The organism is Collibacillus ludicampi, from assembly GCF_023705585.1.
Classification (GTDB): domain Bacteria; phylum Bacillota; class Bacilli; order Tumebacillales; family BOQE01; genus Collibacillus; species Collibacillus ludicampi.
On record NZ_BOQE01000001.1, the window covers coordinates 1,882,672 to 1,975,000 of the forward strand.

Below are 92,329 nucleotides of genomic sequence, written 5' to 3' on the forward strand. Positions count from 1 at the left end.
GCGTTTAATTCGCTGTAATAACTTTTTCGCGAAGATTGGATCCCTATCAACTTGTCGATCAACTCTTGTTTTCCGCGCATCAGCATTCACTCCCAAGTGCTTTGCGGAACAACATCTTCACATCTGAAGCCTCCATATCCCGTGGATTTGTAATCATACAGGCATCATGAACCGCATTATGGCTCAAAAAATCAAGCTGTTCTTCTTTCAAGTTCACATTTGACAGGGAATTAGGGATGCCGATGTCGCTTGCCAGTTCTTTTACGGCTTTGATCGCCAGTCTGGCTGCTTCTGTCAAGCTGAGACCGTTCACGTTCTCCCCGAAAGCTGCGGCGATATTTTTGTACTTCTCGGGAGAAGAGATCAAATTATACTCCAGCACATAAGGCAGTAATGTCGCATTGACTTCGCCGTGAGGGAGGTCCAGTAAACCGCCCAGTTGATGGGACATGGCATGGACCGCTCCCAAGATCGCGTTCGAGAAAGCGATGCCGGCTTGCAGGCTAGCCATGGCCATAGCTTCTTTTGCTTCACGATTGTGTTGGCTTGCCACCGAAGGCCGAAGGTATTTGGTAATTAAGCGAATCGCTTGTAATGAATATTCTTCCGTTAACGGAGTGGCGGCCAAAGAGATATAGGATTCGATGGCATGTGTAAGTGCGTCCATTCCGGTATTTGCAGTTAAACGAGCATCTTTTGTCATGAGGGTTTGAGGGTCAATGATAGCGATGTCGGGAATTAACGACTTGGAGATAATCGTCATTTTCACCTTGCGCTTGGAATCAACGATAATCGAGAACTGGGAGACTTCCGCACCCGACCCTGCGGTCGTAGGGACCATCACCATCGGAGGAAGAGGACGGGTAATCAGGTCAACTCCTTCATATTGATGGATGGTTCCGCCGTTGGTTGCAAGTAAGGCGATTGCCTTTGCGGCGTCAATTGCACTTCCGCCTCCGATGCCGATCACTGCGTTGCAACCGCTTTCACGGTATGCGTCCACCCCTTTTTCCACTTCATAATCCTTTGGATTGGGGGTGGCTCCTGCCCACAAGCAATAATTGAGTTTACAATCTTCTAGATATTGAATGGCAAGTTCTACCCAACCGGTATTTACAATCCCCGGATCGGAGACGATAAAAACTTTTTTTGCCCCCAACCGGAGCATGCTTTCCCCGATTTGGCTCAGAGAATTGATACCAAAAATAATTTCGGGTGTCATGAATTTGAAGATTCCCATTGAGATTCCCCCTTGTTGTTACTTTACTGTTTAGCAAAAATTTTTAAAAGGCCGAAAAAACGTTACAATGGCCGTTTTTTCGGCTGAAGAGCCGAGTTTTCGTTGCTTGAATCAAAAAATCTTATAAATTTTTTTATATTTTTGGTTGGCAAGAGTTTTGCAAATAGTATTGTGCGGAAAAACACAAAACAATTTATGAGGAGGAATCAAAATGAAAGCTGCAGTAGTCAATCAATTTCATCAAAACCTGGAAATTAAAGAGGTGCCGATTCCTGAAATCGGTTACGGCGAGATCTTGGTGAAGATCAAAGCTTGTGGAGTTTGCCACACAGACTTGCATGCCGCTCATGGAGATTGGCCGGTGAAACCGAAACTCCCCTTAATTCCTGGGCATGAAGGAGTCGGTGTCGTAGAAAGAGTGGGAGAAGGGGTAACCTCGATCAAAGTTGGGGATCGCGTGGGAATTCCGTGGCTCTACTCCGCCTGTGGTGAATGTGAATACTGTTTGACGGGTTGGGAAACTTTGTGCGAAAGTCAGTTAAATGCCGGCTATTCGGTTGATGGTGGGTATGCGGAATATTGCAAGGCACCCGCTGCCTATGTCGCCAAAATCCCGGACGAACTCAGTTTTGAAGAAGCAGCCCCCATTTTCTGTGCAGGCGTAACCACTTATAAAGCTCTGAAGGTTACGAATGCAAAACCGGGCGAATGGGTGGCGATTTATGGTATCGGCGGTCTCGGACACGTGGCACTTCAATATGCGAAAGCGATGGGATTTAACGTCATCGCGGTGGATATCCACGATGAGAAATTGGAACTTGCCAAGAAACTGGGAGCGGATCTTACTGTAAACGGGAAGTCTGTTGATCCTGTGGAAGAAATTAAAAACCAAGTCGGTGGTGCTCATGCCGCAGTCAGTGTGGCCGTAACTCCAAAGGCGTTTGAACAGGCGTATCGTTCTGTAAGACGCGGTGGTACTCTCGTTGTCGTCGGTTTGCCGACCGGAGAATTGCCGATTCCAATCTTTGATACGGTTCTCAATGGTGTCACAGTGAAAGGTTCGATTGTGGGTACAAGAAAAGATTTGCAAGAGGCTTTGGAGTTCGCAGCCCGCGGAAAAGTGAAGACGATTATCGAAACACAGCCTCTCGAAAAGATCAATGAAGTTTTTGACCGCATGGAGAAGGGACAAATTAACGGCCGTATTGTTTTGACTTTAGAGTAAGAGAAAGCGTTTTCTCGAATCTAGAAGGAAATGGAGGAGAGGAGTAAAATGACTACAACTACTGCAGTTGCCATCGATCCACGAGTTCATGATTTTCTTCAAGGCGGTCCCAAAAAGTTATTCATCGGCGGTGAGTTCGTCGAATCTCTTTCCGGGAAAACGTTCGAAACCATAAATCCTGCAACCGGTGAGGTACTCGCGCAAGTATACGAGGCAGACAAGCCCGATGTTGACCGTGCGGTGGAAGCGGCCGAACGGGCTCTGGCGGGTCCATGGTCGAAACTGACACCGAGCGAACGCGGAAAATTGATTTGGAAATTAGCCGACTTAATGGAAGAGCATGCGGAAGCTCTTGCGCAACTGGATACTCTTGACAATGGAAAGCCCATCCGCGAGACCCGCAATGCCGATGTTCCGCTCTCGATCGATCATTTTCGCTATTATGCCGGATGGGCGACCAAGGTTCACGGTGAAGTGATTGACAATTCGGTTGGCAGTCATATGTTCACGTATACCCGACGTGAGCCCGTTGGCGTGGTAGGGCAAATTATCCCATGGAACTTCCCGCTGTTAATGGCCGCATGGAAGCTCGGGGCTGCCTTGGCGACCGGTAACGTCGTTATTATGAAAACAGCGGAGCAGACTCCTCTATCCGCTCTCTATTTAGCGCAATTAATCCAAGAAGCGGGGTTTCCGGAAGGTGTAGTCAACATTTTATCGGGTTTTGGTCCGACGGCGGGAGCTGCGATTGTTCAACATCCGCGAATCCGTAAAGTTGCATTCACTGGATCCACAGAGGTTGGAAAGTTGATCATGCAACAAGCGGCAGGCAACTTAAAGCGGGTTTCCTTGGAATTAGGTGGAAAATCGCCGAATATCATATTCCCGGATGCGGATTTCTCGAAAGCGATTCCGGGAGCTTTGATGGGGATCTTCTTTAACCAAGGCCAGGTATGCTGTGCAGGTTCGCGTCTGTTCGTCCACAAGAAAGTTTTTGATAACGTGCTATCCGATATGAGCAGTTTTGCTTCGAAAATCAAACAGGGACCCGGATTGGATGAATCAACTGAGATTGGTCCTCTGGTTTCGGATGAACAATTCAATCGGGTATCTTACTTCCTTAATAAAGGAAAAGAGGAAGGTGCCACTCCGATTATCGGAGGTCAACCGCTCGACAGACCCGGATACTTTGTGCCACCAACGATCTTCACGGATGTTCGGGATGATATGACCATTGTAAAAGAGGAAATTTTTGGGCCGGTCGTTGCTGCACTGCCTTTCGATGATGAGGAACAGATTGCGGACGTGATTCGCCGGGCGAATGACAGTGAATACGGCTTGGCCGCAGGCGTATGGACGAACGATGTAAGGAAAGCTCATCGGGTGGCTCACGCGTTGGAAGTTGGAACGGTATGGGTGAACTGTTACAACGCGTTTGATGCAGCTGTTCCATTTGGCGGTTACAAGCAGTCTGGATTTGGCCGAGAAATGGGCAGCTATGCGCTGGAATTGTACACGCAAGTCAAAGCGATCTGGATGAATCTAAACTGATTTGCTAGATAAAGATGAGCATTCTGCAGTATTTAAGCAATGAAGAATTATTGGATTGTTACGAGATAGCTATCGAGTTAAAACTTGAGGATTGTTTCATTCAAATGCTTTTAAAAGAGATCCAACTTCGCGGTTTAACGGCTGAGAAATTGGTAGAATAGATACACATTGAAAAAAGACAATTTGTAGTATAAGAATGAGCTGGAGGAAGCTTTTGGTTTCGGGTCGGACAAGCGAGGTTCTGTACAACTCCCCTATAGAAATTTTGTAGGGGAGTTCTTTTTTCTTCCGGCGTTAGGGTGTAGACAGCTTTGTGACTCTTGGCCTGTCCCTTTTTTCTAACGTTATTCGCATCTTCTAATTTGTCGGACGGTACAAGTTGTCCGAACAAAAGGAAGAGGAGGAACTTCACATGAACAAAACGGCAGGCTACTCCAGTCTCGTACTGCAACTGCAGACCGGTACGGACGCTACAGGGAAGCCCAAACTCAAGCAGAAGGAGTTTCCCAATGTCAAAGCGACGGCGACAGACCAGGACATTTTTGAAGTCGCTCAGGCGCTCGCCAAATTGCAAGGACTTCCACTCTATAGTGTGATGCGCGTTGATCGCGCGGAACTCAATCAATAAGGGGGAGATAAGCGATGACGAGCAAAAACCTGGAGTTACTCTTTATCACTTCCGGTAACAAGACGGTACGATTCTCACTCGCTAATCCCGTCGATCCGATTGACCCTTCGTTGGTGCAATCCACGATGGATTTGATCGTACAAAAAAACATTTTTGCAACGCCTACAGGCGATCTGGTGAAAAAGGCGGAAGCGCGTGTCGTTGAGACGAACCGTACACAAGTGTTGTAAAAGAGCAAGCCAAGTTACCCGCAAAAGACGGGTGACTTGGCTTGTACCGTTTACAAAAAGCGGCTGAAATGAACCTACCTTTGGCGATGACGCCAAAGATAGAAGAACATGCAGACAATGAGGCAGCCTGTGATCCACAGAAGGGAGCGGTTGATGATCTCGACAAGGTCGCGCCAATGTTCTCCCAGATAAACCCCCAGCCCCACCCAGGTGAAGCACCAAGCGAAAAAGCCGAGAAGGGAAAAACACAAGAATGTAGGCCATGACATCCCGCCGATCGCCGCAAAATAACTGGATAATGTGCGTACTCCCGGAAGAAAACGGCCGAAAACCAAGACGAAGATACCGAATCTGCGTGATAATCGTTCCGTTTGTTTAATTTGTTCCGGTCGTATCAGCGCAAATCGTCCAAAACGCAGGAGAAAGGGCAGTCCGTAACGTCGCCCGAAGAAAAAAGCGGCGAGGGAACCTATATAACAGCCGATTGATGCGGACAGCCAGATGATCAGGAAGGAGAAGCGGCCTTGTGCCGCGAGAAATCCGTAGAAGGCCATCACGGCATCACCGGGGAAGGGGATCCCGAGTCCCTCCAAAATCATGGCGGCAACGACCCCCGAATAACCGGCAGCGTGTACCCAATGAAGAAATGTTTGCCACAATGTCTTGAACACGGGACTGTCTCCTTTCTTCACATACACGTGATCGTTTTACATCTGTATGTGGAGAAGCCCCTTCTTTATGACGGGTATGGGGCGATGGTTCATCCATTGAATGAATCCGGTGTAGAGATTGTGCTCTCCCGCTCCCTTCTCGTATCTTTTTGTTCGTTCCGAGTAGGGATTCCCTTGCGTGGCGTGCAGCGTTTTGTAGAATTATTATACAATGGGGGAAGGAATGGAAAGAGACGGTGTAACCAATGGTGGAACGGAATCATGGGATCTATAACATGCGCGCGGTATGCCAAAAGCTCGGCTTATCGCCGGAAACTTTGCGCGCATGGGAACGGAGATACGATATCATAAGCCCGATGCGCAATGAAGCGGGCCACCGATTATATAGCGAACAGGACATGCAGACACTCGCATGGTTAATCGATCAGATCAACAAAGGATTTACGATTGGTCAAGCGGTACACCTCTATAAACAAATGCAGGAAGAGCAGTTGGAAAGAGAACGGGGTGCAACGGAACCGCACGCGTCGGAATCCGATGAGAGGCATGGGTATCGTGAGACGTTGCATCGTTTCAAAAAAGCGATCTTGCATTGGGATGATGCGGCGGCGGAGCAAACCGTGGATCTTGTAAGTGCTATGTTCGGTATCGGTGTATTTGTCAGTGAATGGATGATCGACTTGCAAGACATGTTGTGGCAAGGTGTCAAGACGGGTGAACTGCGAATCGCTCACGAACGATTCGCGCTTCATATTATCAGAAACCGTATGCATGCGCTCATGCGAGTCCTTCCGCTCGTCTCCGTAGGTGATGAGCAGAGCGGTTCTTTCAGGCGATCATTTCTCGCTTTTTCATTAGAAGGAGAACCAAGCGATATCCCTTTGTTGTCCTTTGCGCTTTTTTTGCGTTTTGCCGGAGCGGCAGTAAAGTTTCTAGGTTACGATTTGCCCGTTGAAGAAGCGGTGTTTGCAGTTGAAGAGGCTGCTCCCGATGTCCTTGTTTTGTCTCTGACCAAACAGGATCATGCCTATCGAAGAGGAGAATGGGAAGAAAGGATTCGCAGAATGGAGGAAGCTGTCATGCAGGTTCGTGCGGCACGGGCGAATGTGGACATCATTCTCCTGACGGATGCGTACGTGCCCAACTCGCGGCACATGAAAGAGTTAGGGATAACGATCGTAAGAAACAACGGAGACGAGTGGGAACGATTGATCGAGCGATGGAATGAGTGATAAAACTGACGATCCAAACCGTTGTCCCCATCTTCTTCCTAACTTTACTTCGACTGCGTAAGGCGTTGTTTGATCCCGGTAACGATCAGTACTAACGAGGGAATGACATATTCGAAAATAAAGGCGTAAGAAGGAAACGTGTAACTAAGGAATTGAATCATTTCGCTCGTATTCGAGAAGAGAGTAACAGAACTTATAACCAGTAAAATACCTACCGGGATGATCGTAATTCGATAATCGGTTAGCTTTAACCAATGAGCGATTTCTTTCACAATGGCGAGATAGAACAGACTGACTTTGCCAAATATCGCGGCCACCCAAACGGCTAAATAGGCTGGATCCACCCGTTCAAAAAAATCGGCAATGTTGATTATGCGCGCTAAATTGAAAACGGAATATTCGAATGATGCGGTTAAGAGACCATATACAGCGATGGCAAAGATGTCAGTAATCATAAGAAGCATGACAGAAAAGGTGAGTATAATGAGAAGAGTATTTTTCCCTTTCTTTTCTTCTTGTAACATGGGAAGATAGGTGGCCATAAGGACAATCTCGCCCAACCAGGCAGAAGGAATGATGCTTCCTTTTATAATGGGAAGTGCCAACTTTCTATCAAAGATAGGAAGAAGCTTATCGAAGTCGAGTTTTTCTATAACAAAAATCAGCAAGGATATATTCGCAATAATGGATAAGAAAGCAATGATGATCATGAGTCTTCCTAAACATTCGACTCCCCCATAGGCGGCATAGGCGCACACGATCACCAAAAGCGATACAATAACGACCACGGGTGTTTTATCAAGAACGTACGTGCCGGTAAAATCGGTAATTTCGCGAAGAATGATGACGGCCACATGGAAATAAAACCAGATATAGAGGCCGCCGATGATTTTGCCGATGATTCGTCCCAACGCAATGGGGGTATATTGAACCAATGTTTTTCCCGGATAATGACGAATCAGTGTATGGATCATAAGTATTCCAAAGATACCGGCCATGTAGGAGAAGATCAGCGAGATCCATCCGTCCTGTCTAGCAATCTTAAAAGTAACGGTAGGGACATAGATGAGAGAAGTGGCTGTGGAAAGTACATATGCGAACGCTCCGAATTGTGAACGAGAAATTTTCTTCTCGTACAGAGGAATCTCCTCCTTCATGCATGTTGAGCCTTTCTATAGTATCCCCTTAGACTCCAATAACTTGCACGAATAGACAAAAGTAACCATTGTGTCGTATCGGCACCCGGAGAATAGGATCTTGGTTCTATTCGGTTTTGTTGTCACATATAGCTAGCATACAAGCCGTTCTTCACAGGGGGTTTTTGTATGCTGCTTGTGAAAACCGATCGAAGAACCTACTCATACGGAGATACCGTCCATTTTCATTTGCGTTTATACAACGAAAGTACGGAAAGTCGCGCTTACGCGTTTTCCACTACGCAACGGTTTGATATCGCTGTGTGGAACCACGACATGCTCGTATGGCAATGGAATAAGGGGCGATTGTTTTCCCAAGTGGCCGCGATGTTGACGATCCAACCCGGTGACTCAAGAGTATTTTCTGCCGAGTGGGATCTTCGAGACATGGAGGGAAGACGGTTGCCGACCGGTAGTTACCAGATCCACGTATGGATGGTCAGTAACGAGGAGAAGGACAGCATAAGTATAGAAGTCAGAGAATAAAATTTTTCCAAACACTGATTCTGTGCAAGAACTTGAGTGTGAGCATGACTGATGTATTTCTTGCATGGCAATTGTCGCAGATGGTACCTGTTCGCGGGATAAGGATGGATTTCTGTGAAATATTCGTTGGCAAAGGGACAGCCAAAGGGAATATAATGAGTTTGAGGTGAATGTATACAAAATGGACTTACCTAGTCTAGTGTTGGATCTGCTGATCCTGAGTGGTCCCTATCTGTTGTTCCGCATGGTTATAAATAAAGTTCGTATCTAGGATGTTTTCGTGTGTGAGAGACGTGGTATTAGACGCGTCTCTTTTTTATTGTTAGAATTCCTTCTGCAGCGTTTTATGATAGGGCTGTACACCACAGATTTTCGAAGTCTTTTTCAAGGTTGCTAACCATGCCGTAAGTTAGAGGATGAAAAGTGTCTTTAGGTGGTCGTAATGCTTTGCGTGAGACAGCGACTTTGGAGGTCGGCTCGCTTCCTTTTTGGTATGGGGTATATGCTTTGCGCGTAATAGCGACTTTGGAGGTCGTCTCGCAACATTTGATTATAATACCATGCGAGACGACCTTCACGGAGCATGAGCGTAAAGCATATACCCGTAAGACCTTCATCGAACCCAAGCGCAAAGCGATACATCCATCCAAGTACTCATTTTCTAAGTAGGAAAACCTCAAGATGGGAACGAATGAATAAAGGTAATATCCGATGAAGAGAGGGAACCTTATGTCTATCCAAACACCCGATTATGCTCTGGAGATAGCGAAAGCCCTCCACCTCCGCAAAGAGCAGGTGGCCGCGGCTATACGTTTATTCGATGAAGGCAATACGATACCGTTTATTGCCCGCTATCGGAAAGAGATGACCGGTGAACTGGACGAACAACAACTGCGCGAGATCGACGAGAAACTGACGAGCCTGCGAAATCTGCAGACGCGCAAAGAAGACGTGTATCGACTCATTGATGAACAAGGGAAGATGACGGAAGAATTGGCGGTACAAATCGTCAAGGCGGCCACTTTGACCGAAGTGGAGGACATTTACCGCCCCTATCGCCCGAAACGGAAAACTCGCGCTTCGATCGCACGGGAAAAGGGACTCGAACCGCTGAAGGAATGGCTCGTGCGGGATGGACAAGGAGATGTACTCGTTCAAGCCGGACAATACATATCGGAGGAACGCGGGGTATTCACTGCCGAAGAAGCTTTGCAAGGAGCACTGGACATCTTTGCGGAAGAAGTGTCAGATGATATGGAAGCGCGCAAAATTGTACGTGAATTGACATTCCGCAAGGGCATTCTCACGTCCACGGCTATCAATCCGGAAGTGGAGAGCGTGTATGAACAATATTACAAATATGAAGAACCTGTGAGCAAGATCCCGCCTCACCGGATCTTGGCGATCAATCGCGGAGAACGGGAGGAAATCTTGCGCGTGTCGATCGAAGCGCCTGTCGAGGAAATCCTGACGCGCCTGCAACAATTGCATCTGCCTGAACGGACAACAGATGCCACTCCTCATTTGCAACAAGCGATCATCGACGCGTACAAGCGGTTGATCGCTCCGTCGGTGGAAAGGGAAGTACGTGCAGAATTGACAGATAAAGCGGATGAACAGGCAATCCGCGTGTTCGCCTTGAATCTGAAACAATTGCTCTTGCAACCGCCTGTCCGCGGAAAAGTGGTGATGGGCATCGACCCTGCCTACCGTACAGGTTGCAAGCTGGCTGTCGTCGATGAAACAGGTAAACTGCTCGATATAGCCGTTACCTACCCGACCCCGCCGCAGAACAAAGTGGATGAAGCCAAACGGATCCTGACAAGTCTCATCGAGAAACACGGTGTGGAGATCATTGCGATCGGAAATGGAACCGCATCGCGCGAAACGGAACTGTTTGTGGCGGAACTGTTAAAAGAAATTCCGCGCCAATTGGTTTACATCATCGTCTCGGAGGCGGGGGCGAGCGTGTATTCCGCATCACCGTTGGCACGAGAAGAGTTTCCCGATCTCGACGTGGCGGAACGGAGTGCGATTTCCATTGCCCGGCGTTTGCAAGACCCGTTGGCGGAGTTGGTCAAGATTGATCCGAAAGCGGTCGGTGTGGGACAGTATCAGCACGATGTCTCTCAGAAGCGGTTGGAGGAACAATTGGCGGCAGTGGTAGAGTCTGCCGTGAACTCGGTAGGGGTTGACGTGAATACCGCATCGGCTTCGCTCTTATCGTACGTATCAGGGTTGTCTTCCCAAGTAGCCAAGAATATTGTAGCTTATCGCGAGGAGAACGGGAAGTTTCGGCGTCGCAAAGAACTGAACAAAGTACCTCGCCTCGGTCCGAAAACGTACCAACAATGCATCGGTTTCTTACGCATTCCCGATGCCGAACATCCTTTCGACAATACGCCCATTCACCCAGAATCGTATGAAGCGGCAGAACAGTTTCTGGAAACTTTAGGATACCGTCCCGAAGATATCTTGAATCCTGCGGTGCGGAAAGAGATCGAAGAGAAGTTCAAGGGAGTCGATGCAGCGCAAATGTCTGCATCATTGGGAATCGGTGTTCCGACACTCAGAGACATCATGGAATCCCTGTTGCGCCCTGGGCGTGACCCGCGGGAAGAGCTCCCGCCGCCTGTGTTCCGCACGGATGTTTTAAAAATAGAGGATCTGGAAATCGGTATGGTGTTGCGGGGAACGGTGAGAAATATCGTCGATTTTGGCGTTTTTGTCGATATCGGCTTGAAAAATGACGGCTTGGTACATATCTCGCAACTCGCCGACCGATTTGTGAGAAATCCGATGGATGTCGTTTCCGTGGGTGATGTGGTCAATGTGCGCGTGATTTCTGTCGATGTGAAGAAAGGGCGCGTGGGCCTCTCCATGAGAGATTTGCCTGAGCAGAGTCCCTTGCCCGTTCATTGATAGCGCAAGTAGCATTTGTACGGAGCATATCGCACTAATTATTAAGATAGTCACCCATGCCCCAAGCGGCACCATCAGAGGATGAAAAGTTTCTTGTGCGGGAGAAGTATAAGGCTTTCTCAAGAAACGGAGTGGCTTTTGGGTGGGTTGTATCGCTTTGCGGTGCAGAGGTGAGTTGAAGGTCGTTCCGCTTCCTTTATACCATTTAGAGGTATATGCTTTGCGCGTAATAGCGACCTTGGAGGTCGTCTTGCAACATTTGTTTATGATTCCATGCAAGACGACCTCCACGGAGCATGAGCGCAAAGCATATGCCTCAATGACGACCTTCATCGAACCCAAGCGCAAAGCGATACACCCACCCAAGCACTAATTTTCAAGGATATCAGGGTGGTGTGCGTTTCCTTAGGATATAATAAATGGAACAATGAATGTTGGAGGCAGGAGAATGTTCATAAAGGAGATCGGGGAGTTTGGTTTGATCGACCGGCTGGCACGAAAACTGGGACAACCGGATGAGAGTGTGATCGTGGGGATCGGAGACGATGCGGCTGTTCTGCAGGTCAAAGAGGGATACCAGGTGGTTATGACGACAGATATGTTGGTGGAAGGTGTACATTTCCTGCCACAGACAATCTCCTTTCACAATCTTGGTTTCAAATCGGTAGCCGTCTCGATCTCCGATATTGCGGCGATGGGGGGGATTCCCAAACATGCGGTGATTTCGCTTGCCATCCCGCCGATGGTTCATGTGGAATCACTGGAATCCCTGTACGAAGGCGTGGCGGAGATTTGCAGTCAGCATGGCACACATGTTGTCGGAGGAGATATCGTCAAGATACAGGAGCGTCTCGTCATCTCTGTTACATTGCTCGGAGAAGTGGAAACCGGGCGTGCACTGTTGCGTTCCGGTGCGAAACCGGGAGATGTGGTGTTCGTTAGCGGTACGGTCGGAGGTTCCGCCGCCGGTCTCTCGCTCTTGCAAGGGGAGGGCGATCGGGTATCAGTAACGGAACGTGACAAGCTGATCGAATTTCATCAAAGACCCGAACCCCAAGTCCTTTTGGGACGATTACTGCAGCAAAGCGGGAGTTGTACTTCATGCAACGACATCTCAGATGGTCTGGCCAGCGAGTTAAACGAAATTGCACAGGCGAGCGGTGTAGGGATGGAAATCGATCGGTTGGCGATCCCCATTCATTCGGCAGTTCGTTCTTTTGCAAGCGCTGTACAAAAAGATCCGCTTGATTTCGCATTATTTGGCGGAGAAGATTATCAACTGGTTGGAACGGCGCGCGCAGATGGGTTCCCCGCCTTGCAAATGAGGGCGCGAGAAATGGGGATTTCCCTTACACGCATAGGGATAGTAACGAAAGAAAAAGGAGTTTGGCTTACCAGTGGTGGACAGGAACCGAGATTAATAGAGGCGAAAGGGTATTGTCATTTTTAGCGATTCATTTTCGGGAGTGACGTTTCATGTGGACGTTGATCGCAGAAGACGCGGAGAAAACACAACGATTTGCAGAGATTTTGGGTGAACTGGCAAAACCGGGGGATGTGTTGACCCTTCATGGAGATCTCGGCGCCGGTAAGACCACATTTACGCAGGGACTGGCACGCGGATTAGGCGTTGGGCAAAGCGTCAGTTCACCGACTTTCACCTTGATTCATGAATATGAGGGACGGATCCCTCTTTACCACATCGATGTCTATCGTTTGGGTAAACATGCCGCAGAAGAAGACTTGGGATATGACGAATATTTTTATGGAGAAGGCGTGACCGTGGTCGAGTGGGCTGAACTGATCGAAGAGCGCCTGCCTGATGATTATCTCTCCCTGACTCTTGAAAAAAACGGTGAGCATCGGCGGACGCTGCATTTTGTCGCACGCGGTCCGCGGGCAAGCGAATGGGTAGAGGAGATGATGAAACGATGCCGTACCTAGCGATGGATACAGCAACAGGAACGCTCACCGTTGCTGTCGGCGAACCGGGTGTCTTGCTTGGCGAGGCGACGACAAACCTGAAGAGGAATCATTCGAACCGTTTGATGCCTTTAATCGATGTGTTGCTGGATGATATCGGGATTCAACCGGAAAACCTGAAGGGGATCATCGTCGGGCATGGCCCGGGCTCTTACACGGGAGTGCGCATTGGTGTAGCCACCGCAAAAATGATGGCATGGGCGCTCAACATTCCGCTTCTCGGCGTTTCCAGCCTGGACGGATTGGCGAGGAATTTCCTCGCGAGCGACGGAATCGTCTGCCCGATGTTCGATGCCCGTCGAAAACAAGCATATACCGCCCTCTATGAACGGACGGAATGTTCCTTCAGAAAGACGCTCGCCGATTCGCTTCTCCCACTCGACCGACTGTTTTCGGCGATTCATTCCCGACAGGACGAAAGGCGTAACGCGCAGAAACCCGTGTCCGTTTTGTTCTGTGGGGACGGCGCGCAAGCATATCGGCAGGAGATCAAAGAGGCATTCGGTGATGATGCGTACTTTGTCGAATGTGCAGCACTAGACCTTGTGCGTGCGGGTCACCTTTTAGACATTGGCATTCCACGGCTGCTTGCGGGAGAGAAAGCGGATATCACAGGTTTTGCTCCCGAATATCTGCAACTGGCGGAAGCGGAAGCCAAATGGCTCTCCAAACAGACGCAATCACCGGAAGCTTCAGCGGACGGGAGGAGCTGATCGATGAGCGAATGTGCGTTTCGACGGATGGTGCTGGAGGATATCGACCGCATTCTGGAAATCGAACATGCTTCGTTTCCAACCCCGTGGTCACGATCGGCGTTTGAAGGAGAATTGAAAAACAATCATTTTGCTCACTATGTGGTTGTGGAATGGAACGAACGGGTTGTCGGCTATGCGGGCATGTGGGTGATCATGGATGAAGCCCATATTACCAATATCGCGATTGAACCTGAGATGCGGGGACGCAAACTGGGAGAAAAGTTGCTGCGTCATATGATGAGGATCGCCTGGTTAAAAGGGGCGGAACGAATCACACTGGAGGTTCGGGTATCGAACCGCGTCGCGCAAAATTTGTATAAGAAGCTCGGATTCACCCCCCAAGGGGTTCGTAAAGGATACTATTCCGATAACCAAGAAGATGCGTTGATCATGTGGTCCGATCTGATTGCCTCCGACCTTCTTGCAGATTCGAGTTTGTAGCTTAACAAGGAACAGGAGTACGAAGAATGGGATGGATAGAGCGAGTCAGGAAGAAATACCATGAAGACATGCAAGCAGGGCGCACACCTTTGATCCTCGCCGTGGAAACCAGTTGTGACGAAACATCGGCAGCGGTTGTCCGCGGAGGGAGAGAGATCCTTTCCAATGTGATCTCTTCACAAGCGGCCATCCACAAGCGGTTCGGAGGAGTGGTACCGGAAGTCGCCTCCAGACGCCATGTAGAAAATGTGACGAGAGTCATTGAGGAAGCGTTGGAACAAGCGCAAGTGACTTTACAAGACGTATCGGCCATCGCCGTTACATACGGTCCCGGTCTTGTCGGCGCTCTCCTGGTCGGTATTGCGGCGGCCAAAGCGATCGCATACGCTTGCTCGATTCCTTTGATCGGCGTACAACATATCGCCGGTCATATCTATGCCAACGTGCTCTCCGATGGGGTCGAACCTCCTCTTCTCGCGCTTGTCGTCTCGGGCGGGCATACGGAAATCGTCTACATGCAATCCCATGATCACTTTGAATTCTTGGGAAGAACGCGCGATGATGCGGTCGGGGAAGCGTACGACAAAGTGGCACGGGCCATGGGGCTGGAGTATCCGGGAGGCCCGATTCTCGACCGATTGGCACAGGAAGGGGATCCAAACGCCATCGAATTTCCGCGCGCTTGGCTAGAGGAGGGGTCTTTTGACTTTTCCTTCTCCGGCTTAAAATCGGCGGTACTGAACGCATTGCATAATGCGGAGCAGCGCGGGGACGTATTACGAAAAGAAGACGTAGCCACTGGTTTTCAGGCGTCCGTGGTGGATGTTCTTGTGGAAAAAACGGTTGGGGCCGTCAAGAAGACAGGCGTCAAAAAGGTGGTCGTCGCCGGTGGAGTGGCAGCCAATCAGGGGTTGCGCACACGATTGACCGCAAGGGCTGCGGAAGAAGGGTTTCGCGTGACTTTTCCTCCTTTATCGTTGTGCACGGATAATGCGGCGATGATCGCGGCGGCCGCATTCCCTTTATACGCGAGGGGGGAATTCCACGGGCTTGAATTAAATGCGATCGCCAATTTAAGTATCACGGATTGGATGAATGGAAAACGAATTCAGTTTTGAATGTTCTAGGGTGACCGGTTCGTAGGGAATCGGTCACTTTTTTGTTTGAAGCCATTTTCGCTGTGCACAAAGTGATTCATTATCCACACCCGGCTGAAGATAATTTATCCACTATCCACAGGTATTTGTGGATAACGTGGATAACTGCAAGCAGAACCTTATATTTTTTATCGACAAAAATCAGCAATATTTTATGTTAAACTTCGTCGTTTAATGTGGATAAGTCGGAACATGCACGTCAAACGCCGGCTGGTACTGTGGATAAATATGTGGATAGTGTGGATTTGTCGCATTTTTCATCCGATGATGTCAATTGATCGCTTGTGAATAGTTCATCTGACCATTGTGGAAAATAAATGAAAAAGTGAAGGTGTCGTTATCGTGAACCGTTTTCCTACAATCTTTCTATCCATATGGTTGATCGCCTTGTTCATCGGCGGGACTTCTGGATCGGCGCTTGCAGACATCCACTCTGCAATTCTCGATCATCCTCATCCGCATAAAAAGGTCATCCTTTTGCTGGTCAATCGGCTGGGGTTTCATGATCTTGTCAGCGAGGATATGCCCCATGTTCAAGAATGGGCGAAACGAAGCGCGCTCGGATTGATGAATAGCAATACGGGCGGAGCGAAGAATGATGTGAATACATACCTGACATTAGCGCTGGGAGTGCCGACAACCACGAAGAAACCTCCGCAAATTTATAATCCTGAAGAAAGGACAGGGGAGGGCTTGACCGCTCATCTCCTTTATGAGGAACGAACGGGTCAGACAGCAGCCGGCCCCATTCTTGTGAACACACCCGATTTCAGACATGCGCTTGAAAAGCTCCCTTATGCCTCTTCACTTGGTTTAACGGGCAATGAGTGGGAACGCCGCGGAATACGGACGGTTGTGATCGGCGGGATGGATGAGGGACAAACGGTTAAACGGTATGGTGCCATGTTCGCCATCGATGGAAAGGGACGCATCCCGTTAGGCTCCATGATAAGCAAGGATGTCTTGATCGCGGATCCCGCCCGCCCTTTCGGGTTGAGGATGGACGTGACAAAGGTGAGTGATATCCTTGGGAAGACTCTTGAAAGTCATGATGTTACGATCATCGATGCAGGGGATCTTTCCCGTCTGGACGCGTATCGGAAACAGTTGACACGGAATCAGTTTGAACAATTGCGGCGAAAGGTTTTGCGGGAAACCGATCAACTGATCGACCTATGTTTGCGGGAGGCCAACGCAGAAACGCTTGTTATGATGGTTACACCCCGCGTATCCGAGGAGTCCGTTTCTCGTGCGGAATGGTTAGCTCCGCTGATCATGCGCGGCGGAGCGGTCAAACAGGCATCTCTGTTGACTTCACCAACGACCAGGAGGGAAGGGATTGTCTCCAATTTGGATGTGGCACCGACCGTTCTATGGCATTTGGGGATACCATCCCCTCCACAGATGTTAGGCCACCCGATGCAAGGGATCCAAACGGAGTACCCGTTGGACAAGACGAACGTTCTTGCCTTGCAAACTGCAAGGACATTTTCATTGCGTCCAAAAGTGATGGTTGGTTTCGGGATTTTCTCGTTATGTGTATTGCTATTCTTCGTATTTCGAGCGTGGATAGGCATGCAGGTTGTTTCCTTGATTTTGGCGGAGTGTTTGGGTTTTTCCTTATTAGCCGGACCGCTCATATGGCTGCTTTTGCCCCTTTTTCCCGCGACCAGTTGGCAGGGGGCGTTTGTGGCCGGCGGACTTATGCTTGCAGCTGTATTAGCAGGTATTTCTTTGTTTCGTTCCTGTTATCTCCGTTTGGCCGCTCTCAGTCTTCTGACAGCAGCCGTGGTTGTGGCGGATGTCGGGACAGGCGGGCATTTAGCCGCACAATCGATTCTTTCCTATGACCCGATCGTCGGTGCGAGATATTACGGGATCGGAAACGAATACATGGGCTATACTCTTGGGACGGTACTTTTATCTTTCGGCTGTCTGTTAGAGGCATTTCCTCAGCGAAGAAAAGCGATCACTGTTACTTTTGCGGGATTCTTTCTGTTTCTCCTTTATTTCTTTGCTTCTCCACGTTTGGGGACAAACGCGGGAGGGGCACTGACTGCAGCCGCCGCCTTCTCGGTGACATTGTTTTTGCTCAAGAAAAAACGATGGACGCTTGCAGGATGGGGAGTTCTCAGCTTGAGCATGTTGGCCGCTCTCGTCATCCTTCTCGTGTTCAATCATCCGGATCTCGCGCTTCCCACCCATATTTCCCAAGCGGCTCGCACGGTTTGGCAACAGGGGAGCGGAGAGATGGAAAGAACGATCCTACGAAAACTGCTTACCAGTTGGCGGGTGATCAATTGGACATTTTTAGGTCCTGTGTTCATCGTCCTTTTAAGTCTCTTTCTCATCTTCTTGTCCCTAAGGAATTCAGTGAAGGAACGGGTACGAAGGGAATTCCCTTTTCTTTACATATCAGTGACAGGGATCACATCGGGTGCATGTGTCGGTTTATGTGTGAATGATTCGGGGATTGTCGTTGCCGTCATGATGATGATGCTCGTCATTTTCCCGGCTTGCATGATTTTGTCAAGGCGATCGCTCGAACGTCTGGAGTAAACGAAGGTGTTCGGGATACTACGGTGCTGCTCACGCTGCCGCAGCTGATTCGAACAAAAAGCCAATTCCCATCTATCGAATGAGAATTGGCAGGGATAACCTCCATTAATCACAAAGGGACAGGGTCTTAAGATGCTGAAAATTCCAATAGATTGTTTCACCATTCGCGATCACCATCTCGATCAGATGGTTGTTGGGATCGAATCTGTTAAGCAGTCCAGTTTTATGGGGATGATCTCCAAGATCGAAAATCACAAGTTTTCCTTCTAATTTTTTACATAAATCCTTCATGATTTGAGGTAAAGAGGCAAGGGATGGATTCAATGGAACCGATTGTGTGCTTAGTGAATAAGGAAGCACTTGACTTGAGTGAGGGATTAACCATTTTAGATGATAAAGGGAGATATACATTGTTTTATAGATAGGGGAATAGAAAACGAAGTAATCGTTCATAAGATTCGTGAGATAACCATGGATGGATTTGTTGCCTGTCACATAAATCTCCACAAAACGTCCTTTAGCATGATCGAGCATCTTTCGATAAGAGAAGCTTTCTCCCAGTTTATCAAACGGAACGTGATTCGGATTCTCAATGATTTCATCAGTGGGTAAGCTGAGTTCCATGTGCTGTATATGGACGAGCGGAATATAAAGGAACTGTTGTCCATCATAGATAACGACGATATCGGATCCGAAGTCGATGAGGATCCCTTTGCACCTTTTTTTCCCTGAAATTTCAATATTCATTTGTTTTCCAATCCATTGTTGAAGATCGTTCATAGTGATACCTCCTTTAAACTTGATCAAAAACTTAGAAAATCCAAGATACCCAATAAGCCAGAATAACAAGCGTAAACAACGTAGTGATGGGAATCACGATCGAAGTTACTTTCAGATATTGAGCCCAGGTTACTTTTACCTTCCCTTTCTTGAGAATGTGCATCCACATCAGTGTAGCTAGAGTTCCGATGGGTAATAAAAGGGAACCCATATCACTGCCAATCACACTTGCAAGATACGAGATTTTCAGTATGAGTGGATCCAGTCCCATACCGGTTAGGGTGATGGTTCCGACCATCAAAGCGGGATGATTGTTGAAGAAATTGGACATGAGGGTCACAAGGATTCCCATCATGATACTCGCGCGGAGCAAATTGACGGAAACGATCGGTTGGAGGAAACGGATGAGCCAATCGGTCAATCCGATGTTGTGCAGTCCGTAGATAATCACATACATACTAAAGGCGAAAACCAGTATATACCAGGGTGTTTTTTTCATCATATCAACAGGGGAAATGCCTAAACGATACCAACGCCAACCGAGAAGAGCGAGGGAACCGCCAACGGCGGCGAGTGAAACGGGGATGTGGAAGTAGGAGGCGACGAAGAGACTTACACGGACGCAAAAGACAAAAATCAGGATGTTACGCATAAATTTTGTTCGGTGCTCCATGGGGATGGGTGAGGAATCTCCCTTTAATGGGTGACTGCCTGGTGCTGGAGAGTGGGCCAAGAACCCTGGTGTGGTTTTGGGTAACCTGCGAGGCAACACGCGATAGAAGTTAGCGAACAGGAGAATCAAAAGCAGGACAAGCCCCAGGGTAGCGGGAATGAACATCATCGCCGTGTGCATATATAGATCCATTCCCACGATTTTTAAAGCGATCAAATTCACGATGTTGCTGACTCCAATAGGGGCACTGGACGCAGTGGCGATTAACGCTCCTGATAATAAATAGGGGATTTTTTGATGGTTTTTGAGCCCTAAGTTATGAAGTAACATTAACAAGATAGGTGTCGTGATTAAAATACTGCCATCGTTGTTAACAAAAAGAGTCATGAGAAAACAAAAAAGATTGACATACCAGAAAAGTCGTATTCCTGACCCTTTCGCTTTTTCAACAAGTTTTTCAGCTGCCCAATGAAAAAAACCGAAACTTTCTAATACGATCGCCATGACGATCGTCGCCATGATGGTGATTGCGGCTCCCCCAATGGTTTCACTGATTTTCCCCAAATCCGAGAATGAAACACTCCCGCTCAGGATGACGACCAATGCACCACAAGTGGCCGGTATCGCTTCATTCACTTGAGGTCTCCAGAAAATAAATGAAATCGTACATAAAAAAGAAAGCACGGTGATCAGAACCGTTAAATCATGCATTCAAGTTTTTCACTCCTTAGAGCAAAACAGTCTACTTTTCCGGAGAAGACCTGCTGCTCATATGTGGTAGGTTCTTTTCACTCCCTTTTGTTTGTCCTTCATGTTCATTTGTAATGTAAGTATACGTATCAAGTAGATAGCATGGACTAAACAGCGGCCTTATTTTTCTTAAATTCCACTTCCATCTATCAATCATAATCTATCAGCGTCTGTCTTCGTGTAGATGTCAGCTCTCATGAATGGAACGTAAAAGACCTTCCGCTGAAAAAGTGATCTACAATATTCTCTTTCGGTTCCGTATTTGTGTGGTCGATCTTGTATGAATCAGGAGCAGAAGGGGAAAATATGGCTGCAGAAAACTAGAAAAAATGGGTGTTCATGATGCAAATCTCGTGGTTGTTTCTTACCCTCAGCACAATGATTACTTTTGTCATTCTTCTCATGCTGGTTCGTTGGATCGGAAGCACACAGTTAACCCAGTTAACGATGTTTAATTGGGTAGCTGGTGCAAGCATGGGAAACCTGGCGGCAAATATGATGGCAACCACCAATCTCAAAGATTGGATTTCTTCTTGTTATACCCTTGTCATGTTCACGGCTGCCACCATCATCGCCGCTTATTTCGCTTTAAAAAGCCGCACCTTTCGCCGGATCGCAAACGGTGAACCGATTGTGATCATCCACAAAGGGGTTTTACTACGGGATAACTTGCGGAAAACGAAGTTGAATATCGATGTACTGATGATGTTGCTTCGGGAAAAAGGTTTTTTTTCATATTCCGAGATTGAATACGCGATTCTGGAACCTACGGGAAACTTGAGCATTTTACCGATTCAGGCGGCGCAGTCAGTCTCGAAAGAGGATCTTGTGAAAGGGCCCGACCTGTCACCGGAAGGTCAAGGGCCCTATATCGAGTTGGTCGTGGACGGCGAAGTTGATCGTGACAAATTGGACAGTACCGGATATGACGAGAAATGGCTTTTTGAACAGATCAGAGAGTATGGGGGAAAAGGGTTGGAGGATGTCATGTACATGGCTGTCAATAAGGAAGGTGAAATTATCATCGATCTCCACCGGAAAGAAGAAGAGGATGATCCGACTATTTAAATGTGGTCAAGCCCGAACAGAGTACCGGGTTTTCTGTTTGTAAAACCCCCATTCATGCGGGGATCAAGGCACATGCCGTTTCTTAGCTCGTATCCCCAACATAAGCTGAAACATGAAGCAAACAGGGGGTGTCGTGATGTACGGAACTTTCGGCGCTTACACGCGCTGGGCGGTCGTATTCCTGATCATCTTTGTTCTGTTCTTCCTCCTCGTTCCCGGATACGGAGCCGGGTATTAAATGAAACATCTATAAATCTCTAAACGAAATGAATCGTTTCGTTGGCGACAAGGGAATTTAGGGATACTTCAGAAACACGGGTGCTCTTCGCGATTACCCGTGTTTTTGTTACCGCAGATCCTTTTTTGCCATACTAAGGCAGAAGGAGGAGATGGCCGTGAAGCAGTTTCTGAACGACAGAAATGACGCCAATCTAAAGATCATGACATTTAATATCCGCCATGGAAAAGGAACCGACAGACAGTTCGACTTGCAGCGAATCGCAGACGTTTTGGCCGAGAGTGAAGCGGATCTGATCGGTCTCAATGAAGTGGATCGCCATTTTTCAAAAAGAAGTAGTTTTATGGATCAAATCAACTTTCTTGCGCAATACTTGGGTATGCATGAGGCATTCGGCGCTGCGCTAACATTAAGGACGAAGCGGCCAACCGGATTGAGAGAGTATGGAAACGCTTTTTTGTCCCGTTATCCGATCATTTCCCACGAGAATCATGCCATGAATTTTTATCCCGGAATGATCGAAGGACGCGCTTTGCTCGAAGTGAACCTGAACATTAACGATCAATCCGTGAAAGTCTATGTCACTCATCTCAGCCTGAATCCCATCTTTCATAAGAAGCAAACGGATTTTATTTTAAAAAAAGTGATGGCCGATCATCAACCTGTGATCCTCATGGGAGATTGGAACATGAGGACGGGTTCGCAAGCCTGGAGGAAAATTACCCGTCATCTGACCGATGTTTGTGAACATACAAACCAAGGGCCTTTCTATACGTTCCCATCCACACGCCCCAAAATTCGCTTGGATTATATCTTTGTAAGCCGCCAATTTCAGTTGGTTTCGGTCCATATGATGAACATTCTCCCCCAAGCGTCCGACCATTTACCATTACTAGCGACGGTAAGGTTCAGCGGTTAATGTTTCATAACATCTTATTTTTTGAGGAATACTGGGAATGTTACACATACTTACATGTTATGAAGGGCAGGATGGCATGAAAAAGGTCATTCTTCTACTCGTAGATTCATTAATGCCACATCTTTTGGAATCTTGCATTCAGAAAAAATCGATTCCAGCACTTCAGTTTTTGAAGGAGCGCGGAAGATATTGGCCTGAGTTTGTTACCGTATTTCCTACCATGACCGCTTCGGTTGACAGCTCGTTGCTGACAGGGGTGTATCCCAACGTTCACCGGGTACCGGGGATCATTTGGTTTCATCCGCAAGAACAGAGAGTCATCGATTATTGGAACGGTTGGCGATGCGCTTGGAAACTTGGCTTAACCGCGTGCACTCGTAACGTTCTTTACCACCTGAACGAAAACCATTTGAGCGAAGGGGTGACAACGTTATTTGAAGAACTGGAAGATAGAGGTAAAAAAACAGCTTCCATCAATGCCCTTGTGCATCGGGGAAGGAAGAAGCATCGAATCAAATTTCCCTTTTTGCTCAATGTGCTCAGCGGGTTTCGCCTAAACGGCGAGATCTCCGGACCTGAAATCTTGACATTTGGAACGCTTGCTCAGAACAACCTGAATCGCGCCATACCAAGGTATCTCAAAGGCTGGAGAAAATTCTGCGGTTTTAATGATAGCTATGCCGTTCAAGCTGCGAAAACGCTCATTCTCTCCAAAGATCAACCGGATTTTATGCTGGTCTATCTTCCGGACAACGATCATGAGGTACATAAGAAAAATCCCGATCATGCCGAGCGGTCGTTAATCCGTGTGGATCGGCACATTCAGGAACTGTTGAACGCTTTCGGTTCTTGGGAAGAAGCAATCGTACAATGCGTATTCATCATCATCGGTGATCATGGACAAACGCGTATCGGACCGAACAAAGAGTATACCATTAATCTCGATCACCTTTTGCGGCCGTTCCGGGTGCTTCAACTAGGGGAAGAGGTCGGCGATCACGATCTTGTGGTCTGCAATAATGAAAGGAGCGCTTACCTCTATCCTTTAAAGAAGGGGAAACAGGAGGAAATGGTGCAACAGCTCATGACAGAAGAGCGCATTGACCTGATTGCTTGGAAGAAAGACCGAGGGGTTGTGGTAAAACAGGGGGGATCAAGAGGGGAATTGTATTTTGCACCGGGTGGCTCGCATGTAGATATCTATGGTAGCAAGTGGACAATTGTGGGGGAACCGGCTGTGTTGGATTTGCGCGTGCATCAGGGAACGATTCATTACGGGGATTATCCCGACGCGCTTTCACGATTATTTGGCGCGTTATACTCGCAAGAGATTCCCATGATCGTGATTACCGCCCGACCGCGTTATGAATTTTTTTGCCGATACTACCCAAAGCATCTGAACGGCGGGTGTCATGGCTCCCTGCACAAATACGATTCGCTGATTCCCCTCATGATCGCCGGGACGGAACATCCGATCAATGAACCGCCGCGTTTGATCGATCTAAAACCGTTTATTCTCGGACTGTTTGAAACGGTCTCTCCGATGGGATGACCGGCAGATAACCAATCATTCGTTCATCTAGACGTATATATGTTGCTGACGTCTGCTCTGGTGCATTCATTAAGATTATCATGCACAAAAGGGGCGATCACTGATGTACGAGGTAAACGGCGAGTGGGCTCGATGGGGCGTGGTATTTCTCATTATTTTTGTGGTTTTCTTTTTATTTGTTCCGGGGTATCTGCGAGCGGAGAACCCTCAACCTCCGATTCCCTCAGTGCCAGGGATCCCATCCGTTCCGTCTATCCCAGGCCTCCCGGTCCTTCCGTAATCGACAATTGACAGGGGCGTGTGCGAACACGCCCCATTCTTATGAATCCCTGAAAACGAATGAGAAAATTCCCATGGTATAAAAATCATCCCCACTTTTCAAAATAACTCTTACTTACGGCAAAGGGGGGATTCGATGATCGATTTTCTCGGCAGATTATTACGAAGCCGAACCCGACCGATACCGGGACGTTTACGCCTGCAAGTGAACGGCTTGAGACGGAACGGAGAACGGAAGCATATGATCGAGAAACGCTTACTCCACTTGGAGGGAGTGACTTACGTCGAGGCTAACCCGGTCACCGGCCGTGTGCTGATTCTTTTTGACGAGACTATTTTGCAACCTCATCGGATCTATGAGGTTCTTGATGAACTGGCTCGTGAGCAAATGAATCACTCGCACCTCTTGGCCGAATTAGCGGCCGCGCAGAAAGAAGCGGCTGCTGCGGAAGCCTTACAATCATCGGGTTCTCAACCATGGCACACCCAAACCGTCGATTCAACGTTCGTATCGTTACGCACCGCCGTCTCCGGTCTCATGGAGAGAGAAGTTCATCAACGATTAGCCCGCCATGGGCCGAACCAGCTTTTTGAGGCTCCGCGTCCGGGCTGGGTGCGTTTGTTCTTACGGCAATTTGCCAATTTCATGACGATCACCTTACTTATATCGGCGTTGGTAGCCTTGCTGCTTGGCCGTGTCCTCGATGCAGGAAGTATTTTGGGCGTTCTTGCGATCAATGCCGCACTTGGAACATTTCAGGAAAGAAAAGCGGAGAATGAGGCACGGGCATTACGCGAATTGACAGCTCCTACTGCACGGGTGATGCGTGACGGAAAGGAAACGATCCTGCCCGCCCATGTTTTGGTTCCCGGCGATATCATCATTCTCGACCCCGGGGATCAAGTGCCCGCCGACGCGAGATTGATTGATTGCTGGAATCTGGAAGTCGATGAATCATCGTTAACCGGTGAGTCTGTTCCTGTCGCGAAAAAACCGGGTATTTGCGACTCCGAAACGCCACTGGCAGACAGAACCAATATGCTTTATATGGGCAGCCATGTCACGCGCGGAAGGGCGCGGGCAGTGGTTGTAGCAACAGGGATCGATACGGAAATCGGTCGGCTTTTCTCCATGGTTCAACAGCATAGGGAAGAGACGACGCCATTGCAACGAAAATTAAACATTCTCGGACAATACCTCGTCTTGAGTTCGATCCTCGTAAGCGTGTTTGTCATCCTGGTCGGTTTGGCCCGTGGCATGCCGATCGTTGACATGTTGATGACGGGTGTGAGCCTCGCGACCTCCGCGATACCCGAAGGATTACCGATCATGATCACGATCGGGCTAGCTGTCGGAATGCGTAGGATGATCGGAAAACATGCGCTGGTGAGAAAACTATCCGCACTTGAGACTCTCGGTCGGGCGACTGTCATTTGTTCAGATAAAACCGGCACGCTCACAAAAAATGAAATGACCGTACGTGCGATCGCGAGCGCGGCAAGAAGCTGGGAAGTGACAGGAAACGGATACACCCCAATCGGAACGTTTTCGGAAAACGGAAGTCCGATCGATGTTCAGCAAACTTCGGACTTGAAATGGATCTTAACGGCGTCCACTTTGTGCAGCGACGCGAAATTGCTACATAACGGAAAACATGAATATTCGGAAGGAATCATTCAGGGACATGTGATACCGGATCACAGTTGGACGATCAGCGGAGATCCGACGGAAGGGGCGCTCTTGGTAGCGGCGGCAAAAGGAGGCATCTGGCCGGAAGAAAGCCGCAAACCGTGGAAACGGATGAAAGAGGTTCCGTTTGAATCAGAACGACGCCGAATGTCGGTCATCTGTGGTGATCAGGAGAACAATCGCCATCTCATCGTCAAGGGCGCGATTGAAGAGGTCTTGAACATGTGCGACAGAGTGTTGGTTGATGGAGACATCCAACCGCTGGTACAGTCGCAGAGAGAGATGATACAAGCGCGCAATGAAGATTTTACGTCCCGTTCGTTACGCGTGTTGGCGGTCGCCTACCGTCCGTTGGATCCGGAAGAACGATCCAATGATGAAATCGATGAAAACCGTCTGATCTTTGCCGGTCTGATCGGCATGATTGACCCGCCACGCGAACAAGTGAAAGAAAGTATTCTCAGTTGTAAAAATGCCGGTATCAAAGTCGTCATGATCACAGGCGATCATCCAAAGACGGCAACAGCGATCGCTCAGGAATTGGGAATCCTTGAAGGAGGCGGGCGAGTTCTCACAGGAGTGGAATTGGATCAGCTCAGTGATGATCAACTCGCTGCGATGGTCGCCAATGTTGACGTATATGCACGCGTGTCTCCTCATCACAAGCTGCGAATCGTCTCCGCATTCAAAAAACGGGGCGAAATCGTCGTGATGACCGGAGATGGGGTCAATGACGCACCGGCCGTCAAACGTGCGGATGTAGGGATTGCGATGGGGAAATCGGGAGTGGAAGTAACCAAACAAGCGTCTTCCATGATTATTACGGATGATAACTTTGTTACCATTTGCAAAGGTGTGCAAGAGGGGCGCACTGTACTGGGCAATATTCGCAAGGCAATCGGTTATTTATTGAGCGGGAACCTCGGAGAAGTGCTCTACGCTACATTGGCTGTATTGGCAGGAATGCCTTTGCCTTTGGTGCCGATCCAGATTCTATTGATCAACCTGTTTACGGATGCTCTTCCATCGATCGCTCTGGCAATGGGAAATCCGAGGCAGGAGCCGCAAAATCTCAGCATGGAGATCACACGCGACGTGACCGATCGCAGCTTGATCACGCAGATCATTTCCCGAGGCATCATCATCGGTCTGACAACCATGGGTGTATTTTGCGGAACAATGACATGGACAGGAAACCTCATGTTGGCGCGTACTTTGGCGTTCATGTCACTCTGCGCCAGTGAATTGATTCAGGCGCTTGATTGGCGCAGGTTGGACGATACCTCACGCGCGCGCGGCGACCTGTTGCGCGATCGATTCATGACAGCCACTTTGGCCGTATCTTGGACGGGTCTTCTTTCAATCGTGTATCTACCCCCTCTGCAAACATTGTTCCAAACCGTACCGCTGTCCTTGTTACACTGGGTGGTGATTCTGGGAATCGGATATTCCGTTTCAGTGTTGAACAGACCGATATCACAACTCGTCGATACGCTCGTCCGGAAGTTTCGGAGTTCGTCTGCAAACAGAAAAACGTTCCCCCCGTTACCTATACTGACCGGTTAAGCTTCCTGCAGAGAACTGAATGATTCCTCATCTTATGGTCAAACTACAAGCAGGGGAGGGATGTGAAATGGAACCTTTTGAATGGGTCGTTGTCGGCATGTTGGCATACGCTATCTTTCCAAAAGTACGGAAGGCGGTGTCCACTACTTGGTCTTCCATCACGTCGACAGCCAATCAAACCGTGCAAGGAATTGGACGTACCACATCCAATGCGGTGAATCAGGCACAACACATGTTTGCTTCACCTGAACAACAGTAAGACAATCAAGGCCGAAGAGTCTGCCGGGTGGTGGTACCGGGAGGCTCTTTGGCGTGGGTTATCGCCCGGTGCAGCAAGTGGAGACATAAGACAGAACTAGTGCTTGGATGGGCGTATCGCTTTGCGCTTGGGTTCGATGAAGGCCGTTCCGCCCGGATTCTTAACAGTTGATGCGGAACGACCTTCAACTCACCTCTTCGCTGCAAAGCGATAAGACCCACCCAAAAGCCACACTAATGCATGTGGCAGCTTTTAATCTCATTTCTCAAATGTAAGTAGCACAACTGTCAACCTACACATTTTCAAGCAGAAAAGAGGCTTAACGATCTTGGAAGTCAGAAATGTATCAGAAAAAAGGTTTTTGCGACGGTTACCTGGCCGTTGGCGCGTCTACATCCATGGGATACAAAAAAATACGCAAGCTGCCCGCTTCTTTGAACAGCTTTGTCTTGAAATCCCCGGTGTAACGACGGTGACGGCAGACAGCTTGACAGGGCGTTCCCTCATTCTGTTTGACGAAAATCGGTTGAACCCCAACCGATTGGAGCAGAAGCTGTTGGCTATCGAATCCATGTTGCAAAATCCGAACGAATGTGTTGCGGCGACGAGTGAGGATCCGGTAACAGAAGGAGCGCTCGCCGTCAAGGTGGATTGGCAAACTCTTCAACGGGATGAAATTCTGCATCGTTTGCAAAGTGACGGCCACGAGGGGCTGAGTGCCGCCGAGGTGAAAAAAAGGCAGTTTTTTTTCGGCATGAATCAAATGCCGGAAGGAGAGACACAGCTTTGGTACAAGACTCTATTCCGCCAATTTTTTAATTTCACGACTCTTACCATGATCAGCATATCCGCTTTGCCGATCTTTTTAGGGCGGATTCGCGACACGGCGGGCGTTTTGTTTATTCTGGGAGTCAATGCGGTCATCGGCACGTATCAAGAGCAAAAAGCACAAAAGGATATTCGTGCTTTGAAACGATTGTCGGTAGACAAAGCGAGAGTCTTGCGCGCAGGCAAGGAAACGGAAGTCCTTGCGAACGAGCTGGTGCCCGGCGATATTTTGTTGCTGGAAGCGGGAGACCGCATTCCGGCCGATGCCATTTTGCTGGAGAGTTGGAACGCGGAAATCGACGAATCGGCTTTAACTGGCGAATCGGTTCCCGTCATCAAGACAGCGGCGGCAGTTTCCGCAGCCGATACTCCTCTCGCCGAGCGGAAGAACATGGTCTATATGGGGACGTTTATGACACGCGGCCGTGGGAAAGCGATCGTTGTCGCAACGGGTCAGGGAACGGAAATGGGGAAACTTGTCTCCGGCTTGCAACATGTGGCGAATCGACCTACCCCCTTACAACAAAGGCTCAGTGTCGTTGCACGGACACTGGTCATTGCAGCGCTCGCAATCGCGGGGGCGGTCGTCTTGATGAGATTTGTTCAGGGATACACGTTGATCGATACGTTAATGACAGGCGTTTCGGTAGCCACAACTGCGATATCCGAAGGTTTGCCGATCATGATCACCGTATCTCTCGTAGCCGGAATGCGGCGGATGGTACGCCACAAAGCGGTGGTGAGACATCTTTCCGCTTTGGAAACACTGGCGAAAGTGGACGTGATTTGTTCGGATAAAACCGGCACGCTGACTAAGAACGAGATGACCGTTCGTACGATCATGAGCGGTGAACACTGTTGGACGGTGACGGGTGACGGATATCAGAAGGATGGGGGCATTTTTGAGAAAGGCGAGCCTGTCATTCTCCATCCCGAGCATAGCCTCGTGTGGCTCACGACGGCAGCGGTTTTGTGCAATGATGCTGAACTTGCACATAAACAGGGATCGACATGGGAGATTCAAGGAGATCCAACGGAAGCTGCTCTCTTGGTTGCAGCGGGCAAAGTGGGGATATCCGTAAATGACTGTCGGCGGAGATGGCAGCGTGTTATTGAAATTCCGTTTGACTCCGACCGCCGGCGCATGACAGTCGTCTGCAAAAACCAAAAGGGCGAGACATACGTTTTTACCAAAGGCGCGGTTGATGTCGTGCTTGCAAGATGCAACTCTGTTCAAACCGACGGTCATGCTTGCGAACTGAACCCCCGCATACGGACCAAGATCCTGGATCAGGAGCGTGAGGCAGCCGACCAGGCGATGCGTGTGTTGGCGGTGGCCTTTAAACGGTTACAAGAAGATCAGCAATCTCTGTCGACAGATGAATTGGAGGCGGATCTTATCTTCGGCGGGATGTTTGCCATGATGGACCCGCCTCGTGAAGATGTACACGAATGTGTCACCGAATGTCAAAAAGCGGGGATCCAAGTGGTCATGATCACAGGTGATCATCCGCGCACGGCAGAAGCGATCGGAAGAGAATTGGGCATCGTATGTGACGCTGGACAAGTCCTGACTGGAGCCGAACTGGCACGGATGTCCGATGAGGAACTGAGCGCTGCTACCCGTTCGGTACGCATCTACAGCCGTGTTTCACCCACTGACAAGCAGCGCATTGTTTCCATTTTGCAAAAACGCGGCTTGATCGTCGCCATGACGGGGGACGGGGTGAATGACGCGCCTGCCCTGAAACAAGCGGATGTAGGCATCGCCCTGGGGTCAGGCACGGATGTGGCGAAAGAAGTTTCTTCGCTGGTCCTGACGAATGACCATTTTTCCGCAATCGTTAAAGCGATCCGCCAAGGCCGTTCCGTTTTGGGGAATATCAGAAGTACGATCGGCTATATATTCACCGGAAATTTCGCAGAAGTCCTCTACGCATCGCTGGTTGTGCTTTCGGGGCTTCCCTTGCCGTTAATGCCGGTGCAAATGATGTTTATGAATATGTTGACCGATTCGCTTCCGACTCTCATCTTGACGATGGGGCGGCCCTCATCGCGGAGAAACCCGCAAATGAATCGGCCTTTACAAAAAGTAAGGGACGTGTTCGACGCGAAACTGATCTCTCGCGTACTGGCGAGCGGGTGCTTGGTCGGCTTGGCCACAACAGCTCTGTATATGGGAGTGACTGCTTTGACGGGCCATGCAGCATTGGCGGGAACGGTAGCACTCGCGACTCTCTGTATCGGCAAACTATCGCAAGTTTCCTACTGGCGCCAGGTGAGCGGAGATGCAGGAGAGTTACGCCGAGACACGTTGATGCTGGGGACTTTAGGGATTTCACTCACTGGCCTTATAGCAGCGATCTACTTGCCGCAAATGCAATTTTTATTTAACAGCGTGCCTTTGGGGCTCCAGCATTGGGCAGTGATTTTGGGTACCGTGTACGCGGCAAGACGGTTGGCTTATCCCTTATCGGATCTTCTGCTTCCGAAGATCCAGAAGTCGGATCTTTTCAAACCCGCAAATTACCAGGAGAGCGCACAAACGATGTTCGGCTAAATGACAGAATGATGCGGAAGCATAGAAAGAAGAAAAATGAACCGATCATCGAGGTGAGTCAACATGGTACACGCGTTCGGCGGTGTGGGGGCATTGTTGCAACGTCTCGCCAATGCCCCTCGAATTTTTCTGCAAAGTTTGCTCGAACCTGATGAGCAAAATCAGGTGGAACAGACGATTCGGGGGCAACTCAATGCCGTTGAATTATCGGACGGATGGGAAAACGGCCTGACGCATGAACAAGCTCGGAAAAGGCTGGAACAACACGGCCTCAATCATTATCGTCCGTTACCCAACAAATGGAAAGTGTTTGGCGAACAATTTAAAAGTGTAGCTGCGATCAGCCTGTTGGCATTTGCAGGTTTAGCGTGGGGCCTCGGTAAATACTTTGACACGACACTCATCTTACTCGTGTTTGCCGCTCAAGCCATTTACACGACACGGGTCAAATGCCAAGCGGAACAAGATTATCAACGATTTTTGCAAGAGCAAAAAACGGTGAGTGTCATACGCGGCGGTCAGATCTCTCAGATTGCCCCGACAGACGTGGTTCCAGGAGATGTGTTATTTCTGCGGCAAGGGGACGTGGTCCCCGCCGACGCTTTCATCACATGTGCGAATCACTTGCAAGTGCGCGAGATGGATGCCGATTCTACTTATCGCGTGATGTTGAAATGTGCGGTCAGCCGCAAGGACGGGGAATCCTGTTTGCGCATAAACAGGGGAACAGAAGCGAACCGCCTGTATGCGGGTTCAGTGATCGTTTCCGGCTCGGCCCAAGCAGTGGTCACACATACAGGTGATTCCACCCGCCACGCGGACATATTGCGTCAACCGAAACGGAGAAAATTATATACGGAACAACGTTATGACACGCTTTCAAAGAAACTGACAAAAGCGGGATGGATCGCCATTATCCTCGTCGGAGGTTTGGTATTTCTCGTCGGTTGGAGTCCTTCAGCCGCAGTCGCGACAGCAAGCGCTGTCGCCACATCTGTGATTCCGGGCGGATTCTCGCTGCCCATATGTCTGGCGTTTTGGACAGCGACGAAACGCATGCGTCAGGAAGCACGGGAACTGCCGAGCCTTCATCATGTGGATCGCTTGGAAGATACGAAAGTGGTCGTCCTCACCGATCACGGGCTTACGGATGAAATGGAAGCGAGCCAACTGTTTGGTTCGCAATCCCGCTGGTTCGTTTCAAAAGAGGTGAGTGATCATATCCATTCTCATAAACGGATATTTCACAAAGACGGGATACAGGCGCAACTGGAAAGTTCCTCTGAAGCTGTCTTATTGATCCAAGCCGCCAAACCATTCGCTAGGATCAACGGTGATTTGGGGCCGTACGACCGTGCAGTCAACCGTTTATACGGAAATCTGCCGGTCACGCAACGCACGGATCCATGTGCATGGAAATGGATCGACCACGCCCACTTACAGTCACACGGTCTGTTTGAAATGAGGGCGTTTCAAGATCAAAAAGGAAGAATCGTGGAAGTGATTCGCGGTCCCGTACAACTGCTTTTTGAGAAATGCAAACGTGCGATCTCACCGAAACAGATGGAATGTTCCTTTTTTGATGTACCAACAATGGAAAAATCGGATGCGTTGCAAAAGTCACTCCAGGATTGGTTGGAAACAGCCCGCCGCCATCATGAACAAACTGTCGGTTTTGCGTACCGTATACGCGAAGCGGAGGGGATGTCGGTACACTCAGCGGGGGGAACGACCGATGTACAAGATCTCATATGGATCGGGGCGATTTCCTTTCAGTGTATCTATCAGCGTTCTTCCCATCTGTTGCGACGTGTCGCGAATCTCGGTCTGCCCGTTGTGTTGACCGTGCAGGAAAGTGTTATAGAAGATCCGGGATTTCGGCAAGCGATCACATTCGATGACGCGAAAATCCGCATTCTTTCAACAAAGGATTTTGTTGCAACGCTTGAAGAGAAGCCATTAGAAAAAGAAGAAGTTTGGATCGTCGTTGCCGATGAACGGGAACGGCTCGATGTTTTGGAAACATTGAGGGAACGTTATTCTGCGATCTGTTTTATCGGTTGTCACGATCAGGAGCGAGCTCTCTTCGGTGCGGCTTGGGCGGCCATCGAGCAAGGTATCAAAAGGGGGCTGCAGGATGTGATCGAAGCCCTTGAGGAAACCGGGCATGCACGCGCCCGATTGGGCCACGCCAATGGTTTTATTCTCAGCGGCAATATCGGTGAAGTAGTCTTTTCGACACTCGCTGGGATCACAGGTGCGCATCACGCACTCTCGCCCGTGATCCTCAACTTATTGACAAACTCCCTGGCTTCTGTAGGTATCGCCATCGGAAAAAGAGAAGTAGATCAGCGACAAGGACATCCAAACGGGGATCTTCAATCGTTGCACAAGCCGATCGTTTCTCACGGATTCATATCCGGTGCCACGGCGATGCTGGCCTATGCGGGCGGGCTTCTCATCAGTGAAGATCCATTTTTCGCAAGCACATTTGCGTTTATTACGCTCATTCTTTCACAATTGTGGCAGGCTGTTCATTGGCGGCGCCAGTCCCGATTGGCGAAACTCAGCGATCTTTGGGAAGATCGGGTGTTGACAGTATCGTTGCTCGTCGCTTTGCTAGCGCTCGTTCTCAGTGTGCAAGTGCCGTTCTTTGCCGGCCAGTTGCAGACGACGCCTCTCGGCATTCAAGATTGGTTGGCGGCCGGAGCGATCGCGGGTGCCGTAGGACCTGTCGCTTCCAACAGCGAGGAACCCATCTGGGGAATCGTCAAACGAGTGACCGGACGCTTTTGGGGGAACAACCCCCAAAAGCCGATGGCTGCTGCGTAAGCTGTGTGTTCGGTTCGTGAATGTTGTCCTTCTGTTTGAAATAAAATCTTGTGTTTTCGTAATAAATTTGCTGACGGCGTTTCACACTATGTCTATTAGTGAAGGAAATTTAAGGAGAATCGTTATGGCCATTGGTTACGAGAATGAACGGTTTATGCGACTACTTCCCGGAAGAGTCCGCATTCAGATTTATGGATTAAAAAAGAATCTCCTGATGAAGCGACAGATCCTTCACCAGTTCAGTCAGCTTGAAGGGGTTTTACAAATCGCCCCTTCTGTCGATTCGGGAAGATGCCTATTCATCTTCGATCCGAAAAAAACGTCGTTTGACCGCATATACAAACAGATCGTCCTTCTTGAGGAGCAGACGTTCCACATCGAGAGATCCGTACGTACAGCTGTAAAAGAAGTGGCAGCGACGAGTGCCGCTGTCGCACAAAACGTTTCCGCTGTTCCGCCGATGACCGGCAGAATTCCCGGCAAACGCGTTCCTCTCGAGTCGGCCTTGTCGCTTGGGGGATTAGGAGTCTTAAGTGTGAAACAGATCATGACAGGGGGACCTTCCGTTCTTTCTCGTCACCCAACGGCATTTTATTTGTCAGGTTTTGTTTCGATACTGACCGGCTATCCTTTTTTCACCCGCTATACCTACTCAAAGAAAAGAAAAAAAATGTTCGATTGGGTTTTTGCGTGTACGTTCATTCTTGCTTTGATCAGGGAAAACTTAGTTGTACTCGCCGGGCTGAGCATTCTGCAATATCTCATCTGGAAACGCGGTCAGGCGATCGGACAAGAGAAGAGACAGTCATCTGTTTCATTGCACAGTCCCGTGATTCGGCAGTATAGTGAACGCGCAGAAAAATGGGGATTTTTCCTGGCATTGGCATCCTGGGCTTATGTGCGTGATCCTTTGACGGCCCTCGCCGTACTCCTCGCCGCCAATCCGCGCCCTGCAACATTGCCCGCTGAATACGCATGGTCACATGCGGAAGTGATCTCGCAAGAAAGAAAGTACCGGATACCGGGCAACGGATCCCTGCAACAACTGGCGCAAACGAAAACGGTTTTGTTCGAAGATACATCACAGATTTTTTTGCGGGAAGAAACAGCGGGCATTCAATGTATCAGCAACATGAATGATTGTGAAAAAATATGGTGTACTCTCGCTTCTATTATGAAAAACACGAATCATACCTGGAAGGAGGAAGTTGTAAAAAGGGCGGAACAAACCGGCCGTACCTTGCGAACCTCGTTTCAAGTCCATGAGGAGGAACGGGGTGTGAAAGGAATGATTAGCGGCATGGGATTTTTTCTCGGTGATAAGAATTTCATGCTTAAACATGAAGTGGATTGCAGCGAATACGAATGGATAGCCCATAAGATGGAGAAAACAGGTTATGTCGTTCAGTTTGTCGGAAAAGAGGAATATGACAAGAGGATTTGTATAGGTGTGCTGACCAAGCCGCCGCGGGGGGTTACGCCCGAATTTGTCTCCATCGTTGGTCACCTTGTACAGAATCAATGGAAAATCGCTGTTTTGCATGACAGTCTTCAGCTCGACAGGGAGCTTTATCGGAGACTCGGAATCGATCCATCCTGGCTGTCGTTCCATGATGAACAGGTGTATCAGCGAATCTGTACGTTAAGGAAACAAGGAGAAGACGTTCTCTTCATCCCAGAAAATGAGAAGGAGAGCAGAATTGAGTACGTCGCATCCGGGGTTCCGTCCGTGTGCATGAGCCAATTGAAAGAGATTCAAGTGAGCGCCGCATATGCTCGGCGGATCCAGCAAATGATCAATCAGCATGTAGCGGTAACAAAAATATGGAATATCATAGGAACCCTTCTGATCCCTTTCGGGTTTACCGCCATGGTGATCAACTCGATCGCGGACGCGCTCTTACTGGTTTTCCTGGCAAGGGCGAAGCGGATCAGTGAGTCTCCTCTTTCCTTGGAACGTAAAGGAAAGGAATTAAACATAGTTTTCCAAGAAAGACGATCCTGCAGCAAGTTGCGCATACCGATGTGTAAAACGTCCTTCGGACATACATAATGCTTGGCGTGAGACGGTGACTATAGAAGTCGTGTCGTTATCTTTGAAACGTTACAGATTTTAATAATAGGAGGTACATTTCATGTTACAAAATAATGTGGAAAAAATTGTAGCCGGTCTTGCCCTGGCTGTAGCGGCTCCCGTCTTGCTTCCTGTTGCCAAAAACGTCATTCAGCCCTTGGCGGTTCTCGGGATGAAAGGTGCGGGCAACCTAATCGATCGCGCGAAATATGCCGTTCAGATCGCCAAGGAGGAAGTGGAGGACATTATAGCGGAAGCCCAGTTTGAGCGTATGAAAAGGCAGATTGATAGAGAAATTTTGGGATAGACTTCTAGAAGAAAGGGGAAGGCTCACATGATCGAAGAAAAAGGTATTGACGAACACCTGCGGGAGGCACTTGCACATCTGGAAACCGCTTTAAACAAAAGCGTGGCAACCGTCTTGAAAAACGAAGCGGCCAAGAGGGAGATCGGACAAAAATGGGAGGGTTTTCTCGGAGAGTTTTTCGGATATATACGGGAGAAAGGGAAGGAAAATAAGGTGAATTTGTTGGGGTGGATCTCTTTTCCTCGCATTTGGAAATAAGCGGAGAGGGGCCTATCCCTCTCCAAGCAGTTTTTCCCATTCATCATACAAGGTTCCCACCCGTTCTTTCACAGACTCATACTCGTTGTTTATTTCCCTCGCGCGTTCAGGATCACTGAAAATGTCAGGATTACAAAGATCCCTCTCTAACGCTTGAATGTGTTCCTCAAGCCGATGAATTTCTTCTTCAATCGCACGGATCCTCTCGGCCCGTTTCTTTGCTTCCCTTTTGGCGATTCGTTCTTCTTGTCGTTTTCGTTCACGGTCATCGGCCGATTCGCCGTTTTCTTTGTTTGCGGCGGAATCTTGAGGCTGCAACGATGCCGCTTCCTCCAGTTCTTGTTTCTTCTCGATATAATCGTCATAATTCCCCAAATAGGAGGTCAATCCATCGGGACCGAGTTCTACGATACGTGTGGCGATGCGATTGAGAAAATAGCGGTCATGCGAGATGAACAGCAGTGTTCCCGGGTATTCGTCGAGTGCGACTTCAAGTACTTCTTTTGAAAGAAGATCGAGATGGTTCGTCGGTTCATCCAAGAGCATGAAGTTCGCCTCAAGGAGCATGAGTTTAGCCAAAGCGACGCGTGCACGTTCCCCTCCTGAAAGGACAGAGATCGGTTTTTGCACTTCATCCCCGGAGAACAGGAAATTGCCGAGAACGGTCCGGATGCGCGTATGATCCAATTGAGGAAAAGTATCCCACACTTCATTCAAAATCGTTTTGCTTACATTCAAGTCCTCTTGTTCTTGTGAGTAGTATCCCACTGTGACATGGGTTCCCAATTTGATCGTACCTTCCAAAGGGGGAACCTGACCGAGGATCGCCTTTAAAAGGGTGGATTTGCCCGTTCCGTTCGGGCCGATCAATGCGACGCGTTCCCCGCGTTGAATTTTCAAGTGGATGGATTTAGCTAAAACTTTATCCCCATAACCGATCGCCACCCCGTCTATCACCAGTACATCGTTGCCCGATGGGCGGTTGATGGTGAAGGAAAAATGCGCCTTGTCCTGGTTGGAGACGGGACGTTCGATCCGTTCGATCTTTTCCAACATTTTGCGGCGGCTTTGTGCCCGCTTGCTTGTAGTCGCACGGGCGATATTTCGCCGGATGAAATCCTCGATTCTTGCGATTTCCGCCTGTTGTTGTTCGTATCGCTTGATGCGTGCTTCCAATTCTGCCGCTTTTTGTTCTAAATAGGACGAGTAGTTTCCTGTGTACCTCCGCGTAGAACCCGCTTCGAGTTCGTAAGTTACCTCCGTCAACGTATCGAGGAAATAGCGGTCATGTGACACCAGTAAGAGCGCTCCAGGGTAAGTTTTCAAATACTCTTCCAACCATGTGAGCGTACGCATGTCCAAATAGTTTGTGGGCTCGTCGAGAATGAGAAGACTGGGTTGGAGGAGCAGCAATTTCCCCAAAGCGAGCCGTGTTTTTTGCCCTCCCGACAAAGACTGCACAGTCCGGTTGTGCATCTCTTCGGGAAAATCAAGGCCATGCAGAATGGAACGCACTTTGGCGTCTACCGCATATCCGTTACGGTCAGTGAACGTTTGCGTGAGCCGTGCATATTCTTCCGTCATCGCCGTAAACTTGGTTTCATTCCCATAGATTTCGGGGCGGCTCATCTGTTCTTCCAGTTCGCGCATACGTTTTTCAATGGCAAAGAGATCTTCATACACCGAACGCATTTCTTCATAAACGGTTCGCGAGGACGGGACATCCGCATGCTGTGCGAGATAACCGACCGTCGCTTCTTTCGCAATATGAATATCCCCTTCGTCAGGCGGGATTTCTCCCGCGATGATTTTAAGAAGAGTCGATTTTCCTGCGCCGTTGGGCCCAACCAAAGCGACACGTTCCCGTTCCTGCACGGTGAGAGTCGCGTCGCGCAAGATCGTTTCCGTCCCATAAGATTTGTGTATATGTGATGCAGTTACGAGTATCATTGTCTGCAGCTCCTTCTAGTCTTCGCTTGCACATTCAGTGTATCGTATAGAAGAATAGGAGGACAACCTTAGAAAATCTGTGGCGGAGCGTGTATATGCTTTGCGCTCATGCTCCGTGGAGGTCGCCTCGCATGGAATCATAAGCAAATGTTGCGAGACGACCTTCAAAGTCGCAATTACGCGCAAAGCATATACCCCTTTCCAGCCAAAAAGGAAACGAGACGACCTCCAAAGTCGCTGTTTCACGCCAAGCATATGCCCCTTTAAAGTTCCAAAGGAAGCAAGACGAACTTCAAAGTCGTAGCAGGCTCAGTTGAAAATGGGGATGGGAGGGCCAATTGGAGGTGCAATAATGGATAAGACATCGATCCGCAAAGAAATTCTTGCGAAGCGACAGGGAGTGCCAAAAGAGATCCGAGAAGAGTGGGATCGCAAGATTCTTGATTGTATCGAACAAATGGATCTCGTGAGAAAGTCGTCGACGATCATGTTGTATTTTTCCTTTCGAGCGGAAGTAGGAACGGACGAAATTTTCCTTTGGGGGATTCGGGAAGGCAAAAGGATAGCGGCGCCTGTTACGTTTGTAACAGAGAGAAAACTGATCCCGGTAGAGATACGCTCCTTGCAGGATGTTGTGACAGGTGCATATGGCATACGCGAACCGGAGTGGCGGGAGCACCGCGTCATCCCGGCCGAGGAAATCGACCTGATTTTCATTCCCGGTGTCGCATTTGACCGCCGCGGAGGCAGATTAGGATACGGGGGTGGATACTATGACCGTTTTCTCCCGCAGCTCCGTAAAGATGCGGTTAAAATCGGCTTGGCATACGACCTGCAAATCATCGATCATGTACCTGCCGAACCGCATGATATCATTCTCGACGGAATTGTGACGGAATCCGGGTGGATTTCATCATCTCGGGAAGTATAAATAGCGGAATGCGGAAGTCAAAAAGGGAACCGGTGAACGGCTCCCTTTTTCGAGAAAAAAGAAGGAGCCCCACGGCTCCAAGGTTCTTCAGTCAATCTTTCAGCTTCAGGTCTTCATAGGAAATCACGCGGTTTTTTCCTTGCGCTTTCGCCGCATACAAAGCAAGGTCGGCCAATCGAGTCAACAAACGCGCATCTTCCGCATGGTCAGGAAATGTAGCGATCCCGCCTGACACAGTCACTTGCACATGCTCATGATCTTCCTGTTTGATGACTGTTTCCGCAATTCGTTTACATACGAGATCGGCGAAACGATAACCTTCTTCTGCGTTCAGATTCGGCATGATAATGGCGATCTCTTCTCCGCCAATACGAGCCGTAATGAAATCGGAGTTTTTGGTGATCTCTATGATCTTCGTTCCCACGGATCGCAACACTTCGTCACCGAATTGATGCCCGTATGTATCATTTAATGATTTGAAATTATCGATATCGAAGAGAGCTAAAGAGAGACAATAACCACCTTGGCGCGCTTTCTCCACTTCGACCATCAACCGATTATGAAAATGGGTTTGGTTATACAGTTGTGTCAAATGGTCGAGAACGGCGCGATCCTGAACGTCGAACGTATAATTGCTCAAATCGCGCGTAATCGTTTCCAATTCCCGAATCAGACGTTCTTTTTCGCGGAGTAATTGCCCCTTCTCAAGATTTTGTAACCGATGCATGGTTTCTAAATGCGTACAATAAATGAGAGGAAGCGTTTCAGCTGTAAAAAACAACAAGCGCGTGAAAAGTTGAGCAATTGAAACATCATGAGACACAGCAAGAATGATCAATACATATAAGACGTCTGACAAGAGGGCAACGAGCAGACCTGTGCGCCATCCCAAAAGAATTCCGGCTTCCACAACTCCCCAAAAAAAGAAGGCATACAAATCTGTGGAAAATCCTCCTCCCGCATATACGAGGAGTGAAGAAAGAAGAAGATCGGAACCGATCGCAAGGTAAGCACGCGTGCGGTAAGGGAGCATACGGCGAAGAAATATGAGTCCTACGGTAATCAAGCCCCAGATGGAGACGCATGCTAAGAGAAACTTGTCCCATCCGTAGAACCAATAGACGAGTCCGGATATGAGAACCGTATTGCACAGGCGGAGAAAGAACACGAGTTTTCTCGGCTTATGTAACATTCGTGTTAAAATTCGAGTCAGAGGATACAAGGATGATTTCTCCTTTCAGAGATTCACCTCATTAAGAAAAACTTCTTCTTTCCAAAGAATTCAGTCATACTAGTATAGTGTAACATAGTGGATAGAAATCCGTCATCAGGGTACTGTTTCATTTGTATAAAAATGGAGAGAGGTGTTATCGTGAATCTTTTGAAAAATCAAGTGGTTGTCATTACAGGAGCAAGCCGGGGGATCGGTGAAGATATTGCTTTGTTGTTTGCCAAGGAAGGCGCGAAACTCGTTCTCGTTGCGAGAAACCCGGAAGATCTGGAGCGTATCAGGGGTAAAGCGCTGCAGTCTGGAGCAGAGGACGTGTTGACAGTTACGGCAGACGTCTCGCGGGAAGACGAGGTCGACGTGATGGCGGAAGTCGCTTTGGCACGCTTTGGCTCCATTGACATACTTGTCAATAATGCGGGAGTAGGTTTTTTTAAACCGGTCACGGAAACGACTCTTGAAGAATGGAAAGCGATGTTTGATGTGAATGTGACCGGCGTGTTTCTCTGTACGAAAGCCGTTTTGCCAGCGATGATGGAAAAAGGCAGTGGCCATATCATCACAGTCTCGTCCGATGTCGGTCGGAGAACCATCGCGAATGGTGCCGGGTATTGTGCAACGAAATTCGCGGTTCAGGCATTCACAGAAGCTCTGCGCAAGGAAATAAGGGAAAAGGGAATTCGAGTCAGCAACGTCCTGCCGGGGATGACGGATACGTATTTTGCTGGCAGCATGCGCGGGATACCCGAGAAGAAAGACTGGCTGAAAGGGGAAGATGTTGCGCGGGCCGTTCTCTATATCGCTTCGCAGCCGGCGGGTGTCGTGGTCGATGATGTGACGATTCACCCGATGATCCAAGACTATTGATGCTTTCCGCCATCGTATTAGCAGGAGGAAAAAGTACGCGCATGGGAAGCCCGAAGGCGTTGTTGCCATTTGCGGGGCGTCCGCTCATCGCCCATCTCGCGGAACGGATGCTTCGCTTGACGGATGATGTGGTTGTCGTTACAAACGAAGCGGAGCGGTACCATTTTCTCCAAAATGTACGCTTTCAAGCGGATCTGTTTCCGGGACAGGGGCCTCTTGCCGGAGTCCAGGCAGGTTTGCAACAGATCCGCCATGAGCAAGCTTGGGTTCTCGGTTGCGATCTTCCATTTGTTTCTGTGGATATTTTACATAGGATAGGCAAAATCGCCTGTGAAAAACAAGCGGATGCGGTTATTCCGTATGACGAGACACGGGAATATCCCGTTATGGCTGTCTACAGCAAGCGGACGCAACAGATAGCCTATGAATTGCTCAGACGTCGGGAAAATCGCATGCGGGGATTCATCTCTGTGCTGACAGACCGTGGGTTTCAAATCCATCGCGTTTCTACCGAACAGTTTCGCGATGTCGACCATAGGCTCTTGTCTTTTTTCAACATGAATACCCCCGATGATTATCGCATGGCGCTCAGCCTATGGGATACTTTTGCCAATGGACTATGATTGCAACCTTTGGCCGGGATTTATGCTCTGCATGAGGTAGCGACTTTGGAGGTCGTCTCGCAACAGATGATCATAATTCCGTGCGAGACGACCTCCACGGAGCATGAGCGTAAAGCATAGACCTCAAAGAACCCAAGCGCAAAGCGATCCATCCACCCAAGCACTATATTTCAAGATAGGACTAGTTTACAAGATAGGAGGAATCTTACGTGCAACAAACAGAGCCCTACATGGTGGCACTTGGTTACAGCGGAAAGTTAGAATCGGCCGCCCGTTTTGAATGGGACTTTCGCGTAAGGGTAGGTGCGGAACAGGCATCGGATGAATCGGGCAGGGAAGCGTTCATCCGGGACTTTGTCACGAACGGTGTCGAGAACCAGCCTTATGTCATTTTGCTCGACGATTATGACGGTCCACTGTTTTCCACATTTGTCCAATTTGGCAAACAGGCGGTTACGAAAGATCCAAACTTGCACGTTTTTCTCGTGATCGAAGATGTCCATGATCCGGAGAAGCAGTACCGCCTCTTTTTAAAAGCGGATCCGCCCGAGGAACTGATCGCAGACTATGAGGTAATGGTCGATGTGCAAGGGATCCCTCACGAAGTGCTTCTCTGGCTGCAAGAAAGATTTGGCGTCCGTTTTTTCCGCCGCGACGACGAATACAAAATGGCATTCCCGCTCGATGAATTGCCGGTTCTTGGTTAGCTGCTAAGTATCAACAGAGGGGGAGAAACCGTTGAAAGAAGTCCGTGTGGAAGATGCGATCGGTATGGTGCTGGCACATGATTTAACGCGAATCGTACCGGGTGAATGTAAGGGACGCGTATTTAAAAAGGGCCATGTGATTAGCGAAGAAGATATTCCTATGTTGCTGGATATCGGCAAACAACATATCTACATTCTGGATCTCAAGCCGGGTGAACTGCATGAAGATGATGCGGCGCTCCGGCTATCGGCGGCGATCAAAGGGGATCACCTGTCGGCAAATGAGCCCCACGAAGGAAAAGTAACGCTCAAGTCAACGATTCGAGGTTTGTTATCAATCGATGAAGAAGCGCTTTTTCACATAAATTCAATCGGCGAGATCGCAATCGTTACGAAAAAGAGCGGCATTGTTGTCGATCCTGGAACCAAAGTGGCGGGACTTCGGGCGATCCCTCTCGTCATCGAGGAAGAAAAAATCGTACAAGCGGAACGGATCGCCAAAGAGGTATATCCGCTGATCACAGTAAAACCGTTTGCTAAATACCGTGTGGGAGTGGTGACGACTGGATCAGAGATACTAACGGGTCGTATCGAAGATCGATTTGGGCCACGCATTCGGGAAAAATTAACTTTTTACGGATCGGAAGTGATCGGACAGAAGATTGTAGGAGATCAGGTTACTGATATTCAGACCGCGATCAAAGATTTTCTTGCAGAAGGGGTGGATATGATCATTTGCACGGGAGGGATGTCTGTCGATCCGGATGATCGTACTCCGGGAGCGATTCGCGGGGTCGCGACCGAAGTGGTATCATATGGAATGCCTGTGCTTCCCGGCTCGATGATGATGTTCGCGTATATCGACAAGATCCCCGTTTTCGGCTTGCCGGGTTGCGTGATCTATGATGATGTGACCTCATTTGACCTGCTGTTGCCGAGGGTGCTCGCCGGGGAGACGATCACACGGGAACAAATTGCCAAAATGGGGCACGGAGGGCTTTTATAAATGCGAGTCATGTTATGTGTCGAAGAAGCGTTGCAAGAGGTGCTTTCTCATTGCAAAAGGAACGAACGCATGCATGTTCCTCTCAAAGACGCATATGGATATATACTAGCCTCCGATATTCACGCTTCTGTGAGCGTACCTCCGTTTGACCGCGCCGCTCTCGATGGTTATGCTGTGCGCGCGGCCGATATAGAACAAGCGACGCCAGACTCCCCCGTTCGTCTTCAAGTGATCGAGCGGATCGGTGCCGGACAAGTATCGACGAAATCGGTCGGGCCAGGTCAAGCGATTCGGACGATGACAGGCGCCCCTTTTCCGGACGGAGCCGATACCCTCGTGCGCTTGGAGATGACGTCGGCGATCGGCGAGCCGGAGCAGACACACGTGGACGTGAAAGTTGCTGTTCCCTGTGGGGAAGCGGTCGCGCGAGAAGGTGAAGATATCAAAAGCGGTATGTGTATGCTTCGATCGGGTATAACGATCGGAGGGGCGGAGATGGCACTGCTGGCGACGGCGGGAATCGCCTCTGTCCCAGTTTACCGCAAGCCCGTGATCGGGATATTAGCGAGCGGGAGAGAATTGACGGATATAAGGGAACCTCTTGCTTATGGAAAGATTTATGACAGCAATTCTTACATGCTGGCTGGTGCGGTGCAGGCATGGGGAGGTATCCCGCGTTTGCTTGGACGTGCGGGGGATGATGTGGATGAGCTGGTTCAAACGATTCAAAGCGCGTTGCCTCATGTGGATGGATTGGTCACAACGGGGGGAGTGTCAGTCGGGGATTTTGATGTCATGATTGATGCTTATCGCAAGGCGGGTGGGGAGGTACACTTTTGGAAAGTATCGATTCGTCCCGGAACTCCCTTTACCTTTGCAACAATTGAAGACAAACCTGTGTTCGGTTTATCAGGGAATCCTGCAGCCGGATTTGTGAATGCGATGCTCTTTGTGCAACCTGCGATTCGGGCGATCAGCGGCATGAATGAACCGATCGTGCGTCCCGTCCGGGCGTTCCTCAGCGGGATGCCGGAAGTAAGGGCGGTAGCGTTGGATCGATTTTTGCGGGCTGATGTCTTCATCAAAGACGGTACAGTTTTCGCTCAACCGCGTACCCAAGGACAAAAGGCGGCCATACTCTCTTCCTTGACGGGGACTCAAGGATTTGTCCGGATTCCGTCCAAGACGCAACCTCAAGCGGGGGATCTTGTTGACGTCTACCTGTTGCATATGCCTGTATCTTTTGCAGACGGTGATCGTGTATGATACCCGCATTTGCCATTGTGGGATACAAGAAGACTGGAAAAACCACTTTGATTGAAAATTTAATTCGAGAGTTGTCTTTCCGGGGGTACCGAGTGGGGACGGTAAAACATGATGGGCATGAGTTTGAATGTGATCATCCCCATACGGACACGTGGCGCATGCGTCAGGCGGGAGCAAGCGTGGTTGTGATCGCTTCACGTTCAAAATGGGTGTTGCAGGACTTCCAAGGAAGTCCGTCACTCGAAAACATACTGACACATATCAAAGGGGTGGATCTCGTCCTTGTCGAAGGGTGGAAACATTCCGAGCTGCCAAAAATCGTTCTTTTACATCCGAAAGAAGATATATTTAAGAATGAAGCGCTCGTGAATGTACGTGCAATCGCGGCTCCGAATGATCTCGTCCATTTGGCTCCTCCGGGTATTCAAAGGTATGACAGAGATGACATTCGCGGGCTGGCCGATTGCATCATCCAAGCGATTCATCCCGCTTGATTGATGTGACGGTGACATTTCCCGGCAGAGATTTTTAGGATCGGAGGGATACCGATGCTCCAAAATATCGGATTTCCCGGTTTAATTTTAATCCTTGTCATCGCCCTGATCGTGTTTGGCCCCAGTAAGCTGCCCGAGATCGGCAGAGCGTTTGGGCGAACGCTTAAGGAGTTTAAAGATGCGGCGAGGGATCTGGCTTCCGACACGGAAGAGAAGAAGTAGGGGTCATTACGTCCGCCCAACAATACATTTTCAATACTAGATTCTTAATCGGATAGTAGGTGACCGTCTGTGTCCGATCAACAGATGAGTCTCGTGGAACATTTGGCCGATTTGCGCAAACGGCTCATCGCCACAATGGTTGTATTCGTCCTGTTTCTCATCTTATCGTTCGTATTTGTGGACCGGATTTTTTCGTTTCTCCGATCGGCTGCCGATCCCGGAATCGCCTTGACGGTGCTCGGACCTGGTGATGTATTACGCATCTATTTCATGATCGCGGGTCTCACCGCGATTGCTCTTACCGTTCCTTTTGCTCTCTATCAAATCTGGGCATTCGTCTCGCCCGCGCTGACCAAAGAGGAGAAGAATATCACTTTGCGTTACATTCCGAGTGTGCTCCTCATGTTTCTTCTCGGCGTTTTGTTTGCCTGGTATATCGTGTTTCCCATGCTGTTTTCGTTCTTGATCAAGCTGGGAAGCAAAGATTTCAACATGATGATCACGGCGGCCAATTACTTTGGTTTCATGACCAATATTATCGTTCCGTTCGGGTTTATCTTTGAGATGCCGGTTGTCGTTCTTTTTTTGACGAGAATCGGCATGATCACACCCGATCGCTTAATTAAAGTGAGGAAATATGCATATCTCGTGCTCGTGATCATCGGCTCCATGATCTCACCGCCTGAGTTTGTCTCTCATATTTCGGTCTCAATTCCGATGGTTTTGCTTTATGAGACTTCGATATGGGTCGCCAAATGGGGGTATCGCCAACGAGTAGCCGCTCGAACGGCATGTGAGGCAATCGATTGCGAAGAGATGTAACGAAGACCACGGGAATTGTAAAGACTCGATGGTCTTTTTTCTTGCCTTGTTCACTTGATACGTCCCATTCGCACGGTTTTTCATGCATGTCTTGGAGGAAAAAAGGTTAGAATAATTTCGTTTGATGCAGGAAATTTCCTTTAATTGGTTAATAGTGAAGAGGAGAAAACTTGTGTTTGATGAAGAAAGAAAGAGATATGCGGCCAAATGAAGACGATTTGATCATTCGCTCATCACCTTTAAGCAAATTTTACAAAAAAAATTGAATCACCCACTTGCAAAGTAAGGATGGAATGAATAATATAAGAATTGTGTTTAGCACTCACCTTGGATGAGTGCTAACAATAAAATCCGACAGGGATCTACAAATCCATATCAAAGTATAGGAGGGATTTGCATGATTAAACCACTCGGTGATCGCGTGGTCATTAAGGTATTGGAACGCGAAGAAAAAACTGCAAGCGGTATCGTTCTTCCTGACACCGCAAAAGAAAAGCCACAAGAAGGTGAAGTGATCGCAGTCGGTGCCGGTAAATATATCGATGGCAAACTTGTAGCCCTCGATGTAAAAGTAGGCGATCGCGTCATCTATTCAAAATATGCTGGAACCGAAGTGAAATTCAACAACGAAGAATATTTGATCCTGCGCGAAAACGATATTCTCGGTGTTGTTGAGAAATAATCAGACTTACCACTCTACTACATATTTAAGGAGGTAGATTCACGTGGCAAAAGAAATTAAGTTCCGTGAAGATGCTCGCCGTGCTATGTTGCGTGGTGTTGACGCACTCGCAGACGCTGTAAAAGTTACTCTCGGTCCGAAAGGCCGTAACGTTGTTCTCGAGAAGAAGTTCGGATCTCCGCTGATCACCAACGACGGTGTGACCATTGCGAAAGAAATCGAATTAGAAGATTCTTTCGAAAACATGGGCGCACAATTGGTAAAAGAAGTCGCTACCAAAACCAACGATGTGGCTGGTGACGGTACAACCACCGCTACTGTATTGGCGCAAGCGCTCATTCGCGAAGGTTTGAAAAACGTAACGGCTGGCGCTAACCCGATGGTTCTGCGCAAAGGTATCGAAAAAGCGGTTCGCGCTGCAGTCGAAGAAATCAAACGCATTTCCAAACCGGTTGAAGGCCGCGATAACATCGCTCAAGTAGCTGCTATCTCCGCTGCTGACGAAGAGATCGGCGAATTGATCGCTGACGCAATGGAGAAAGTCGGCAAAGACGGTGTGATCACTGTTGAAGAATCCAAAGGCTTCACGACCGAACTGGAAGTCGTTGAAGGTATGCAATTTGACCGTGGTTACATTTCTCCTTACATGGTCACGGATGCTGACAAGATGGAAGCTGTTCTCGATGAGCCATACATCTTGCTCACCGATAAGAAGATCAGCAATATCCAAGAAATCCTCCCTGTTCTTGAGCGCGTTGTTCAATCCGGTCGTCCGCTTCTCCTCGTTGCTGAAGACGTTGAAGGTGAAGCGCTCGCTACCTTGGTTGTCAACAAACTGCGCGGTACATTCACAGCTGTAGCTGTTAAAGCTCCTGGCTTCGGTGACCGTCGTAAAGCGATGTTGCAAGATATCGCAATCCTGACCGGTGCACAAGTGATCTCTGAAGAACTCGGACTTGAACTCAAGAGCACCACAATCGATCAACTCGGTCGCGCTCGTCAAGTTCGCGTATCCAAAGAGAACACCATCATCGTTGACGGTGCTGGTAGTCAAGCGGACATCCAAGCGCGTATCAACCAAATTAAAGTTCAACTCGAAGAAACCACTTCCGACTTCGACCGTGAGAAACTGCAAGAGCGTCTTGCAAAACTCGCAGGCGGCGTAGCTGTAATCAAAGTGGGTGCAGCAACCGAAACCGAGTTGAAAGAGAAGAAACTCCGCATCGAAGATGCTCTTAACGCTACTCGTGCTGCAGTTGAAGAAGGTATTGTTTCTGGTGGCGGTACAGCGCTTGTTAACGTCATTCCGGCTCTCGACAAGGTCGAAGCTACCGGCGACGAACTCACTGGTGTTAACATCGTACGCGCTGCTCTCGAGTCGCCTCTTCGTCAAATCGCTGACAACGCAGGTCTCGAAGGTGCAGTTATCGTTGAGCGCCTGAAGAAAGAGCCTGTAGGAATCGGCTTCAACGCTGCTACCGGCGAATGGGTAAACATGATCGAAGCAGGTATCGTTGACCCGGCAAAAGTTACCCGTTCCGCTCTCCAAAACGCTGCATCTGTAGCGGCTATGTTCCTCACCACTGAGGCTGTTGTCGCTGAAAAACCTGAGAAAGAAAAACCGGCTGTTCCCGGCGGCATGGGCGGCATGGACATGATGTAATATAACCACTGGCACAGCCTTTGTGCCGGTACGGGAATCCCTTGCACAGCAAGGGGTTCCCGTTTTTTTGTGCAAACGCTGAGTAGATTGCACTTCTTTTGCTAATCTTTATCGAGCTAAAGTGCTATTTTCGAGCTGTTGTTCTCTGAAAATAAAGTTAGACTGGGTTAACCTTTTTTGCTAACAGGCAGTATTATGAACTCATAAATTGTCTACCAAAGGTTGTAGTAGAAAGAATTCATTTATGATAAATTCGTGAAAGAAGCGCATTTCGATTATTGGAGGAACTTATGAGTGTTATTGCAAAAACACCGCAACCACCTTATTATGCGGTGATTTTCACATCAGAGCGTACAGAAGGGGATAATGGATACGGAAAGATGGCAGAAAAGATGGTGGAGTTGGCTTCTAAACAGCATGGTTTTTTAGGGGTGGAAAGTGTTCGTGACCCAGATGGAATAGGTATTACTGTTTCATATTGGGAGTCCCTAGACGCAATAAAGAATCGGAAAGAAAACGCAATACATAAACTCGCACAGGAAAAAGGGAGAGAGATTTGGTACAAACAATTTGGGTTAAGAGTATGCAAAGTAGAACGAGATAAATTTTTTGAAATGTAAGGTAAAATCTCTCATGAATTCTCCTAATTTCCCAAAATTAGCGTTATCACCGCTGTTTAAACTCATATCACACAAAGAGAATTTGTAAACCTATGTAGATTATGTTAAAGGAGATCCAGATCACGCCATTACATGGTGTCCCATAAGAAGTTACTCACTTCTTATGGGGTTTTTCATGAAGTCAGCTAAAAGCCCTTCTATTTTCACTTTTGAGTGTTTTTTTCAAAGAGGGAGGGGTAATACATAGGGGGGATTTCATGCGTGTATGTTGCTAATCAGTTTTTATATATCGACTCCACTGCCTGAATCTTGTCCTCCTCATTCAGTCGGCTATACCGCAAGATCATATCGGCCGAACTGAGGCCACTTAACGACTGAATCACCGCAATGTCCTGATTATCCTGCAGGAAATGCACCAAGAGTTTTGTTTAATAATTGATTCTCATACATTATACGGTAATTTACTGATATATTATTTTTAATATTTGTAATATATAAATTTAAAATAAAAACGTATACACGCAAAGTATTACAATATTCTCTATTTACGTGATAAGGTGATATATTCCATAATTAAACTGTTATGATCTCTCCTTAAATCCTCTTACTCAGGGAAGATGCCCTTATAAGGATGGTGTCTTGTCTACTAAGAAAGGACTGATAGCTTTGTCACGGTTGCTGATTATTTTTCTGGCCACCATGAATGTTTTTGTTCTTCTCTATGCACCCCAACCCCTTCTGCCTTTGTTTGCACAGTATTTTGATATTTCTATTCCGACAGCAAGTTTGACAATATCCGTCACGATTATCGCGTTAGCAGCCACTTCTCTTATCTCGGCACCTCTTTTTGACTGTTGGGATAGGAAAAAAGTGATTCTGTTTTCGAGTGTCGCTCTGATAATACCGAGCATCATGTTGTACATCCCCCAACCTTTTTCAATGGTACTAATCTGGCGCGCACTTTACGGCCTCTTCATACCAGGCGTAACAGCGGTGATTATGGCTTACATCTCGGAAGAATTTCCGGTGGATCAAAGAGGCCGCGTAATGGGAGTTTACGTCAGCGCCAACGTGGCAGGGGGACTAGTCGGGCGCGTCATATCAGGACCGATTTCCGAAACCTATTCATGGCAAACGGTTTTCGGCGTCATTGCGGTTTGTTCAAGCGTAATCGCGTTTCTTGTATGGAATTTTTTACCTTCCCCTCGCTACCAATCGAAACGAAGCGAACAAAGCTTTTTGCTCCACTTTCGAAATCCGGCTTTAGTGGGGGCTTTCTTGATCGGTTTTTCGCAGTTCTTTGCGTTTATCGGATTCTTCACTTACATTCCTTTTTATGCAAGTGAATCTCCCTTTCATTTATCCATTACACAAATTTCGCTTTTGTATGCCACCTACTCATTTGGGATCTTTTCCGCGCCTTTTGCTGGTTTTCTGTCTGATATAATTGGCAGACGATCCACCATGGCACTAGGACATCTGATTGGTGGAGTAGGAATCCTGATCACACTCTATTCGTCTGTTCCGGCCCTAATCGTCGGATCATCATTGTTGACGCTTGGAAACTTTGCCTCACAATCGGCAACTACGGCGTTTGTAACGGACATTGCGGAAGAATCGAGGGGAGCTGCCACATCATTATACCTATTCTTTTTCTATGTTGGAGGAAGCTTAGGAGCATGGATACCGGGGATATTGTGGAAAGAATTCGGATGGCATGGTCTCGTTTTCTTAACGGTAGGTACAATTGTACTGGCCTTACTCAGTAATTTAATTCTTGCGAGCAGAAATAGAGGTAAGTTCCATTTTCAAAATGATTTTAGGAACTTTATTCGCTAGGACAAATGACCGAGGGATTTGTCGCACAAATATGGACTTGATCTTCTGACATAATAGTGTCCCATAAGAAGTAACTCTCTTCTTATGGGATTTTTCATGAAGTCAGCTAGAAAAAGCCCTTCTATTTTCGCTTTTGAGCGTTTTTTCAAAGAGGGAGGTGAATCTTGTTGAATATACTTTCTAACTGTCTTTCGATCCACCCTCAACTCCCTTGCAATATCAGATATGGACATTCCTTTCTTGTACATGTCTTTTATCATGAAAAAATCCCCTCTTGTAATCACGAACCATAGCTCCTCTCAAATCTTTGGTTCTATGATAGATGGGGAATTTTATTCCGGCTATATTGGGGATTATAATGTCTGCTTTAACATGACGGATCAATCTGCGAATTTCACCCTAATGACTTTTGGATTCCCTAGTTATAATTTTAACAATTCAGCAATATTACCACCTAACACACGCTCACGTGTGTACGGATCACTTGAATGTCGTTCTACCGCCATTCTTACCAACAAGGGATCACCATAAGGACTATCAGAACTAAACAGGGTACGCTCAGGTAACTCCGACATTGCTAAAGATAATGCAAATGTAGTATAAAAAGCGGAAACATCAATATACGCATTAGAAATTTCTTTTGTAATTTTGATCGTATCTAACCAGTTTAGACCACCTAAATGCCCGAAGATTACGGGGACCTTTGTATACTTTTTTGCTAATTCTGCTAACTCTTTTATATCGTTCAAACCAAGGGGATGGAAAGTATGTACCCAGATGGGAAGATATCCAAACTCGTAAGAGCTTTTGAACACTGGTTCCAAAGTATTTATCTGCCCGGAAGCAAGTGTAAACTCTCCAAGTCCCTTAAATCCATTATCTATAACTTGTTTTTCTACCCACTCAGCTGTCTCTTCATCATTTAACCCAATTGGTACAGAACCAAAGGCCAAAAAACGATCGGGATATAGATGAATAGATTGCATCTGCTCTTCAATCCCTTTTTTTCTTGCTTCGGCACCGTTTACATGTCCTTCTAAAATTTTGAACACTTTTCCCATTTCTTGCTCAAACGACTGAAAATCTGTTACCCGTTCGGGGTGAATTGAAGTATAGAAGAGGATTGTCTTATTTATACCTGCTTCGTTCATTAACTCGATTTGTTGTTCAACTGGTAACATCACATGACTATGGCTATCGATGATCAAGGCTCTTAGCTCCTTTCCTCCATAAAAGACAAGAAAAGATTTTCTCAAGACTGCAGAGCACGTTTATCAGAATAAAAGTATCAATCAAATCATGAAATGATACGTTAATCGGGTAATAGACTTGAAATAATATCTGTCGTAGTATTAACCGCCGTCATATAATTTAACAGCTGTTTGTCTTGCTAACTTTGATCGCATTTACCCGTTCTTCCAAATTTGATTTGATTTCGGATAGAATTTTTATATAATTATCTAATTCTTTTATTTTCATTTCGTAAGTAGACAAAACTTCTTGGCAAACAGTTTCATTATTTTCGAGTATACAATTCAAAAAATGGGATATTTGGTCTGTAGTAAAACCTAGACTTAAATAAAATTGAATCGTTTTGACTTGTTTAATAGCCATGGAGTTGTATTCCCGATAACCATTTTTCAATCGTGCTGGTCTAATTAGCTTCTTTTTTTCGTAATACCGTAATACACGTGGACTTACTCCTGTTAGTCGAGCGAGTTCACCAATACGCAAGGTCGTTTTAATAACCTCCTTTCATTCATGTGTTGTAATGATTATAAACCTTGACATTAATGTCAATGTCAATAAGCTCAGTGGTTCTAGTGCAAAAAATAAAGAACTCATGCACTCTGGCTAAGGGAGAAGGGGGAGCAACTGAAAATATAACCCCATAAATAATTTTGAATTACTACAATTTTTTGCTAAATACCTTTATTGTTTTGGTATATGATGGTATTATTTATAAAGGGACTTTTTGTTGAAAATTGCTTAGCATAAGTCGATAACGAAAGAAAAAGTCGAGTTTCTTCATTACTAATATATAAAGAATTAGGAGTTATAGGTCTGAGAATCTGGAAAGTATTAAGGGGAGTCGTTATGTCTGTACACTACATCCAATCATTGACGAATGAACACGTTAAAGAATTGTATCATTTATACCAACAGGAATGGTGGACAAAAGGCCGACGGTTGTCGGACGTACAACGTATGGTTGAGCATTCCGATGTAGTCGTTGGGTTCTGTGACTCCGAGACTGAGCAGTTGATTGCATTTGCTCGAATCTTAACTGATTATGTCTACAAAGCTTTAATCCTCGACGTGATTGTTAGGAAGGACTATCGTGGGACAGGTCTAGGACGTGCTTTGATGGATTTAATAGGTGAACACCCCTCACTAAAAAGCGTCAAACACTTTGAATTGTATTGTAGACCAGAAATGCGTTCTTTCTATAAAAAATGGGGATTTACTGATAACTTGGGTGAACTTCATTTTATGAGACGTGGTTGATCATTGCTTCGAATTCAACGTTTGAAGGGGCTATTTGTGTATTAGCTATTCACCATTTTGACGATCTGATCTTTCCTTTTCAGGAAGTTTATCGGGTTATTGATAAAGGGAGATTTGTGATATTCACTTCCTCTCCTGAACAAATGCAGCGTTATTGGCTGAACGAGTATTTTCCTAAAATGATGGAAGCTTCTTGTAACCAAATGCCTTCCATTTACTATGTTAAAGAAATCCTGAAACAGGTTGGTTTTACTATTGTAGGACTTGAAACATTTATGATCCAACCCAATTTGCGGGACTTCTTCCTTTATAGTGGAAAATATGAGCCGCATATGTATTTAAATCCGAAAGTTCGTGCCGGAATTTCTTCATTTGCGAATTTGGCCACACAGGAAGAAATCGAATCAGGATGTAGTCGATTACGAAAGGATATCGAAAGCGGACGAATCCATGAAATCTTAGGAAAATACACGAGTGATCTAGGAGATTATGTATTTGTGGTCGCTGAAAAGAAACAAAAATCGACTCTTGGATGATGCTTATTAGGGAGCTTGATGAGATAATAACTTGTTGGATCGAGTGAAGTTTTTTTCTCTATTGACTCCCTCAAACGGAAATGGAGGTCATTTATATTGATTAAAGGCTTATATGAAGCACACTTACCAGTAACGGATTTGGAACGTTCTATTCATTTTTATAAAAAATTAGGTTTGGAACTTTGGTTTCAAGAGAAGGATCAAGTTGCATTCTTTTGGATAGTTCCTAATAAAAGTTTTCTTGGACTTTGGAAAGTTGAAAAAATATCGGAGGAACGTGAACCTTCTAGTTTTCCGGGTAACGGGCGACATATTGCTTTTGAGGTCGATTTTGAAGATATAACAAAAGCTCGATTTGGCATATCCGGGACAGGATGATTGTTACGCTATCCAAGTTAGGCGATTCTATTGGATCTCAGTTACTTGCCCTCCTCTGTTTTTTGGAAGGCAGGGAACAACAACGCGGGATCGAAATAAAACATGAACTTTTGTATCATTTCGATTTTGTGAAAAATGCCCAAAGTGACAGGAAGAAGATATTACGCGATAGAGGATATGAAGCCCAACATCCCTTGGATGAGTTATCACATTCCCTTGCAGGGTTTCTTGATCCGAATCAAATTATGGATCGCGAAGCTGCACTGATGATGCTGGATCTCCTTTTCGCCTATTCTCCAATCATCCGGAATAGTTTTTCAAGTGATGCTCTACGTCAATACATACGTTTCGGTGATCCGAAGTTCCTAAATGACATTGAGGAAGAGATCAAAACAATGCCACGATAAATATGAAGTCGAAGTCAAAGATTTTGATACCGAATGGGAAAGCCGTACTCGAAACTATGTGCAACGTGCGAAGGAAAATTGGGAGTTAAACCAGTACATAAATAAGCTCAGGTCACTTGCCCTGAATGGGAGCCAGCAAGCCAATCTGTTTATGGACTCTATACAAAAGCTAACGGATTTTTCAACACTCCAGTCAGCGCATCTATGTGATTTGATAGGAGTCATCTACGAACAAGGGGACGGTACTGAACAAGATGATAGTCAAGCTTTTGAATGGTACCAAAAGGCAGCAGAAAAAGGGTTTCCTCCCAGCCAGTTCAATGTAGGAAGGATGTTCTATCAGGGGAAAGGTGTTTCACGGAACTATGAAAAAGCAGTCTATTGGTTAAGCAAGGCCTCTGAAAACGGGGAAACGAAAGCAAAAGTATCTTTGTGGCATATGTATGTGAATGGTCAGGGTGTAGATGTTAATGTATCCGAAGGTATGGAATTACTGAAAGAGGCAGCTTATATGGGGGATGTAGATGCTCAATGTAACCTCGGGTCATGCTATCTATACGGGAAATTCATCAAAAAGGATGTAAAGCAGGCGGAAAATTGGCTAAGAAAAGCAGCTAACCAAGGAGACCCAAAGGCTAAAGAATTGCTCAATCATTTGGAAATCAAGAAGTCCTATTTATACAGATGGCAGAGCAAGGTGTAGTACATGCACAAATTGTTTTAGCAGCTCGTTATACGATCATGAATAACTTTGAGAAAGCCCTGCATTGGGCTCAGAAAGCTGCGGAACAGGACGATAAAGATGGGCAACTTTTGCTTGGAAATCTATATGCCACATTAAATAACACAAAGGAAGCTTTTATATGGTTCAAAAAGGCCGCGGATAATGGTTCCGTTGAAGGACAGTTCATTACTGGACAATACTACTTTTATGGGTATGGGGTTTCAAAGAACCTCAAACAAGCATTTGAATACACCCTGAAAGCAGCGGAAAAGGGTCATACCAAAGCTAAAAGTATGGTAGGAAGCTTTTATATCTCAGGGATAGGAGTAGCCAAGGATAGCCAAAAAGCATTTTACTGGGCTCGCCAAGCTGCGGAAGAAGGGGACGATATTTCTCAATATAATTTAGGGCTTATGTACTTGAACGGGGAAATGGGCAAAAGAGATATAACCAAGGCGCTCAAATGGTTTTTCCAATCCGCAAGACAAGGAAATATGGGGGCAACCGAAGTCATTAACCATATTAGCCGGCAGTACCTACAAATTTATTACAAGTTTATGGATGAGCTCGTATCTAAGATGCTTGTGAAAAAATAAAAGTAGAAAACTGGAATTGATGATATAGAGAACCCACCTGCCATCTATATGATGGAAGGTGGGGTGTCAAACAGTCTCTATTAAGCCGCCTGTTTTGACCGGGCACGCAGTTGATCAAACGCATAGAATCGACTTCCGGTGAGAGCAAGAGAAATGGAGATGACCAACAAAGCTAACTCAAATTCATATCCACCCATAAACCCGGCTTTTAATCTTGCTGTAAAAATAGCTCCCAACATATCGAACGCGAATAATGTGGATACAATTCGTGTTCCAATCCCTAAAACTAAGGCAATCCCACCTAACACCTCAAGAGTGGCAATCACATAAGCGGCAAATCCGGGGATCCCTAAGCTGTTAAAAAATCCAACGACATGCCCGATCCCATTGTGAAATTTAGCAAAACCATGAACGAAAAATGTAATACCTAACATGAGTCGCAAAATGAGTGATCCTATTTCGTATCGATTCGTCATGTTTAATCTCCCCTTATTAAACTCTTGTATTTAGATGCGCTTCACAATTTGAAATTGATTATTCATGAAAATTAATAATAAACAGAAATTTCAACCGTTCGAATAATTGCTTTAGGATATATACGGGAGAAAAGAGTTAAAGAGCTATCATGTTTCAAAACAAAGACGGAATATTTTTCTTGACTTCCCAATCATCTCAATAGTTATCTTTAGTAAGTAAGTATAATTTGATACTCTACTAATGTCAAGTTTTAAAATTACTATTAGTAAGTTGATTCAATATCTACTGATACCCATACCAAACAGTGAAGAGGCCTTATTTTTTGATGTTCCTAGAGATCCCCCATTGATCCATCTTTCGATAAAGTGTACTCCTAGTAATCCCTAGTTTTTTTGCTGCCTCACTTATACTCGAAGATTCTGAGAGAACTTGCTCGATGGTCAATCTTTCCATATCTTTTAAAGAAGGTATGGAAGTTGGCAATGCAGCCTTCGTATGGTGAAATTCACCTGGCAAGTGTTGTACCGATACCTCTTCTTCTTCAATAGCCAAAAGAAAAGCTCTTTCCATAACATTTCTCAATTCTCTTATGTTACCCGGCCAGGAATAGTTTTGTAAGGCTTGCAGTGTCAAGGGCGATAATGAAGTTGGTCCTTTTCCGTAATATTGATGAAATTGTTGCAGGAATTCCAAAGCCAAATGGTTAATGTCTTCGGTTCGCTGACGAAGTGGAGGAATCGTAATGGTGAAAACATTTAATCGGTAATACAAATCTGACCGAAAGGAACCTTGATAAGCAATTTCCTCCCTCAAATTCCGGTTGGTTGCGGCAATGATTCTTACGTCAACATGACGTTCTTTATGATCACCGATTCTGACTACTTTTCGTTCCTCTAACACTCTCAGAAGGGTGACCTGCAAATCCAACGGCATTTCTCCAATTTCATCTAAAAATAAAGTTCCATTATGAGCTGCCTCGAATTTTCCGATCGCTCCTCCTTTTCTCGATCCAGTAAAAGCTCCTTCGATATATCCAAACAGTTCACTGGCAATCAACTCTCTGGGGATTGCCCCAGCATTGATCGCTACAAAAGGTCCTCGGCGACGTGAACTTTGTTCATGAATAGCGCGTGCCAAAACTTCTTTTCCTGATCCTGTCTCGCCCAGAATTAATACATTCGCATCTGATTGCGAGGCGATTTTGGCAATATGGAGTTCTTTTTGATAAAGCTTATTTTTGGTTTTAATGGTGTTAAATTGATATATGGTTTCGTGATGCGGTTCATGTTTTTTGTTATCATGACTCTTTTCTCGAAGCATAATAAAACGGTATGCCGGATACAGCCCAATGGTTTGATCGACAACAGAATAGGTAGGAGTCAATTCTTGAATCGTAGAGAGACTTGCAGTTTCACCTAATGTAATCCCAAGTATGGCCAAAGCTCGATCATTCGCATATAAAACGAGGTTACTTTCGTCTAAAATCACCACTGCTTCTTTTGTTTCCTGCCCCCAAACCTCCACGACCGCTTTCCAACTATTCGATTCTGTTGCGTTGAAATTTATGGTATCGGTGACAAGAGGCTTGGCAGGAATTGAGTTCTCGGAATCCCAAAGGATAGTAAATTGCCCGTTTATATTCGCCCTGGCGATTCTCACCTGTCGAGACAAGTGGTTATTCGAGTTCACTTCGATGATGCCACAGGGCGTTTTGATCTTTTTTCCGTACAATGATTGCAAGATCTTTTGTCTCTTTGTATCTCCAATATGGGAAATGGATTGTAGAATCATTTGCACTCCAATATAAGTATTCACCATGGAGAAGGAAATGACTGTATGTTGTCCATATCGCGAGCAAAAACCATCCACAAATCTTTTATTTTCTTCCGTTTGGATACTTTGGAAGTAGCTGGCACAACTATAATGACCCGCTGCATATTTTGCTCCCATTGCTTTGATTTCGACTTCCGATGTGATCGGACTAAAGATCGGAAGTTGTTCTGGTTTTAACCCTAGCTCATGAAAGGTACGATAAAAATGAATCGTACTCTCTCCCACAAGAGTAGATAGAATGGTATCGGGGTGAGCAGCCATGATATTTTCAAGGATCTGGACAAATTGTGTATGCCCCAATGGAACATAAAGTTCTCCTGCCACATCACCCTGTAAATCAATCATGAATTGATGAACTTGTTGATTCGTAGATCGGGGATAAATGTAATCATTGCCGATCAAATAGACTCTGCGGCCAAATTGTTGAACCATGTAACGGAGCATCGTATAAACCTGCTGATTGGGAACTTCTCCAATATACAAAACATGGGGATGTAATTCTTGTCCTTCATATAAAGTAGGATACACAAGAAAACAATCATATTGTTCAAGAATAGGTAAAATGGCCTTTCGACAAGCTGATGTGTAGCATCCAATAAAAATTCGTATTCCAGATTGAGCCAATTCTAAAGCCTGTTTTACACACTCATTAGGGTCAGAGCGAATATCGCGTATCACAAACTCAAATTGAATATCGTTTTTGTTCCTCTTCTGTTGATATTCTTCTAATGCAAAAAGGGCTGCCTGATATTGTCCCTTCTCCGTGACAGATGTCGTTCCTGTTAAAGAAAATAACAATCCGATTTGAATCAGTTTCATTCGATCCTACCTTCCAGTGTATAATTTTTATACAATGTTTAATATTAATACATTTTCTTTTTAATTGATTATACTATAAATTCTTAATGTTTAGGAGATGATGATTGTCTGCGTGTCCCAAAGTTGTACAAATTGTAGGATTAAAAACGAAATCATTCACAAGGGTGTCATATAGATTCGATCGATTTTCACTTGGCATATCTCTTGCTTATATATAAAAGTGACTGGCCAAAATCTATAAGGAGGAGAGGGGGGATTTACTTATCATTTTATTTATTAGTAGTATAATAAATTTTTTAACTTTTTAAAATCTATTATTTACTGACTCTATCTTTTGTGTTACAATTCTTTCAATTCCACAAAGGGGAGGCATACAAATGAACGGTATCCACGATCTTGGAGGTATGGATGGATTTGGGAAAGTTATGTATGTAAAAGAAAAAGACGACCCTTACTTCACTGCTGATTGGGAAAGGCTTACTTTCGCGCTTGTGGCTAACTGCATGGCACAAGGATTAGGGATGAAGGCCTTTGATGAATTCCGAATTGGTATTGAACTCATGCGTCCCGTGGACTATCTGACGTCATCCTATTATGGGCATTGGGTTGCGACCGTCGAATACAACTTATTAGATACGGGAGTATTGAGCGCTGAAGAGCTCGAAGCTCGAACACAAGCTTTCTTGGAGAAACCGGATACAAAATTACCGCACCGTGAAGATCCGGAATTAGTAAAGCTTGTAGAAAAAGCCCTGCTGGAAGGCTTGTCTCCGGAACGCGAAATATCGTCTCCTCCCCGGTTCGAGGTGGGACAGAGGATAAAGACAAGGAACATTCACCCTACGGGTCATACAAGATTCCCCCGTTACGTTCGTGACAAGTATGGTGTCATCGATGAAGTGTATGGGGCTCATGTTTTCCCTGATGATGCCGCTCATAGGAGAGGAGAAAACCCGCAATATATCTATCGCGTGCGTTTTGAAGCCGAAGAATTATGGGGGGTCAAACAGAAAGATTCAGTTTATGTCGATCTTTGGGAAAGTTATTTGGAACCTGTTTCACACTAATCGTTTATAAGAGGAGGAGTTTCGTATGACGACTGATCACAAAATTACGTCTCATAATCACAAAGTAGATCCCCGTTTCCCCCATCACCATCCACGTCCGCAATCGTATTGGGGGGCACGCGCAAACGCGATCGCATCGCTGCTTATCGAGAAAGGGCTCCTTTCCAATGACGCGATCGATAGGGTTGTACAACACTATGAACATGAGCTTGGACCCATGCACGGAGCCAAGGTCGTCGCTAAGGCTTGGACAGATCCCGTTTTCAAACAAAGATTGCTGGAAGATCCAGTGACTGTATTAAAAGAACTCGGATACTATGGTCTGCAGGGAGAAATTATCCGGGTCGTGGAAAATACGGATACTGTACACAATGTGGTCGTCTGCACCCTATGTTCATGCTATCCTTGGCCCTTGCTTGGTTTACCGCCTTCATGGTACAAAGAACCGGCTTATCGGGCTCGGGTTGTAAAAGAGCCAAGAAAGGTACTTCAAGAATTCGGTTTAGAGTTGCCTGAATCTGTCGAAATCCGGGTATGGGACAGCAGTTCAGAAGTACGATTCATGGTATTACCGCAAAGACCAGAGGGTACTGAAGGAATGACGGAGGAAGAACTTGCACAACTCGTTACTCGGGATGCCATGATTGGTGTTGCCATAGTAGAGCCGCCTACGGCTACTGTACGATAGGAGGTAACCCATGAAAAATTGTGAGACTACATCTGTTGAATCAATCATTGCGTATATGCCTGAGGAAACCGCTCCACCCAGAAAAAACGGAGAATTAGACTTCCAAGATCCCTGGGAAAGACTCTCTTTTGGTGTAGTTCTTGCGTTGTACGAGGAAAAGCGTTATACCTCATGGGATGATTTCCGGGATCGCTTGATCCAGGAGATCGCTAAGTGGGAGACCAATGAGAAAAAAGATAACCCTGACTGGAACTACTATGAGCAATGGCTAAAAGCCTTAGAACGACTCGTCGTGGAAACAGGGATGTTAGACAAGCGCGATATCGAGACCCGTGCCAACGAGTTTCTCACTGGGGAACGAGATGAGATTTTTTATTAAATAATAAAAAAAATGGGACAATGTAATGTTGTCCCATTTCTAAACAAGCACACTCTCGTTACTAAATCTAACTTCAATTCCCAAAGTATTATATCGAATAGGTTGAGAAAAAGCAATGAATGCGATAAACAATTAATTTTTCATAGAGGGAGTGTTCGAAATGAGACACGGAGATATCTCAAGCAGTTTCGATACTGTAGGAGTGGCCGTCGTCAACTACAAGATGCCGCGTTTGCATACGAGAGAGGAAGTTTTGGAGAACGCGAGAAATATTGCGAACATGGTTGTCGGTATGAAGCAGGGGCTTCCGGGTATGGATTTGGTCATCTTTCCGGAATACAGCACCCACGGAATCATGTATGATCCGAAAGAAATGTATGAAACCGCTTCCACCATACCGGGTGAAGAAACTGAAATCTTTGCCGAAGCTTGCCGGAGGGCTAACACCTGGGGCGTGTTTTCTCTCACAGGGGAACAGCATGAAGATCATCCGAACAAACCCCCGTACAACACTCTGATTTTAATGAACAATAAAGGCGAGATTGTTCAGAAATATAGAAAGATTATGCCCTGGTGCCCGATTGAGGGATGGTATCCAGGCGGCAAAACCTTTGTCTCAGAAGGACCGAAGGGACTAAAAATGAGCCTGATTATTTGCGACGATGGCAACTATCCGGAAATTTGGCGTGATTGCGCGATGAAAGGCGCCGAATTGATCGTCCGTTGCCAAGGTTACATGTATCCGGCCAAGGAACAGCAAATTATCATGGCGAAAGCAATGGCTTGGGCGAACAACACGTATGTTGCGGTTGCGAACGCGACCGGTTTTGACGGTGTGTATTCCTACTTTGGACATTCCGCGATCATTGGATTCGATGGACGGACACTCGGGGAGTGCGGTACGGAAGAGAACGGCATTCAATATGCGGAGATTTCGATTTCGCAAATCCGTGATTTCCGCAGGAATTCGCAATCGCAAAACCACCTCTTCAAGCTTTTGCATAGGGGTTATACCGGCTTGATCAATGCGGGCGACGGAGACAAAGGTGTCGCAGAATGTCCGTATGACTTCTACCGCACATGGGTATTAGATGCGGAACAGGCTCGTGAAAACGTGGAAAAAATCACCCGGTCCACAGTCGGAACCGCCGAGTGTCCGATTGAAGGGATTCCGCACGAAGGCAAAGTGCTGGCGGCAGGCAAATCAAAATAACCCATTAGGGAAGGAGTCAGTGCTTGGAAGGGTCTGGCTCCTTTTTCCCACAAGCAGACGAGCGGGGGAGAAGCACCATGCCATTTATCAATGACAAGCTGGAATATTATGCGGCCGAACGAAGGCGGAAAGAGATGGAGGAAAAACAGAGAGTGCCTGATGTGACTGACTCGCCTGCTGATCAACCGATCCGTAAAATTCAGACCCGTTTCCGGTTTGATGTGGAAGAGGTCATGAAGAGGCTACGGAATAGAATTCTCGGGCAGGAACATGTGCTGAAAAGCATCGAAAACATGTTGAAAATTGTGCGGGCTGATATTGCCGATCCGGACAAACCTTTGTACATCGGGTTGTTTTTGGGTCCAACCGGCGTCGGGAAAACGGAAATTGTCCGCGTTCTGGCAGAAGCGATCCACGGGAGCCGGGAATCGTTTTGCCGAGTGGACATGAATACGTTGTCTCTCGATCATTATGCCGCGGCGCTGACAGGCGCTCCTCCCGGATATGTCGGGAGCCGGGAAGGTTCTACCATCTTTGACAAGGAAAAAATCGAAGGATCTTACAGCAGGCCGGGGATCCTATTATTCGATGAAATTGAAAAGGCAAGTCCGCAGGTGATCCAAACGTTACTGAACGTGTTCGACAACGGCGTCATGACCATCGCGTCGGGTGAAGAGACGATTGATTTTCGTAACACCCTGATCTTTATGACCAGCAACCTGGGGGCAAGAGAAATCCAAAGCTTTGCCGATAACAAATTTTCTTTTCTTGCCAAACAGGCTATTCATTTCTTAAATCCTGTAAACTGGAAAGTTAAGGAAAATGAAACGATTCTCGATCATCTCATCAAAAGAAGACTTGAAAGCAGTTTTCGACCCGAATTTATCAATCGGATCGACGACATCATCACCTTCAATTGGCTGACTCGACAGACACTATTCGAGATCATTGATTTGTTTACGGAGCAGATCAACCGAAAACTTCGAAGATACGGCTGTGAGCTGGAACTTGATGTTTCCGCGAAAGAATTTCTGCTTGAAAAGGGATATGACAGGAAGTATGGAGCACGCGCTTTAAAAAGAGCGGTGCGTAAATATGTAATGGTTCCGCTGGCGGAATTATTGATGGAACAAACGGCGCCGGAAGGACTGGTGAGTTACAAAGCTCGAGGGTCTATGACGGGCATTGAAATAAAAGTTATGTACACAGAAATAGACATACAGACAGAAACGGGATAAATGTACCAAAGGAAAGACAATCCTTCGTTGATTGTTCTTTCCTTCCGGTACGGATGTCAGAATGTTGTTCGCGAGTGAGATTCGGGAATATTACGTCAATGAACAAAAGTGAACGACAAGGAGGTATCACGAGTGGAAACTCTATCGTTAATCTTTCTTGTATTCGTACTAGGTCTTCGTCATGGACTGGATGCAGATCATTTGGCGTGTATCGATGGTTTGACCCGTTACAATTGGCGAATGAATAGTCCGATTGCTCGTTGGGTTGGTACACTGTTCTCATTTGGTCATGGACTTGTTGTTGCGAGTGTGGCAGTCATTCTCGGCTTGTTTATCAAGAATTTTCAGTTTCCAGATTACTTCGATACGGTTGTAACGTGGGTATCGATTACTTCATTGTTTATGATCGGAACTTTGAATATCTTAAATCTTATACGAACCAAGTCTACTGAAAGTGATTTTGAGCTTCGTGGAATCAAAGGAAAATTCATTCCGAGGATCGCGAGGGAGACGACCAATCCATTTCTCGTTATTTTAATTGGCGGCGTATTTGCGATGGCAGCTGATACGGTGAGTCAAACCTCTGTCTGGGCACTCGCAACAGGCAATTCTGGCAGCCATATGCCCTTAATCTTAGGACTTACCTTCATGATTGGTATGATGACCACAGATACAATCGATTCATGGGTAACCTATCGAATGATCAGCCAATCAAGCAAGCTTGGGCAATCGGCTTCAAGAGTGATGGGATGGGTAATTGTAGCTCTTGCATATGGTGTTTCTTTTTATGAAGCGTTGACATTCTTCTATCCGGAAGCTGAACTCGATTTCGAAATCGTTGGAGCCATTCTATTCGTGTTGATGCTTCTCTGTTTTGGATTCATAAGTTTGCGAAGGAAACCATTAACTTCTCATTCACAACTGAACCAATAACCGAATATTTCGAAGATCTCTCGTAAGCATTTGGAGGGGTCTTCATTTCTTTTATAATGGAGACTCTTTCATGCACAGTTCCATTAAATAAACTTCTTCAAAGCATTTTTCAAACGTTCAACCGTTTCTTGGTCGTTCTGCTTACGAACTCCTTCCACAACACAATCTTCTAAATAATCCTCTAATATCAACTTTCCTACATTATTTATGGCTGATTTTACCGCACTTATTTGTAAAAGTAATTCATCACAACTACGTCCTTCTTCTGCCATCTTCTTAATTCCGCGGATATGTCCTTCAATTTTTGAAAGACGACTGATCACTTCAGGTAATTTATGGGAGGACATAATTCTCACTCCGTACATCTTCTCTTAGAACCCCTCCCCCCGGGGGGGATACTTATACTTTATATAAAAGACTGTAAGTATGTCAAGTAAGTTGATCAATCACCTGAAAGATTTCATCGCAGAATGAAATTTTGGGACGCGACCACAAAAGCTAACCCAAGAACTATAGCGAATGACAGACTTCCTTTTGAGAGCAAGTGATGATCGGAATGAACGATTAACTGCTTAATTGACGGGTCTGATTAATGGAGACTACTGACTTTCAGTAAATTTTCAGTGTCCGTTCAGCGCGGTTTCAGTTCTGACCATGATAATATAAAAAGAATGATAACAACGTAAAGAGAAAGACAACAACGAAGGTGGGTCAGGGATGCAACAATTAAAGGGAATTAAAATATTAGTAGTGGATGATGAACCGAATATATTACAATTTTTAGAGATCGGTTTGCAAAATGAAGGATTTGAAGTACGAACCGCTCAGGATGGCATGACAGCCATTACCCTATTGAAGCAATTTTACCCGCATGTCGCAATACTTGATGTCATGATGCCCGGAATGGACGGTTTCGAAGTATGCCGAATGCTCAAAAAAATGGAGAATGTGGCGGTGATCATGCTGACAGCCAAGGATGAAGTAGATGATCGGGTGAAGGGTCTTACGCTTGGGGCCGATGATTACATGGGAAAACCGTTCAGTTTTGAGGAGTTGCTGGCCAGGATTTATGCCAGAATCCGAAATCAATTTCCAAACTTATTTGGGGAAGTCGTGATCGGGCCGTTTCATATAGATGACCGCCGCAAAGAAATCAGATTCGAAAACCGCGTTCTGGAATTGTCCCCAACAGAGTATGAACTCCTTAAATTTTTAGTTTTCAATCATGGGTTGGTATTAAGTAAAACGATGATTCTGGATAAAGTATGGGGATATGATTTCAAGGGAGAGGAAAATATTGTTGAAGTGTATATAAGCTCACTGCGAGAGAAATTAAACGACAAAGACCACCAATTAATACGAACCATACGCGGCTCCGGATACCGGGTTGATCTGTCATGAACAAAAAGGTAAGCGTTCGATTCCAATCATTTTTTGCTCTTCATTCACTCCGGATTCAGCTATTATCCAGATCCCTGCTGATCCTTGCTGTTTTGCTTGTTCTCATCGGCCTCCTTCAATATGCTTTTATGCGGGAGGTTATTTACAGAGATAAGGCAGCCAGCATTCAAAGTCAGATTATGTCGATTCCTCCTGATGCCTGGCAGCAACTCTGTACAAATTCGGAACATGGAAACATGCGACCGCCGTTTTTTTTTATTCCTGACGCAAACCTTGCATTTATCGATGGGAAGGGTAACTATTTCGTATTGTCGAAGGGGCCAGGCCATATGAATCCCCCGAGATTGGATACGCAAGAGTATTTGGATGTATTGAAGAAAAAACCCCGTCTGAACTACAAAGTAATTGATGCAGATGATGGAGAGGAACAGTTATTGGTATTACAACCGATTGCTTCAGGCCACGGACATGTGCTTGGCGTCGTTCAAGTAAGTACTTTGACAAGACCGCTCAAGGAGCTGCTTATTCGTCAACTGCTCAATTTTTTGCTGCTTTCCCTCATTGCCATGTTCTTTGGATTGCTTGGCTTTTTACCGGTACTTAGAAGAACGTTGGTTCCCTTGTTCAATATGGTAGAAATCGCGGAACAAATCGATGCGGGGAATTTGGCAAGGCGTTTTCCAACCCGGCAAGGACAGATGGAAATCGATCGTTTGGCGGAATCCTTTAACGGAATGCTGGAGAGGCTGGAAGCTTCCTTTGAAGCGGAAAGAGAAACCAAGGAACAAATGCGTCGTTTTATAGCGGACGCCTCTCATGAGCTTCGCACGCCGTTAACCTCCATTCATGGATTTTTGGAGGTATTGCTCCGCGGCGCGGCCAATCAACCAGATCAACTGCATAAAGCGTTAAAAAGCATGCATAGCGAATCGGAACGACTCAATAAATTGGTACATGATCTTCTTCTCTTGGCCAAACTCGACAGCACACCTCATATTGAGCTTACGGAAGGCTTGTTGGATATCGTTATCCGGGAAATGGAACCGCAGCTTCGTATTCTGGCTGGTAACAGAAGGCTGAGCTTTTTGATCGAACCAGACCTGAAATGCAAATATGATACGGATAAAATGAAACAGGTGGTTTTGAATCTGTTTCATAATGCGGTTCAGCATACGGATCCAGAAAAGGGTCATATCCAAATTTCATTGTCCAGAAAGAACAACGGAGTGCAATTGTCCGTTCAGGATAACGGACCGGGGATCAGCGAAAACCATCTCCCTTACGTCTTTGATCGATTTTACCGCAGCGATTCCTCCCGAACGCGCAAATACGGGGGAGCCGGTTTAGGTTTATCGATCACCAAATCCATTGTAGACATTCATGGAGGAACCATTCGCGTTATGAGTAAAGAGGGAGAAGGATGCACATTTTGTGTTTGGCTTCCAAACGAATGAATCATAACGGCCGACTCAATGACGGCATTCATGCACGATTGACCCGTGTATGAATGCCGTTTTTGTTGTTTACGAGTCTACTACTTTTTCAGCATATGTTCAGCTATCACTCAATCAACGTTCAGTTACCGTTAAGGGTCAATTCAGCTAGGGGATTTATTATCGTAAGAGGAAAAAGCACATAGCTCACGGGGAATGCCATCGCGTAAAAGAAACATGATGAATAAAGGGGGGAACGTGTTCATGAGACCGAAACAAGGTCAACGCTTCGATAGGATCCTGATAGGCATTGCCTTCCTATCCGCTTTCCTGAATATTTACAACATATGGAGGGATAAGTATGCCAATTCCTATTACACGGCAGCCGTAACCAGTATGCTGCAGAGCTTTCACAATTTTTTCTACGCTTCTTTTGATCCGGCCGGATTCGTTACGGTGGATAAACCGCCGGTCGCGTTTTGGATCCAGACGATATTCGCCTATATCTTCGGGGTTCACGGATGGAGCGTCATTCTTCCGCAGGCTTTGGCCGGCGTCGGTTCTGTTTTACTCATGTATTCGCTCGTCAAGCCTACTTTCGGTAAAACAGCTGCCCGATTCACGAGCTTGATTCTGGCATGCACACCGATCGCTGCTGCGGTGAGCCGAACGAATAATATTGACAGCCTATTGGTCTTTACGCTTCTCCTCGCAATCTCGATGTTGTTCCGGGGAATACGGAATCAGAAGATGGCTTGGGTTCTTGGATCCTTTGCCATGATCGGTGTCGGCTTTAATATGAAAATGCTTCAAGCGTACATGGTCGTACCGGCTTTTTACTTGTTTTACCTCCTCGCTTTTAAGGGTGAGTGGAGAAAGAAATTGGCCATCCTCGCAGCGTCAACAGTTATCATGGCTGGCGTATCCCTTTCTTGGGCTGTTGTCGTCGATTCCATCCCGCAGGAAAATCGTCCTTATATCGGAAGCAGTCAAACAAACTCCGTCATAGAGCTTGCATTAGGTTATAACGGGATCTCTCGCCTCACGGGAATGAACAGGGGGGGAATGGGTCCTGGCCCCAAGCCGAACCAACAACAAATGAAGCAGGAAGGGAACAACAGGCCGGAAGGGTTCACTCCGGACGGTAATGGAAAACAAGGACCTATGCCCGGATTCGGCGGAGGCGGACCTCAAGGACGAGGGGGCGGCGGTGCGTTCGGTACTGGTCAGGCAGGTCCGCTTCGTCTGTTTCAAACCGAACTTTCCGGACAAATCAGTTGGCTTCTTCCCTTTGTAGCTTTTTCCTGCGTCGGTTTGCTGGCAGGTATTCGCCGAAGGAATCCGCTGACTGAAAAACAACAGGAGACTTTATTTTGGTTGGCCTGGTTGCTTCCATCCATGGCGTTTTTCAGCGTAGCGGGTTTCTTCCATCACTATTATCTGATCATGCTTGCCCCCTCGATAGCGGCGCTCGCTGGAGCTGGCTGGGTAGAGCTTTGGAACCAATACCGGAACAAAGAAGGATGGAAAATGTGGCTGCTGCCATCGGGCCTTCTGGCTACTACAGTTTTTGAACTGTATGTACTGCAGCCCTACCAAAAGCAGATCGGTATAGGATGGTTGATCGGCATCGGAACGGCAGGCATCGGTTTATCGCTTGTATTGATTCTTGCCGCAAAGAAACAGAAGCTGTCCTCCATCGCCGCAATGGCAGGAATGCTGGCATTGCTGGTGGCGCCATTGTACTGGGCGGCAACACCGATCCTGTATGGCGGCAATAGCATGTTGCCACAGGCTGGACCAAATCAACAAGGGTTCGGCCCAAGATCAAGGATGGGAGACGGACCTAACACCGGTATCAATGCGAAATTGCTTGCATATGTAACCCAACATAATACGGGAGAAAAGTACCTTTTTGCGACCATGGATGCCCCTTCGGCCGCACCGTATATTATTGAAACGGGAAAAGCTGTCATGGCTATGGGTGGGTTTTCAGGCTCCGATCCCATTCTCACGGTGGAGAAATTGCAAGAAATGGTGAAAAACAGAGAAGTGAAATATTTCTTGATCCCTTCCGGCTCCGGTTTTGGAGGAAGAGGTGGCAGAAGCGAAGTGATGGATTGGATACGCGCGCACAGCACGGAGGTTCCCAAGTCCGAGTGGCAATCGGACACTTCTCAAGGAGATCCTATGGGGAGGGGCGAGGAGAAGACACTATACAAAATCAACGAACAAAATTAGGAGGAGAGAGAATGAATGGGCCTATTCGATATTCTATTGTAATTCCTGTCTACAATGAAGAAGCCGTTGTTCATGAAACCTATCGTCGGCTCACAAGGGTCATGGCGTCCATTGGTGAACCGTATGAATTGCTGTTTGTTAATGATGGAAGCCGGGATCGGACGGCTGAAATCATCGAAGGATTTGCTGAATCGGACAAGTGCGTCAAGCTGCTTGATTTCTCGCGAAATTTCGGGCATCAAATCGCGATTACCGCGGGCATGGATTATGCTCGCGGGGACGCCATTGTGATTATCGATGCCGATTTGCAGGAAAAACAAAATATCCGCTGAAGAAAATGATTCGCTTCTCGATGGATGCGATCACATCTTTTTCCTATAAACCGTTGAAATTAGCCACATACCTGGGTTTTGTGATCTCGTTCGCAAGTTTTATCTATCTCGTTATCACTTTGGGGCTAAAATTATTCACTACCAGTACGGTTCCTGGATGGGCGTCGCTCATTGCCTGCCTCCTGCTGCTAAACGGCGTGATCCTCATCATTTTGGGGATCCTCGGAGAGTATGTCGGCAGAATTTACGATGAAACGAAAAATCGACCGCTCTATATCCTTCGGAACAAACAAAAAGTTGAAAATTCCAAGCCAAAAGAGGTGAGCTGGAGTGTTCAACAATAAGGACAGTGCTGTCCAGTTCTTGCGGTATTGTACCGTGGGGGTAGGAAATGCGGCAGTAGACTTTACTACCTTTTTTCTTCTGACGCTGGGCGGAGGATCATACCTGTTTTCCCAGATGCTTTCCTATTCAGCCGGTGTCGTGAACAGTTTCTTTCTCAACCGTACGTGGACGTTCCGGGTTACACGCAAAGCGAACGTCTTGGAGGTTGCGAAGTTTATCATCGTAAACGGGCTGTCCTTACTGGTATCATCCGGTCTGCTTTTCATCTTACATGATGTAAATCATTTGAATCTTTGGTTGAGCAAGTGTATGGCTTCAGGGGGCGGCATCGTAGTGAACTTTATGGGAAGCCGATGTTGGGTATTTACGGAAAACCAAAAAGCAAGGGAGGGGATTTCATGAAAATTAAAAAAGCAGTCATTCCCGCGGCAGGACTGGGAACAAGATTTCTGCCAGCCACGAAAGCCCAACCGAAAGAAATGCTGCCGATTGTCGATAAACCGGCTATTCAATACATTGTAGAAGAAGCTGTACAATCGGGGATTGAAAGCATCATTGTGGTGACGGGACGGAATAAACGATCGATTGAAGATCATTTCGACAAATCCATCGAGTTGGAAAAATTACTCGCAGAAAGCGGAAAAAAAGAGATGCTGAAAACCGTTCGCGAAATTTCACAGATGGCGAGCATCCATTACATTCGACAGAAAGAACCTTTGGGATTAGGACATGCGGTTTTGTGTGCTCAGCAATTTATCGGGAAAGAACCGTTTGCCGTGTTGCTCGGCGATGATATTATGGTCTCCGATAAACCGGCACTTAGACAGATGATGGACATATATGAAAGGTTTGATACAGAAGTGGTGGGCGTCCAACCGGTAGCGCCTCATGATGTGCGGAAATACGGCATTGTGAAACTGCATCCCGATGCTTGGCAAGACGCGGGGGAAGCGCTATGGGTACAGGATCTTGTTGAAAAGCCATCTGTGGAAGAAGCACCGTCAAATCTGGCGGTGATGGGAAGGTATATTTTAAAGCCATCGATCTTTCCGATCTTAGAACGCTTGAAGCCGGGAAAAGGCGGGGAGATCCAACTGACGGACGCGTTGAAAGAATTGTGCCAAGATCATTCACTGCTCGCGCTTCCGCTTGCAGGCGAACGTTACGATGTCGGAGATAAACTGGGTTACATTCAAGCTACGATTAAACTTGCACTTGCACGTCAGGAGTTGCGCGCTGACTTGCTTGCCTACATAGACGAACTATTAGTAGCAGAAAAACAGGAAAACAGAAGAATGGAATCGATTCTATGAAGCAAGTAGGGTTACAAGAGTCGCAGATGATACCTTTAGACATACGTAACAGGTAGTTTACATGGAATGGAAGAGACTTGAATTTTTTATTAGGAACGCTTGAAGCAATAACGATAAAAGTAAAGGAGAAATTCCTATGAACCAAGGCCGTCGTGTTTTGATTCCAGCAATATTGGTCGCTTTCGTTAGCGTTTTGCTTGTCATCTACTCTTATTATACAATGCCACTCCATCCACAGGGATCTCCTGCTGGTGTACATCCTCCGGCAGGATCACATACGGGTATACCTCCTCGGGAAGGAAAGAATCATTTCGATTTCACCATCTTGGGGAATATTGCAATTTTCTGCGGAGTTTTCAGTTATTGGTGGTTTCTATTCAAGAAAAAGCTTACCTCCCCTTCTCAATCACTGAAAAAGATGTCAAAAAGGATTTACTCCTTGCATACGTACACCGGCTGGATTGCGTTGGTTCTGATCATCATACATGGAGGGTATTATTTGATCACGGATCTTCATCATCCAAAACTTCTCACAGGAGTAGCTGCCTTCATCCTTTTACTGGGATTAGCCATTTATGGATGGTTGTATAAGCGTGTTCGCAACAAGTATTTGCGTACTTCTCACTTTATTCTGAGCAATGTATGGTTTATGGCTTTGCTCATTCATGCAGGTGGATTCTTTATCCTGATGGTGGTCGTTACGTTCGTATTGTGGGCGGTTATTGGGATCATGGATTGGTCAGCAAAAAAAGCGGCATAACGGAATAGCGTCGTCGATCGTAATGGGTGAGCCGGATCTTTCTCCGGCTCCTTTCCGTGATGGAGATGTCTTCGAAACACTTTGGGTCATTTATTATCGGTAAAACATTGCATACGAATATCAAAGGATGAAATCTATAGAACCCGATCCAGAAGATCCATAATGTGAACTGCTTCCATTTTATCCTGCAGACCTTCGCGGATGATTCCTTGTCGCATTTGCAGTAAACAACCGGGATTGGAGGTCACAAGGATTTGGGCCTTTGTCTTTTTCACATGTTCCATCTTGTCATCCAAAATTTGCATCGACATCTCATACTGAATCAGATTGTAAATCCCCGCTGAGCCGCAGCAACTGTCGGCATTCTCCAGTTCTATATACTCAATGCCGGGAATGCTTCGCAGGAGTTGACGCGGTTGGTTGCGCACACCTTGTCCGTGGGCCAGATGGCAGGAATCCTGGTATGTCACCCGTGCATGAAGTGGTTTGAAAGTCAATGGGGGCAACTCCGCAAGCAACTCATTGGCATCTCTGACTTTTGCGACAAAAGCCATGGCCCGTTCTTTCCATTCAGGATCGTCATGAAACCAGTGATGGTAATCTTTCAACGCCGCTCCGCATCCCCCGGCATTGTTCACAATATAATCTACGTTTGCTTTTTCGAAGGCCTCAATGTTCCGTTTGGCCAGTTCGATCGCTCCGTCCAATTCCCCGGAATGTGCGTGCAAAGCGCCGCAACAGGCTTGATTCTCGACAAACACGACTTCGCAACCCGCTTTGCTCAATAGCCTCGCCGTCGCCTGATTGGTCTCATAAAACATAACGTCCATGACACAACCGGTAAACAGCCCCACGGTAAAGAGCTTCTCTTTCTCCGCATTAAGTACGGGCTTTCGCTTTTTCCTTTCCAAGGGGGAGGCTATTTTTTTCACCGCTTGTTGCATTTCTGCCATGGGCTTGGGAAGCATGTGGATCATGCCGGTCCTGTTGGCGAATTTCTGCAATCCACTCGCCTGTGCGACCCATAAAGCGGTTCCTAATGCCTTGATCCGCTGTGGATGGGGAAAGAGATGTTTAAATACCATTCGCCGGACAAGTGGCGGCTTTTTATATTTCTTTTTATTTTGCTCGACGACGACACGAGCGGTTTCTATCAAACTGCCATAAGGAACGCCGGCAGGGCAAGCGGTTTCACAGGCGCGGCACCCCAAACAGGCGAACATATTTTTCTCAAATTCCGCATCAATGGGAAGTTGTTCTTTGGCAACGCCCTTCATCAAAGCGATCCGTCCCCGGGGACTGTAGGATTCCCGTCCGGTTTGGCGATAGGTTGGACAGGAGGGCAAACAGAAACCGCAATGCATACAGTTCAAGATTTCCTCCATATCGAATGTTTCCAACAAGAGATTCTTCGTTCCGTCCGACGCGAGAGATGTACAGGCAGGTTGATTTTCAATTGTTTTAACAGTTGTACTCATTGTTTCACCACCAATCTGCGGCGTTGGCTGTTCGTAAATAGTTTTCCAGGATTCATGATGTTATTCGGGTCAAAAGCCTCTTTAATCCGTTTCATCAGCTCGATCCCGCCATCCCCTACTTTGAGGTGCAAGTAGTTCATTTTTGCCATTCCTACACCATGTTCCCCGGTGATGGTTCCGCCCAGGCGAAGCGCCGCTTGGAAGATCTCCTCAAAAGCCTGCTCCACCCGCCGAATTTCCTCCCGGTTCCTTTCATCAGTCAGACAGGTCGGGTGAAGATTTCCATCTCCCGCATGGCCAAAAGTACAAATTTGTACCTGGTATTTTTCTGCAATGCGTTCGATATCTTCTACGATCTCGGCAAGTCTGGAACGCGGTACAGTCGCATCTTCCAGAATCGTTGTCGGTTTTAAGCGGGATAAAGCGGATAAAGCCGCACGTCTGGCTGCCAAGAGCTTCGCACCCTCTTCCATCGTCTGCGCCACTTGTACCTGTGCGGCTCCTTGCTCTCGGGCGATTTCGGCGATTTTACCGATATCGCGGACAACCAGGTCTTCGGGTCCATCCTGTTCAATGAGAAGCATCGATTTCATGTCCAAGGGCAATCCGAGTTTGGCAAAATCGTCGACAACCTTCATGGTTCCCTGATCCAGGAACTCCATGGTGGCCGGAATGATTTTGGAGGCAATTACTTTCTCTACCGTCCTTGCCGCATCTACCAGGTTGGTAAAATAGGCAACCAATGTTCGTTTGGTCTCTGGCAGAGGGAGAAGCTTCAGGGTAATTTCCGTGATCACTGCCAGGGTTCCCTCGGAACCGACCAAAAGCCTTGTCATATCATACCCCGCCACATCCTTGACGTTTTTTCCACCGCAACGCAATACTTCTCCTGACGGCAACACATATTCAAGCCCCATCACGTAATCTTTGGTGACTCCGTATTTGAGACCCCTCATTCCTCCCGCACACTGGGCCAGGTTCCCGCCGACAGTGGAGATTCTCATACTTCCCGGATCGGGAGGATAGAAGAGTCCCACGGCTTCCACGGCTTTGTGCAGATCAGCAGTCACCACACCGGGCCCTACCGTAACGGTTAAATTTTTTTGATCAATTTCATAAATTTGATTGAAACGATTCATATTTAAGACGATGCCGCCGCATACCGGTATTGTACTTGCCGCAAGATTGGTACCTGAGCCTCGAGGAATAATCGGAATCCGGTGTTCATTGGCGATCTTTAATAGAGCGGATACTTCTTGTGTATTTGCAGGCATGATGACGGCTTCAGGCATGGACTGAAAAATCGGTGTCGCATCATACGAATACGCATATAATTCATTGGGACTATCCAAATACCATTTTTCACCCACTATGGATACGAGTTGTTTTTTGATTTCTGGTGTGATCTTCTTTTCCTGTTTAGTGTCCAACATAGAGCCGCCCCCATTTTCATCCAATTTAGCAGATCATCAGATGAATGTAATCTATTTACTCAATATCATATTCCGAAAAATTTGTATAGACTAAAAAGTAGCTGGATACAGGAACAAGAAATGACTTTTCTACCTAACTAAACAGAATAATCATAAGTAGAAAAAATCATATAAAAATTCGCAAAGCACTTGCTTATTTTCCAAGATGTCCATATAATACAAAACGAGCACAAATTCATCAGATGACCTTATAAGATGATGAATTTAGTTTTTTGATTTTTTATAATTCAAAAGAAAAAGGAGGGAAAGTGTTAAAAAGTTAGGTCACGTTTTATAAGGAATAATAGCATTGTTGTAATCGCTTCCAAAAAATCAGAGATGAGGTGAAAAGTATGACATGGACCCAAAATTTTACCCCTGTCGGAGGAAGTCTGGGGTGGTCAGCTTTGGTTGCTATCGTTCCCACGCTTTTCTTTTTTTGGGCTTTAGCCATCAAGCGGATGAAAGGAATTTATGCCGGAGTACTGACTTTGATCATTTCTTTGATGATCGCTGTGGTAGTTTATAAAATGCCTGTGACGATGGCAATCATGTCCGGGGTACAAGGAGCCGTCTATGGGTTAACACCGATTGCATGGATTATCATAACGACTGTCTTTTTGTATAAATTAACAGTAAAAACCGGTCAATTTCATATTATCCGTTCCTCGATTGTTTCCATTACAGAAGACACTCGTTTACAAGCTCTTCTCATCGCTTTTTGTTTCGGGGCCTTTTTAGAAGGAGCTGCTGGTTTTGGAACCCCTGTAGCCATTTGTGCTTCTTTGCTCGTCGGTCTAGGTTTTAATCCGCTTTATGCTGCTGGATTGTGTTTGTTCGCGGATACGGCGCCGGTTGCCTTTGGATCGATTGGAATACCGGTTATCGCTGTCGCTGGACCAACGGGTCTTCCTGCTATGGATATTTCCAAAATGATTGGACGCCAATTGCCGTTCATTTCTTTATTGATCCCATTCTACATGGTTTTTGTGATGGTAGGTTGGAAAAAAACAAAAGAAGTGCTTCCTGCAATCTTAGTGACTGGGATTTCTTTCGGACTTTCACAATTTCTATCTTCTAACTTTTTAGGCCCGGAATTGCCCGATATCCTTTCGGCGTTGGTTTCAATGATCTGTACGACGGTCTTCTTGAAAGTTTGGAAGCCTAAACACATTCATCGTTTTCAGCAGCAAGAGGGGGGGATAGTTGAAGTAGCTGCAACCGCTGAACGTTATACGGGAGGACAAATTCTTAAAGCTTGGTCTCCTTTCCTTGTTTTAACCTTGTTTATCACTCTTTGGGGTGTCAATGGATTTAAAGATGCCTTGATCGGTAATTACAAAGGATCCAATGGATTCTTAGTTGCCATGAATAGTATTGGGAAAGCGTTGAGTTTTCATCCGGCTGTTCCAGGTCTTCATAATCTCGTGATATCCAATGGAAAACCAGTCGCTGCCGTATTCAAACTTGAACTCTTAGGAGCAGCAGGAACGGCAGTCTTACTGGCAGCTCTTGTGACTAAATTCATGTTAAGCATTTCCTGGAAAGATTGGTTCCTTACCTTTGGGGAAACCATCAGCGAATTGAAGTTCCCAATTTTAACAATTTGTTCTGTCGTTGGATTTGCCTATATAACGAATGCTTCGGGAATGAGTGTAACTTTAGGTAAAGCGGTTGCATCAACAGGAGCTTTGTTCCCGTTCGTTTCCCCCATCTTAGGTTGGTTAGGGGTCTTTATTACCGGATCAGATACATCTTCCAATTTGCTATTCGGAAACTTGCAGAAGGTGTCGGCAACGAGTGTAGGAATGAAACCGGTGTTAGCGGTGGCGGCAAACTGTAGTGGAGGGGTTATGGGAAAAATGATTTCCCCGCAATCCATTGCGGTTGCTTGTGCCGCAGTGGGGATGCCTGGTAATGAATCCAAGTTGTTTCTCTTTACTGTCAAGCATAGTATCATTTTGGTTCTTTCGATTTGTGTCATTACGTATTTGCAATACAGTGTATTTTCTTGGATGATTCCATAACGAAAAGCTCACGCTCAAGCCGTGAGCTTTTTCGATGCAGGGATTTTTTTCACCAAAGTTCAGCGCCTGCTCCTAAATATCTATCTGATTTACAAAAATCGAAAGAAATCGACATAATACCATGAAAACGGAAACAATCGACTGAAAAGTAGACACCATGTAGTGAGGAAATTGAAATACTGCTTTTGACAGATTTATGAACACTTCGATACGCTAATGATTATGAAAGAGTTTTCACCATAGATGGAGGGTCGAAATGAAACGCAGTTCATTGGCTATTCAAGTATTGATCGCTGCTATTCTCGGTATCCTATTCGGTCTGATTGATCCTTCTTTAGCAGCGAAGTTCCAGGTACTCAGTGATGTCTTTATCAATATGATCAAAATGGTGATTACACCTCTTCTCTTCTCTATCATCACCGTCGGTATCGCGGGGATGGGGGATGTCAAGAAAATAGGGAAGATCGGGGGAAAAGCGATTTTATACTTTGAAATCGTTACAACTTTCGCGCTCTTGATCGGCTTGGTTGCGGTCAATGTCCTGCAACCGGGAACTGGTTTGGATTTGAGTCATTTGAGCAAAGGGGATATTTCGAAATACACCCAGGGCGCGTCCCACTTGTCTGCAGTCGATTTTCTCGTCAATATCGTGCCGACAAATATCGTCGATTCTTTGGCAAAAGGGGACATGTTGCAAGTACTCTTCTTTTCCACACTTTTTGGACTTGCTCTGTCAACGCTCGGCGAACGTGGTAAACCAGTGATTTCGTTTTTCGAACGTGTATCGGAAGCGATGTTTAAACTCGTCGATATGATTATGAAGCTATCTCCTTTCGGCGTATTCGGGGCGATGTCATATACAATCGGGAAGTTTGGGATTCATACGTTAAAGCCTCTCGCTGAACTGGTCGGTGTCGTCTATTTGACGATGGTCATTTTTATCGTTGTCGTTCTTGGAACGGTCGCGAAAATGTATGGGTTTAGTATCTGGCGTCTGATCAAATATATCAAGGAAGAGATCGTGGTCGTTCTCGGAACTTCCTCCTCCGAGTCGGTGTTGCCCAATCTTATGGAGAAGATGGAACGTTACGGTTGTTCCAAGAGCGTGGTAGGCCTGGTGGTTCCGACAGGTTATTCATTCAATCTGGACGGAACATCGATCTACTTGTCGATCGCGGCGGTCTTTATCGCGCAGATTTATGGGATTCATCTGGATTTGATGCACCAGTTGACGATCATCGCGATCTTGATGCTCACATCAAAAGGTGCCGCTGCGGTAACAGGCGGAGGGTTTATCACACTGGCGGCCACGCTTGCGGCGACACACGTCGTGCCTGTGGAAGGGCTTGCTTTGATCATTGGGGTTGACCGTTTCCTTTCGATGGCGCGTGCGCTCGTCAACCTGATCGGCAATGCGGCGGCTACGATCGTTGTCGCGAAGTGGGAAAAAGAATTTGATGAGTCAAAGATGCGCGCTGAAGATATGCAATTGACGAAGAAGTCGGTGGCATAATCAAAACAACAGCAATGAAGAAACAAGCTCTCCTTGCGAAGAGGAGAGCTTTTCGTTTGTTTTGGTTCCATCCGTCACACACATGAATCTTCTCTTCTGAATGTAGGAGGGTGCGCCAAAGTGGAGGTCAATCGTTTTTGATATTGAATTTGCTGCAATTTCTGTTTGAAAATTTCCAAACGGCGTTTCATAAAGAAAGGAGTTACACGAAAGTGATAGGAAAGGGTTACATGATGATGCAGTCCCGACTCAATCACCTCTATAAGAAAACGAGTAGGGACTAGTAAGTGCATCGCCATTTTGTTTGCTTGCGCTTCTTGTAATTTGATCAACATATCGGGGAGGTTCAGTTGAGATCCAGTGTGAATTAATATATGACACAATTCATGAGCAAAGTCTTCACGTTGTTCAAGTGGTTGTAAACGTTCATCTATAATGACGAATCTCTTTTCAAGAAAAGCCATACTTTTGCACGAGGCATATGTAAAACCGACTCCAAGAGAGGATGCAATGTACTCAAGATCGATTTGACTTGCATTCTGAATGTCCAGTTTGTGTAACAGTTCATCAACCAAAGATTCAAGACGAGTCAGCGGAATTGAATTCAATTCTAACCCCTCCTACCGCTCGCAGCAAACATATGTTCGTTAACTCATGTGAAATAAAAAGCCCGGATGGGCTATTCTTATGTGGGAAGTTATTCTTGGGGATTATTTCGTTTTCCCTTTATTCATCTTTTGCATGATCGTCCAAGCTCGAAGAAAATCTTTTATCGTCTCGGTTGGTGAGGAAAGGAGTTCTTTAAACGCGACTTCTTCCTGCAAAAGGGTTCTCAGTTGTTCAACTTCTTCTGGCGTAAGATTCTCTATGACATCGTTCAATATCGATCGTTTTTGTGCGGGATCGTTCGTTCCTTTTATGAGGTAATCAGTTGTTACTTGATAGATTTCAGCGAGTTTTGCCAGAGTTTCAGGATCGGGTTCGCGTTTACCGGTTTCATATTGTGTATAGGCAGGTCTTGTAATGCCAAGAATTTTCGCCACTTGTTCTTGTGTTAAATTACGTTTTTCCCTCAAACCGCGTAAACGTTGGCCTATCATCCTTCTCACCTCCAGCGCTATCCTTAGAATACCGTAACAATTCGTGACGAAAAAGAAATGTATCAAAAAGTTACTGTATCCCTTGTTTAGGTAACATTCTGTGACTTATAATAGATGTAACGTATCGTTACGGAGGTGAAGATAAGTGAATCACAAGTGGCTTGAAAATATTCGGAAAGAAAAAAACATGACCCATGAAGCTGTTGCTGTTCAGTCTAAAATTACTCGGCATTATTACACAATGATTGAAAACGGCAATAGACGGCCAAGCGTTGATGTTGCGAAACGTATCGCAGCCGTTCTTGGTTTTGATTGGACGCTTTTTTTTGAACAGAATAGTAACGAATCGTTACAAAGGAAAGTGTAGTCGAATGCTCTTATTTTACCTCTTGGCAAATAAAATATGATGTTCACGTTATGGAAACATATATTTGGAAAAGTTTTCAATGGATGCATGAGATGTGGAATGTCGATGCAGTAAGTAAATCGAAATTTGCATGAAAGGGGATTTGAAACAGAATGAGAAGATTTGAAACGGTAGAGAACATACAAAGTCAAGTCATCTTCCTGAACGGACTGATCCCAATATGAACGCTACAGAAGCGGTTGATTATTACGAAAAGCAAATTTGCGATTGGTGTTCGTTCAGGCAGGCAGGACTCTTTCTCGAATGCGTTTCATGTCCCATCGAACAATGGAAACAGAAGATTATCGCGGAACATATGAAATTAGCAATACGTGTCAGGAAACAAAATCGAATCGATGGAAAGAGAGAAGAGCCAATCGATGTTGACCGTCGATCCGAGTAACCATTGGATTGGACGGTATTTGAGACATGAAATATGAGGAGCAAGGGAACACTAACTCAAAATGAACATGAAGGAGTCAGAGTCATGACAACGCAATTGATTGTTCTATGGACGATCTTAGGTGTAATCCCATTGCTCATCCTAATCTTCCTGTATATAGTTGCTTTTAAGTATCCAAACAGATGAAAAGGACCTTCTCTCCGAAGGTCCTTTCATATTCCAATTAAAAGTCGTCTTCCGTCAAATGCATATCGGAATCCTCCATTGTATCCGGGATGTCTCTTCCCCATCCTCTTCGAATCAATTCTTGCAGGATGGCAAAATTTTCACGATCATTTTGTCGGCTTAACTCTTCCAACTCCTCTGTCGACATACGTTTATAATCATGTTCCATGATGTCCACCTCAAGGTTAGTACCGATGGAATTCTTCGGGGGTATCGAAGTCCAATTCATTGCCAAAGTAGTAGTTTAGAGTTCCTTTCAAATCAGAACTGTCCACTCGATTGATAAAATCGTTTAGAAAATTAGTGAGTGAACTGTTCGTTTTTTCACGTGCAGATTCAACGATCGGTAAATCGTTTTCTCCTAAAACGATCTGCATGTCAAAGTGTTCGTTGATCAATTCGACGATTGATTCAATCAGATTTTCTTTCGTCTCATACATACGGCGTCCTCCGGTAGACAAGTGATGGTTCTAATATTCCCCGTAAGAAAATTGTTATGATCGGATCGTACCTTCAGAGGGGCGAATTTTTACAAAACAAAACCGCCACCAAGGTGGTTTTGTTTTCGGTATTTAAGAATATATTTTTGTTATTATAGTAGAAATATTATGTATTATATGATTTCATTATTAGTATATAATGATCATTATATTTAAAAAATTAACGAATGTATTTTTCCAATCGTTTTAGGAAAGGAGAGTTTCGTATGGGCCGACCATTGGAAGGTGTACGAATCATTGAACTGGGGTCTTTTATCGCTGGGCCGTTTGCAACGCGATTACTCGCCGATTTTGGAGCGGAAGTGATCAAAGTGGAATCACTGGGCGGAGACCAATTGCGCCAGTGGGGGATCGGACCGGAAGGAATGGATTCCTATTGGAGCATGATTCAACAGAGAAATAAGAAATCGATTGCAGTTAACCTTCGCGATCATGAAGGGCAAAAGATCGTGCGCGAGCTGATACGTACGGCGGATGCAGTGGTAGAAAATTTCAAGCCGGGTACGCTGGAAAAATGGAATCTTTCACATGACCAACTGAAACAAATCAATCCGCGTTTGATTATTACAGGTGTAAGCGGATTCGGGCAAACTGGCCCGTATAGGGATCGACCCGGATTTGGAAATATTGCGGAATCGATGGGCGGTTGGAGGTATGTCACCGGTTTTCCCGATCGTCCGCCAGTGAGGGTAGGGTTATCTCTGGGCGATTCGGTCGCCGCACTATATGCAGTCATCGGTACATTGCTCGCGCTGTATCACCGGGATGCGAGAAAATCCGGTGAAGGACAGGTGGTTGATGTCGCCCTTTATGAAGCTGTTTTTAGCATGTTGGAAGGAATACTCCCTGAGTATGTACACGCCGGGCGCGTACGTGAGAGAAACGGAAATCAACCGGCGGCGCTCGCACCATCAAACGTATATCCGACGTCTGACGGAAAATGGGTAGCGATCGGTGCGAACAGCGACTCTCTATTCAAACGTTTGATGACGACGATAGGAAGAGAAGACCTTGCAAACGATCCCCGTCTTCAGGACAATCCGGGGCGGGTCAGGGTGGCCGACATGCTTGACGAAATCATCCAATCATGGACAACGTGTCATACCTTGCAAGAGATTGTTGAAATCCTTGATCGTGCAGGAGTTCCTGCAGGCCCCATTTATAGCATCGCTGATATTTATGCCGATCCTCACTATAAAGCGAGAGACATGTTCGTAACGGTAAAAGATGAACGGATTGGTGATTTGGTCATGCCGGGTATCGTTCCGAAGATGAGTAATACGCCGGGATCGATCAAACATGCAGGCCCGCCATGTGGATTGGATACTCGGAGTGTATTGAAAGAATTGGGCTATGACGATGAACACATCGAGAATTTGCAGAAACAAGGGGTTATCGGAGTGGCAGATTGAACATGAAAACTGAAGGAGGTACGACGATGAAAGAAGTAACAGTGGCCGCTCGTTTAAACCGCTTACCGATCAGCGGCATTCATAGAAAAGCGACGATTTTGATCGGTATCGGACTTTTCTTTGATATTTATGATATTTTTCTTTCGGGAGTACTCGGTACTGTTCTCGCCAAGCAGTTTGGCGTCAATCAGAAAGAATTGCCTTTATTGGTTGGTTCGAGTTTTCTCGGCATGTTTCTAGGTGCGATCATTCTCGGGAGAATGGCGGACAAAATCGGTCGCAAGAAGGCATATTTGTTGAATCTTGCGATTTATTCGTTTTTCACATTATTTGGAGCGTTTAGTGACAGCGTGGGGAGTTTGATCATCTTTCGTTTCCTGGCCGGTCTGGGACTCGGGGCGGAAACCCCTCTTAGTGACACCTATCTGAGCGAATTATTGCCGTCTTCCCATCGCGGCAGGTATATCGCTTGGGCCTATACGATCAGCTTTTCGCGGTTCCTGTTGTCGGATTTTTGGGTCGCGGTCTGGTTCCCGTTCAACCGTTCGGAATCGACGGTTGGAGGTGGTTATTCGTCATTGGGAGTCTTGGAGCGTTTATCGTCTGGTTTTTGCGTCGAGACCTTCCCGAATCTCCCCGTTGGTTGGAGTCTGTCGGCAGAGTTGAGGAAGCGCGGGAACTTGCGAGCAAATTTGAAGAAGATGCCATTCGTACGCATGGTACCTTACCCGATGTGGAAGATGTTCCGATAAAGGTCAGTGGCCTGTTTCCGTTTCGATTGCTGTTCACCCGTGAGTATATTGGACGGACGATGATGTTATGGGTGTTTCAGATTATGCAAACGATCGGTTATTACGGATTTGGTTCACTCGTGCCCATCATTCTGGCAGCTAAAGGGTACACGGTCATTAATTCCCTCCAATATACCGCTTTATCCTACTTAGGTTATCCACTGGGTTCGCTTTTATCTTTGCTTGTGGTGGAACGCGTCGACCGCAAATGGTTAATTGTCTCATCGGCATTTCTGATGGGGGTATTTGGATTATCATTTGGCATGGCCGGATCTGCTGAAACGATCATCACTTTCGGTGTTCTGTATACACTTGTAAGCAACATTTTCTCGAATGCGTTTCATATTTTTCAGGCAGAGATCTTCCCTACATTCGCGCGGGCTACAGCGGCCGGAACCGCGTACAGTTTGAGCCGGTTGACAAGCGGTCTCATGCCATTTGTCCTATTGCCCGTTCTTAAACTATACGGTGCTACTGCGATGTTCACGGTGGTTGCCGCCGCGATGGTCATCATCATCCTCGACATCGGAATGTTTGCGCCCAAGACTGCTAGAAAGCCTTTAGAACATGTGAATGAAGTGCCATATACCGGTACGGTTCTCACTGGGCAACAACAGTCTACGCAGATCGAATAATTCCGGCTTGCATCTACTGGGAACCGGTGATTCGGTAAACTTCGTCAAATCGTACCGAACCAACACCAAAAAGGAAAGGACTGTCGAGAGATAGAGCCTCGACAGTCCGAAATTCATACAGAAAATTGGCTATTTCTTTTGATTTGCTTTGATTCTCTCCGAAGTAGCCTTCGCTTTGGCCTGAATTTGCAATTTTTTCTGGCTAAGATATTGGAATAAATTCGTACCGTTCATACGAGAGGAAGATCAGAACTTGAAAAAATTTTCTTTAGGATGTGCGGCGTTTTTGATTCTTGTTGTTGGGGTGATCGTCTATATCATCAATAACTTCTTCTTCTCGATGGGCCATTGCCGGAGGGGGAATTTTTCAAACAGGCCATTTCGCCAAACAAGACATATACGATCAATTTCTATAAAATTAATGGTGGAGCAACGACAGATTTTAGCATCAGGGGAGAACTGCTGAACAACAAAACGCAAGAGAAGAAAAATATTTATTGGGAGTATGGAACAGATCATGTCAAAGCTTCCTGGATCGATGACCATACCGTTGTGATCAATTCGCATAAACTTGACGTAAGAAAAGATACGTACGATTGGCGGAGGGAGTAAATCGCAAGATCCTTTGTCATGGCCAGAACACATGTGTGCTCTGGCTTTTTTTTTGACAAAAAAATCATCGATTCTGCAAGAACCGACAGGAATTCCAGATTTGACGTCGAATACTTGTTAGGTGTTATGCCTACTTGAGTGCGTGCGAAAGCCGAATGAGCATGAAGACTCTTACATTTGTGACGTTGACCCACAAAAAGTGTGTGTTCAAACTCTGTTTTCCGGATGTTTGAGCAATCATGACGATAAACATGTGGGAGAAAGGAGAGGAAGATGCGTATTAAACAGAAAATCATTGTTTCTTTTTTGATTGGAGCGTTTGCCATGGGAACGGTCTTGCCGGCGAGCGTATACGCTGATGATGCGCAGCAGAGGTTGGATCAATTAAAACAGCAGCACGCACAAACCGGGCAGATGATCAATCAATTAAAGGGACAAGAATCCAACCTTAGCAATCAAATCGATACATTGAATAAACAAATTCAAGAATATGGCCAACAAATCCAAGACTTAGAGGCACAAATTCAAACATTGTCGACGAAGATTGCCGCTTTACAAGCGGATATTGATAAAACGCAGAAAAAGCTGGAACGACGTAATGAGATGCTGAAGAAACGGATCCGCGTCATGTATGAAGACGGGGAAGTCTCCTATCTCGACGTTCTGCTGCAAGCGACGGATTTCAGTGATTTTATCGATCGTTTAAGCACGCTATCGTTTATCGTCGATCAAGATAAGCAGTTACTTGAGGAAGTCAAACAAATGAAAGCCCGTTTGCTTGACTCCCAGAAGCAACTGAAAGATCAGCAAGCTTTACAACAGCAGAAGCAAAACCAATTGCAAGCAGCCAAAGCAGAACAAGAGCAAGCCAAGCATCAGAGAGAAATCGCGCTGAGTCAAGTCCAAGCGGAGCGACAGGAGAAAGAGAAAGCATATCAAGATGAGGAACAGGAAATCGCTGCTGCAGAGGCGGAAATTGCCGCTGCCGTTTCCGCGCGGCTTGCCGCTCAGCAATCATCCGGCGTAGGCGGACAAGCGCAAGAGTTTTCTTTCACAAGCAGCGGGTCATGGACATGGCCGGTGCCTTCTTCCTATACGATTACATCAGGATATGGGCCTCGTGCCGGAGGGTTCCATAAGGGAATTGACATTGGCGCTCCTGTGGGAACGCCGATTGTAGCAGTCGATGATGGGGAAGTATTGTTCGCTGGTCCCGCTTCCGGTTTCGGTCATTGGATTGTGATCAGACATAGCAACGGTGTTATGAGCGTATACGGCCACATGTATTCGGACGGGGTGCTCGTCTCGCCGGGACAGATCGTTCATAAAGGACAGGTGATCGGTAAAGTGGGAAGCGATGGAGAGTCGACGGGTCCTCATCTGCACTTCGGGGTGGCAACAGGTATTTCTGGAGGAAGCATGAATTATGTGAATCCGGTGCCTTATCTGCAATAAAGGTGTAATGAAACCACCGTAAAAAACGGTGGTTTCATTTTAGAGATTGCAAGAAATGCATGTGGATGTATGCTTTCGCTTAAGCTATGCTAAGGAATGTCTGGTTTCGTTTTTATTTTTTTGTAGATTAAGGATGGTGTTATTGACTTATGGATCATCGCGAAATGGTCGTGGTATTAGATTTCGGCGGCCAATACAACCAACTGATCACAAGGCGCATTCGTGAACTGAATGTGTATTCGGAACTTTTGCCTTTTTCGACGACGGCAGAAGAACTGCGCAAAATGAATCTGAAAGGGATCGTTTTTTCCGGTGGGCCGAATTCCGTTTATAGCGAGGGAGCTCCAAAGGTAGATCCCGCGATCTTTGAACTAGGTGTACCGATCTTGGGGATATGTTATGGCATGCAGTTGATTGCAAGCCATTTTCATGCGAAAGTGGAACGTGCGGCTGTTCGTGAATACGGCAAAGCGATCGTCGAAGTCGTGTCCGAATCACCCTTGCATCGCGGACAACCTCAAAGCCAGCAGGTATGGATGAGCCACAGCGATATGGTGATCGCTCCGCCTGAAGGGTTCGTTGTAGACAGCAAGACAGAACAATGTCCAGTCGCGGGAATGAGTGATCCATCCCGGAACATTTATGCCGTTCAATTCCATCCGGAAGTGAATCATTCGATTTATGGGCAGGATTTGTTGCGAAACTTTCTTTTTGAAGTTTGTCGCTGTGAAGGCTCATGGACGATGCATAACTATGTGGAAGAAGCTGTTCAGGCGATCCGTGAACAAGTGGGCGACAAAAAAGTTCTCTGTGCTTTATCGGGTGGGGTGGATTCATCCGTAGCCGCTGTTCTTGTCCATCGGGCGATCGGTGATAATCTGACATGTATGTTTGTCGATCACGGTCTGTTGCGTAAACATGAAGCGGACTTGGTGATGGAAACGTTCGCGGATCATTTCCATATGAACGTGATTCGCATCGATGCAAAAGCACGTTTCTTGAATCGTCTTGAAGGTGTAACGGATCCTGAGAAGAAAAGAAAGATCATTGGCGAAGAGTTCATTCGTGTCTTTGAAGAGGAATCGAAGAAATTAGGAGAATTCGATTTTCTTGCGCAGGGGACTTTATATACCGATATTATCGAATCGGGAACTGCCACGGCTGCAACAATCAAATCCCATCATAACGTAGGCGGATTGCCTGAAGATATGCAGTTTGACTTAGTGGAACCGTTGAAGACACTTTTTAAAGATGAAGTGCGTGCGTTGGGGACGGAGCTTGGACTCTCCGACGAGATTGTATGGCGTCAACCGTTCCCTGGCCCCGGTTTGGCCATTCGTATTATCGGCGCTGTGACAGAGGAGAAGCTGGAGATCTTGCGTGATGCCGACTTTGTTGTTCGGGACACGATCCGCAAAGCGGGGCTTGAGCGAGATATCTGGCAATATTTCGCCGTTCTTCCCGATATTAAGAGTGTTGGCGTGATGGGAGACGAACGTACCTACGCTTATACGATCGCCATTCGTGCGGTTACTTCCAAGGATGGTATGACTGCAGATTGGGCGCGTATACCTTATGATGTGTTAGAAACGCTCTCCGTTCGATTGGTGAACGAAGTCAAAGGTGTCAACCGCGTGGTGTATGATATTACATCCAAACCGCCGGCTACGATCGAGTGGGAGTAAACTGTGATTTCTGTTGAGCAGGGTTTATTGCGGGCCCTGCTTTTTGTTTTATGTACACACGAGTAAGCAGAAGAATAATCGATTTTTGGTTCTATAGGATCTATTGATTTTGACTTTTGTTCCGATTTGTTCGAGATTCATGCTTGAAGGTTCTATGTATACGTGATAATATAGCTCTCGTCGCCGCGATGAGCGGTGATGATAAACGAAACATAAATTACCACTTGCAAAATAGATTGCAAGGTGGCATATTGAGAAAGTCGCTGTTGCGATGATCGCTCTTTGAAAACTGAATCGTGCAGAAGAGAGCCACGATTGAACATTGCATGGGCTCTGCAAGAAGCCTCGCTCGCGAGGCGCAGAGCGAATTTTTCTTCGAGAGTTTGATCCTGGCTCAGGACGAACGCTGGCGGCGTGCCTAATACATGCAAGTCGCGCGGGTGGAGAGGAGCTTGCTCCTCAAAGTCAGCGGCGGACGGGTGAGTAACACGTGGGCAACCTGCCTGGCAGACGGGGATAACGCTTGGAAACGAGTGCTAATACCCGATACACTCTTCACGGGCATCCATGAGGAGGGAAAGGCGCTTCACGGCGTCACTGCCAGATGGGCCCGCGGCGCATTAGCTAGTTGGTGAGGTAACGGCTCACCAAGGCGACGATGCGTAGCCGACCTGAGAGGGTGACCGGCCACACTGGGACTGAGACACGGCCCAGACTCCTACGGGAGGCAGCAGTAGGGAATCTTCCGCAATGGGCGCAAGCCTGACGGAGCAACGCCGCGTGAGTGATGAAGGTCTTCGGATTGTAAAACTCTGTCTTCCGGGACGAACCGATAGGTGAGGCAATGCTCCTATCCTGACGGTACCGGAGGAGGAAGCCCCGGCTAACTACGTGCCAGCAGCCGCGGTAATACGTAGGGGGCAAGCGTTGTCCGGATTCACTGGGCGTAAAGCGCGCGCAGACGGCTTTCTGCGTCCGGGGTGAAAACCGGGGCTCAACCCCGGGACGGCCTTGGATACGGGAGAGCTTGAGGGTCGGAGAGGCAAGGGAATTCCACGTGTAGCGGTGAAATGCGTAGAGATGTGGAGGAACACCTGTGGCGAAGGCGCCTTGCTGGCCGATTCCTGACGTTGAGGCGCGAAAGCGTGGGGAGCAAACAGGATTAGATACCCTGGTAGTCCACGCCGTAAACGATGAGTGCTAGGTGTTCGTGGGCTCATACCCATGAGTGCCGAAGCTAACGCATGAAGCACTCCGCCTGGGGAGTACGGTCGCAAGACTGAAACTCAAAGGAATTGACGGGGCCCGCACAAGCAGTGGAGCATGTGGTTTAATTCGAAGCAACGCGAAGAACCTTACCAGGGCTTGACATCCCGCTGACCGGTCTGGAGACAGACCTTCCCTTCGGGGCAGCGGTGACAGGTGGTGCATGGTTGTCGTCAGCTCGTGTCGTGAGATGTTGGGTTAAGTCCCGCAACGAGCGCAACCCTTGTGTTGTGTTGCCAGCATTCAGTTGGGCACTCACAACAGACTGCCGACGACAAGTCGGAGGAAGGCGGGGATGACGTCAAATCATCATGCCCCTTATGTCCTGGGCTACACACGTGCTACAATGGGCGGTACAACGGGATGCGAAACCGCGAGGTGGAGCCAAACCCTGAAAACCGTTCGTAGTTCGGATTGCAGGCTGCAACTCGCCTGCATGAAGCCGGAATTGCTAGTAATCGCGGATCAGCATGCCGCGGTGAATACGTTCCCGGGCCTTGTACACACCGCCCGTCACACCATGGGAGTTGGCAACACCCGAAGTCGGTGGGGTAACCTCTCTGAGGAGCCAGCCGCCTAAGGTGGGGCCGATGACTGGGGTGAAGTCGTAACAAGGTAGCCGTATCGGAAGGTGCGGCTGGATCACCTCCTTTCTAAGGATGTAAAAGATGCTCTTCTTCTGCACGGCTCAGTTTTGAGGGAGCGAATTCCTCAAGGTTCCTTGATAACTGGATAGCGAATGCGACATCAACTTTGGCTCATGCCAAGGTACTGCATCAAACAGAGCAAGTTCAAAAGGAGGATCCACTGACTTTTGAACAACCTTTGTAGGTTAAGCTACGAAGGGCGCACGGAGGATGCCTTGGCGCCAGGTGCCGATGAAGGACGGGGCTAACGCCGATACGCCTCGGGGAGCCGTAAGCAGGCTTTGATCCGGGGATTTCCGAATGGGGCAACCCACCCCGCGTAATGGCGGGGTATCCACTGCTGAATCCATAGGCAGTGAGAAGGTACACCAGGGGAACTGAAACATCTTAGTACCCTGAGGAAAAGAAAACAACAGTGATTCCCTCAGTAGTGGCGAGCGAACGGGGAAGAGCCTAAACCGCTGTGCTTGCACAGGCGGGGTCGTGGGGCGTCTCACATGGAGTTACCAATCCTTTTCGTAAGAGAACGGCTTGGAACAGCCGACCAGAGAGGGTGACAGTCCCGTATCTGAAACGAAGAGGACTCGAGACGGACCCCGAGTACCGCGGGACACGAGGAATCCCGTGGGAATCCGGGAGGACCACCTCCTAAGGCTAAATACAACCTGGCGACCGATAGTGAACCAGTACCGTGAGGGAAAGGTGAAAAGCACCGCGGGAGCGGAGTGAAAGAGAACCTGAAACCGTGTGCCTACAATCAGTCGGAGGGCGTTTATGCCTGACGGCGTGCCTTTGTAGAATGAACCGGCGAGTTACGATTGCGTGCGAGGTTAAGGCGGGAAGCCGGAGCCGCAGCGAAAGCGAGTCTGAAGAGGGCTTGAGTACGCAGTCGTAGACCCGAAACCGTGTGATCTATCCCTGTGCAGGATGAAGTGCGGGTAAAGCCGCATGGAGGTCCGAACCCACGCATGTTGAAAAATGCGGGGATGACGTGGGGATAGCGGTGAAATTCCAATCGAACTCGGAGATAGCTGGTTCTCCCGAAATAGCTTTAGGGCTAGCGTCGGAGCAGAGACATGGAGGTAGAGCACTGATTGGGCTAGGGGCCTTCGCGGGTTACCGAACTCAGTCAAACTCCGAATGCCATGATCTCGGTCTCCGGCAGTCAGACTACGAGTGCTAAGATCCGTGGTCAAAAGGGAAACAGCCCAGACCATCAGCTAAGGTCCCCAAATTCCGGTTAAGTGGGAAA

The 92,329-nt window shown here is 46.8% G+C and carries 82 protein-coding genes, 2 rRNA genes and 3 pseudogenes (2 of these 87 running past the window's edge); 67 read left to right on the top strand and 20 right to left on the bottom strand.

Annotation, left to right across the window (positions count from 1 at the left end):
* Window positions 1–80 carry the beginning of a sensor histidine kinase gene (locus DNHGIG_RS09495; protein WP_282199407.1) on the bottom strand. Its footprint begins 1,204 nt before the window's first position, so the window shows 80 of its 1,284 coding nt (coding positions 1–80); its start codon is at window positions 78–80; its stop codon lies off the left edge, out of view.
* Entirely contained in the window at window positions 80–1,240 is a 1,161-nt protein-coding gene (locus tag DNHGIG_RS09500; RefSeq protein WP_282199408.1) for an iron-containing alcohol dehydrogenase, read from the bottom strand. Before DNHGIG_RS09500 ends, DNHGIG_RS09495 begins: the two co-directional genes overlap by 1 nt.
* A 211-nt stretch (window positions 1,241–1,451) precedes the next feature.
* On the opposite strand from DNHGIG_RS09500, the gene adhP reads away from it, so the two are divergent.
* From adhP to DNHGIG_RS09525, 5 genes are all read left to right on the top strand, one after another.
* A complete protein-coding gene (adhP, locus tag DNHGIG_RS09505; protein ID WP_282199409.1) occupies window positions 1,452–2,465 on the top strand; it encodes an alcohol dehydrogenase AdhP in 1,014 nt (337 codons plus the stop codon).
* A gap of 48 nt (window positions 2,466–2,513) precedes the next feature.
* Window positions 2,514–4,016: an aldehyde dehydrogenase family protein gene (locus DNHGIG_RS09510; RefSeq protein WP_282199410.1), complete on the top strand. Its 1,503-nt coding sequence runs from the start codon at window positions 2,514–2,516 to the stop codon at window positions 4,014–4,016.
* Between the two features lie 14 nt (window positions 4,017–4,030).
* Window positions 4,031–4,177, top strand: a complete 147-nt coding sequence (sda, locus tag DNHGIG_RS09515) for a sporulation histidine kinase inhibitor Sda (protein ID WP_282199411.1) — start codon at window positions 4,031–4,033, stop codon at window positions 4,175–4,177.
* 251 nt (window positions 4,178–4,428) lie between these two features.
* Window positions 4,429–4,644, top strand: a complete 216-nt coding sequence (locus DNHGIG_RS09520) for a DUF1659 domain-containing protein (protein WP_282199412.1) — start codon at window positions 4,429–4,431, stop codon at window positions 4,642–4,644.
* 14 nt (window positions 4,645–4,658) lie between these two features.
* A complete protein-coding gene (locus DNHGIG_RS09525) occupies window positions 4,659–4,874 on the top strand; it encodes a DUF2922 domain-containing protein (RefSeq protein WP_282199413.1) in 216 nt (71 codons plus the stop codon).
* Between the two features lie 74 nt (window positions 4,875–4,948).
* Here DNHGIG_RS09525 and DNHGIG_RS09530 read toward each other — a convergent pair whose 3' ends face one another.
* On the bottom strand, window positions 4,949–5,545 hold the full coding sequence (locus tag DNHGIG_RS09530) for a DedA family protein (protein WP_282199414.1): 597 nt from the start codon (window positions 5,543–5,545) through the stop codon (window positions 4,949–4,951).
* A gap of 245 nt (window positions 5,546–5,790) precedes the next feature.
* On the opposite strand from DNHGIG_RS09530, the gene DNHGIG_RS09535 reads away from it, so the two are divergent.
* Window positions 5,791–6,777, top strand: a complete 987-nt coding sequence (locus DNHGIG_RS09535; protein WP_282199415.1) for a MerR family transcriptional regulator — start codon at window positions 5,791–5,793, stop codon at window positions 6,775–6,777.
* A gap of 44 nt (window positions 6,778–6,821) precedes the next feature.
* On the opposite strand, the gene DNHGIG_RS09540 is transcribed toward DNHGIG_RS09535, so the two are convergent.
* On the bottom strand, window positions 6,822–7,934 hold the full coding sequence (locus tag DNHGIG_RS09540) for a GerAB/ArcD/ProY family transporter (RefSeq protein WP_282199416.1): 1,113 nt from the start codon (window positions 7,932–7,934) through the stop codon (window positions 6,822–6,824).
* A gap of 168 nt (window positions 7,935–8,102) precedes the next feature.
* Here DNHGIG_RS09540 and DNHGIG_RS09545 point away from each other — a divergent pair, with 168 nt between their 5' ends.
* The 8 genes from DNHGIG_RS09545 to DNHGIG_RS09580 all read left to right on the top strand — a co-directional run bounded on the left by DNHGIG_RS09545 (window position 8,103) and on the right by DNHGIG_RS09580 (window position 18,276).
* A complete protein-coding gene (locus tag DNHGIG_RS09545; protein ID WP_282199417.1) occupies window positions 8,103–8,459 on the top strand; it encodes a BsuPI-related putative proteinase inhibitor in 357 nt (118 codons plus the stop codon).
* Between the two features lie 729 nt (window positions 8,460–9,188).
* Window positions 9,189–11,381: a Tex family protein gene (locus tag DNHGIG_RS09550; protein ID WP_282199418.1), complete on the top strand. Its 2,193-nt coding sequence runs from the start codon at window positions 9,189–9,191 to the stop codon at window positions 11,379–11,381.
* Between the two features lie 448 nt (window positions 11,382–11,829).
* A complete protein-coding gene (thiL, locus tag DNHGIG_RS09555) occupies window positions 11,830–12,831 on the top strand; it encodes a thiamine-phosphate kinase (protein WP_282199419.1) in 1,002 nt (333 codons plus the stop codon).
* 26 nt (window positions 12,832–12,857) lie between these two features.
* The gene (gene tsaE, locus DNHGIG_RS09560) at window positions 12,858–13,325 is read left to right on the top strand and encodes a tRNA (adenosine(37)-N6)-threonylcarbamoyltransferase complex ATPase subunit type 1 TsaE (protein ID WP_282199420.1); all 468 of its coding nucleotides are present in this window, start codon (window positions 12,858–12,860) and stop codon (window positions 13,323–13,325) included.
* Window positions 13,313–14,077, top strand: coding sequence for a tRNA (adenosine(37)-N6)-threonylcarbamoyltransferase complex dimerization subunit type 1 TsaB (gene tsaB / locus DNHGIG_RS09565; RefSeq protein WP_282199421.1), 765 nt, complete (start codon window positions 13,313–13,315; stop codon window positions 14,075–14,077). The genes tsaE and tsaB overlap by 13 nt, the downstream gene beginning before the upstream one ends.
* Window positions 14,078–14,080: 3 nt before the next feature.
* Entirely contained in the window at window positions 14,081–14,560 is a 480-nt protein-coding gene (rimI, locus tag DNHGIG_RS09570) for a ribosomal protein S18-alanine N-acetyltransferase (protein ID WP_282199422.1), read from the top strand.
* A gap of 26 nt (window positions 14,561–14,586) precedes the next feature.
* Window positions 14,587–15,678, top strand: a complete 1,092-nt coding sequence (gene tsaD / locus DNHGIG_RS09575) for a tRNA (adenosine(37)-N6)-threonylcarbamoyltransferase complex transferase subunit TsaD (protein ID WP_282199423.1) — start codon at window positions 14,587–14,589, stop codon at window positions 15,676–15,678.
* Window positions 15,679–16,059: 381 nt separating this feature from the next.
* Window positions 16,060–18,276 (top strand): hypothetical protein, encoded by a 2,217-nt coding sequence (locus DNHGIG_RS09580; RefSeq protein WP_282199424.1) that lies wholly within the window; start codon window positions 16,060–16,062, stop codon window positions 18,274–18,276.
* A 105-nt stretch (window positions 18,277–18,381) separates the two neighbouring features.
* On the opposite strand, the gene DNHGIG_RS09585 is transcribed toward DNHGIG_RS09580, so the two are convergent.
* Both DNHGIG_RS09585 and DNHGIG_RS09590 read right to left on the bottom strand, forming a co-directional pair.
* A complete protein-coding gene (locus DNHGIG_RS09585) occupies window positions 18,382–19,056 on the bottom strand; it encodes a YwrJ family protein (RefSeq protein WP_282199425.1) in 675 nt (224 codons plus the stop codon).
* A 31-nt stretch (window positions 19,057–19,087) separates the two neighbouring features.
* Entirely contained in the window at window positions 19,088–20,440 is a 1,353-nt protein-coding gene (locus DNHGIG_RS09590) for an arsenic transporter (protein WP_282199426.1), read from the bottom strand.
* Between the two features lie 381 nt (window positions 20,441–20,821).
* Here DNHGIG_RS09590 and DNHGIG_RS09595 point away from each other — a divergent pair, with 381 nt between their 5' ends.
* The 10 genes from DNHGIG_RS09595 (at window position 20,822) to DNHGIG_RS09640 (ending at window position 36,909) form a co-directional block, all read left to right on the top strand.
* Window positions 20,822–21,547: a DUF421 domain-containing protein gene (locus tag DNHGIG_RS09595; RefSeq protein WP_282199427.1), complete on the top strand. Its 726-nt coding sequence runs from the start codon at window positions 20,822–20,824 to the stop codon at window positions 21,545–21,547.
* Between the two features lie 395 nt (window positions 21,548–21,942).
* Window positions 21,943–22,704 (top strand): endonuclease/exonuclease/phosphatase family protein, encoded by a 762-nt coding sequence (locus DNHGIG_RS09600; RefSeq protein WP_282199428.1) that lies wholly within the window; start codon window positions 21,943–21,945, stop codon window positions 22,702–22,704.
* 37 nt (window positions 22,705–22,741) lie between these two features.
* Window positions 22,742–24,256, top strand: a complete 1,515-nt coding sequence (locus DNHGIG_RS09605) for an alkaline phosphatase family protein (RefSeq protein WP_282199429.1) — start codon at window positions 22,742–22,744, stop codon at window positions 24,254–24,256.
* Window positions 24,257–24,671: 415 nt separating this feature from the next.
* Complete coding sequence (locus DNHGIG_RS09610) at window positions 24,672–27,791, top strand: cation-translocating P-type ATPase (protein WP_282199430.1); 3,120 nt, start codon at window positions 24,672–24,674, stop codon at window positions 27,789–27,791.
* 67 nt (window positions 27,792–27,858) lie between these two features.
* On the top strand, window positions 27,859–28,050 hold the full coding sequence (locus DNHGIG_RS09615) for a hypothetical protein (protein ID WP_282199431.1): 192 nt from the start codon (window positions 27,859–27,861) through the stop codon (window positions 28,048–28,050).
* Between the two features lie 328 nt (window positions 28,051–28,378).
* Window positions 28,379–31,438: a cation-translocating P-type ATPase gene (locus DNHGIG_RS09620; protein ID WP_282199432.1), complete on the top strand. Its 3,060-nt coding sequence runs from the start codon at window positions 28,379–28,381 to the stop codon at window positions 31,436–31,438.
* 63 nt (window positions 31,439–31,501) lie between these two features.
* Window positions 31,502–34,270 carry a cation transporting ATPase C-terminal domain-containing protein gene (locus tag DNHGIG_RS09625; RefSeq protein ID WP_282199433.1) on the top strand — a complete coding sequence of 923 codons (2,769 nt, stop codon included), beginning with the start codon at window positions 31,502–31,504 and terminating at the stop codon, window positions 34,268–34,270.
* Between the two features lie 124 nt (window positions 34,271–34,394).
* Entirely contained in the window at window positions 34,395–36,323 is a 1,929-nt protein-coding gene (locus DNHGIG_RS09630) for a hypothetical protein (RefSeq protein ID WP_282199434.1), read from the top strand.
* An 82-nt stretch (window positions 36,324–36,405) separates the two neighbouring features.
* Window positions 36,406–36,651: a DUF5132 domain-containing protein gene (locus DNHGIG_RS09635; protein ID WP_282199435.1), complete on the top strand. Its 246-nt coding sequence runs from the start codon at window positions 36,406–36,408 to the stop codon at window positions 36,649–36,651.
* Window positions 36,652–36,678: 27 nt separating this feature from the next.
* Entirely contained in the window at window positions 36,679–36,909 is a 231-nt protein-coding gene (locus DNHGIG_RS09640) for a hypothetical protein (protein WP_369414700.1), read from the top strand.
* Window positions 36,910–36,921: 12 nt separating this feature from the next.
* Here DNHGIG_RS09640 and DNHGIG_RS09645 read toward each other — a convergent pair whose 3' ends face one another.
* Entirely contained in the window at window positions 36,922–38,859 is a 1,938-nt protein-coding gene (locus tag DNHGIG_RS09645; RefSeq protein ID WP_282199436.1) for an ABC transporter ATP-binding protein, read from the bottom strand.
* Between the two features lie 352 nt (window positions 38,860–39,211).
* Between DNHGIG_RS09645 and DNHGIG_RS09650 the strand changes: the two genes are divergently transcribed.
* On the top strand, window positions 39,212–39,790 hold the full coding sequence (locus DNHGIG_RS09650) for a 5-formyltetrahydrofolate cyclo-ligase (protein ID WP_282199437.1): 579 nt from the start codon (window positions 39,212–39,214) through the stop codon (window positions 39,788–39,790).
* 91 nt (window positions 39,791–39,881) lie between these two features.
* On the opposite strand, the gene DNHGIG_RS09655 is transcribed toward DNHGIG_RS09650, so the two are convergent.
* On the bottom strand, window positions 39,882–41,012 hold the full coding sequence (locus tag DNHGIG_RS09655; RefSeq protein WP_282199438.1) for a GGDEF domain-containing protein: 1,131 nt from the start codon (window positions 41,010–41,012) through the stop codon (window positions 39,882–39,884).
* 150 nt (window positions 41,013–41,162) lie between these two features.
* Between DNHGIG_RS09655 and DNHGIG_RS09660 the strand changes: the two genes are divergently transcribed.
* From DNHGIG_RS09660 to DNHGIG_RS09715, 12 genes are all read left to right on the top strand, one after another.
* A complete protein-coding gene (locus DNHGIG_RS09660) occupies window positions 41,163–41,885 on the top strand; it encodes an SDR family oxidoreductase (protein ID WP_369414701.1) in 723 nt (240 codons plus the stop codon).
* Window positions 41,885–42,508 (top strand): molybdenum cofactor guanylyltransferase, encoded by a 624-nt coding sequence (mobA, locus tag DNHGIG_RS09665; protein WP_282199439.1) that lies wholly within the window; start codon window positions 41,885–41,887, stop codon window positions 42,506–42,508. The genes DNHGIG_RS09660 and mobA overlap by 1 nt, the downstream gene beginning before the upstream one ends.
* A gap of 209 nt (window positions 42,509–42,717) precedes the next feature.
* The gene (locus DNHGIG_RS09670) at window positions 42,718–43,215 is read left to right on the top strand and encodes a hypothetical protein (protein ID WP_282199440.1); all 498 of its coding nucleotides are present in this window, start codon (window positions 42,718–42,720) and stop codon (window positions 43,213–43,215) included.
* 31 nt (window positions 43,216–43,246) lie between these two features.
* Window positions 43,247–44,221, top strand: coding sequence for a molybdopterin-binding protein (locus DNHGIG_RS09675; protein ID WP_282199441.1), 975 nt, complete (start codon window positions 43,247–43,249; stop codon window positions 44,219–44,221).
* Complete coding sequence (locus DNHGIG_RS09680; protein WP_282199442.1) at window positions 44,222–45,487, top strand: molybdopterin molybdotransferase MoeA; 1,266 nt, start codon at window positions 44,222–44,224, stop codon at window positions 45,485–45,487.
* Complete coding sequence (gene mobB / locus DNHGIG_RS09685; protein ID WP_282199443.1) at window positions 45,484–45,981, top strand: molybdopterin-guanine dinucleotide biosynthesis protein B; 498 nt, start codon at window positions 45,484–45,486, stop codon at window positions 45,979–45,981. Before DNHGIG_RS09680 ends, mobB begins: the two co-directional genes overlap by 4 nt.
* 54 nt (window positions 45,982–46,035) lie before the next feature.
* A complete protein-coding gene (gene tatA / locus DNHGIG_RS09690) occupies window positions 46,036–46,203 on the top strand; it encodes a twin-arginine translocase TatA/TatE family subunit (protein WP_282199444.1) in 168 nt (55 codons plus the stop codon).
* Window positions 46,204–46,272: 69 nt separating this feature from the next.
* Window positions 46,273–47,025, top strand: a complete 753-nt coding sequence (tatC, locus tag DNHGIG_RS09695) for a twin-arginine translocase subunit TatC (RefSeq protein ID WP_282199445.1) — start codon at window positions 46,273–46,275, stop codon at window positions 47,023–47,025.
* A gap of 397 nt (window positions 47,026–47,422) precedes the next feature.
* Window positions 47,423–47,707, top strand: a complete 285-nt coding sequence (groES, locus tag DNHGIG_RS09700; RefSeq protein WP_282199446.1) for a co-chaperone GroES — start codon at window positions 47,423–47,425, stop codon at window positions 47,705–47,707.
* Window positions 47,708–47,750: 43 nt separating this feature from the next.
* The gene (gene groL, locus DNHGIG_RS09705; protein ID WP_282199447.1) at window positions 47,751–49,370 is read left to right on the top strand and encodes a chaperonin GroEL; all 1,620 of its coding nucleotides are present in this window, start codon (window positions 47,751–47,753) and stop codon (window positions 49,368–49,370) included.
* A 290-nt stretch (window positions 49,371–49,660) separates the two neighbouring features.
* Complete coding sequence (locus tag DNHGIG_RS09710; protein WP_282199448.1) at window positions 49,661–49,990, top strand: antibiotic biosynthesis monooxygenase family protein; 330 nt, start codon at window positions 49,661–49,663, stop codon at window positions 49,988–49,990.
* Window positions 49,991–50,629: 639 nt separating this feature from the next.
* Window positions 50,630–51,829, top strand: a complete 1,200-nt coding sequence (locus tag DNHGIG_RS09715; protein WP_282199449.1) for an MFS transporter — start codon at window positions 50,630–50,632, stop codon at window positions 51,827–51,829.
* 125 nt (window positions 51,830–51,954) lie between these two features.
* Here DNHGIG_RS09715 and DNHGIG_RS09720 read toward each other — a convergent pair.
* The 3 genes and pseudogenes from DNHGIG_RS09720 to DNHGIG_RS09730 form a co-directional block, all read right to left on the bottom strand.
* A pseudogene (locus DNHGIG_RS09720) lies at window positions 51,955–52,113 on the bottom strand (helix-turn-helix domain-containing protein); the annotation flags it as partial.
* A 138-nt stretch (window positions 52,114–52,251) separates the two neighbouring features.
* Window positions 52,252–53,037 carry an amidohydrolase family protein gene (locus tag DNHGIG_RS09725; RefSeq protein ID WP_282199450.1) on the bottom strand — a complete coding sequence of 262 codons (786 nt, stop codon included), beginning with the start codon at window positions 53,035–53,037 and terminating at the stop codon, window positions 52,252–52,254.
* A gap of 163 nt (window positions 53,038–53,200) precedes the next feature.
* Window positions 53,201–53,563 (bottom strand): MerR family transcriptional regulator, encoded by a 363-nt coding sequence (locus tag DNHGIG_RS09730; RefSeq protein ID WP_282199451.1) that lies wholly within the window; start codon window positions 53,561–53,563, stop codon window positions 53,201–53,203.
* 363 nt (window positions 53,564–53,926) lie between these two features.
* Between DNHGIG_RS09730 and DNHGIG_RS09735 the strand changes: the two genes are divergently transcribed.
* The 5 genes from DNHGIG_RS09735 (at window position 53,927) to DNHGIG_RS09755 (ending at window position 56,978) form a co-directional block, all read left to right on the top strand.
* On the top strand, window positions 53,927–54,337 hold the full coding sequence (locus DNHGIG_RS09735; protein ID WP_282199452.1) for a GNAT family N-acetyltransferase: 411 nt from the start codon (window positions 53,927–53,929) through the stop codon (window positions 54,335–54,337).
* On the top strand, window positions 54,334–54,873 hold the full coding sequence (locus DNHGIG_RS09740) for a class I SAM-dependent methyltransferase (RefSeq protein ID WP_282199453.1): 540 nt from the start codon (window positions 54,334–54,336) through the stop codon (window positions 54,871–54,873). The genes DNHGIG_RS09735 and DNHGIG_RS09740 overlap by 4 nt, the downstream gene beginning before the upstream one ends.
* A 96-nt stretch (window positions 54,874–54,969) precedes the next feature.
* Window positions 54,970–55,251 (top strand): VOC family protein, encoded by a 282-nt coding sequence (locus tag DNHGIG_RS09745; RefSeq protein WP_282199454.1) that lies wholly within the window; start codon window positions 54,970–54,972, stop codon window positions 55,249–55,251.
* 369 nt (window positions 55,252–55,620) lie between these two features.
* Window positions 55,621–56,361 carry a tetratricopeptide repeat protein gene (locus DNHGIG_RS09750; RefSeq protein WP_282199455.1) on the top strand — a complete coding sequence of 247 codons (741 nt, stop codon included), beginning with the start codon at window positions 55,621–55,623 and terminating at the stop codon, window positions 56,359–56,361.
* A complete protein-coding gene (locus tag DNHGIG_RS09755; RefSeq protein ID WP_282199456.1) occupies window positions 56,343–56,978 on the top strand; it encodes a tetratricopeptide repeat protein in 636 nt (211 codons plus the stop codon). Before DNHGIG_RS09750 ends, DNHGIG_RS09755 begins: the two co-directional genes overlap by 19 nt.
* Window positions 56,979–57,058: 80 nt before the next feature.
* Here DNHGIG_RS09755 and DNHGIG_RS09760 read toward each other — a convergent pair whose 3' ends face one another.
* Both DNHGIG_RS09760 and DNHGIG_RS09765 read right to left on the bottom strand, forming a co-directional pair.
* Window positions 57,059–57,454 carry a DoxX family protein gene (locus DNHGIG_RS09760; protein ID WP_282199457.1) on the bottom strand — a complete coding sequence of 132 codons (396 nt, stop codon included), beginning with the start codon at window positions 57,452–57,454 and terminating at the stop codon, window positions 57,059–57,061.
* Between the two features lie 316 nt (window positions 57,455–57,770).
* A complete protein-coding gene (locus DNHGIG_RS09765; protein ID WP_282199458.1) occupies window positions 57,771–60,107 on the bottom strand; it encodes a transporter substrate-binding protein in 2,337 nt (778 codons plus the stop codon).
* 377 nt (window positions 60,108–60,484) lie between these two features.
* On the opposite strand from DNHGIG_RS09765, the gene nthB reads away from it, so the two are divergent.
* The 6 genes from nthB (at window position 60,485) to DNHGIG_RS09795 (ending at window position 65,625) form a co-directional block, all read left to right on the top strand.
* Window positions 60,485–61,174, top strand: a complete 690-nt coding sequence (nthB, locus tag DNHGIG_RS09770; RefSeq protein WP_282199459.1) for a nitrile hydratase subunit beta — start codon at window positions 60,485–60,487, stop codon at window positions 61,172–61,174.
* 25 nt (window positions 61,175–61,199) lie between these two features.
* Window positions 61,200–61,862: a nitrile hydratase subunit alpha gene (gene nthA / locus DNHGIG_RS09775; protein ID WP_282199460.1), complete on the top strand. Its 663-nt coding sequence runs from the start codon at window positions 61,200–61,202 to the stop codon at window positions 61,860–61,862.
* Window positions 61,863–61,872: 10 nt separating this feature from the next.
* Window positions 61,873–62,241, top strand: a complete 369-nt coding sequence (locus DNHGIG_RS09780; protein ID WP_282199461.1) for a nitrile hydratase accessory protein — start codon at window positions 61,873–61,875, stop codon at window positions 62,239–62,241.
* Window positions 62,242–62,401: 160 nt separating this feature from the next.
* A complete protein-coding gene (locus DNHGIG_RS09785; protein ID WP_282199462.1) occupies window positions 62,402–63,454 on the top strand; it encodes an aliphatic amidase in 1,053 nt (350 codons plus the stop codon).
* 77 nt (window positions 63,455–63,531) lie between these two features.
* Window positions 63,532–64,692 carry an AAA family ATPase gene (locus tag DNHGIG_RS09790; RefSeq protein WP_282199463.1) on the top strand — a complete coding sequence of 387 codons (1,161 nt, stop codon included), beginning with the start codon at window positions 63,532–63,534 and terminating at the stop codon, window positions 64,690–64,692.
* A gap of 132 nt (window positions 64,693–64,824) precedes the next feature.
* Window positions 64,825–65,625: a HoxN/HupN/NixA family nickel/cobalt transporter gene (locus tag DNHGIG_RS09795; protein WP_282199464.1), complete on the top strand. Its 801-nt coding sequence runs from the start codon at window positions 64,825–64,827 to the stop codon at window positions 65,623–65,625.
* Window positions 65,626–65,708: 83 nt separating this feature from the next.
* Here the strand turns inward: DNHGIG_RS09795 and DNHGIG_RS09800 are convergent, their stop codons facing one another.
* A complete protein-coding gene (locus tag DNHGIG_RS09800) occupies window positions 65,709–65,972 on the bottom strand; it encodes a metal-sensing transcriptional repressor (RefSeq protein WP_282199465.1) in 264 nt (87 codons plus the stop codon).
* A 370-nt stretch (window positions 65,973–66,342) separates the two neighbouring features.
* Here DNHGIG_RS09800 and DNHGIG_RS09805 point away from each other — a divergent pair, with 370 nt between their 5' ends.
* The 7 genes and pseudogenes from DNHGIG_RS09805 (at window position 66,343) to DNHGIG_RS09835 (ending at window position 73,450) form a co-directional block, all read left to right on the top strand.
* The gene (locus DNHGIG_RS09805) at window positions 66,343–67,026 is read left to right on the top strand and encodes a response regulator transcription factor (RefSeq protein WP_282199466.1); all 684 of its coding nucleotides are present in this window, start codon (window positions 66,343–66,345) and stop codon (window positions 67,024–67,026) included.
* A complete protein-coding gene (locus DNHGIG_RS09810; RefSeq protein ID WP_282199467.1) occupies window positions 67,023–68,480 on the top strand; it encodes a sensor histidine kinase in 1,458 nt (485 codons plus the stop codon). Before DNHGIG_RS09805 ends, DNHGIG_RS09810 begins: the two co-directional genes overlap by 4 nt.
* Window positions 68,481–68,723: 243 nt before the next feature.
* The gene (locus tag DNHGIG_RS09815) at window positions 68,724–70,700 is read left to right on the top strand and encodes a glycosyltransferase family 39 protein (protein ID WP_282199468.1); all 1,977 of its coding nucleotides are present in this window, start codon (window positions 68,724–68,726) and stop codon (window positions 70,698–70,700) included.
* 11 nt (window positions 70,701–70,711) lie between these two features.
* A pseudogene (locus DNHGIG_RS09820) lies at window positions 70,712–71,376 on the top strand (glycosyltransferase).
* Window positions 71,363–71,779 carry a GtrA family protein gene (locus DNHGIG_RS09825; RefSeq protein ID WP_282199469.1) on the top strand — a complete coding sequence of 139 codons (417 nt, stop codon included), beginning with the start codon at window positions 71,363–71,365 and terminating at the stop codon, window positions 71,777–71,779. Before DNHGIG_RS09820 ends, DNHGIG_RS09825 begins: the two are co-directional and overlap by 14 nt.
* The gene (gene galU / locus DNHGIG_RS09830; protein ID WP_282199470.1) at window positions 71,776–72,690 is read left to right on the top strand and encodes a UTP--glucose-1-phosphate uridylyltransferase GalU; all 915 of its coding nucleotides are present in this window, start codon (window positions 71,776–71,778) and stop codon (window positions 72,688–72,690) included. The genes DNHGIG_RS09825 and galU overlap by 4 nt, the downstream gene beginning before the upstream one ends.
* 136 nt (window positions 72,691–72,826) lie before the next feature.
* Window positions 72,827–73,450 (top strand): hypothetical protein, encoded by a 624-nt coding sequence (locus DNHGIG_RS09835; RefSeq protein ID WP_282199471.1) that lies wholly within the window; start codon window positions 72,827–72,829, stop codon window positions 73,448–73,450.
* A gap of 134 nt (window positions 73,451–73,584) precedes the next feature.
* Here DNHGIG_RS09835 and DNHGIG_RS09840 read toward each other — a convergent pair whose 3' ends face one another.
* Both DNHGIG_RS09840 and DNHGIG_RS09845 read right to left on the bottom strand, forming a co-directional pair.
* Window positions 73,585–74,835 carry a (Fe-S)-binding protein gene (locus DNHGIG_RS09840; protein ID WP_282201400.1) on the bottom strand — a complete coding sequence of 417 codons (1,251 nt, stop codon included), beginning with the start codon at window positions 74,833–74,835 and terminating at the stop codon, window positions 73,585–73,587.
* An 89-nt stretch (window positions 74,836–74,924) separates the two neighbouring features.
* A complete protein-coding gene (locus DNHGIG_RS09845) occupies window positions 74,925–76,361 on the bottom strand; it encodes an FAD-binding oxidoreductase (RefSeq protein ID WP_282199472.1) in 1,437 nt (478 codons plus the stop codon).
* Window positions 76,362–76,753: 392 nt separating this feature from the next.
* Between DNHGIG_RS09845 and DNHGIG_RS09850 the strand changes: the two genes are divergently transcribed.
* Entirely contained in the window at window positions 76,754–78,427 is a 1,674-nt protein-coding gene (locus DNHGIG_RS09850) for an L-lactate permease (RefSeq protein ID WP_282199473.1), read from the top strand.
* Between the two features lie 256 nt (window positions 78,428–78,683).
* The gene (gene dctA / locus DNHGIG_RS09855) at window positions 78,684–79,940 is read left to right on the top strand and encodes a C4-dicarboxylate transporter DctA (RefSeq protein WP_282199474.1); all 1,257 of its coding nucleotides are present in this window, start codon (window positions 78,684–78,686) and stop codon (window positions 79,938–79,940) included.
* 74 nt (window positions 79,941–80,014) lie between these two features.
* Here the strand turns inward: dctA and DNHGIG_RS09860 are convergent, their stop codons facing one another.
* Both DNHGIG_RS09860 and DNHGIG_RS09865 read right to left on the bottom strand, forming a co-directional pair.
* A complete protein-coding gene (locus tag DNHGIG_RS09860) occupies window positions 80,015–80,548 on the bottom strand; it encodes an ImmA/IrrE family metallo-endopeptidase (protein WP_282199475.1) in 534 nt (177 codons plus the stop codon).
* A 102-nt stretch (window positions 80,549–80,650) separates the two neighbouring features.
* On the bottom strand, window positions 80,651–81,040 hold the full coding sequence (locus DNHGIG_RS09865; RefSeq protein ID WP_282199476.1) for a helix-turn-helix domain-containing protein: 390 nt from the start codon (window positions 81,038–81,040) through the stop codon (window positions 80,651–80,653).
* 145 nt (window positions 81,041–81,185) lie between these two features.
* On the opposite strand from DNHGIG_RS09865, the gene DNHGIG_RS09870 reads away from it, so the two are divergent.
* Both DNHGIG_RS09870 and DNHGIG_RS09875 read left to right on the top strand, forming a co-directional pair.
* Window positions 81,186–81,407, top strand: a complete 222-nt coding sequence (locus DNHGIG_RS09870; RefSeq protein WP_282199477.1) for a helix-turn-helix transcriptional regulator — start codon at window positions 81,186–81,188, stop codon at window positions 81,405–81,407.
* 220 nt (window positions 81,408–81,627) lie between these two features.
* A complete protein-coding gene (locus DNHGIG_RS09875; protein WP_282199478.1) occupies window positions 81,628–81,849 on the top strand; it encodes a hypothetical protein in 222 nt (73 codons plus the stop codon).
* A 223-nt stretch (window positions 81,850–82,072) separates the two neighbouring features.
* Here DNHGIG_RS09875 and DNHGIG_RS09880 read toward each other — a convergent pair whose 3' ends face one another.
* Both DNHGIG_RS09880 and DNHGIG_RS09885 read right to left on the bottom strand, forming a co-directional pair.
* Window positions 82,073–82,243, bottom strand: coding sequence for a hypothetical protein (locus DNHGIG_RS09880; RefSeq protein WP_282199479.1), 171 nt, complete (start codon window positions 82,241–82,243; stop codon window positions 82,073–82,075).
* A gap of 16 nt (window positions 82,244–82,259) precedes the next feature.
* On the bottom strand, window positions 82,260–82,514 hold the full coding sequence (locus DNHGIG_RS09885; RefSeq protein ID WP_282199480.1) for a hypothetical protein: 255 nt from the start codon (window positions 82,512–82,514) through the stop codon (window positions 82,260–82,262).
* 266 nt (window positions 82,515–82,780) lie between these two features.
* On the opposite strand from DNHGIG_RS09885, the gene DNHGIG_RS09890 reads away from it, so the two are divergent.
* The 8 genes and pseudogenes from DNHGIG_RS09890 to DNHGIG_RS09920 form a co-directional block, all read left to right on the top strand.
* Window positions 82,781–83,986: a CaiB/BaiF CoA transferase family protein gene (locus DNHGIG_RS09890; protein ID WP_282199481.1), complete on the top strand. Its 1,206-nt coding sequence runs from the start codon at window positions 82,781–82,783 to the stop codon at window positions 83,984–83,986.
* Between the two features lie 26 nt (window positions 83,987–84,012).
* Window positions 84,013–84,411 (top strand): annotated as a pseudogene (locus DNHGIG_RS09895) (MFS transporter); the annotation flags it as partial.
* A gap of 185 nt (window positions 84,412–84,596) precedes the next feature.
* Entirely contained in the window at window positions 84,597–85,412 is an 816-nt protein-coding gene (locus DNHGIG_RS09900) for an MFS transporter (RefSeq protein WP_282199482.1), read from the top strand.
* 348 nt (window positions 85,413–85,760) lie between these two features.
* Window positions 85,761–86,024, top strand: a complete 264-nt coding sequence (locus tag DNHGIG_RS20995; RefSeq protein WP_369414702.1) for a DUF5412 family protein — start codon at window positions 85,761–85,763, stop codon at window positions 86,022–86,024.
* A 273-nt stretch (window positions 86,025–86,297) separates the two neighbouring features.
* Window positions 86,298–87,479, top strand: a complete 1,182-nt coding sequence (locus DNHGIG_RS09905) for a murein hydrolase activator EnvC family protein (RefSeq protein ID WP_282199483.1) — start codon at window positions 86,298–86,300, stop codon at window positions 87,477–87,479.
* Between the two features lie 149 nt (window positions 87,480–87,628).
* Window positions 87,629–89,164 (top strand): glutamine-hydrolyzing GMP synthase, encoded by a 1,536-nt coding sequence (gene guaA, locus DNHGIG_RS09910; RefSeq protein ID WP_282199484.1) that lies wholly within the window; start codon window positions 87,629–87,631, stop codon window positions 89,162–89,164.
* A gap of 371 nt (window positions 89,165–89,535) precedes the next feature.
* Window positions 89,536–91,083, top strand: a 16S ribosomal RNA gene (locus tag DNHGIG_RS09915).
* A 177-nt stretch (window positions 91,084–91,260) separates the two neighbouring features.
* Window positions 91,261–92,329 (top strand): 23S ribosomal RNA (locus tag DNHGIG_RS09920); it runs 1,974 nt beyond the window's last position.
* Together the 16S and 23S rRNA genes form the textbook arrangement of a ribosomal RNA operon.

Bases quoted from the DNA above. Each gene is read 5' to 3' on its own strand.
- DNHGIG_RS09765 (WP_282199458.1), bottom strand. From the start codon at position 60,107: ATGAAACTGATTCAAATCGGATTGTTATTTTCTTTAACAGGAACGACA.
- DNHGIG_RS09760 (WP_282199457.1), bottom strand. From the start codon at position 57,454: ATGACGAATCGATACGAAATAGGATCACTCATTTTGCGACTCATGTTA.
- DNHGIG_RS09845 (WP_282199472.1), bottom strand. From the start codon at position 76,361: ATGTTGGACACTAAACAGGAAAAGAAGATCACACCAGAAATCAAAAAA.
- adhP (WP_282199409.1), top strand. From the start codon at position 1,452: ATGAAAGCTGCAGTAGTCAATCAATTTCATCAAAACCTGGAAATTAAA.
- DNHGIG_RS09535 (WP_282199415.1), top strand. From the start codon at position 5,791: ATGGTGGAACGGAATCATGGGATCTATAACATGCGCGCGGTATGCCAA.
- DNHGIG_RS09875 (WP_282199478.1), top strand. From the start codon at position 81,628: ATGAACGCTACAGAAGCGGTTGATTATTACGAAAAGCAAATTTGCGAT.
- DNHGIG_RS09790 (WP_282199463.1), top strand. From the start codon at position 63,532: ATGCCATTTATCAATGACAAGCTGGAATATTATGCGGCCGAACGAAGG.
- DNHGIG_RS09640 (WP_369414700.1), top strand. From the start codon at position 36,679: ATGATCGAAGAAAAAGGTATTGACGAACACCTGCGGGAGGCACTTGCA.
- DNHGIG_RS09635 (WP_282199435.1), top strand. From the start codon at position 36,406: ATGTTACAAAATAATGTGGAAAAAATTGTAGCCGGTCTTGCCCTGGCT.
- DNHGIG_RS09500 (WP_282199408.1), bottom strand. From the start codon at position 1,240: ATGGGAATCTTCAAATTCATGACACCCGAAATTATTTTTGGTATCAAT.
- DNHGIG_RS09520 (WP_282199412.1), top strand. From the start codon at position 4,429: ATGAACAAAACGGCAGGCTACTCCAGTCTCGTACTGCAACTGCAGACC.
- DNHGIG_RS09885 (WP_282199480.1), bottom strand. From the start codon at position 82,514: ATGTATGAGACGAAAGAAAATCTGATTGAATCAATCGTCGAATTGATC.
- DNHGIG_RS09540 (WP_282199416.1), bottom strand. From the start codon at position 7,934: ATGAAGGAGGAGATTCCTCTGTACGAGAAGAAAATTTCTCGTTCACAA.
- DNHGIG_RS09800 (WP_282199465.1), bottom strand. From the start codon at position 65,972: ATGTCCTCCCATAAATTACCTGAAGTGATCAGTCGTCTTTCAAAAATT.
- DNHGIG_RS09650 (WP_282199437.1), top strand. From the start codon at position 39,212: ATGGATAAGACATCGATCCGCAAAGAAATTCTTGCGAAGCGACAGGGA.
- thiL (WP_282199419.1), top strand. From the start codon at position 11,830: ATGTTCATAAAGGAGATCGGGGAGTTTGGTTTGATCGACCGGCTGGCA.
- DNHGIG_RS09585 (WP_282199425.1), bottom strand. From the start codon at position 19,056: ATGAACGATCTTCAACAATGGATTGGAAAACAAATGAATATTGAAATT.
- groES (WP_282199446.1), top strand. From the start codon at position 47,423: ATGATTAAACCACTCGGTGATCGCGTGGTCATTAAGGTATTGGAACGC.
- DNHGIG_RS09605 (WP_282199429.1), top strand. From the start codon at position 22,742: ATGTTACACATACTTACATGTTATGAAGGGCAGGATGGCATGAAAAAG.
- mobA (WP_282199439.1), top strand. From the start codon at position 41,885: ATGCTTTCCGCCATCGTATTAGCAGGAGGAAAAAGTACGCGCATGGGA.
- sda (WP_282199411.1), top strand. From the start codon at position 4,031: ATGAGCATTCTGCAGTATTTAAGCAATGAAGAATTATTGGATTGTTAC.
- tsaE (WP_282199420.1), top strand. From the start codon at position 12,858: ATGTGGACGTTGATCGCAGAAGACGCGGAGAAAACACAACGATTTGCA.
- DNHGIG_RS09865 (WP_282199476.1), bottom strand. From the start codon at position 81,040: ATGATAGGCCAACGTTTACGCGGTTTGAGGGAAAAACGTAATTTAACA.
- DNHGIG_RS09890 (WP_282199481.1), top strand. From the start codon at position 82,781: ATGGGCCGACCATTGGAAGGTGTACGAATCATTGAACTGGGGTCTTTT.
- DNHGIG_RS09610 (WP_282199430.1), top strand. From the start codon at position 24,672: ATGATCGATTTTCTCGGCAGATTATTACGAAGCCGAACCCGACCGATA.
- dctA (WP_282199474.1), top strand. From the start codon at position 78,684: ATGAAACGCAGTTCATTGGCTATTCAAGTATTGATCGCTGCTATTCTC.
- DNHGIG_RS09840 (WP_282201400.1), bottom strand. From the start codon at position 74,835: ATGGAGGAAATCTTGAACTGTATGCATTGCGGTTTCTGTTTGCCCTCC.
- DNHGIG_RS09590 (WP_282199426.1), bottom strand. From the start codon at position 20,440: ATGCATGATTTAACGGTTCTGATCACCGTGCTTTCTTTTTTATGTACG.
- DNHGIG_RS09805 (WP_282199466.1), top strand. From the start codon at position 66,343: ATGCAACAATTAAAGGGAATTAAAATATTAGTAGTGGATGATGAACCG.
- galU (WP_282199470.1), top strand. From the start codon at position 71,776: ATGAAAATTAAAAAAGCAGTCATTCCCGCGGCAGGACTGGGAACAAGA.
- nthB (WP_282199459.1), top strand. From the start codon at position 60,485: ATGAACGGTATCCACGATCTTGGAGGTATGGATGGATTTGGGAAAGTT.
- DNHGIG_RS09680 (WP_282199442.1), top strand. From the start codon at position 44,222: ATGCGAGTCATGTTATGTGTCGAAGAAGCGTTGCAAGAGGTGCTTTCT.
- DNHGIG_RS09880 (WP_282199479.1), bottom strand. From the start codon at position 82,243: ATGGAACATGATTATAAACGTATGTCGACAGAGGAGTTGGAAGAGTTA.
- DNHGIG_RS09645 (WP_282199436.1), bottom strand. From the start codon at position 38,859: ATGATACTCGTAACTGCATCACATATACACAAATCTTATGGGACGGAA.
- DNHGIG_RS09780 (WP_282199461.1), top strand. From the start codon at position 61,873: ATGAAAAATTGTGAGACTACATCTGTTGAATCAATCATTGCGTATATG.
- DNHGIG_RS09510 (WP_282199410.1), top strand. From the start codon at position 2,514: ATGACTACAACTACTGCAGTTGCCATCGATCCACGAGTTCATGATTTT.
- DNHGIG_RS09625 (WP_282199433.1), top strand. From the start codon at position 31,502: ATGGTACACGCGTTCGGCGGTGTGGGGGCATTGTTGCAACGTCTCGCC.
- DNHGIG_RS09750 (WP_282199455.1), top strand. From the start codon at position 55,621: ATGACATTGAGGAAGAGATCAAAACAATGCCACGATAAATATGAAGTC.
- DNHGIG_RS09550 (WP_282199418.1), top strand. From the start codon at position 9,189: ATGTCTATCCAAACACCCGATTATGCTCTGGAGATAGCGAAAGCCCTC.
- DNHGIG_RS09525 (WP_282199413.1), top strand. From the start codon at position 4,659: ATGACGAGCAAAAACCTGGAGTTACTCTTTATCACTTCCGGTAACAAG.
- guaA (WP_282199484.1), top strand. From the start codon at position 87,629: ATGGATCATCGCGAAATGGTCGTGGTATTAGATTTCGGCGGCCAATAC.
- DNHGIG_RS09615 (WP_282199431.1), top strand. From the start codon at position 27,859: ATGGAACCTTTTGAATGGGTCGTTGTCGGCATGTTGGCATACGCTATC.
- DNHGIG_RS09815 (WP_282199468.1), top strand. From the start codon at position 68,724: ATGAGACCGAAACAAGGTCAACGCTTCGATAGGATCCTGATAGGCATT.
- DNHGIG_RS09810 (WP_282199467.1), top strand. From the start codon at position 67,023: ATGAACAAAAAGGTAAGCGTTCGATTCCAATCATTTTTTGCTCTTCAT.
- DNHGIG_RS09785 (WP_282199462.1), top strand. From the start codon at position 62,402: ATGAGACACGGAGATATCTCAAGCAGTTTCGATACTGTAGGAGTGGCC.
- tatA (WP_282199444.1), top strand. From the start codon at position 46,036: ATGCTCCAAAATATCGGATTTCCCGGTTTAATTTTAATCCTTGTCATC.
- DNHGIG_RS09905 (WP_282199483.1), top strand. From the start codon at position 86,298: ATGCGTATTAAACAGAAAATCATTGTTTCTTTTTTGATTGGAGCGTTT.
- DNHGIG_RS09710 (WP_282199448.1), top strand. From the start codon at position 49,661: ATGAGTGTTATTGCAAAAACACCGCAACCACCTTATTATGCGGTGATT.
- DNHGIG_RS09595 (WP_282199427.1), top strand. From the start codon at position 20,822: ATGCAAATCTCGTGGTTGTTTCTTACCCTCAGCACAATGATTACTTTT.
- nthA (WP_282199460.1), top strand. From the start codon at position 61,200: ATGACGACTGATCACAAAATTACGTCTCATAATCACAAAGTAGATCCC.
- DNHGIG_RS09735 (WP_282199452.1), top strand. From the start codon at position 53,927: ATGTCTGTACACTACATCCAATCATTGACGAATGAACACGTTAAAGAA.
- mobB (WP_282199443.1), top strand. From the start codon at position 45,484: ATGATACCCGCATTTGCCATTGTGGGATACAAGAAGACTGGAAAAACC.
- tsaD (WP_282199423.1), top strand. From the start codon at position 14,587: ATGGGATGGATAGAGCGAGTCAGGAAGAAATACCATGAAGACATGCAA.
- DNHGIG_RS09835 (WP_282199471.1), top strand. From the start codon at position 72,827: ATGAACCAAGGCCGTCGTGTTTTGATTCCAGCAATATTGGTCGCTTTC.
- DNHGIG_RS09630 (WP_282199434.1), top strand. From the start codon at position 34,395: ATGGCCATTGGTTACGAGAATGAACGGTTTATGCGACTACTTCCCGGA.
- DNHGIG_RS09545 (WP_282199417.1), top strand. From the start codon at position 8,103: ATGCTGCTTGTGAAAACCGATCGAAGAACCTACTCATACGGAGATACC.
- tsaB (WP_282199421.1), top strand. From the start codon at position 13,313: ATGCCGTACCTAGCGATGGATACAGCAACAGGAACGCTCACCGTTGCT.
- rimI (WP_282199422.1), top strand. From the start codon at position 14,081: ATGAGCGAATGTGCGTTTCGACGGATGGTGCTGGAGGATATCGACCGC.
- DNHGIG_RS09850 (WP_282199473.1), top strand. From the start codon at position 76,754: ATGACATGGACCCAAAATTTTACCCCTGTCGGAGGAAGTCTGGGGTGG.
- DNHGIG_RS09755 (WP_282199456.1), top strand. From the start codon at position 56,343: ATGGCAGAGCAAGGTGTAGTACATGCACAAATTGTTTTAGCAGCTCGT.